Below are 110568 nucleotides of genomic sequence, written 5' to 3' on the forward strand. Positions count from 1 at the left end.
TGCGCGGGCGCCTCCATGCCGAGCACGCCGGCGCGATGGCTCATCGCGTGCATGCCGAAGTCCTCGAAGGCGATCTTCTCCATCTCGCGATAGGCGGGGTGATAGTCGATCCAGTCCTCGTCGCGGCCGAAGCGGTCGCGCGGCTGCAGCACCGGCGGATGCTTGTCCGCGACCATCGCCAGCTCGTCCAGCCGGCCGCCGGCCAGTGCGCCGAGACGCTCGAAGTGCGGCGTGATCTGCGCGCGCAAGCCGGGCTCCATGTAGAGCCGCATCAGGTCCTGGAACTGGCGGTCGATCGCATAGAAATTCTGGCCGTGCGCATCGGTGGCGATGTGGTGCGCGCCATGCGGCACATGAGTCATGTCGGGCATGTCTTCCTCCGTCTCTTCTTGTCGTTCTATCGCCAGCCCTGCTTCAGCACGCGCTCGACATAGGGCGGCACGATCTCCGTGGCAGGACCATAGATGTGTTCGTGGAACAGGCTCTTGTTGTCTGTCGGCGCGAGATTGAGTTCCACCGAAAGGGCACGCGGCACGTGGCGGCGCACATGCAGCACGAAGCCGGCGGCGGGATAGACCTCGCCCGACGTGCCGATCGCCAGGAAGAGGCCGCAGCGCTCCAGCACCTCGTAGATCTCTTCCAGATGCATCGGCATCTCGCCGAACCAGACGATGTTGGGCCGCAGCTCGCCGATGGACTTGCAGTTGGGACAGACCGAGGCCGGCGTCAGGTCCTGCTCGGACTCGAATACCGTCTTGCAGGCCATGCAGCGGATTTCGCCGTCGCGCCCATGCATGTGGATCACCCGCTTCGATCCGGCCTGCTCGTGCAGCAGGTCGATGTTCTGGGTGATGATCGTGACCTCGCCCTCATACTCGCGTTCGAGCCGGGCCAGTGCCTTGTGGGCGTCGTTGGGATGGATACCGGCGGCGCGGAACATGCCGCGCGTCTCATTGTAGAAGTCGAGCACCTTCTTCTTGTCGCGGTGCCAGGCCTCGATGGTCGCAACCTCCTCCAGGTTGACGCGCGTCCACAGCCCGTCCGCGTCGCGGAATGTGTCGATCCCGCTTTCCTTGGAGATGCCGGCGCCGGTCAGCACCGCAATGCCGGGTGGAAAGAAATCCTGGTGCATGCCGCCAATCTAGCGCCGTGCTAGGGTCCGCGACCATGACCATTGGCATCCTGTTCGTCTGCACCGCAAATCTCTGCCGTTCGCCCACGGCCGAGGGCGTGTTCCGCACCCTGGCCACCAAGGCCGGCATCGCCGACGCCTTCGAGATCGATTCCGCCGGCACCGGCGCCAGCCATGTCGGCCAGCCGCCGACCCAGCCCGCCATCGATGCGGCCGCCGCGCGCGGCTACGACATCACGGGCATTCGCGCCCGCCAGATCACGGGCGAGGACATCAAGCACTTCGACTATGTGCTGGCGATGACGCGCGGCCACCTGGTCGAGATGCGCTGGCTGGCGCCGCGCGATCTTGCCGACAAGCCGCAGCTCCTGATGAGCTACGCCCCGCCGCTCGGCATCCTCGACATCCCGGACCCGTACGGCGGCACCGCCGACGACTACGAGCGCGCCATCGGCATGATCGAGTCGGCGACGCGCGGCCTGCTGGCGCGGCTGACGCCCGAGGTCAAAAAGGCCATTTGAGGCCGAGCTCGCCGAACCGGTTCAGCACGTTGAAGGTGAGCCGCGACACGTCGTTGTCGAACTTGTTGTGGGGCAGGCTGCCGCAATAGGTGATCGAGCCCACCGAGAAGACCGCGCCGCCCTTGGGCTTCTCGATATAGGTCATGTCGGCGCGGATCAGCTGCTCCAAGGTCTGGCCGGGAATTGTGGTCGTGAAGCCCAGCCGCTCCTCGTGCACGACGACGAAGTTCTTGCGGTCGTGCCCTTCCGATGACGCCAGCACCACCGCGTTGAGCGGGCTGCCCAGCCGATGGTCGAGCCGGTCGAGTTCGAAACCCGCCGCACCGCCGCCCGAGAAGCCGTAGCCGCCGAACAGCTCGTCCTTCACGCCTTCGAACACCCAGGCATGGGTGTTGTCGCGCGCCGCCGGCGACTGCCGGTAGGAATCGCCCACGAAGGTGCCCTGGCTGGAGAAGCCGATGCCGCACAGGAGATTGGGCGGCCGATCCGAGCGGCGCCACAGGCCGCCATAGGCGCCGTCGAAGGCGTGATAATATTCGCCCGGTTCGGCGGCCCAGGTGCGGATGCCGCCCTCGGTGCGTCGCACCTCTATGGCGCCGGGCACCTTGGGCGACAGCGCCACCCGCCAGTAGAAGCCGTTGCCGCCGAGATACATCAGCCGTCCGCCGGTCTCGGTATAGGTCTGCAGCGCGTCGAGCGTGCCCTCGGTGTGATACTCGGGATGCGAGCCGGTCAGCACGACCTTGTAGGAGTTGAGGATCTCGACGCCCTTTTCGTCGAGGTCGTGGTCGGTCACCACGTCGAAGGGCACGTTCATCCGATCGAGCCAGCCGGTGAGATGCGTGTCGGCCGGCAGGTGGCGCAGGCCCGAGCCCGCCTCGTCGTTGAAGCTGAGATAGTTCGGCCGCCAGGTCAGCAATGGCCGCAGCCGCGAGGAATAGGCCACGCCCGAGCCGTCGCGATGATGGTTGTAGGTCGACAGACCGTAGTCGCGATGTTCGTCGGGATTGTGCGGATAGGCCTTCCAGTCGGCGACCTTCTTCCGGAAGGCGTCGTCGTACATGCCGCGCGAGAAGTTGGAATAGACCTGATAGGTGAAGGTCGAGGCGAGGTAGCAGACCTTGGCCTGCGGCTTGCCGACCTGTGGCCGCACGAAGAACGGGATGACGTCGCGATGCGGGCCGCAGGTGAGCTGCATGCCGTAGACGCCGCTCTTCATCTCCTTGGGGATGGTGAAGCTGAAATCGTCGAGCCAGCCGCAATCGTGCAGGTCGTCGTCGTGGAAGTGGATGGCGGCGTAGTGATGCGGCGCGCGCCGCCAGTCGCGCTCGGCGCCGGTCCAAGCCGAGCCCTTCATAGCGCGGGTCGGCAGGTTGACCAGCTTTCCGTGCAGCTTGTTGGGGCCGGTGTCCTCGATCTCCATCGAGTCCATGCGCCGCGTGAAATCCCAGGCGGCGAAGCCCTGGATTTGCGGCGCCTCGATCTTGCCGTTGAAGCAGCGTTGCGCCGGACGGTCGGCCGCCGCTTCCGCGCCGATCATCACCGGCGCCGCGGCATCGAGGGTGAGGGAAGAAGCCTTGCCGCTCGCTTCGCCCTCGTCGTCGGTGCCGAAGGCGCGCGCCAGCGGCTGCTGGCCGACGCGCAGGGTGCCGGTCTCGGGATCGACGCTGGCCCAGACGCGGTACCAGATGCGCGCCCGCAGTTTCTTGCCCACGACGACGCGATCCTTGCCGGTCTCAAGCGCCATGCCGTCGGGCGTCAGGACCAGCGCGAAGCCCGCGCCGGTCGCGGCATCGCGGCGCGAGATCACGGTCTGCGGCCCGTCCTCAGGCAGGGTCGGCCAGATCAGCGCCTCGACCTGCAGCGATGCCGGCAGCTTCGTGTCCTTTGCCGTCTCGACCAGGCCGTAGGAGCCGGGCCAGGCCTGCTGGACGCGGGACGCGAAACGCCCGTCGAACAGTTCCGACAGGTCTTCGAGCTTGGGCGGCGGTCCGTCGGGATTGGTATCGCCGCGCACGATGCGGACCAGCATGGCGTGGTACGGGTTCGGCCCTGCACTCGACACCTTGAAGGCGATCTTCTCGCCGCTGCGTACCGAGATGCGATCTGTGTAACCAATCAATCCTGCGGTCACATTTATCTCCCAATTGCCGGTCGATATAGTCGCCTGAAATCAGGGAGCATTGCTATGACCAAGACCAACAAGACAATTGGACGCCGCGGCTTGATCGCGGGCGCCGCCCTCGCGCCGCTCGCGGCCCCGATGCTGGCCCGCCACGGCTGGGCGCAGTCGACCTATCCCAACAAGCAGATCCGCATGGTCGTGCCCTTCGCGCCGGCCGGCACGACCGACCTGCTGGGCCGCATCGCCGCGGCGCATCTCCAGGAAGTCTGGGGCCAGACCGTCGTGGTCGACAACAAGAGCGGCGCCGGCGGCAACGTGGGCGCCGAGATCGTCGCCAAGTCGCCGGCTGACGGCTACACGCTGCTGCTGGGCACGGTCGGCACCGCCGTCACCAACCAGTTTCTCTACAAGAACATGCCGTACGACAGCGTGAAGAGCTTCGCGCCGGTCGCGCTGTTCGGCGAGGTCGCCAACGTGCTCGCGGTCCATCCCGACGTGCCGGTGAAGACCGCCAAGGAATATGTCGAGTATTGCAAGAAGCAGGGCGACAACAAGGTGAGCTTCGGCTCACCGGCGGTCGGCGGCACCGGCCATCTCGCGATGGAATATTTCGAATCCCTGGCCGGCTTCAAGGTCGAGCATGTCGTGTATCGCGGCAGCTCGCTGGTGCTGAAGGACCTTTTAGCCAACCACATCCCCAGCACGATGGACAACCTGCCGCCCTACCTGCCGCACATTCAGTCGGGTGCGCTGCGGGCGCTCGGTGTCAGCTCGGGCAAGCGCTGGTTCGCGCTGCCCGACGTGCCGACCATTGCCGAGCAGGGCTTCGCGGGCTTCGACGCCGCGCCCTGGTGGTACGTGTCGGCCCCGGCCGGCACGCCGCCGGAAATCGTGAAGAAGCTCTCGGACGAGCTGGTGAAGGCGTCCAAGCAGCCCGACGTCATCAAGAAGATCCGCGACGCGGGCGCGGCCGAACTCGGCGGCTCGTCGGAAGACCTCGCGAAGCAGATGCAGACCGAATACGTTAAGTGGAAGAAGGTCGTCGAGGCCGCGAAACTGGAGCCGCAATGAGCCGTCCTGAGCTGAAGGGAAAGATCCAGACCGTTCTCGGGCCGATCGAGCCCGAGAAGCTGGGGCGCACGCTGATGCACGAACACGTGCTCTGCGACATCCGGGCGCCGGCCTCGCGCTCCGACAACGATCTCGGCCCCGAGATCACCTTGGAGAACACCTGGCAGATGAACTACGGCCGCGGCATCAAGCGGGCCGGCCGCAAGTACATGCTCGACCTGGAAGACATCGCCACCCGCGAGGTGGCGATGATGAAGCACGAGGGCGGCGACGCCATCGTCGAACTGTCCTGCGGCGGCCTCTCGCCCGATCCGAACGGCCTGCGCCGCATCGCGGCCGGCACCGGCGTCCATCTCGTGATGGGCTGCGGCTACTACGTGAACGACTACCAGGACCCGAAGAACCACGATCGCACGGTCGACGACTTCGCCGCCGAGATGATCGGCCAGATCCACGACGGTGCCTGGGGCACCGACGTGTGCGCCGGCATGATCGGCGAGATTGGCTGCCAGGCGCCGTGGACCGACACCGAGAAGCGCGTGATGCAGGGCGCGTTCATCGCGGCCACCGAGACCGGCGCCGCGATCAACGTCCATCCCGGCCGCGATCCCGACCAGCCGCAGGAGATCGCCGACTACGCGAAGGCGGCGGGCTTTCCGACCGAGCGCATGGTCATCAGCCACATCGACCGCACCATCTTCGACGAGCCGCGCCTGCTGAAGCTGGCCGACTCGGGCGTGACGGTGGAGTTCGACCTGTTCGGCCAGGAGTCGAGCTATTACGGCCTCTCCGACATCGACATGCCCAACGACGCGACGCGTCTGAAGCTGATCCGCGCGCTGATTTCGGCAGGTCATCTCGAACGCGTCGTGATCAGCCACGACATCTGCTACCGCACCCGCCTCGCGAGCTTCGGCGGCCACGGCTACGGCCACATCTTCCGCAACGTCGTGCCGATGATGAAGAAGCGCGGCTACAGCGAGGCCGAGATCGATGCGATCCTCGTGGGCAATCCGCGGCGGCTGCTGACGTTCGTGTGACGGGTAGGAACAAGCCCGTCGTCTCGACCGAAGCCTCGCGAAGCGAGGCGTAGCGGAGAGACCTTCGCTCAACCCAAAGCCGGCAAATCGTGGAGAGAAGATCTCTCCACTCCGCGCTGCGCGCTCCGGTCGAGATGACGGGCGAACTCAGAACGTCAGTGGATACTCGGCTTCTTCCGTGTAGATCGGCCCGTTACCACCGCTGCGGCTCGAATAGAGCGAGAAGGACTCGGCAACCCACGGCTCCAGCCGCAACGTGCCGTTGCTCGCCATGAACTGCGCGATGTGATGGCCGGTTTCGGCGCCCACGGGGAAGCGCGCCAGCGTCACGTGCGGGCGGAACTTGCGGCGCTCGACCTCGATGCCGCAGTTGCGCGCGACCGTCGTCACCTTCTGCTGCAGCCAGTCGAGGCGCTCGCTGCGTTCCACCACCGCGACCAGCGCGCGAGGCTGCTTGCCGTTGCTGAACTGATCGACGCCGGCGATCGTCACGGCGAAAGGCGGTCCGGCGATGTCGGCCAACTCCTCCTCGAAGTCGCGCATCGGGCCGCCCTGCACCTCGCCCGCGAAGCAGAGCGTGATGTGCAGGTTCTCGGCCGGCACCCAGCGCGCGTCGGGCACGCCGGATTGAAGAGCCGACAGCGCGTCGGCGATCTCGTCAGGGACGGGCAGGGCGACGAACAGACGCGGCATCGTCGAGGTTCTTTGTCACGAAGGGGAGGATGCGTTCGACGACGATGTCGACGCCCTTGGCGTTGGGATGGATGCCGTCGGGCTGGTTGAGCGCGGGGTCTTGCGCCACGCCGTCGAGGAAGAAGGGGTAGAGCGGCACGCCGTGCTTGTCGGCGAGCTTCTTGTAGATGCCGTCGAACGCCTTCACGTATTCCGGCCCGAAGTTGCGCGGCGCCAGCATGCCGACCAGCCAGACCGTGGCGCCGGCCTGCTTCAGCTTTTCGAGGATGGCGTCGAGGTTCTTCTCGGTGGCGGCGGGATCGAGGGCGCGCAGCATGTCGTTGCCGCCCAGCTCGACCATCACGATGTCGGGCTTGTCGGCCATCATCCAGTCGATGCGTTCCAGCCCGCCGGCCGTCGTGTCGCCCGAAACGCCGTGATTGATGACAGTGACGTTGCGGCCCTTTTCCTTGAGCGCCGCCTGCAGGCGCACCGGGAAGGCCTGCGCGGGCGGCAGGCCGTAGCCGGCGGCGAGGCTGTCGCCCAGGATGGCGAGCTTCACCGGCTCGGTTTGTGCTTGGGCCGTTGTGGGCGCTGCTGCGGCCGCAAGGCACAGGATCAGCGCCAGAAACGCCGCGATCCGTGAATTGACCACCGCCGCAAAACCACCATATCGAGTTTGCAGTTTCATTCCCTCGCCTGCCCCAGGAGCCCGCTTGGCCGAGCCCAGTCCCATCGTTCGTCTACAAGACGTGCATCTCGACATGGCGAGTGACGCCGGTACGGTCAATATCCTGCGCGGTATTACTCTCGACATCGCAGCCGGCGAGATTGCGGCCGTCGTGGGGCCCTCGGGGGCCGGCAAGTCCAGTTTGATGATGGTGGCAGGCGGGCTCGAGCGCGCGACCGCGGGCAAGGTCGAGGTCGCGGGCAACGATCTCGGGCCGATGGGCGACGATGATCGGGCGCGGCTGCGGCGCGACCATATCGGCATCGTGTTCCAGGGCTTCCATCTCATTCCCACCATGACCGCGCACGAGAACGTGGCACTGCCGCTGGAATTCGCCGGCCGCTCCGACGCGTTCGAACTGGCCGAAGCCGCGTTGAAGAGGGTCGGTCTTGGCCATCGCATCGGCCACTATCCGGCGCAGCTTTCGGGCGGCGAGCAGCAGAGAGTTGCCGTGGCCCGCGCCTTCGTCGGACGCCCCCGGCTGATGCTGGCCGACGAGCCGACCGGCAATCTCGACGGCGCCACCGGCAAGCAGGTGATGGACCTGCTGTTCGAGGTCGCGCGCGCCGACAACACGACGCTCATCTTGATCACGCACGATATGGGCCTGGCCGAGCGCTGCGACCGCGTGCTGCGTATCGCCGACGGGTTGCTGGTCGCCGACGACCGCAAGTCCGCCGCGCTCGCTGCCCAATGATCGCCAGCCAGTGAACGACGCACGATGAGCCTCGCCTTCCGCCTCGCCCGCCGCGAAATGCGCAGCGGCCTCGGCGGCTTCCGGCTGTTCATCGCCTGCCTGGCGCTGGGCGTCGGCGCCATCGCGGCCATCCTGTCCTTCAGTCGTGCCGTCGAGGAAGGCCTGCGCGCCGATGCCCGCGAGATCCTGGGTGGCGACGTGGCGATCTCGCTGCTCTATCGCGAGATCACGCCGGAGCAGATGGCGTTCCTGCGCGAGCAGGGCGAGGTGGTGCGCTGGCTCGACAGCCGCGCGATGGCGCGGCCCACCAAGTCCGACGGCCGTCCCACGCTGGTCCAGCTCAAGGCCGTCGAGCCGGCCTATCCGCTCTACGGCAAGGTCGAGCTGGCCGACGGCGGCACGCTGGCCAACGCGATGGGCAAGCGCGACGGCATCTGGGGCGCCGCGGTGGAGGAATCGGCGCTGCGCCGCATGAACATGGCGCCGGGCGACATGCTGCGGGTCGGCGACGTGGCGGTCGAGGTGCGCGGCATCATCGCGCGCGAGCCCGATCGCGGCCTCAATGCCTTCGCGAGCCTGGGGCCGCGGCTGATGATCCCGTTCGACGCCGTGGTCGAATCCGGCCTGGTGCAGCCGGGCAGCCTGCTCACCTGGGAGTATCGCCTGCGCCTGTCGCCGGGCCGCTCGGACAAGGCGGTTGTCGCGGCGCTGAAGGCGCGCTTTCCCGATGCCGGCTGGCGGGTGAGGGGCCTCGACGATGCCGGCGGCGGCATCCGCTTCTGGCTCGATCGCCTGACCCAGTTCATCGGCCTGATCGGTCTCGCCTCGCTGCTGGTCGGCGGCGTCGGCGTCGGCAATGCCGTCTCGAGCTTCCTCGCCGCGCGGCTTCGCACCATCGCGACCCTTAAATGCATGGGTGCGCCGGAGCGGCTGGTCTTCGCCACTTACTTCATCCAGCTCGCAGCGCTGTCGGCGCTGGGCGTCGGCATCGGCCTGGTGATCGGCGCGGTCCTGCCGTTCCTCGCCCAGTCGATGATCGCCGACGTGCTGCCGGTGCGCGCCCGCGTGGCGCTCTATGCCGGGCCGCTCGCCACGGCCGCCGGCTTCGGCCTGCTGGTGTCGCTGCTGTTTGCGCTGGTGCCGCTGATGCGGGCGCGCAGCGTGTCGGCCGCGACCCTGATGCGCGGCGCCGTGGTCCAGCAGGGCGGGCGCCTGCCGTGGCGCGATTGGCTGGTGATCGCCGTTGCAGCACTCGCGTTGGCGGCCTTCACCGTCTTCACCGCCGACAGCCGGCGCATCGCCGCCTACTTCGTGCTGGGCTCAGTCGGCGCCTTCATCGCCTTTCCCCTCTTGGCGCGGCTTCTGATGCTGGGCGCCGAAAAGATCGGCAAGCCCAAGTTCGCGGCGTTGCGTCTGGCGCTCGCCAACCTGCACCGGCCGGGCGCGCCGACGCCGATCGTCATGCTGTCGCTGGGGCTCGGCCTCACCGTGCTGGTGGCGACGGCGCTGATCGAGGGCAATCTCCGCGAACAGCTCACGCGGCGCATCCCGGGAGACGCGCCGGCTTTCTTCTTCGTCGACATCCAGTCGAGCCAGATCGACGCCTTCGAGAAGGCCATCGCCGCCATTCCCGGCGCCGGGCACCTCGACAAGGTGCCATCGCTGCGCGGCCGCATCGTCAAGATCGGCGGCAAGCCGGTCAGCGAGATCGCCGTGCCCTCCGACGCGCGCTGGGCGGTCGAGGGCGATCGCGGCGTGACCTATTCCGCGACGCCGCCCGAGGGCTCGCGCATCGTGGCCGGCGAATGGTGGGCGCCCGACTATCGTGGGCCGCAGCTCATCTCCTTCGACGAGAACCTCGCCAACCAGTTCGGCCTGAAGCTGGGCGACAGCATCACCGTGAACATTTTAGGCCGCGACATCGAGGCCAAGATCGCCTCGCTGCGGCGCATCGAATGGACGACGCTCGCGATCAACTTCGTCTTCGTCTATTCGCCCGGCACGCTCGACAAGGCGCCGCATACCTTCCTCGCCACGGTGAAGTCGACGCCGGGGGCCGAGGACGCGATCTTCAAGACCGTCACCGACCAGTTCCCCAACGTCACGGTCGTGCGCATCCGCGACGCCATCGAGACCGCTGCCGGCGTGCTGGGCAATATCGGGCTGGCCAGCCGGGTGATCGGCTTCCTCAGCATCCTGGCCGGCGTGCTGGTGCTGGCGGGGGCGATGCTCGCCACCCAGCGGCGGCGGGTCCACGAGGCCGTCGTCATGAAGGTGCTGGGCGCGACCCGCGCCCGGATCGCCGGGACTTTCGCCTGGGAGTTCGCTTTCCTCGGCCTGGCGACCGCGGTCGCGGCCCTCGGGGTGGGGACTTTGGCGGCCTATCTGGTCGTGCGGCGCCTCATGAATCTCGAATGGACCTTCCTGCCGGCGGTGGCGGTCGCGGTTGCGCTGGGGGCCATGGCGCTCACCCTGGCCTTCGGGCTCGTGGGAACTTTGGCGGCATTGAGGCAAAGACCCCTTGCCCTGTTGCGCAACGAATGACCTAATTATTTCCAGGGGCAGGCCCAAATTGGAATCCTGCGGGGGTGACTTGGCTATTGATTCAGTCGAGCTGTAACCCCAGATTATCCGGCGAAGGGGCTCGGCAAAACGAGGCCCCCTTGGAGGCTTGAAAACCAAATGGCAAATCCGAACTTCGGCGCCTTTAATCGCGCCGGCACTGTCGCCGACCAGGCGTCGTTCGATGTCGGTCTGCGCGCTCACATGGTGCGTGTGTACAACTACATGGCTTCGGGGCTCGCACTGTCGGGCATCGTGGCTTTCGGCCTGTTCAGCTCGCCGGAACTCGCTGGCATGTTCTTCCAGCTTCAGGCGGGCCGCGTCGTTGGCCTGAACATGCTGGGCTGGATCGCGATCTTCGCGCCGCTCGGCCTGCTGCTCCTCACGTCCTTCCGCGCCGCTCAGATGAGCGTCGGTGCGGTGCAGGCGGTCTACTGGGCGGTCACGGCTCTGATGGGCGTCAGCCTGTCGCTGCTGCTGTTCCGCTACACCGGCGCCAGCGTCGCGCGCACCTTCTTCGTGACGGCCGCCGCCTTCGGCGCGCTCAGCCTCTACGGCTACACGACGAAGCGCGACCTGACGGCGATGGGCAAGTTCCTGTTCATGGGCGTGATCGGCCTCGTGCTGGCCGGCCTCGTCAACATGATCTGGCCGTCGGGCACGATGAGCTTCATCATCTCCGCCGCGGGCGTGCTGATCTTCTCGGGCCTGATCGCCTACGATACCCAGAAGATCAAGGAGCAGTATTCCGAGGCTTGGGGCACGGAAATGGTCGAGAAGGTCGCCATCTTCGGCGCGCTGAGCCTCTACCTGGACTTCGTGAACCTGTTCCAGTTCCTCATGAGCTTCCTCGGCCAGTCGCGCGATTAGCCTGACCGACCAATACCGTCTAAAGGACGCCCGGGTCGAAAGATCCGGGCGTTCTGCTTTTCAGGGGAAACCGGACGTGTCAGCCCACCGGCCAACCAACCGCTTCAAGGCCTTCATCGACAGCGAGGCCGCCTCCGCTCTGCCGCTGCTGGTCGCCGCCATCCTGGCGCTGGTCCTGGCGAACTCGCCCCTGCGCCAGGCGATCCAGGGCCTGCTGGGCACCAAATTCGGCTTCGAATACCAGGGCATCGGCGTCTACAAGCCGCTGCTGCTCTGGATCAACGACGGCCTGATGGCCGTGTTCTTTCTGCTGGTCGGTCTCGAGATCAAGCGTGAGGTCGTCGAGGGCGGCCTCTCGCAGCCGTCGCAGGTCGCCCTGCCGATCGCCGGCGCGATCGGCGGCATGGTCCTGCCGGCGTTGATCTATGCCGCGTTCAACTGGTCCGACCCGGTGGCGCGCCACGGCTGGGCCATCCCGGCCGCGACCGACATCGCCTTCTCGCTGGGCGTGCTGGCGGCGCTCGGCAGTCGCGTGCCGCTGGCGCTGAAGATCTTCCTGACGACCCTGGCGATCGTCGACGATCTCGGCGCCATCGTCGTGATCGCGCTGTTCTACACCAGCAATCTTTCGCTGCTCGCGATCGCGGTGGCCGCGGTCTGCCTCGTCGGGCTCGCCGTGCTGAACCGCGCCGGCGTGCGCCGCCTCGCGCCGTACCTGCTGGTCGGGCTGGTGCTGTGGGTCGCGGTGCTGAAGTCGGGCGTGCACGCGACCCTGGCCGGTGTCGCGCTCGCGATGTTCATTCCCCTGAAGTCGGCGGGCGAAGCCGACGAAGCGCGACCCGCGATCTGGCTCGAGCATGTGCTGAAGCCATGGTCGGCCTGGTTCATCATGCCGGTCTTCGCCTTCGCCAACGCAGGCCTGTCGTTGGCCGACCTGTCCCTGTCGGCGCTCGCCGCGCCCATTCCGCTCGGCATCATGGCCGGGCTGTTCGTCGGCAAGCAGGTCGGTATCGTGCTGGGCGCCGGCCTGCTGATCGTGCTTGGCGTCGCTTCGATGCCTGCCGGCGGTTCGTGGCGCTCGCTTTACGGTGTGTCGATCCTGGGCGGCATCGGCTTCACGATGAGCCTGTTCATCGGCACGCTCGCCTTTCCCGATCCGCAGTTCGAATCGCAGGTGCGCCTCGGTGTTCTTGCAGGATCGCTGCTGTCAGCGATCGTCGGCTATGGGGTGCTGAGGTTCTCGCCGCGCCGCTAGATCGCGGCAGTCGGCTCATGCGCCCGCGGACCCGCCAAGATTGCGCCGCGCGCCCGCCTGCTTATACTTTCGGGCATGCGGCGCACTTCCTATGAGCAGATGAATTGTTCAATCGCTTCGGCACTCGATGTCGTGGGCGAGCCGTGGACTCTGCTGATCGTGCGCGACGCGTTCTATGGCGTGCGCCGCTTCGACGACTTCCAGGAAAATCTCGGCATCGCGCGCAACGTGCTGACGGCGCGCCTCAAGAAGCTCGTCGAGGCCGGCGTCTTCCGCAAGACCGCCTATCGTCAGCGTCCCTTGCGTCACGAATATCGCCTCACCGAAAAAGGCGCGGCGCTGTTCACGGTGATCGTCGGCCTGAAGCAGTGGGGCGATCGCTTCGGCGCGGCCGCGCGCGGCGGCAAGCCGATGGACCTGGTGGACGGTTCCGACAACAGGCCGCTCGATCCCGTGCTGATCGACGCCGAAAGCGGACGGCGGCTGGAACTCACCAACGTGCGCGCGGTGGCGGGCCCCGGCGCCGACCAGAACACGCGCGCCTTCTTCGAGCGGCTCGCGATCAACAAGACTGCGCGTTAGGCCGAGCAAGGCTCGGCCCACCAAGCGGCAGGACATTGCTTGCAATGTCCGGGAGCGCCGAAGAAAGAACGATCACGACATGCCATCTCCGTCGTCCTGAGCGCAGCGAAGGACCTCACGCCAGTCACGGAGTACGTCGGTCGTTCAGCTAGGTCCTTCGCTGCGCTCAGGACGACAAGGAAGCGTCAGTCCTTCTTCTCCGGCTCAAGCCGCTTGCCGTCGAGCGAGCGCGCCGTGCGGTCGGCGGTATCCGCGTCCGCTTCCTTCTCGGCGCGCGTGCGGCCGAAGCGGCGGCGGTTGGTGTCGGCTTCCGCCTCGCGTTCGCGTTTCGCCTTGTCCTTGCGGGCGCGTCGCAGGTTGACGATCTCGGCCATGATTTTCTCTATGCCGTGGTTGCAGTCGATGCGCTAGTCTGGCGATGAGCCGGACCGGGGAGCCCGCCATGACACCAACCACCCGCAAGCGTCTCCTGATCGGCGGCGGTGGCATCATCGCCCTGCTGGTTGTCGCCCTCGTGGCGGCGCCCGCGCTGATCAACGTCAATTCCTACAAGCCGCTGATCGTCTCGCAGGTGAAGACCGCGACCGGCCGCGACCTGGTGATCGACGGTCCGATCTCACTGTCGCTCTTGCCGACGCCGACCGTCTCGGTGACCGGCGTGAAGTTCTTCAATGCCGCGGGCTCGAAGAACGCCAACATGGTCGAGGTGAAGTCGGTCACCGTGAAGCCCTCGCTGCTTGCCCTGCTGGGCGGCAACATCGAGATCGGCGAGGTGACGCTGGTCGAGCCCAAGATCGTGCTGGAGATCAACGCCGAAGGTAAGCCGAACTGGGAGTTCGCACCGTCGGTCGCCGAGGCCAAGCCCGCCGCACCCAAGCCCAGCTCGCCGCGGCCGCTGTCGCTGGGCCGGCTCACCATCGACAACGGCACGCTGATCTTCAGCGATTCCAAGGCGGGCCTTTCGGTGGTCGCGGAGAAGGCGAACTTCTCGGCGTCGGTCGGCTCGATCGACGGCCCTTATTCTCTCGCGGGCGACGCCAACATCAACGGCTCGCCGCTCAAGCTCGACCTCGCGGTCGGCGCGAAGGGCAGCAACGGCCACACCGCCGACATCACGCTGCAGGCGGGCGGCGGCAAGCTCGGCTTCAAGGGCACGCTCAGCGAACTGGGGGCCGCGGCGCGGGTCTCGGGTATCGCTTCGGTTTCCGCCGACTCGCTCACCACCTTCGTGGGCACGCTGGTCAAGCTGGCCGGCCAGCCCGAGCCGGCCCTGCCGCCCTTGCTGGCCGGCAAGTTCACGTTCGACGGCGCGGTCGATCTCTCGCAGACCGCCGTCGCCGCGCGCGATTTCAAGATCGCGCTGGGCCAGGACAATGGCTCGGGCTCGATCTCCGTCGGGCTGAAGCCCAAGCCTGCCGTCGACGGCAAGCTGGTCGTGCCGAAGCTCGATCTCGACCGCTGGCTGGCGGCCCTTCAGCAATCCGCCCCGGCTTCCGCGACGCCTGCCGCTTCCACGCCGGCAGCACCTGCAGGCACGGCCACCTCGAGCGAGAGCTTCTTCGGCGATCTCAACGCCCGGCTCTCCTTCGAGATCGGCGAGGTGATCTACAACAAGCAGGCGGTGCGCAACGTCGCGGTCGAGTTCGATGCGAAGAACGGTGCGGTGGCCGTTCCGAAGCTTTCGGCGACCTTGCCGGGCGACATGGTCCTGCAGGCGCAGTCGTCCCTGACGGGCGACGCGGCGCGGCCGGGTGTCACCGGCCAGTTCAGCCTGGTCGGGCCGAAGCTGCGCGAGACCTTGGCGTGGCTCGCGGTCGACCTGTCGTCGGTCCCGCCGTCGAAGCTGCAGAAGCTCAGCCTCAAGGGCCGCATGTCCTCGACCGGCGGCAACGTGCAGGTGAGCGACGCCGTCTTCGAACTCGACGACCTGAAGGGCAGCGGCGGCGTGACGGTGACCTTCTCGGTGCCGCTGTCGATCGTGACCAGCATCAACCTCGACACGCTCGACCTCGATTCCTTCCTGGCGCCGACGAACCAGGCCGCGCAAAAGCCGGCCGCCGCTTCGTCCAGCGCGGCGGCTGCCTCGGGGCCTGCCGCGGTGGGACCGTCGATCGGCCTCAAGGCCAAGGTGGCCAAGGTCATCTACAACAAGGAGACCATCCAGGGCGTCGACGTCGACGTGGCGCTGCAGGGCAGCACCTTGCGGCTGAACGACATCAAGGTCTCGAACCTGGGCGGCGGACGCCTCGCGGTGCGGGGCTCGGTCGCCAACTATGCGGCGGCCCAGCCGCGGCCCGACATCGCCTTCAATTTCGAGGCGCCCGACATGAGCCGCGTGCTGAAGGTCGCGGGCACCACGGGGCCGGCCGATCTCGGCGCGGTGAGCGCCAGCGGCGGCGTCGCCGGCACGATCGAACAGCTCAGCCTGCGCGACCTCACGGTGAACGCCATGGGCCAAAGCGTGAAGGCGACTGGCACGCTCTCGTTGCCCGGCGCCTCCAAGGGCGCGCCCCAGTCGGCGGCCTACAAGGGCAATCTGGTGCTGAACGGCCAGGCGGTCGACGGTTCGATTGATGCCCGCCTGACCGGTCGCACGACGGTCAACGCCGACCTGCGCGCCAGCGTGCTCGACCTCGACCGGATCGGGGGCAGTGCGGCACCCGCGCGGCCGGCGGGCCGTGGCCAGGCAACGGCGGCCAAGCCGATCGACACGGCGCCGCTGCGCAGCCTTGACGGATCGTTGAAGCTGGTTGCCGGCACGCTGGTCAGCTCGCCGCTGCGCATCGGCAACGCCGACCTTTCCGTTACGCTGAAGGACGGCGTGCTCACGGTGCAGCACTTCAAGGGCTCGCTCTATGGCGGCGCGCTGGCGCTGTCAGGAACCGTCAACGCGACGCAGCCGGCGCTCGCCTTCGACTTCAAGGGCGACGCCAACAACATCTTCCTGGGCGAGATGCTGCGCAGCACCTCGGGCACCAACCAGTTCGGCAGCGCCGTGAAGGTGACGGTCGACGGCAAGCTGAACGCCAACGGCATCACCCTGCGTGGCGGCGGTTCGACCTCCGACCAGATCAGGGCCTCGATGGCGGGCGGCGCCCAGCTCGGCGGCCACATCTTCATCGGCGCCGACAAGGCACTTCAGATGCTGGGGTCGCTCGCGGCGGGCGCTGCCAGCACGGTGATCGACCAGACGCTGGGCAACGTGCTGGGTGCGGTCGGCCAGCGCGGGATGGCCCCGACCAATATGTTGAACGCGATCTCCCTGGTGCTGAACCGCTTCGTGAACAACGACAATCCGATCTCGGGACACATCGACATCGCGGGCGGCGTGCTCAGCGACAAGGGGCTCGCCGTCCAGGGCAACCGGGCGACGGCGCGGATCTCCACCCGCACCAACCTCGCCGCCTCGACCACCGACACGACGGTCAATTTCTACATCTCCGAGGACGGCTCGGCGCCGTACCTGACGACGACCGCGCGCGGCTCGATGTCCTCGCCGTCGCTCAACGTCACGCGCGGCACCGCCAAGGACCCGCCGGGCATGGCCAGCACGCTGCCGGGCGCGCAGCAGCTCCAGCAGATCCTGCCGGGGCAGCAGGGCGGTGGTCAGCAGCAGCGCTCGCTGATCCCCAACATCCCGATTCCCAATATTTTTGGCCGTTAGGAGTTCCCGTTGCTTGATCGTCTGAAGTCCGTGCTGAAGGCGCGGTTCGGTTCCGCGCCCGCTTTGTCCGAAGCCCCCAAGGGGGTCGAGGTCCTGGCCGAGATGGCCAACCGCCGCGTCGTGCGGCGTTACGCCGACAAGCCGCTCGACCCGGCGCTGCTCGACACGCTGTGCGCCGTGGCGCTGTCGGCGCCGTCCAAGAGCGATCTCCAACAGGCCGACATCGTGATCGTGACCGATAAGGCGCAGCGCGCGAAGCTGCAGGCCCTGATCCCGGAGAACCCCTGGGCGGCGGCCGGACCGGCGCTGCTGGTGTTCTGCGGCAACAACCGCCGCCACCGGCTGCTGTTCGAATGGCGCGGCCGGCCCTTCGTGAACGACTATCTCGACCCGTTCTTCAACGCCGCGGTGGACGCGGGCATCGCGCTCGCCACCTTCATCGCCGCCGCCGACCGCGTGGGGCTGGGGACCTGCCCGATCAGCCAGATCCGCAATCATGCCGCCGAGGTCGCCGAGGTGCTGGGCCTGCCGCAGCATGTCTTCCCGGTGGCCGGGCTCGGGGTCGGCTGGCCGTCCTTCGAAGGCGTCCTGACGCCGCGGCTGGGCCTCGACGTGTCGATTCATCGCGACCGGTACGACGAGACCGGCCTCAGGGAGAAGGTCGAGGCCTACGACAAGCGGCGCAACGAGACCCAGCCCTATAAATCCCAGCGGTTCGTGGACAAATTCGGCGAGGATCCCGCCTATGGCTGGTCGGAAGACAAGGCCCGGCAATATTCGGTGCCGGAACGGGCCGATTTCGGCGCATTCGTGCGCGCCAAGGGCTTCAATCTCGACTGATCGTGCTTCGCTTCAGCTCGCCCAGTACATAGAGCCGCAGCGCGCTCGACAGGTTGTTGCCGTCCTGCGCCCGGCTGTGGTCGACCTCGGCCACGAGGGCGTTGAGTGACAGGCCACGTGCCTGCGAAAGCGCTGAAAGCTCGGTCCAGAAGGCATCTTCCAGCGAGATGCTGGTGCGGTGGCCGTCGATTGTGACCGAGCGTTTACGCATGCCGGGACTGTGACAGCGGCCTCGGGTAGCGGCAAGACGCCCCTCAAGTCGCCTTGCCGCCGTCACAGAGCGTGCGTATAAGCGCGCCCAATCAACCCCGGACACATCACTATGGATATCCGTAACGTCGCGATCATCGCGCACGTCGACCATGGCAAGACCACTCTGGTCGATTGCCTGCTGAAGCAGAGCGGTACCTTCCGCGAGAACCAGCAGGTCGCCGAGCGCGCCATGGACTCGAACGACCTCGAACGCGAGCGCGGGATCACCATCCTCGCCAAGGCGACCTCGGTCGAATGGCACGGCACGCGTATCAACATCGTCGACACGCCCGGCCACGCCGACTTCGGCGGTGAGGTCGAGCGCATCCTGTCGATGGTCGACGGCGTGGTCCTGCTGGTCGACGCGGCCGAAGGCCCGCTGCCGCAGACCAAGTTCGTGCTCGGCAAGGCGCTGCGCCTCGGCCTGAAGCCGATCGTGCTGATCAACAAGGTCGACCGTTCCGACGCCCGCGCGCACGAAGTGCACGACGAGGTGTTCGATCTCTTCTCGGCGCTCGAAGCGTCGGACGAGCAGCTCGACTTCCCGACGCTTTTCGCCTCGGCTCGCCAGGGCTGGGCGGCGACCTCACTCGAAGCCGAGCACACGGACATGACGCCGCTGTTCGAGCTGCTGGTGAAGCATGTGCCGGCGCCGAAGATCGATCCGGATCCCGCGTTCCGCATGCTGGTGACCACGCTCGAGGCCGACAACTTCCTCGGCCGCATCCTCACCGGCCGCATCCTGTCGGGCTCGATCAAGCCCAACACGATGGTCAAGGCACTGGCTCGTGACGGCAAGGAACTCGAGCAGACCCGCATCACGCGCATCCTGGCGTTCCGCGGCCTCGAGCGCGTGGCTCTGGAGTCGGCCGAGGCCGGCGACATCGTCGCGATCGCCGGCATGAAGGCCGCCACCGTGGCCGACACGATCGGCGACCTGACGATCTCCGAGCCGATCGCCTCGCAGCCGATCGATCCGCCGACGCTCGCCATGACCTTCATGGTCAACGACTCGCCGCTCGCCGGCCGCGAAGGCGACAAGGTCACGACCCGCATGATCCGCGCGCGCCTGATGCGCGAGGCCGAGGGCAACGTGGCGATCCGCGTCACCGACACCGAGAACGCCGATTCCTACGAGGTCGCCGGTCGCGGCGAACTGCAGCTCGGCGTGCTGATCGAGACGATGCGCCGCGAGGGCTTCGAGCTCGCCGTCGGCCGTCCGAAGGTGCTGTTCAAGACCGATCCGGCCACCGGCCAGCGCCAGGAGCCGATCGAGGAAGTCGTGATCGACGTCGACGACGCCTATACCGGCGCCGTCGTCGAGCAGATCTCGCTGCGCAAGGGCGAGTTGCAGGACATGCGTCCGTCGGGCGCCGGCAAGACCCGCCTGGTGTTCTACGCCCCGTCGCGCGGCTTGATCGGCTATCACGGCGAGTTCCTGACCGACACGCGCGGCACCGGCGTGATGAACCGCCTGTTCCATGAATACGGCGCCTATCGCGGCCCGATCTCCGGCCGCCGCAATGGCGCGCTGATCGCCAACGAAGAGGGCACCTCGGTCGCCTACGCGATGTGGAAGCTCGAGGAGCGCGGCCCGATGTTCATCGAGCCCGGCGTCTCGGTCTACATGGGCATGATCATCGGCGAGCACAGCCGCGGTACCGATCTCGAGATCAACGTGCTGAAGGGCAAGCAGCTCACCAACATCCGCGCTGCGGGCAAGGATGAGGCGGTTCGCCTCACGCCGCCGCGCAAGATGTCGCTCGAGCAGGCGATCGCCTATATCGAGGAAGACGAACTCGTCGAGATCACCCCGAAGTCAATCCGGCTGCGCAAGCGGTTCCTCAATCTCGAGGATCGCAAGCGGGCCAAGAAGCAGGCCGCTGCGGCGGCGGAGTAAAGACTAAGACATGAGCGGCAGGAACGTGGATTTCGGCGATCGCCTGGCGACCGCCGCGGCGGCCAAGCAGGCCTTGCTCGAAAAGGCCAAGGCCAAGGCCAACGATCCGGAACTCCTCAAGAAGCAGGCCGAACGGGCCGCCATCGCGGCCGCCCGTGAGGCCCGCGAGAACGAGCGCCGGGAGGCCAAGAGGGCCGAGGAGGCTCGTATCGAAGCCGAACTCGCCGCCGCGAAGGCAGCGGCCGAGGCTGAAGCCGCTGCTGCAGCGGCCGCTGCCGCGGAAGCGGCCGCCGCCGCCGAGGCCGAGCGCGCTGCCCGCCGGGCCGCCAAGCCGGTCCTGACCGAGGCCGAACAGAAGGCCGCCCGCGACGCCCGCTACGCCGCCCGCAAGGCGCGCAAGGGTAAGCGCTAAAACTTCCGAAGACCGGTTGCTTCCCCATTCAGATGGGGAAGTGCCCCGTCATACGGGGCGATGGGGTCATGGGCCGAGCCAAGCGATGACCCCTCCGTCGGCGTAAGACGCCGCCACCTCCCCATTTGAATGGGGGAGGCGATGCTTCCTCGTCAGAGCGCTCCGCCGGTCAGCGACGCACGTTGGCTGATCTCGATGTGATTGCCGTCGGGATCGCACACGAACGCATAGCGCACCGTGTCGCCCAGGACGCGCGGATCGCCGCCCGAGGCGCCGCCGCGTTCCAGGATGCCGGCATATTCGGCCAGGCAATCCCAGACCTGCACCGTCATGTAGCGATAGCCCGGGCCGCGCCACTGGCCGACTGCGCTCTCGACCTTGCCTTGTCCCGCCACCACGACCAGTGAATCGCCGCAGCGGTAGCGACCTTCGCCCGCGCGCTCGAACTGCATGGCGTGCGTCCAGAACCGGTCGTGCGCGGCGGGATCGTTCACCTTGAGCAGGATCGCGATGCCCTCGACGCCATTCTGCCCCTTCGGCACCAGGGTGACCTTGTTGCCGTCCGGATCGGCCAATGGCTGCGGCGCGGCCAGCCCGTCGCGGGCGATCTCGAGGCCGACGATGCCCGAGGGCGGCACGTCGGGCAGGGGCCCGCGCGCATGGTTCATCTTCAGGATCGAGCCGTTCATGTGATGGCGGTGCTGCTGCATGCCGCCGCCCAGCTTGCCCATGTGGTCGTAGGGCAGGCCGACCGTCTGCTGCCAGAAGGTGAGTTGTTCGTCGCGCGTGTTGGAGAACAGGCCGACGTCGAGATGCTGCTTGGCGAGGTTCATGGCTCCAGTGTAGCGCCAGAAGAGAAACAATTCTTACAAACCCCGCCACGACGACGCTGCAGAGCGGTCCTACAACGGGAGCGGGTGAAGGGGCCGGCCGCTGGGGAGCGTCGGCCACAAAGTGGGAAGGGCTACGATGATTCGCGCCATGATCGGCACGGTCGCCGTGCTTGCGGGTTTTGCCGTCGTCGAGCGTTCAGTCGACGCCAGCACCGGCCAGGGCGGATCGTGCATGCCAGTCGAGACCTACGCGCTGCTCCAGCCGGGCGCGGGCATCGCCGTGCGCGCCGAGCCGACGCCGGAAGGCGCGGTGATCGGGAGCCTGCGCGGGCAGCAGCAGGTCGTCGTTCCGATGTCCGGCAGCCAGAACGGCTGGGCGCGCATCGCGATGGCGGAGGGCGCCGAACCGTTCGGCTGGGTGCCGGCCGATCAACTGAGGGTTGATGCGCGGGCGGGCGGCGGGCTCTACAGTCGGCCGGGGCCGATGGGCCAGAAGCTCGCGACCCTCGACGCCACCGCAGGCAGCTTCCGCGTGCTTGGCTGCCGCGGAAGCTGGGTCCAGGTCATCAACGCGCGCGAGGGCGCGGGATGGATCAACAAAAACTCGTCGTCCTGAGCGAAGCGCCCCCTCGAATGCCTCGGGGCAGGCTCCGGCGCGCAGTCGAAGGACCTCTTTTCGCCTCGACACACCGTGCGCCGGAAAAGAGGTCCTTCGACTACGCCGCCCTGCGGGCGGCTCCGCTCAGGACGACGGTTAGCAGCGCGACGGTCAGATCTTCAGGTCGCTGAAGAAGTCGTTGCCCTTGTCGTCAGTGATGATGAAGGCCGGGAAGTTCTCGACCTGGATGCGCCAGATCGCTTCCATGCCGAGTTCCGGATACTCCAGCACCTCGACCTTCTTGATGACGTTCTGCGCCAGGATGGCGGCCGGGCCGCCGATCGAGCCGAGGTAGAAGCCCTTGTGCTTCTTGCAGGCATCGACGACTTGGCGTGAGCGGTTGCCCTTGGCCAGCATCACCATCGAGCCGCCATTGGCCTGGAAGAGGTCGACGTAGGAGTCCATGCGGCCGGCCGTGGTCGGGCCGAACGAACCGGACGCCATGCCGGTCGGCGTCTTGGCCGGGCCGGCGTAGTAGACCGGGAACTGCTTGAAGTATTCCGGCAGGCCCTCGCCGCGGTCGAGCCGCTCCTTGAGCTTGGCGTGCGCCGAATCACGCGCCACGATCAAGGTGCCCGTGAGGTTCACGCGCGTCTTCACCGGATGCTGCGTCAGCACCGACAGTGTGTGCGCCATGCCCTTGTCGAGGTTGACCGACACGACGCTGCCGGAGAGCTGCTGGGGCTCGATCTCGGGCATGAAGTGCGCCGGGTTGGTCTCGAGCTGTTCGAGGAAGACGCCGTCCTTGGTGATCTTGCCCACGGCCTGGCGGTCGGCCGAGCAGGAGACGCCGATGCCGATGGGCACCGAGGCGCCGTGGCGGGCGATGCGGATCACGCGCACGTCGTGGCAGAAATACTTGCCGCCGAACTGCGCGCCGATGCCCATCTGGCGCGTGAGTTCGAGCACCTTCTGCTCCATCTCGCGATCGCGGATGGCGACGCCCTTGTTGTTGCCTTCGCTCGGCAGGTCGTCGAGGTAGCGTGTCGAGGCGAGCTTCACCGTCTTGAGGTTCAGTTCGGCCGAGGTGCCGCCGACCACGATGGCCAGGTGATAGGGCGGGCAGGCCGCGGTGCCGAGCGTGCGGATCTGCGTGTCGAGGAACTTGAGCAGCGAGGCCTCGTTCAGCACGGCCGGCGTCTGCTGGTGCAGGTAGGTCTTGTTGGCCGAGCCGCCGCCCTTGGCGACGAACAGGAATTTGTAGGCATCGCCGTCGGTCGCGTAGATGTCGATCTGCGCCGGCAGGTTGGTGCCGGTCTGCACTTCCTTGAACATCGACAGCGGCGAGACCTGCGAGTAGCGCAGGTTGGTCTCGGTGTAGGTCTTGTAGACGCCCCGGGCGATTGCGGCCTCGTCGCCGCCGCCGGTCCACACCGACTGGCCCTTCTTGCCCATGATGATGGCGGTGCCGGTATCCTGGCACATCGGCAGCACGCCGCCGGCCGAGATGTTGGCGTTCTTCAGGAGTTCGAGCGCCACGTAGCGGTCGTTGTCCGAGGCTTCGCTGTCGTCGAGGATGTTGCGCAGCTGCTGGAGATGGCCCGGGCGCAGCAGGTGCGAAATGTCGTGGAAGGCGGCCGCCGTCAGGGTGGTCAGCGCCTCGGGGTCGACGGTGAGCACGTCGCGGCCGTTGAATTTGGTGGTGCCGACGAAGTCCGAGGTGAGCTTGCGGTAGGACGTCGTGTCCTCGTGGCTCGGGAACATTTCCTGGAACTGGAATTCGGGCATGCGTGTTCTCCTGGCGACCCTGTCGGGGCGCCGGTTTCCTGCCGCAGCCGGGGCGCGGCGTCTAGCTACTTCTTTCGGAAGCTGTCGAGCTTGACGACCTTGGAGGCGGCGTCCTCGGGCTTGGCGGCCTCATCGGTCGTCGCCGCCTCGGCCTCAACCGCTGTGTCCTGGCCCTCGGGCGCGGGCGCCGGCGGCCGCTTCTCCGGCACCGGCAGCTGTGTCGGTTCCGAAGACCCTTCCGGTCGGTCGCTGGAAATCTTGTCTCCCGCCTTGTCGCGGCGGTCGAACTGCAGGCCGAAGCGCACCGACGGATCGACGAAGGCCGAGAGCGCGGCGAACGGAACCTTTATGCGTTCCTGCTGCTTGTTGAAGCTCACCGTCACTTCGAACGCATCGTCGTACAGGATGAGATCCCAGTACTGGTGCTGCAGGACGATCGTCATCTCTTCCGGATACTTGGCGCGCAGATACTCGGGCAATTCGACGCCCGGATCGGTGCTGCGGAACGAGATGTAGAAATGGTGCGAGCCCGGGAGGCCTGATTCCGCGACCTGAGTCAGCACGCGTCGCACGACGCTGCGCAGCGCATCGTCGACGAGAGCATCGTAGTGAAAGCGATCGTTCATGGCCTGTCGGAAATTTCGTGAAAGCATCGGCCCGCGATGCCGGGGAGTCAACGATGGCAATAGCGGTCAATCGCCGGGAAAGAAAGTGGGAGATGGCGGGAGGATGAGTGGGGGGCTTCTGTTGCCCGGTGCCCCCCGGACCGCGCTTACGTCCGCTGTTTAGGCGGCAGCAGCGAGTGTAACGGTGTTATCGTTAGCACTTGTGAATGGCCCGTCACGGCGGAACCATACCGGGCAAAAACCGCGCCTTTACCACGCTCGTCGATCCTGGTTCGCCCCCATCGGTTCCACCCGAGGGTGGAGAGAAATGGTGGAGGCGCCGGGTACTGCCCCCGGGTCCGAAACGCTTATTCCACGCGGCGTTTATCGCCATAGTCGGTTTCCCGACACCCTCCATATAGGCGCTTCCATCGGCTTTTTGAAGGCGTTGTGAGGTTCGGATATTTCCCCATGGCCGTGGGTGCGCTGCGCCCATAAAGTCCGGCGCAAACAAGGATCAACGAACCGATGCCCCTCTCGAGCGACCAGCAGGCTGAAATCGACCAGGCCCGGGCCGGCGCCCAGCCGACCCTGCGCCCCGTGGCTCCGGCGCTGGAGGAGATCCTCTACCAGGCGCTGCCCGTGCTCGATCACGGCTTTGTCCGCGTCGTCGACTACATGGGCGACGATGCCGCCGTGGTGCAGGCCGCGCGCGTGAGCTACGGCCGCGGCACCAAGAAGGTTAGCGAGGATCGCGGCCTCATCAACTATCTCATGCGGCACCGGCACACGACGCCGTTCGAGATGTGCGAGATCAAGTACCACGTGAAGTTGCCGATCTTCGTGGCGCGCCAGTGGATCCGCCATCGCACCGCCAACGTGAACGAATACTCCGCGCGCTACTCGATCCTGGACAACGAGTTCTATGTGCCGAAGCCCGAGCATCTCGCGGCGCAAAGCGCGATGAACCGGCAGGGCCGCGACGCCGTGCTCGCGGGCAAGGAAGCCGAGCGCGTCTTCAGCCTGCTGAAGAAGGACGCCGAGCTGGTCTACGAGCACTATCTCGAGATGCTGAATGAGGGCGAAGCCGGTGCGCCGCTCGATCCCGAGCGGTCGGGCCTCGCGCGCGAGCTCGCCCGCATGAACCTGTCGCTCGGCTTCTATACCCAGTGGTACTGGAAGACGAACCTGCACAACCTGATGCACTTCCTGTCGCTGCGCGCCGACGCCCATGCGCAGTACGAGATCCGCGTCTATGCCGAGACGATGCTCGACACGCTGAAGCGCTGGTGCCCGATCAGCCACGACGCCTTCGTCGAATACCGCATGGGCGGCACGCATCTCTCCAAGACCGGCCTCGCCATCGTGAAGCGCCTGCTGGCCGGCGAGAAGGTCGACCAGAAGTCGAGCGGGCTCAGCGCCCGCGAATGGCGCGAGCTGATGGCCGCGCTCGGTCAGGAAACGTGATCCGCGATCCGGGCCGGCTGCGCCTTCTGCGCGAGCGGCCGCGCGACGGCGCGGCCGTCGAAGCGATGAACGAAGCGGCGTTCGGTCCTGAGCGTCAGCAGAAGACGGTCTATCGCCTGCGCGAGGGCGTGAAGCCGATCCGCGAACTGTGCTTCGTGGCGATCGACCAGAAGGACCGGATGGTCGCGTCGATTCGCAACTGGCCGATCCTGATCAACGAGAAGTGGCCCGCCGTCATGCTGGGCCCGCTCGCGATCTCGCCGGAGCTGCGCGGTCTGGGCTACGGCAAGGCGCTGATGTGGCACTCGATGGCGCAGTCGCGGATGCTCGGCCACAGCCGCATCATCCTGGTCGGCGATCCCGAGTACTACAACCAGTTCGGCTTCCGCCGCGACCTCGCCCTCAACATCCAGCTCCCCGGCTGGGTCGAGGACCGCCGCTTCCTCGCCCTCGAACTGGTCGCCGGCTCGATGATCGGCGTCCACGGCATGATCGGCAAATGGCGCGTCGGCTGGCGGCCAAGCAAGCGCAAGACGAAGAAGTAGCTCAAGCGGACCGCGGGCCTCCGGCCCGCTCATGATCTTGATGCGGGCCGGAGGCCCGCGGTCCGCTCAACTCATCACGATGTTCGGGGCCTTGCGGGCGCCGCGCTGGTTGGCGGTGAGCTGCTTCCACATGCGGCCGGCGATGTTCTTGTAGGCCTGGGCGTGGGGGCTGTCGGGTTTGGACACGACGATGGGATTGCCGCTGTCGGACGTCGTGCGGATATCGAGATGCAGCGGGACTTCGCCCAGGAACGGGACGCCCAGCTTGTCGGCTTCCTCACGGGCACCGCCATGACCGAAGATCTCGGAGCGCTCGCCGCACTTGGGGCAGAGGAAGTAGCTCATGTTCTCGACGATGCCGAGCACCGGCACCGCGACCTTGCGGAACATGTTGAGACCCTTGCGGGCATCGACCAGCGCGATGTCCTGCGGCGTCGAGACGATGACGGCGCCGGCCAGCGCCACGCGCTGGGCCAGCGTGAGCTGGGCATCGCCGGTGCCCGGCGGCATGTCGACCACCAGCACGTCGAGCTCGCCCCAGGTCACGTCGCGCAGCATCTGCTCCAGCGCGCTCGACACCATGGGGCCGCGCCAGATCATCGGCGTGTCCTCGTTCACGATGTAGCCGATCGACATGGTCTTGAGGCCGAAGCGCTCGATCGGCTTCAGCATCTTGCCGTCGGCCGATTCCGGCTTCTCGGTCACGCCCAGCATGCGCGGCATCGAGGGGCCGTAGATGTCGGCGTCGAGCAGGCCGGTCGAGATCCCGTTGGCGGCGAGGCCCAGCGCCAGGTTGACGGCGGTGGTCGACTTGCCGACGCCGCCTTTTCCTGAGGCCACGGCGATGATGTGCTTCACGCCCGGCACGTCGATGCGGCCGCCGCCGCCCGTCGTCTTGGCGGCGGGGGCGCCATGGCTGTGGCCGTGATGGCCGCCCGGTGCGGGAGGCGGAGGGGGCGCCGCACGTTCCGACGTCATGACCGCGGTGGCGGAGAGCACGCCCGGGATCGCGCGCAGCGCCTGTTCGCAGGCCTGGCGCAGGGGCTCCAGCGCGGTGCCGCGGGCCGGATCGACGTCGAGGGTGATCGCGACATGGCCGGCGCGGGTGGCGATACCGCTCACCATGCCCAGCGCAGTGACGCTACGTCCGGTCGACGGATCGATGACGGTATCGAGAACCTTCCGGATGGCCGATTCGCTTATTTCCGCCATGTTCTACTGCTTCCGCTGCGGCGCAATTTCGCGTCCGCCGCTTGATTGAATGGGTGCCTGCCGTCACATATATGCAGCGCGGCAGGAAATCAAAAGCGACAACGCGCCGACGCGCGGCAGACAGGGGCCCTGAGGTGAACGATGGCGTGGAATAACAACGGCGGCGGCGGCCCTTGGGGCGGCGGCGGCAGTGGTGGCGGTGGCGGCGGCGGTCCCTGGGGCGGCGGCGGTGGTGGCGGCAATCGCCCGGGCGGCGGTGGCGGTGGCCCGTTCGGGTCGCGGCGCCCGCCCGACATGGAAGACGTCATTCGCAAGGGCCAGGAGCGGCTCAAGAACCTCATTCCCGGTGGCTTCGGCACCTACAAGGGCATCGCCCTCATCGTCCTGGTCGCCGTCCTGATCTGGCTGGGCACCGGCCTGTTCCGCGTGCAGCCCAACCAGGAAGCCATCCAGCTCGTGTTCGGCAAGCCCTACGGCAAGCCCGTCGAGCCCGGTCTCCACTACAATCTGCCGGCTCCGATCGGCAACGTCGTGGTCGTGAACGTGCAGGACCAGCGCCGCACCGTCATCGGCTCGCGCGGCAACCAGGTCTCCACGCCCTACAGCCGTGGCCCCCGTCCGACCTCGACCGAGAACCTGATGCTGACCGGCGACGAGAACATCGTCGACATCGAGTTCGCGGTGCTCTGGCAGATCAAGGACGTCTTCAAGTACGCATTCGACGTGCGCAATCCCGAGGAGAACGTGCGGGCCGGCGCCGAAGCCGCGATGCGCGAGATCATCGGCAAGTCGAACCTCCAATATGCCCAGACCGAGGGCCGCAGCCGCATCGAGCAGGACACCAAGGACCTGCTGCAGCGCATCCTCGACGAATACGGGCTGGGCGTCCGCATCTCGCAGATCCAGCTTCTGCGCGTGGACCCGCCGCAGGAAGTCATCGCGGCCTTCCGCGACGTCCAGGCGGCGCGTGCCGACAAGGAAAAGCTGATCAACGAAGGCAACACCTACCGCAACCAGCAGCTCCCGCGGGCCAAGGGTGAAGCCGAATCGATCGTGCAGCGCTCCGAGGCCTACAAGGCCGAGATCATCGCTCGCGCGAGCGGCGATGCGCAGCGCTTCGACCAGGTCTACGAACAGTGGGCCAAGGCCAAGGACATCACCACCGAGCGTCTCTATCTCGACACGATGGAAGAGGTCCTGCGCAACGTGAACAAGGTGCTGGTCGACAAGGGCACCACCAACAACGGCGGCGTCCTGCCTTATCTGCCGCTGCCTGAGCTGCGCTCGGGCCAGACGCCGGGGGCGGGGCCGCAGCCTCCGCGTGCCCCCCAGCCGCTGCCGGGAGCCACGCGATGAGCAACCGTTCCATCATCGCGCTGGTCCTGCTCGCGATCGTCGGCTTCCTGCTGACGCAGACCTTCTACACCGTCGACCCGACCAAGCAGGTCCTGGTCCGCCAGTTCGGCGCCATCGTCGGCGAGCCCAAGACCCAGCCGGGTCTCTACGCCAAGGTCCCGGTGTTCCAGGACATCCAGCGGATCGACCGCCGGCTGCTCGACTACGAAGCCGAGGAGTTCGAGATCATCGCGGGCGACCAGAAGCGCCTCGTGGTCGATGCCTATGCCCGCTACAAGATCGTCGCGGCCAAGCGCTATGCCCAGACCGTGCCGGGCGGCGAGACCACCCTGCGCGGCCTCCTCGACTCGCTGATCAACTCGGAAATCCGCGGCGTCCTGTCGTCGGTACCGCTGCATGCGGTGCTGACCGACCAGCGCGCCAACCTGATGGACGAGATCACCAAGCGGGTGAACGTCAAGACGATGGAGCTGGGCGTCGAGACGGTGGATGTCCGCATCAAGCGTGCAGACCTGCCGCAAGCCAACTCCCAGTCGGTCTACAACCGCATGAAGACCGACCGCGAGCGCGAGGCCGGCCAGCTTCGCGCCGAGGGCGACGAGGAGAATGCCCGCATCAAGGCGACGGCCGACCGTGAAGTCGCGGTCATCAAGGCCGATGCCGGCCTGAAGGGCCAGATCCTGCGAGGCGAGGCGGATGCCGCGGCGACCGAGATCTACGCCAAGGCGTTCAGCAAGGATAAGGACTTCTACGCCTTCTACCGGCGCATGGAGGCCTACAAGCAGGCGTTCGGCTCGGGCGGCTCGACCATGCTGCTCAGCCCCGACAACGACTTCTTCCGCTTCTTCAACGACCCGTCGGGCATGGCCGCACCGAAGAAGTAGCACCGGCAAGAACCGTACCGGACCGGCGGCTGTGGCACTCCTGCCACGCCGCCGGTTTCTTTTTGGGGATACCCGGAAAACCCAGCAAAACCGGGCGTGATAACGACCTCTTTATTTGCGCCACAATCGGCCCTCACGTAGAGAGTAACTCTAACGCGCGGCGCCGGCCGTACCGACCGTTTGGCCTTGAGCGCCGTTGGAGGTCGGTCGTGATTCTAGCTGATTTTCAGGGCTATTTCAGAGGTGCCGCTCTCGCGGCCATCGCGTCTATCGGTCTCGTGGCGACCGAGCCCGCCTGGGCCCGACAGCCGACCGAGAGCTTCGCCGAGCTGGTCGACAAGCTGATGCCGACCGTCGTCAACATCACGACCACGCAGAACGTGCCCCAGCAGGGCCCGCGCATGCGCGACATGCCCCAGCTTCCGCCGGGTTCGCCCTTCGAGGAACTCTTCAAGGACTTCTTCGACAAGAAGGGCGGCGAGGAGCAGCAGAAGCGTCGCGGCACCTCGCTGGGCTCCGGGTTCGTGATCGATGGCGAAGGCTACATCGTCACCAACAACCATGTGATCCAGGGCGCCGAGGACATCACGGTCATCTTCCGTGACGACACCCAGCTCAAGGCCAAGCTGGTCGGCTCCGACAGCCGCATCGACCTGGCCGTGCTCAAGGTCGAGCCGCCGAACAAGAAGCCGCTGCCGGCGGTGAAGTGGGGCGACTCCGACAAGTCGCGCGTCGGCGACTGGGTGATCGCGATCGGCAATCCGTTCGGCATGGGCCATTCGGTGACCGCCGGCATCATCTCGGCGCGCGGCCGTTCGCTGAACGACTCGCTCGACGACTACCTGCAGACCGACGCGGCCATCAACAAGGGCAACTCGGGCGGTCCGCTGTTCAATACCGACGGCGAGGTGATCGGCGTCAACACCGCGATCTACTCGCCCTCCGGCACCAATGCGGGTCTCGCTTTCTCGATCCCGTCGAACCTCGTGAAGCAGGTCGCCGACCAGCTGCGCGAGTTCGGCAAGGTCAAGCGCGGCTGGATCGGCGTCAGCTACCAGAGCGTCACCGACGACATCGCCGACTCGTTCGGCCTCGATCGTGCGCGCGGCGTGCTGGTGGCCAACGTCACGGCCGATGGCCCGGCCGCCAAGGCGGGCCTGAAGCGCAACGACATCATCATCTCGTTCGGCGGACAGGACGTTCTCGACCTGCGCCGCTTCCCGAGGGTGGTGGCCAACGCCCGCGTCGGCAGCACCGTCGACGTCATCGTCTGGCGCGGCGGCAAGGAAGTGCCCTTGAAGCTGCGGGTCGGCGAGCAGGAAGAGGCCGAGAAGCAGAACACCTCGGCGGCCGGCCCGAAGAAGCCGGCCGAACCCGACCAGCCGGTGACCTCGACCATCGAGGGCCTCGGCCTGACCCTGCAGAAGGTCACCGACCAGCTGCGCGAGCGCTATGGCCTCTCGGACCAGGTGAAGGGCGTGATCGTCACCAAGGTGGCGCCCAACAGCCCGGCTGCCGAGAAGCAGCTCCAGGCCGGCGACGTCATCCTCGAGGTCGACCAGAAGCCGGTGACGACGCCGCAGGAGGTCACCGATCTCGTGACCAAGTTGCAGCAGCAGAAGAAGCGCTCGGTGCTGCTGTTCGTGGAACGCCAGGGCGATCCCCGCTTCGCCGCGCTCAGGCTGCAGAAGTAGGCTTCGAACTCATCAAATGGAAAAGGCCGCGCACCGCGCGGCCTTTTTGCTTTCCTGCTTTTCTCCTCCCCCGTCATACGGGGGAGGCCGGGTGGGGGGAGAGCAACGCCATGATGTTGTTTCTAAAGAGGGTTATTCGCCGCTGCGAACAACATATACCCCCGTGGAGATGGATCGGTCGGCGGGTCCCCGGGGAATGCTGTGCCTTCGATAAAATGAGTGTTTGGCCGGAAAAGAGTTCGCCATGAGCTCCCGGAGAGTATGCGTTTTGAGAGCCCCCTCCCGTTCAAGACGGAGACAAAGGATTCCCTATAGAGTTGGTCACTATTGGGGAGACTGGTCGTCTGGCTACCCGGGCCATAAAATGATGGCGGCTATGCATGCACCGATGTGGACCTTATCGATCTACTCACGTGGTTGGATGGCTTGGCCTCGAGTGCAGCTGATAGTGCCGCGATCCATGACGCCTTTAGAGAAAATCATCCAAGACATCTGGAGAGCGCTTGATGTGCAGCTCTATTATCCCGCCCTCTCTGTTGCTCTGAGCCTCCCTGAGATTTGCTGTGGCTTGGCACTCACAGACCAAGAAACGATCGGTGAAGGCCGATACGTAAGATTCATAGAGGAATATGCAAACCTTGAGGATTTAGGCGTTACTCCTTTGGAGTGCTATCGCCTGCGTTGCGGAATGCTTCATCGAGGCAATGCCGCGGGGCATAGGTCGATAACTATCGACTATGTTCTATTTTATCCACGAGAAGCCGGCGCCTCGGTTCATGGTGGCGCCATCAGGCTCGGCGATACAGAAATTAAGAACATCGACTTGGACAGATTCTGTCGGGGCATAGAGGCTGCTGCTATGCGCTGGCTTGCCAAAAATGCAAATGATCCCGTCGTCGCCGGTAACATGCTGAGATTATTTCAAATGCATGTCGGCGGCTGGACGGCGCCTGGGGGCGGTTTAGTGATGATGTCTGGCGGGCTCGTCTTGGCGAGCGGTTGAATCTAGGACGCCGAAAGCGGCGCGATTGGACGTTTAAAGCCGATTTCTGGCCCTCTCGAGCCACCTCCCCCGTATGACGGGGGAGGGCCGATGACAGTCAGACCTTCACCACCAGCTTGCCGAAGTTCTCGCCCTTGAGCAGGCCCATGAAGGCCTCGGGCGCCTTGGCCAGCCCATCGATCACGGTCTCGCGGCTCTTGAGCTTGCCTGACGCGACCAGCGCGCCGACCTCGTTCACGAAGTCGCCCATCAGGGCCGCGTGATCGGAGACGATGAAGCCCTGCAGGGTGAGGCGGCGCTGGACGATGGTGAACATCTTCTCGGGGCCCGCGATCGGCGTCGCGTCCTGGTACTCCGAGATGGCGCCGCAGAAGGCGACCCGGCCGAAATTGTTCAGGCGCGCGAAGACGGCGTGGAAGATCTTGCCGCCGACATTCTCGAAATCGGCGTCGATGCCCTTGGGGCAGAGCTTGTCGAGCACCGCGCCGACATCGCGCTCGGTCTTGTGGTTGAAGCAGGCGTCGTAGCCCGCCTCGCGGACCGCCCACTGGCACTTCTGCTCGTCGCCGGCGCAGCCCACGACATGCGCGCCCGCGAGCTTGGCGAGCTGGCCCGCCACCTGGCCGACCGCGCCGGTCGCGGCCGAGACGAACACGGTCTCGCCTGCCTTGGGCTTGCAGATGTGCTTGATGCCGTACCAGGCGGTGAAGCTCGGCATGCCCAGCACGCCAAGGTAGGCCGACAGGGGAATGCCGGCCGGGTCGATCTTGCGCAGGCCCTTGCCGTCATGGACCGTGTGGGTGGCCCAGTTCAGCATGCCCATCACGATGTCGCCCTTGGCGTAGCGCGGGTTCTTCGACTCGACGACCTCGCCGATCGAGCCACCGGTCAGCGGCTTGTCGAGCTCGAAGGGCGGCGTGTAGGAGCGCAGCTCGGTCATGCGCGGCCGCATGTAGGGATCGAGCGACAGGAAACGCTGCGCCACCAGGATCTGGCCGTCGGCGAGCGCGGGCAGGGCCACCGTCTCGGCGCGGAAGCAATCGGCGGTGACGTCGCCCTCGGGGCGCTTCGCAAGGACGATCTGCTGGGTGTCGGTCATGGGTCTTTCCTTTGTTCGAAGTCGGTGCGGCGATAGCCCTGCAGGTAGAGCAGGGCCGTGAGATCGCCATGGTCGATGCGCGCGGGCACCTGAGCGGCCACCGCGGGCTTGGCATGGAAGGCGACGCCGAGGCCGGCGGCCTGCAGCATCGGCAAATCGTTGGCGCCGTCGCCCACGCTCACCGCGTCGCTTTCGGTGAGGCCGCGTTCACCCGCCAGGCGCCGCAAGGTCGTGAGCTTGGCTTCCTTGCCCAGGATCGGATGGGCAACCGTGCCGGCCAGCGAGGCGCCGTCATGCTCCAGCACGTTGGCGGCAGCGAGATCGAAGCCCAGCGCCTTGCGCACCATCGCGGTGAAGTAGGTGAAGCCGCCGGAGACCAGCGCGCAGTACGCGCCGTGCTTCTTCATCGTGGCGATCAGGGTGGCGCCGCCCGGCATGTAGCGGATGCGCGTCGCGGCTTCGTCGAGCCGGCCGACCGGCAGGCCCTTCAGCAGGCCGACCCGCTCCTCGAGCGCACCGGCGAAATCGATCTCGCCGTTCATGGCGCGCGCCGTGATGCCGGCGATCTTTTCGCGCAGACCCAGAAAGTCGGCCAGCTCGTCCAGCATCTCGTTGTGGATCATGGTCGACTCCATGTCCGCGACGAGCAGCCGCTTGCGCCGGCCTTCGGCGGACAGCGCGACGGCGTCGATGCCGGGCAGGGTCACGGCAGTCGCCGGACCCTCGAACGGCAGGTCGCAGGCGATGCCCTTGTCGAGCCAGTCGGGCGTGCCGACAGTGGCGCCGGCGCTCTTCAGGGTTTCGGCGGCGGCGGCCACGGCCGCATCGGTCACGGCGGGGCGGGCGGGATCGGAGATCAGGACGAGGACGTTTTTCACGCCCCGGCTCTAGCGGCGGGGTCGCGGATTTGCAAACAGTGCGCCGGCTCATGGTTTCGCAGGCACAGCACCCCGTCATCGTCGTCACCGGACCGACCGCCAGCGGCAAGTCGGCGCTGGCGCTCGCGCTCGCCGAACGTCGCGGCGGCACGGTGATCAACGCCGACGCGATGCAGACCTACGACGCCTTCCCGATCCTGACGGCGCAGCCGACCGCGGAGGAGCAGGCGCGGGCGCCTCACGCGCTCTACGGTGTGCTGCCGCTCAGCGAGACCGTGTCGGCGGCGCGCTGGCGCACACTCGCCACCGCAGAGATCGAGCGGGCGCTCGGCGGGGGCCGGGTGCCCATCCTGTGCGGCGGCTCGGGCCTCTACATCCGGACCCTGATGCAGGGGATCGCGACCATCCCCGATGCGCCGGCCGGCCTGCGCGAGCAAACGAACGCCGATTGGGCCGCCCTGGGGCCCGAGGCGTTCAGGGCGCGGCTGGCGGTCCACGATCCCGCGATCGTCCTCAGGTTGAAGCCCGGCGACCGCCAGCGCCATGTCAGGGCCTGGGAGGTCTGGCAGGCCACGGGCCGGCCGCTCAGCGACTGGCAGCAGGGCGAGGCCTCGGCGGCGCCCTGGCGATTCGCAACGGTGCTGCTGGCGCCCGACCGGGCCTGGCTGCGCGAGCGGATCGAGCGACGGTTCGACGTCATGCTGGGGCAGGGCGTCGTGGCGGAGGCCCGTGCGGTCTTCGACCGGCAGCCCGACGCGGCCTGGCCGGGCCTGAAAGCCCATGGGGCGCCCGAGCTGTTCCGGCATTTCCGCAACGAAATGTCCCTCGCGGAGGTCCGGCGGGTCGCCATCGACCATACCCGCCAATATGCCAAGCGCCAGATGACGTGGTTTCGGCACCAGATGACACCAGATCTGGTGGTGGAGGGGAGCCCTGATCAAGCTTTAGGCGCTGCTGAGAAATATTTGGACAATCTGGAGGTCTGAAACTTTGCGTTTCGATCTTTTTCGGTTGACCGCCCAAGACCCCGCCACTATGTTCCGCCGCGCCGCAAAACCCCCGTTTTGCGGCACATTTGTCATGAAGGAGATCGCTGTGTTGAAGCCCGAGGAGTCCGCCACGACTGGCGCCGATCTGTTGGTGAAAGCCCTGATCGACGAGGAAGTCGAGGTCGTCTTCGGCTATCCCGGCGGCGCTGTCCTTCCGATCTACGATTCGCTCTTCAAGCAGAACCGGCTGCGCCACATCCTGGTGCGCCACGAGCAGGCGGCCGTGCATGCGGCCGAAGGCTACGCCCGCTCGACCGGCAAGGTCGGCGTGGTGCTGGTGACCTCCGGCCCCGGCGCGACCAATGCCGTGACCGGCCTCACCGACGCGCTGATGGATTCGATTCCGATCGTCTGCCTGACCGGCCAGGTGCCGACCCACCTGATCGGCAACGACGCCTTCCAGGAAGCCGACACGACCGGCATCACGCGCCCCTGCACGAAGCATAACTACCTGGTGAAGTCGGTGGGCGATCTCGCCCGCTCGGTCCACGAGGCCTTCTACGTGGCGCGCTCCGGCCGTCCGGGCCCGGTCGTCATCGACCTGCCCAAGGACGTGCTGATGAACAAGCACGAGTACGCGCCGCCGCCGAAGGTCGCGGTGACGCACAAGAGCTACCGGCCGCAGACCCAGCCCGATCCGAAGAAGATCGAGCAGGCGATCGAGATGATCGCCAATGCCAAGCGCCCGGTGTTCTACGCCGGCGGCGGCATCATCAATGCCGGCCCCAAGGCCTCGAAGCTGCTGACGCAGTTCGTGCATCTCACGGGCTATCCGGTCACCAACACGCTGATGGGCCTCGGCGCCTTCCCGGCGTCGGACAAGCAGTTCCTCGGCATGCTGGGCATGCACGGCACCTACGAAGCCAACCTGGCGATGCACGGCTGCGACGTGATGATCAACATCGGCGCGCGCTTCGACGATCGCATCACCGGCAACCTGTCGAAGTTCTCGCCGGGCTCGAAGAAGATCCACGTCGACATCGATCCGTCGTCGATCAACAAGAACGTCCGCGTCGACCTGCCGATCGTGGGCGACGCCGGCATCGTGCTGGAAGAGCTGATCAAGGTCTGGAAGGCCAAGCAGCCGAAGGTCGACCAGAAGGCGCTGAAGGCGTGGTGGGCCGAGATCGATACCTGGCGCGCGCGCAACTGCCTCGCCTACAAGCCGAACAAGCAGGTGATCAAGCCGCAATACGCGCTCGAGCGGCTCTATCACCACATCAAGGACAAGGACCACTACATCACCACCGAAGTGGGCCAGCACCAGATGTGGGCGGCGCAGTTCCTGAAGTTCGAGCAGCCCAACCGCTGGATGACCTCGGGTGGCCTCGGCACGATGGGCTACGGCTTCCCGGCGGCGCTGGGCGTGCAGATCGCCCATCCCGAGGCGCTGGTCATCGACGTGGCCGGCGAAGCCTCGATCCTGATGAACATCCAGGAGCTCTCGACGGCGGCGCAGTATCGCCTGCCGGTGAAGATCTTCGTGTTGAACAACCACTACATGGGCATGGTCCGTCAGTGGCAGGAACTGCTGCACGGCGGCCGTTACTCGGAGAGCTATTCGGAATCGCTGCCCGATTTCGTGAAGGTCGCCGAGGCGTTCGGCGCCAAGGGCCTGCGCTGCGACGATCCGGCCAAGCTCGACGATACGATCAAGGAGATGATCGACCTCAAGCATCCGGTCATCGTCGACGTCATCGTCGACGAGAAGGAGAACTGCTTCCCGATGATCCCGTCGGGGGCGGCGCATAACGAGATGCTGCTGGGTCCGGACGACAAGCAGTCGGCGAAGGTGTCGGAAGAAGGCATGGTGCTGGTGTGAGCAAGGATACGATCGTCGCCCATACCATCTCCGTGCTGGTGGCCAACGAGCCGGGCATTCTCGCGCGCGTGGTCGGCCTCTTCTCGGGCCGCGGCTACAACATCGAGAGCCTGACCGTCGCGGAGACCAACGCGAAGGAAAGCCAGTCGCGCATCACCATCGTGACCAAGGGCACGCCGATGATCATCGAGCAGATCAAGGCGCAGCTCGACCGTCTCGTGCCGGTCTATCGCGTGCGCGACCTCACGGTCGAAGGCCCGCACATCGAGCGCGAGCTGGCGCTGGTGAAGGTGAAGGGCGTCGGCGAGAAGCGCGTCGAGGCGCTGCGCCTGGCCGACGTGTTCCGCGCCAAGGTGATCGACGCCAAGTCCGATTCCTTCGTCTTCGAAGTCACCGGCAACAGCGACAAGGTCCAGACCTTCATCGGCCTGATGGAGACGCTGGGCCTGGTCGATGTCGGCCGCACCGGCATCGTCGCCATGTCGCGCGGCGGCGAGGCTCTTTAAGCGCCTCGTTCGCCTTCTCCCGGACCGCGGGCCTCCAGGCCCGCTCATGAGGCGGGCCTGGAGGCCCGCGGTCCGGAGCATGAAGTATCAGTAGTTCGACAGGCCCTTGATTGAGGCAACGCGGCCCTCGATCTCGGCGAGGTTGGCCGGCGTCTTGTCGATCACGAACAGCGCCTGGCTGCGGCCGTTCATTTGAAGCGGGTCGCCGCCCTCGCGCTGCTGCATCTCGAGGAAGAACGTGCCGGCCGGGCGGCAGGTCGGGGTGGCGCTCAGGCCGCCGAAATTGATGCCGAGATAGCGCAGGCAGACCTGGGTGATCTGCTGGCCGCTCGAATCGCTGGTGTTCTGGACCATCCACTGGCCCTGGAAGATGCGGCGCTGGCCGACCAGCCAGACGAAGTCCCGTCCGTCCGCCGTCGAATAGTGGATCTGGGCCGGGCCATTGGTGCGGGTCCACAGCCAGGTGTGGTTGCCCATCGCGCGCGCGGCGCCGTGCAGGGTCGAATTCTCTTCGGCGTAGTTGATCCCCGGCATGGCGACCGCCGGCCCGGTCGGCGCGTCGGACGGCTGGGAGCAGGCGGCCAGCGCGAGTGCTGCGAAGGAGGCGGCAATGACGGAGCGAAGGGACATCAGGAAGCTTTCCTCTGGGAGCCTTGGGCGGGAGCGACTACCCCATACCATATGTAGAATCGGGGTCCGCTGGCGAGGGGTGTGTACGGGCGCCACGCAGGGCGACCATGCATTGAAGCAGCAATCGAGGCTGGTTTTTGCGAGCCGGTTTGTCTACTAACCCCCGTTGTTTGCAAGAAGTGCAGCTGCCAGGAGGAATGGCCCCAATGCGTGTCTACTACGATCGTGATGCCGATGTGAACCTGATCAAGGGCAAGAAGGTCCTTGTCGTCGGTTACGGCAGCCAGGGCCATGCCCACGCCATGAACCTCCGCGATTCCGGCGTGAAGGACGTTCGTATTGCGCTGAAGCCCGGCTCGGCCACGATCAAGAAGGCCGAGGGCGCCGGCTTCACCGTGATGAGCCCGGCCGATGGCGCCAAGTGGGCCGACATCGTGATGATGCTGACCCCGGACGAGCTGCAGTCGGACATCTACAACGCCGACCTCGCGCCGAACATGAAGCAGGGCGCGGCCCTCGCCTTCGCGCACGGCCTCAACGTCCACTTCAACCTGCTGACGCCGCGTTCGGACCTCGACGTGTTCATGATCGCGCCGAAGGGCCCGGGCCACACCGTGCGCTCCGAGTACCAGCGTGGCGGCGGCGTGCCCTGCCTCGTGGCGGTGGCGCAGAACCCCTCGGGCAACGCGCTCGAGATCGCGCTCAGCTACTCGTCGGCGGTGGGCGGCGGTCGCGCCGGCACCATCGAGACCTCGTTCAAGGAAGAGTGCGAGACCGACCTGTTCGGCGAGCAGGTCGTCCTGTGCGGCGGCCTCGTCGAGCTGATCAAGGCCGGCTACGAGACGCTGGTCGAGGCGGGCTACGCGCCGGAGATGGCGTACTTCGAGTGCCTGCACGAAGTGAAGCTGATCGTCGACCTCATCTTCGAGGGCGGCATCGCCAACATGAACTACTCGATCTCCAACACCGCCGAGTACGGCGAGTACAAGACCGGCCCGCGCATCGTGACCGCCGAGACCAAGGCCGAGATGAAGCGCGTTCTCGACGACATCCAGTCGGGCCGCTTCGCCCGCGACTGGATGCTGGAGAACAAGGTCAACCAGGCGTCCTTCAAGGCCACTCGCAAGCGCATGGCGGAGCACCCGATCGAAGAGATCGGCGAGAAGCTCCGCGCGATGATGCCGTGGATCAAGGAGAAGGCTTTGGTGGACAAGGCCAAGAACTAAAGCGCTTGTCGCTAAATGGAAACGGGCCCCACTGGGGCCCGTTTTTGTTTGTGTCGACGTTCAACCACCAACCTCATCCTGAGGAGCGCTCCGCAGGAGCGCGTCTCGATGCTCCTCAGGATGAGGTGGTGCCTTAAATTATATACCCACCACCCGACGCATCGAGCATCGCGCCGGTGATGAACGACGACTCGTCCGACAAGAGCCACAGCACCGCCTCGGCGATCTCGGCCGACTTGCCGACCCGGCCCATCGGGATCGACGCCTCGATGCCGGCGCGGAACGCGGGTTCCTTCAATCGGCCCTCGGTCATCTCCGTCAGCACCATGCCGGGGCGCAGGGAGTTCACGCGGATGCCCTCGGCCGCGACCTCGCGGGCGAAGCCCTTGGTGAAGGCGTCGACCGCGCCCTTGCTGGCGGCATAGGCCGAGGAGCCCAGCCGTCCACCAAGCGTCGCCGCCATCGACGAGACGTTGACGATCGCACCGCCCTTGCCGCCGCGCCGCGTCGACATGCGCTTGGCCGCCTCGCGGCAGCACAGCATCAGCCCGGTGACGTTGGTGGCGAAGAGGTTGGCCAACACCGCCGCGTCGTATTCGTCGACCCGGCCGCGACGGCCGTTGGTGCCGGCGCTGTTCACCAGATGGGTGATCGGCCCCAGCGTCTTCTCGGTTTCCGCGAACAGCCGCACGATGTCGGCTTCGCTCGCCATGTCGCCTTGCAGGGCGATCGCCTTGCCGCCCTTGGCCTCGATGTCGGCGACCACGGCCTTGGCCTGCGTGTCGCGCGTCCGGTAGTTGATCGCGATGTTGTAGCCGCGCGTCGCGGCCTGGCGGGCGGTCTGGGCGCCGATGCCCGAGGCGCCGCCGGTGATCAGGAGGGTCTTGCTCATGGCCCGATGATATCGCTCACGACGTCGTCCGTAAGGAAAAGATTCCGCTCACAGTGCTTTGCCGTAGGCCGCCATGCCCTGGTTCTTGACGATGGCGGTGAAGGCGCGTGCGTCGGCCTCCGGCACTTTGAAACGAGCCATCGTTCCGGTGACGCGCTCCGTCATGGCCTTCAGGACCGAATCCGACTTCTTCGCCATCGGCGGCATGCTGGAATAGAAGGAAGCGGCTGCCTGCGAGACGATGATGTCCTGCGCCATGCAGGCCTCCAGTTGAGGCGTCAGCGCGGTGGCGCGCGCGAGTTCCCGCCGGTAGCAATCGTCGATCGCCGCGAACGCACCCTCGGAGCCGCTCTTCTTCTGGATGGCCGCGATCTCCGTTGCCGCCTTTTCGACATTGCGGACGCGATCGGTCGTGCCTGTCTGCGCCGAGGCGCCTGTACCGAGAAAGACCAGGAGGAGGGATAGCGCGGCACCGGCCCGCGGCATCGCGCGGCGACTGAAAGCCATCATACCGTCTCCTCCCCAACAGCGTTTGCGCGAGTATAGTGTCGGGCAGAAACCGGAGGAAACGCCAATGAAAGCCGCCGTTCTGTTCAAGCCCAACGAGCCGCTGCAGGTCGTGGAGTGCGAGCTCGATCCGCCCAAGGCACAGGAAGTGCGCGTGAAGATGAAGGCGTCGGGCGTCTGCCAGAGCGACTGGCACATCATGAACGGCGACTGGCCTTCACCGATGCCGATCGTGCCGGGCCACGAGGCGGCGGGCGAAATCCTCGAATGCGGGCCGGGCGTCACCACGGTGAAGCCGGGCGACCATGTGATCTTCTCGTTCCGCCCGCATTGTGGCCGCTGCCGCTACTGCACGCAGGGACGCACCGTTCTCTGCATCGGTCGTGCCTCGGTGCCGCCGGGCGCACAGCACGACGGCACCCTGCGGCTGAAGCACAAGGGCCAGGGCGTCAACCAGATGGCCCGCATCGGCACCTTCGCGGAAGAAGTCGTGGTGCCGGAAGAGATGGTGGTGCCGATCCGCAAGGACATGCCGTGGGCGCAGGCAGCGCTCGTCGGCTGCTGTGTGGCGACAGGCGTGGGGGCGGTGACGCGCCATGCCAAGATCGAGGCGGGCTCGACCGTGCTGGTGATCGGCTGCGGCGGCGTCGGCCTCAACGCCGTGCAGGGCGCCATGCTCTCGGGCGCCAGCAAGATCATCGCGGCCGACATCCTCGACAACAAGCTCGAGATGGCCAAGACCTTCGGCGCCACGCACACGATCAACACCGCGACCGACAACGATCCGGCCAAGAAGGTGAAGGAGATCACCGGCGGGTTGGGCGTCGACTATTCCTTCGACGCGGTCTCGATCGGCCCGACGCAGGCGCTGGCCTTCGATGCCCTGGCGCCGGGCGGCCACGGCGTCGCCGTCGGCATCGCTGCCGCGACGGCGCGCGCGCAGTATTCGCCGATGATGATGGTGTTCGGTGAGAAGACGATGAGCGGCACCTTCTACGGCTCGGTGCGGCCCGATCTCGATTTCCCGGTGCTGGTCGACCACTACATGAACAAGCGGCTGAACATCGACGGCCTGATCAGCCGCACCTACAGGCTCGACGAGATCAACGAAGGTTTTAAGCGCATGATGGCGGGCGAAGTCGCGCGCGGCGTCGTGGTGTTCGACTGATGTCGCCCTTCGAGATCCTGGGCCTCGTGGCCCTCGCTGCCGCCGGCGGTTACGCCTACTACCTGTACCGCCAGGACACGAAGCCGAAGTAGATGAGCAATCTCGACGAATTCGGCCTGACCGAAGAGCAGGTCCTGATCCGGCGCAATGTCGCGGAGCTTTTAGCCCGCGTGCTGCCGCCGGAAGACATCCGCAAGCTCGACGAGGAGTCGGCGTTTCCGCACGCGGCGTTCGATGCGCTGGCGCAGGCGGGCTACATGGCGCTGCCTTATGATCCGGCCTATGGCGGCATGGGCGGCAGCCGCAAGGATCTCGTCGTGCTGGTCGAGGCGCTGGCGCGTCACTACAGCGGCGCGTCTTCGCTCTATCTGCCGACCGTTGTCTATGGCGGCATGCATCTGCAGCTCACGGCGGGCGAGCATCTCAGGCGGCGTTATCTGCCGGAGATCTGCGCCGGCAAGCTGAAGTCGGCGTTCGCGCTGTCGGAACCCGACACCGGATCGGACGCGTCAGGCATCAAGACGCGCGCGGTGCGCGACGGCAACGGCTACCGGATCACGGGACAGAAGCTCTACATCAGCGCCGCTCACGTCGCCGATTATCTGATGGTGGTCGCCAAGACCGACAGCGAGGCGCGGCACAAGGGCGTGACGCTGTTCTGGGTCGATGCGCGCGCCGCCGGCCTTACGATGCAGCCGCTGCCGACGCTCGGCCGTCGCACCACGCACGCCAACGAGATCTTCTTCGACGGCGTGTTCGTGCCGGCCGATCATGTGATCGGCGAGGAGAATCGCGGCTGGTCCGGTTTGATGAAGGGGCTGAACCTCGAGCGGCTGTGTCTCACGGCGCAAGCCTGCGGCAACATGCATTTCGCCATCGAGTACGCCAAGCGCTTCGCGCAGGAGCGCATCCAGTTCGGCCAGCCGATCTCGAAGTTCCAGGCGATCCAGCACAAGTTCGCCGACATGCGCATCCTGCTGCGCACGACGCAGGCGCTGACCTATCGCCTGGCCGACATGCTCGATGCCGGCCTCGATCCCGTCGAGGAGACGGCGATCGCCAAGATCCAGGGCACCGATGGCGAATTCAAATGCGCCCATCTCGCCATGGAGATCATGGGTGGCGCCGGCTACACGATGGCGCACGACATCCAGCGCCTGTTCCGCGACGTGCGCGTGGGCTCGATCGGCGGCGGCACCAACGACATCCAGCGCAACACCATCGCCAAGATGATGGGCCTCTAGTGCGCAAGATCGGCGACGCGTCGTTCTTCCGCATCGTCGATCGCCTGCTCGATCCCGGCACCACGCGCGCGCTGAAGACCTCGTGGAGCATCGACGGCGTCGACTGGCAGCGCGAGCGCCACTTCTACGCCGGCGCGAGTCACGGCTTCACGGTCGAGGTGACAACGGGCCGCAAGAGCGGCGCGGCGCCCTGGGTGCTGATCGTCGTGAAGGAATACTGGCGGTCGGGGCGGGGCGAGGAGCTGAAGTCGCATCAATGGGCGCATATCGAGGTCGGCCGTCGCGCCGATGTCGTCGACTGGCTGGAGCGCCAGGAGCGCCGTCTGGCGAGCGCTTGAGGCGCTCCGCAGCGCGATGATTCACTCCTCGCGAATCGCCAAGGGGCACAAACAGTGACCATCGTTGGCGCCGTTTGAATCGCCTTGCGAGCATTGCCCTGCCGGTCTAAACCCGGTCGCACCCCGGCGCTGGACCTCGGAATAGCGCCAAATATTCAAGATTTCGCCGTAATTACAGAGACTTAACTCAATGCTGTCGCGCGTCATCGGGCTATTTTCGGCGGACATGGGCATCGACCTCGGCACAGCGAATACGCTGGTCTACGTGAAGGGTCGGGGCATCGTTCTCAACGAACCGTCCGTCGTGGCCCTCACCACGCAGAGCGGCAAGCGTCAGGTCCTCGCGGTCGGCGAAGAAGCCAAGATGATGCTGGGTCGTACCCCGGGCAACATCCAGGCGATCCGCCCGCTGCGCGACGGCGTCATCGCCGACTTCGAAGTCGCCGAGGCGATGATCAAGCACTTCATCTCGAAGGTGCACAATCGTCGCAGCTTCGCCCATCCGCAGATCGTGGTCTGCGTGCCCTCCGGCTCCACCGCCGTCGAGCGCCGCGCCATTCAGGAATCGGCCGAGAGCGCCGGCGCCCGCAAGGTCTGGCTGATCGAGGAGCCGATGGCGGCGGCGATCGGCGCCGGCCTGCCGGTGACCGAGCCGACCGGATCGATGGTCGTCGACATCGGCGGCGGCACCACCGAGGTGGCCGTGCTGTCGCTGGGCGGCATCGTCTATCCGCGCTCCGTGCGCGTCGGCGGCGACAAGATGGACGAGGCGATCATCGCCTACATCCGCCGCAACCATAACCTGCTGGTCGGCGAAAGCTCGGCCGAGCGCATCAAGAAGACCATTGCCTCCGCTTGCCCGCCGGACGACGGCGAGGGCCGCACGATGGAGATCAAGGGCCGCGACCTGATGAACGGCGTGCCGAAGGAACTGGTGATCACCGAGCGGCAGATCGCCGAGAGCCTTCAGGAGCCGGTCAGCGCCATCGTCGAGGCGGTGAAGGTTGCGCTGGAGAACACCGCGCCGGAACTGGCGGCGGATATCGTCGACAAGGGCATCGTGCTGACGGGCGGCGGCGCGTTGCTGGCCAACATGGACACCGTGCTGCGCCAGGCCACCGGCCTGCCGGTCTCGGTGGCCGAGGATCCGCTGCTCTGCGTGGCGCTTGGCACGGGCCATGCTGTCGAGAACATCGTGCGACTGCGCGGCGTCCTTTCTTCGATGTACTAACAGGCCGCGCCGCCGCCCTCTTGGGTTAGAATGGGCAGGAAATGGCGATTCGGGACGACTTCGAGGTAGTCGCGGGCCAGGTGCGCACGGTCGTGCAGCGCTTTGCCCTCGGCCTGCTCGTGATCGTCGCCTTCGGTGTCATGCTGGTCGGCAAGGCCGACACCGTGCTGGTCGAGCATGCCCGCGTGCTGGCGCTCGACGTGGTCAGCCCCGTCCTGGAGGCCATCGCCCGGCCCGTCGCCTACGCCAACCGCGCCATCGCCGATCTTCGTGAATTCGCCTCGCTGCGCGACGAGAACGCCCGCCTGCGCGAGGAGAATGCCCGGCTGCTCGCCTGGCAGACCGCCGCCCGCCGCCTCGAGAACGAGAACGAGGGCCTGCGCGGCCTCGCCAAGTTCCGCGAGGGGCCAGAAGCCTCCTTCATCACCGCCCGCCTCGTGGGCGACAGCGTCAGCGCCTACATGCGCGGCGCGCTGCTCAATGTCGGCCGCAAGGTCGGCGTCGCGCCGGGCCAGGCCGTGGTCACCGGCGAGGGCCTGGCGGGCCGCATCGCCGAAGTCGGCGACAACAGCTCGCGTGTCCTCTTCGTGACCGACGTCAATTCGCGCCTGCCGGTGCTGATCGAGCGCACGCGCGAGCGCGCCATCCTGGCGGGCGACAATTCGCCCCGGCTGCGTCTTGCCCTGCTGCAGGGCGTCGCGGGCGTGCAGGTCGGCGATCGCATCGTGACCTCGGGCCATGGCGGCAGTTTCCCGGTCGGCATCCCGGTCGGCGAGGTGGTCGAGGCCGGCGAGGGCAGCGTGCGTGTGCGGCCCTTCACCGATTTTTCGCGGCTCGAGTTCGTGAGGGTCGTCGACTACGGCGTCACCGGCCTGGTCGGAACCGGCGCTCCGACGGCGCCGCCCGCGCCTCCGGGCGGCACCGCCGTGCGGTCCCGCTGACATGGGCCCGCTGACATGAGGGTCGACGGCACCCTGGCACTTCTCGATCGCATCGGCAGGGCAGCCTTGCCCGGCACGGTGCTGCTGTTCTTCGTGCTGCTGACGCTCGCGCCGCTGCGCGCGCCTTATCTCTCGGACACGCTGCCGCTCCTGCCGGTGCTGGTGGTCTTCCAGTTCAGCCTGGCGACGCCCGAGCGGCTGCCGGGCTGGCTGCTGCTGGCCATGGGCATCCTGCTCGACCTGCTGCTGGGCGGGCCGGGGGCGCCGGTCGGGGTGAGTGCGCTTGGCTTCGTGCTGGTCCGCGCCGCCGTCATGGCCAACCGCCGCTATCTCGTGGGCGTACCCTTCCTGTTCCAGTGGATCGGCTTCTGCATCCTGTGCTGGGGCTTCGTGGCACTGGTCTGGGCCTTCACGACCCTGTGGACCTGGGCGCCCATCGATCCGGTGCCCGCGATGTTGCAGTATATCGTGGTGATCGTGATCTACCCGCTGCTCGGACCGCTGCTCGCGCGCGTGCGCGCCCGCGATCCGCTGAACATCCCCGAGCTGGGACGTGGCGGCGTGCGTCCGAGCGAGACCACGCCATGAAGCATTTCCGCAAAGGCGACGGCGAGCGCAGCGGGCTTTTCACACGCCGCGCCCTGGTGCTGGGTGGCGCGCAGGCGGTGCTGATGACGGCGCTGGCCGGCCGCCTCTACCAGCTCCAGGTCGTCGAGACTGACCGCTTCGCCACGATGGCGGAAGAGAACCGCATCAACATGCGGCTGCTGGCCCCGTCGCGCGGCCAGATCTTCGATCGCGGCGGCGTGCCGCTGGCGGTCAACCGCAACAACTTCCGCGCCATGGCGACCTCGGATCGCGGCCGCGGCGCCGACATACTGGTCGAGCGGCTCGACCAGATCTTCAGCCTCGGCGAGGCCGAGAAGACCCGCCTTTTGCGCGAGCTGCGCCGCAGCCGCAACGCGCAGCCCATCGTGGTGCGCGAGAATCTCGGCTGGGAAGAGGTGGCGCGGCTGGAGTTCAACGCGCCCGACCTGCCGGGCGTCTTCATCGATCTCGGCCAGTCGCGCGACTATCCCGAAGGCGAGCTGATGAGCCACCTCGTGGGCTACACCGGCCGCGTCGCCGACGAGGATCTCGCCGGCCGCGACGATCCGGTGCTGCAGCTCGCGACCATGCGGTTCGGCAAGAAGGGCGTCGAGCGCTCGCTGGAAGACGATCTGCGCGGTCGCGCCGGCGCCGTCCAGGTCGAGGTCAATGCCGTGGGTCGTGTCGTGCGCGAGCTCGACCGCACCGAAGGCCAGCCTGGCGCCAATGCGCTGCTGACCATCGACCTCGACATCCAGCGCTTCGCCGCGGAGAAGATGAAGGAGCACCAGAGCGGCTCCGTCGTCGTGCTCGACGTCGTCACCGGCGACGTGATCGCCATGGTCTCGACGCCAGGCTTCGATCCCTCGACCTTCGCACGCGGCATCACCCAGACCGAATGGCGCGACCTGCTCGACAATCCCGAGCGGCCCTTGCACAACAAGGCGATCGCCGGCGTCTATCCGCCGGGCTCGACCTACAAGATGGTGACGGCGCTGGCCGCGCTCGAGTCCAAGGCGATCGATCCGTGGACCCGCCTGCCGTGCCCCGGTTTCCTCGAGCTCGGCAGCATCAAGTTCCATTGCTGGCTGAAGGGTGGCCACGGCTCGGCCAATGTCAGCGAAGCCATCGCCATGTCGTGCGACTGCTTCTTCTACGAAGCCGCGCGCCGCGCCGGCATCGATCGCATGAGCGACATGGCGCAGCGGCTGGGCTTCGGCAAGGTGAGCGACCTCGGCCTGCCGGGCGAATCCGCCGCCAACCAGCCGAGCCGCGCCTGGAAACAGGAGAAGATCGGCAAGGCCTGGCAGCACGGCGACACGTTCAACCTCGGCATCGGCCAGGGCTACATGACCGCGACGCCGCTGCAGCTCGCCATCATGACGGCGCGCATCGCCAACGGCGGCTACGAGGTCCAGCCCAACCTGCTGCTGGCCAAGGCGACGCCGCGCGAGGAGCTGGTGCCGCCGCCGCCGCGCAACAAGCCGACCGTGCCGTCGCTGCGGCTCAACCCGCAGCATCTCGCGATCGTGCGCCAGGGCATGTCGGACGTGGTCAACAGCGCCCAGGGCACCGCCAATTCGCTGCGCGTGAAGCAGCCCGAGTTCACCTATGCCGGCAAGACCGGCACCGCGCAGGTCAAGCGCATCACCGAGCGCGAGCGCGACATGGGTATCACCCAGGCCTCGCTGCCGTGGCACCTGCGCCATCACGCGCTGTTCGTCTGCTACGGCCCGGTCGACAATCCGCGCTATGCCTGCGCGGTCATCGTCGAGCACGGCCAGGCCGGCGGCGCCACCGCGGGCCCGATCGGACGCGACGTGCTGGTCGAGACCATGAAGCGCGATCCGTCGCGCCGCACCGACCGCTTCAAGAAGATGGCGTCGCGATGAGCCTCGCCCCCATGAGCCTGGCGCCGGCGGGTGGCAGCATGGCACTCGATGCACCGGCGCCGGTCGGCTTTGCCGAGCGGATCTGGCGCATCAACTGGGGCCTCGTGCTGGTGCTGACGGCGATCGCCGGCGTGGGCGTCCTGGCGCTCTATTCGGCGGCCGGCGGCCGCTTCGAGCCCTGGGCCGCGCGCCATGCAGTGCGCTACGGCTCGGCGCTCATCCTCATGCTGGTGGTGGCGCTGGTCCATCCCAAGGTCTGGCTGGCGCTCGCCTGGCCGATCTACATCGTGTCGCTGCTGCTGCTGGTGGCGGTCGACGTCATCGGCAAGATCGGCATGGGCGCCCAGCGCTGGCTGGTGATCGGCCCGATGCAGATCCAGCCCTCGGAGATCGCCAAAGTCGCGGTGATCCTGGTGCTCGCGCGCTATTATCACGGCCTGCGCCGCGAGCAGGCCTCGCAGTTCCTCTACACGCTGCCGCCGCTGATCATGATCCTGGCGGTGGTCGGCCTCGTCATGGTCCAGCCCGACCTCGGCACCGCGATGATGGTGCTGATGGGCGGCGGGGCGCTGCTGTTCGTGGCCGGCGTGCGGATCTGGATGTTCCTGGCGGCCGGCGTCAGTGCCGTGGCCTGCCTGCCGATCGCCTGGTCGCTGATGCACGACTACCAGAAGAAGCGGGTGCTCACCTTCCTCGACCCAGATCGCGACCCGCTGGGCGCCGGTTACCACATCACCCAGTCGAAGATCGCCATCGGCTCGGGTGGCATGTTCGGCAAGGGCTTCCTGAAGGGCACGCAGTCGTCGCTGAACTTCCTGCCCGAGAAGCAGACCGACTTCATCTTCACGACCTTCGTCGAGGAATGGGGCATGGCCGGCGCCTTCGTGCTGCTGGCCCTGTTCTCGCTGGTCGTGATGTGGGGCTTCTCCATCGCCTTCCGCAGCCAGCACCATTTCGGCCGCCTGCTGGCGCTCGGCGTCACGGCGATGCTGTTCCTCTACGTGTTCATCAACACCGCAATGGTGATGGGCATGCTGCCCGTGGTGGGCGTTCCGCTGCCGCTGGTCAGCAACGGCGGCACCGCGCTGCTGTCGGTCATGTTCGCCTGCGGCCTGCTGATCGGGGTCAACGTCTACCGCGATGCGCAACTGCCCCGGACCCGGTAAGCGGGCCTGCAAAATTTCCTTCAAAAGGGACTATCGACAAGCCGGAACAGCCTTGGTATAGCCGCCGCCTTCCGGGCAATGACCCCTGATCGGGGGGCGCATAGCTCAGTTGGTAGAGCAGCTGACTCTTAATCAGCTTGTCCCAGGTTCGAGCCCTGGTGCGCCCACCATTCCCGGAACATAAGGCCCCGCTTGCGCGGGGCTTTTTGTTGTCCGGGCCCCGAGGCAAAGTTCCATCGGAAAAGATACTCGGGGCATGCGATGCGAGATTTCCTCTTCAGGCCCGCCCACGAAACAGCGGACGCCGTCCGCCGGCGCGCCGTCTCGCCGGTCGAGACGGTCGATGCCGCGCTGGCGGCCCTGGAAGCGACCGAGTCGCGGCTTCACGCCTTCTCGACCGCCGCACAGGAGCAGGCGCGGGCCGACGCACGGGCGCTCGGACGGGCCCTGGCACGCGGAGAGACCGCAGGGCCGCTCGCGGGCGTTCCCGTCGCGGTCAAGGACCTCGTCCTGACCAAGGGGCTGCGCACGACCTTCGGGTCGCGCCTCTACGCCGACTTCGTTCCCGAACAGGACGATGTCTGCGTCGAACGGCTGAAGGCCGCCGGCGCCATCGTCATCGGCAAGACCAATGCGGCTGAGTTCGGCTACAGCGCCACCGGTCACAATCCGCTGTTTCCCACGACGCGCAATCCCTGGAACCTCGACCTGACGCCGGGCGGATCGAGCGCCGGTTCGGCTGCCGCCGTCGCCGCCGGTGTCTGTCCACTGGCGGTCGGCAGCGATGGCGGCGGCTCTGTGCGCCTGCCGGCGGCTTTCACCGGCCTGTTCGGCATGAAGGCCTCGATGGGCCGGGTGCCGGTCTGGCCGGGCTGCCGCGATCCCGACCTGCCGGGCGTCTCGGGTTGGGAATCGATCGAGCATATCGGCCCGCTGGCGCGTTCCGTCGCCGATGCTGCCCTGATGCTGAAGGTCATGGTCGGGCCCGACGTACGCGACCGCTGGTCGTTACCCGACGACGGCCTCGACTGGTGCGAGGCGGCGCGGCCTGTCGATCGGCTCGCTCTCAGGGTCGCCTATTGCCCGCACTGGGAAGACGTCCCGGTCGATCCGGTGGTGCGCTCCCTGGCCGATGCTGCCGCCGCTGTGTTCGAGCGCCTCGGTTGCTCGGTCGAAACGGTGGATGCGCCCGTCAAAGGCCTCGTGGCGGCGCGGCGTGCGCTCATCACCCTGGAGACCGACGTCACGGGATTGCGCCGGCTGGCGGCCGGTCGCGAGGCCGAGCTTTCGACGCCGGTGCGCGGTCTCATCTCCAGCGAGTGGCGATGGGAGCAGTTCACCGACGCGCTGACCGAGCGCAAGCGCGTCGTCGAGGCGATGCGGCGCTTCATGGAACGCTACGACCTGCTGCTGACGCCGACAGCGCCTCTCTTGCCCTTCGCGATCGATCAGCACGGACCGGGCACGATCGACGGCCGGTCGGTCGAGGACGATTGCTGGATGCCGGCCATGTTCCCTTTCAACATGACGGGCCAGCCCGCCGCCAGCGTGCCGGCGGGCTGGTCGGCCAGCGGCTTGCCGGTCGGGCTGCAGATCGTCGGGCGGCATCTTGCCGACGCGATGGTCTTGCGGGCGGCTGCCGCCTACGAGCAGGCCCGTCCGTGGGCCGATCGTCGTCCGCCCGGCTTCGGCTGAGGCGACCCGACCGCAGCTTCGTCAGAACAGCGGCAGCGGCTGCGAAGCAGCCTGCCGCGCTTGCGCCGGCGCAACGCCAAGGCTGCGCAGGATCGCCGCCGTCACCTGCGTTGCGTGCCCCTTGCGGGCGGTGCCGAGCGCGATGTTGCGCATGCCTTCCATGGTGGCGCCGATCACCAGGTCGAGTGCCGCCGCCTCGCTGTCGACGGTGAACTCGCCCGACTTCACGCCCTTGCGCAGCTCCGTTGCCACGAACCCTGTGATGGTCTTGCGAAAGGGCGGATCGATCGACGCGACATCGAGGATCAGCAGCGCCCAGCTCGGGCTGCTTTCGGCGAGACCGAGGTAGCGCCGGCAGCCGGCGGCCATCTGCTCGGTGGCCGACTTCAACTGCGCGCGGCCCGGCGCGCTGCGGGCGCGGATCGTCTCGGCGATCTCGACGGCGACGGCGCTCACGATCTCGGCCTTGCTGCGGAAGTGATTGTAGACCGTGCCGACGGTGACGTCGGCGGCGGCGGCGATCTCGGGCAGGGCAGTGGCCGCGACGCCGCGCGCCGAGAACACCTTGATCGCCGCCGCGATCAACTGCCGCCGCGTGCGCTCGCGTTTGGGAACCCGCGTTCCGGTCGGAGCGGGCCGCAAAATGTCAGGAAGACGCTCCATTTTCTTCATAATTATTGCACTTGTTGTTCAATTTTGAATGGTACATACAATTTTGGGGAGAGGCTTCAGTACCAGGTAATTGTTATGACACAGCGTAAGCAACAGATGCCGGATCCCGCGCGGCGTGCCTTTCTCGTCGGGGCCTCGGGTGCGGCAGCCGCCTCGCTTCTCGGACCGGCCTTTGCGGGAACCGCACGCGCCCAGACGCCGCCCGCTGGTCCCGCCGCGCCCACTGCCCCTGCCGTCGTTCGTGCCGCGGGCAGCCGGAAGGGTCCTCTCAACATCCTGTTTGTCTTCACCGACCAGGAGCGCTTTCATGCGCAGTGGCCCCGGGGCCTGTCCTTGCCCGGCCATGAGCACCTGCAGAAGCGGGGCGTGACGTTCACCAATCACCAGTGTCCGGCGACGATGTGTACCTCGTCGCGCTCGGTGATGCTGACAGGGCTGCAGACTCCCGACAACGGCATGTTCGAGAATCTCGACGTGCCGTGGATGCAGGACCTGCCGCTCGAGCATCCGACCTTCGGCCACATGCTGCGCAAGGCCGGCTACCACACCGCCTACAAGGGCAAGTGGCATCTCAGCAAGGCGACCAACACGCGCGAGATCGGCACGTTCATGACGGCCGAGATGGAGCGCTACGGCTTTGCCGATAATTTCTCCCCGGGCGACCTGATCGGCCACACCTTGGGCGGCTACAGCTTCGACCACATCACCGCCGGCAGCGCCATCAACTGGCTGCGCACGTCGGGACGGCCTCTGTCGGATGAGGGTAAGCCGTGGTGCATGACGGTGAGCTTCGTCAATCCGCACGACGTCATGTACTTCAACACCGACGCGCCGGGCGAGAGCGTGCAGGATAGCGGAAAGCTGCGCATGCATGCCGCCCGCGCGCCCGAGCATGCGCTCTATCGGAAGGAATGGGACGTCCCGGTGCCGGCGACCTTGCGCCAGCCGTTCGACGCGCCCGGCCGGCCGCAGGCGCATCGCGAGTTCGACCGTGTCTGGGATTACATCCTGGGCGACGTGCCGCTCGAGGACGTGCGCTGGAAGCGCTTCAACGACTACTACATCAACTGCATCCGCAACGTTGACCACTCGATGGAGGCGCTGTTCGCCGAGCTCGAGGCGCTGGGCCTGGCCGACAACACGATCATCGTGTTCACCGCCGATCACGGCGAGATGGCCGGCGCCCACGGCCTTCGCGGCAAGGGACCCTTCGCCTACCGCGAGACCAATCACCTGCCGCTGCACATCGTCCATCCCGACGTGAAGGGCGGGCAGGAGTGCCAGGCCCTGTCGAGCCATATCGATCTCGTGCCGACCTTCCTGTCGATGGCCGGCGTGAAGCCCGACCAGGCGGCCGAATTTGCCGGGCGTGAGCTTCCGGGCCGCGACCTGTCGGCGGCGCTGGCGAATCCGGGCCGCCAGCCGCTCGACGCGGTGCGGCCGGCGACGCTGTTCACCTATAGCGGCCTGGCCAGCAACGACGCCGCCGTCTTCGACTTCGCGGCCAGGGCGGTGATGGCGGGCAAGGATCCGAAGGAGGAGGCCAAGCGCCAGGGGTTCAAGCCCAACCTCCAGAAGCGCGGTCACGTCCGGTCCGCCTTCGACGGTCGCTACCGCTTCACGCGCTATTTCTCGCCGCTCGACCACCACAGCCCGAAGACGCTCGACGAGCTGTTCAAGTGGAACGACGTGGAGCTGTTCGACCTGTCGAAAGATCCGACGGAGATGAACAACCTGGCGCTCGACCGCACAGCCAATGCAGCCGCGCTGACCGCCATGAACGGCAAGCTCGAAGCGATCATCAAGGTCGAGATCGGCAAGGATGACGGCCGAGAGCTGCCGAACATCGCGGGCATCGATTGGGGTGTCGACAAGATCGATCTCTAGAGATCGACGGTCGGCACAAGGAAAGCCCCGTCCGGGAAGGCGGGGCTTTTTCTTTGCGGCGATGATTTTCCACCGGGCGGGCTTGCTACAACGGAGAGGCTTCCGGAGTTCGCCCCATGCGTGTCGTCTGCCTTCTCCTCGCTCTCGTGCTTACAAGCCTCGGCGCGCGCGCCCAGACGGCGGAGCCCGCCTTCTTCGCCTTCGTGCTGCTGGGCGAGGGCAGCGACGGCCTGCCCGTGCCGATGGTGCGCAGCGTCGCCGAACGCACGATGGCTTGTCCGGTGCTGCGCTCCTCGGCGGGCGGCGCCTCCACGACGATGACGCCGCGCCGCCGGCCGGCGGGCGGACAGTTCGATGCCGTGACGGTGTGCGAGGCGCGCTACCCGGTGGGTGTGGCGGCCAGCGTCTTTTTGGGTGACCGGCGGATCGATCTGCCGAACGTGTCGCTGGGCACGCCGCGCCGCGTCGTGCTGATCGGCGACAGCGGTTGCCGCGGCGAGGCGCTGGACAAGCCGCAATATTGCGGCGGCGACGGCTTCGCCAAGGTCTGGCCGTTCGGCGTGCTGTCGGATGAAGAAGCCGAGAAGCGGCCCGACCTTATCGTGCATGTCGGCGACTACAATTATCGTGGCACCGAACGCGGCCTGACCTTGCCGACGCGCCTCACCGGCTATGCCGCGCCGCTCAAGGTCAATGTCTACGACACCGGCGATCTCGACGACGAGGACGAGCCCAGCATGCCGATCGGCGCGGCCTACTGGAGCCAGAACATCCCGGGCAGCCCGAACCCGGACAAATGGACCAATTGGCGCGACGATTTCTTCGCGCCCGCCGCCAAGTTGCTGGTCGCCGCACCCTGGCTGATGAGCCGCGGCAATCACGAGCTTTGCAGCCGCGGCGGCCCCGGCTGGTTCTACCTGCTCGATGCCGGCTCGACCCTGCTGGGACCTGGCCACAAGCAGGCCGAGTGCCCGCCGCAGCTTCCCGCGGACTGGCGGCCCGGCGCCTGGCCCAAGCCGCCGGCGATGCCCTTCGCGGGCCTGCCGTTTCCGATCCACACCAACCCGCCGTTTCGCCTGAAGCTCGGGAAGCTGAACATCATCGCCGTCGATTCCGCGAACGCGGCCGACGCCGTGCTGTTCAATCTCGACACCTACCTCACGCAGTATCGCGACGTGGCGCGGATGCTGGCCGACGATTCGACGCCGACCTGGATCGTGACCCACCGGCCGGTCTGGGCGGTGGTCCGGCGCGACAAGGGCGGGCCGATCGGCCTCACGTCTTATGGCTTCATCAACGAGACCCAGCGCGAGGCCATCAACCGCGTGTTCCGCGACGGGTTTCCGCGGCACGTCACGGCCGTCATCGCGGGCCACATGCACCGCTTCCAGGCGATCGGCTTCGACGGGCCGCATCCGCCGCATCTGGCGATCGGCACCGGCGGCATGGAGCTGTCGCACGTGCAGCCGCCGCCCTCGCCGGAAAACCCGAAGGCGCCGGTGCGCGTCGACGGGCTCGACAGGAGCGCGGCCTACATCGTGGGCTTGCGCGACTTCGCAGCGATGATCGTGCGCCCCGTGGAGGATGGGACCTGGACCAGCCTGCTCTATGGCACCGAGGGCGAGACCCTGGCGATCTGCGATTCGCGCTGGCCGGGCCGCGGCAACCGGCGATCGGTCTGCGAACTCAGGTGAACGTCAGGGGCAGTCGAAGCCGACCCAGGTGTAACCGGTCGCGACGCCATTCCTGACCGTCCATTCGGCGATGCAGCCTTCGACGATGCCGAACGGCGTGTTCGCGAGCGGCCGCGTGGTGCCGCCGGAATATTGATAGCCCAGGAGGGCGTTCGGCACGGCGTAGTTCTTGTCGCGGCGCCATTGCATCAGGCGGACGCCCTCGGCCTGCTCGACGGTGGCGTCCGGTGCGCGGCCCATGCCGGCGACCAGGGCCGCTTCGCTGCTGCCGACCAGGGGCTTCAGCCTGTCGTTGGCGGCCTGCTGCGGGCTCGAACAGGCCCCGAGCGCCATGGGGAGCATCAGAGCGAGGGAGAAGGCTGCAATCCTGGGATTCATGATGGGAGTCCTCATGCGCGGCCGGCGGCGACCTCTCGCTGATAGAAGAGCAGGTCGAGTTCGGGCGCAACCTTGCCCAGACTGGTCAGGATCATATGTGCGTGACCGCGATGATGGGTCTGGTGGTTGAACCAGTGGTCCAGCGCCGGCATCAGCTCCTGCACGAATTCGTCGGGCGTCGAGACGCGGCGATAGCGTATGACGCCGGCGAGGCGCGCCTCGTCGAGACCGTCGATCCAGCCGACGATGCGGCGGTCTTCCGCTTCGCGGGCGGCGCGCAGATTGGCGAAATCCTCGTGCAGGATCGCGTCGAGCCGTTCCGGTGCGTCGCCTTCGCCGGTGAAGCGTTTCATCCAGATGCGATCCGTCGCCAGCAGATGATTGAGCGTGCCGTGCATCGATTTGAAGAAAGCGCCGCGATCGGCGCGATACTCCGCATCGCTAAGTGTCGCGGCCGCGTCGTAGAGCCGGCGATTGGCCCAGGCATTGTAGCCCGCGAAGGTGACATAATGCTTCTTCATGCCTCCATCCTGCACCGCGCCCTTGCGGTTTCAAGATTGATTGGCTCTTTCAACCTGTCGTGCCCACGCGAGCCGGGAGTATCCAGATGACGAGACGAATCGGCATCCTCACCAGCGGCGGCGATTGCGCCGGCCTCAACGCCACGATCCGCGCCGTCGCGTTGCGCGCGCATCACGGCCATGGCTGGACGACCGTCGGCCTGCGCTACGGCACGCTCGGCCTGCTCGAACGCCCCGTAGAGGCCGTGCAACTCGATCCCGATCGCCTCAGTGCGGCACTGGCGCGCCAGGGCGGCACGTTCCTCGGCAGCACCAATCGCGGCGATCCCTTCGCCTTCCCGATGCCCGACGGCAGCCGCAAGGATCGCTCCGGCGAGATGGTCGAGGGGCTGCAACAGCTCGGCCTCGACGGGCTGATCGGCGTCGGCGGCGACGGCAGCCTTGCCATCCTGCGCAAGCTGCTTGCGCCCTCGAACATTCCCTTCATCGGCATTCCCAAGACCATCGACAACGATGTCGGCCACACCGAGCGCGCCGTCGGCTATTCGACCGCCGTCGCCATCGCGACGGAGGCGCTCGACCGGCTGCAGCCGACCGGCACCAGTCACGAGCGCACGATGGTGCTCGAGGTGATGGGCCGCGACGCCGGCCACATCGCCATTGCGGCAGCGATCGCCGGCGGCGCCGATGTCGTGCTGATCCCCGAGGTGCGCTGGAAGCTGGAGCATGTCGTCGAGCACATCGCGGGCCTGCGCGCCGTGGGACGGACCTCGGCGCTGGTCGTGGTAGCCGAAGCCGCCGGCCAGTCGGACGAGGCCGCGGATCCTTCGGCCGACGCGCCTGATCACGGCGTCGGCGAGTGGCTGGCCAAACGGCTCGCGAAGGCCACCGGCGCGGAGGCGCGCGCCACGGTGCTGGGTCATGTCCAGCGCGGCGCCATGCCGACGGCGGAGGACCGGCTGCTTGCCTCGGCGCTGGGCGTGCGTGCCGTCGACCTGCTGGCCGAGGGTAAGGGTGACCGCATGGTGGCGTGGTGGAACCGGCAGGTGATCGACGTCGAGCTTTCGCGGGTCGTCGGCAAGTCCCGCACGGTCGATCCCGACGGCACGCTGATCCGCACGGCGCGGGCGCTGGGCATCTGTCTGGGGGATGCGGCTTAACCGGACCGCGGGCCTCCAGGCCCGCATTCATGAGCGGGCTCGAGCGGGGTAACCCCCGCGCTGTGGAGGCCCGCGGTCCTAGAGAAGATCGCTGCGCGACAGCCAGAACACCTCGCCTTCGCTCAGCTCGGTGTCGAGCCAGAGGAAGGGTAGCTTCGGGTACGCCGCTTCGAGCGGTTCGCGGCCGCGGCCGATCTCGCAGACGAGGCCGCCGCTCTTGGTGAGATGTTTTGGCGCCTCGGCCAAGATGCGGTGGACCAGGTCGAGCCCGTCGTCGCCCGCCGCCAGCGCCATCCGCGGCTCGTGCCGGAACTCGGGTGGCAGCTTGGCCATGCCGCCGGCATCGACGTAAGGCGGATTGCTGATGATCAGGTCGTAGCGCTGGCCCTGCAGCGGCTTGAAGAGGTCGCCGCGATGCACCGCGATGCGGTCGCCCAGCCGATGCGTCGCCACGTTGCGCCGCGCCAGCGCCAACGCACCGGCCGACAAGTCGATGGCATCGACCTTGGCGCGCGGGAAGGCGAGCGCCGCCAGGATCGCGAGGCAGCCCGAGCCGCAGCACAGGTCGAGGATTCGGCGCGGTTTGGCGGTGGGCAGCGCGCCGCCCACCAAAAGATCGCCGATGAAGGAGCGCGGGATCAGCGCCCGCCGGTCGATGTGGAAGCGCACGCCCTGCATGTAGGCCGCTTCCAGCAGGTACGGCGCCGGCATGCGCAGGGCCACGCGAGCCTCGATCAGGGTGATCAGGCGGGCCTTCTCAGCCGGCGTCGGTACAAGGTCGAGCCACGGGTCGATCCGGTTGATCGGCAGCCGCAGCGCCTCGAGGACCATGAAGGCCGCCTCGTCGACGGCATTGGTCGTGCCGTGGCCGTAGGCCAGCCTCGCGGCGCGAAAGCGCGCGACGGCGAAGTGGAAGAAATCACCCAGGGTGACGAGAGAGGGTTTGGTCGGTCGCGCCATGCGGGCCTACATTACCGGATATGAATCGCCGCGCGCTTCTTTTCGCGGGTCTTGCCGTCGCAGTGGCCGCTGCCGCGCCGGCACGGGCCATTCCGGCCGAGATCAAGGTGATCCTGATCGGCGGTCCCGACTGTCCGCCCTGCGTGCGCTGGAAGCGCGAATATCTCAATGCCTGGATCGCCTCGCCCGAGTTTCGGCAGGTCATCTGGGAAGAGGTCGAGGCTGCGCGCTTCCGCGAGGTCTATCAGGAGCAATACTGGCCGGGTGACCTGGCGCCCATCCTGCGGCAGATCCCGCGCAAAAGTGGCGCGCCGCGCTTCCTGATCGTGCAGGCCGGCCGCATCGTCTCGAACAATCTCGGCGTCAGCCGGTGGGCCGACACGCTCGAAGACCTTCGCAAACTTCTGGGATAGCAAACATGGCAGGCGCTCTCGACGGTCTGGTCGTCCTCGACCTGACGACGCATCTCTCCGGTCCCTTCTGCGGCATGCAGCTCGCCGACATGGGCGCCGACGTCATCAAGATCGAAAGCCCGCAGGGAGATTCCATGCGCGGCGCGCCGCCGTTCCTCGAAGGCGAGTCGGCGCCCTTCATGCTGTGGAACCGCAACAAGCGCGGCCTGAAGCTCGACCTCAAGAACGAGGACGACCTGAAGGTCTTCTGGGAGCTGGTCGACGGCGCCGACGTGGTGCTGGAGAACTTCCGGCCCGGCGTGATGAAGCGGCTGGGGCTGGGTTGGGAGGCGCTGCACGCGCGCAACAAGCGGCTGGTGCTGGGTTCGGTTTCGGGCTTCGGCCAGACCGGCCCCTATGCCAAGCGCGGCGGATTCGACCTGGTGATCCAGGCGATGTCGGGCCTGATGTCGGTGACGGGGCCGAAGGACGGCCCGCCGTACCGCATCCCGCTTGCGATCTCCGATGTCGGCGCCGGCCTCTACCTCACCATCGGCGTGCTGAGCGCGCTGCAGGCACGGCACAAGACGGGCGAGGGCCAGTGGGTCGAGACCTCGCTGCTCGAGGCCACCGTGTCGCTCGGCGTCTACGAGGCAGCCAACTATTTCGCAACCGGCGTGCGGCCGGAGAAGCTGGGGCAGGGCCATCGCGGTTCCTCGCCCTACCAGGTCTTCCAGACCGCCGACGGCTGGATCACCATCGGCGCGGCCCAGCAGAATTTCTTCAAGAAGACCTGCGAGCTGATCGGCAAGCCGGAGCTGGTCGACGATCCGCGCTTCAAGGCCAACGCGCTGCGGGTGAAGAACAATGCCGCGATCGTCGAGATCCTGCAGGCGGAGCTGATCAAGAAGAGCAACGAGGAGTGGCTGACGGAATTCGAGGCTGCGGGCATCCCGGCCGGGCCGGTGCTGCACCATGACGAGGTCTTCGCCGACCCGCAGATCCTGGCGCGCGGCATGGTGGCCGAGGTCGAGCACGCCAAGGCCGGCAAGCAGAAGACGCTGGGCGTGCCGCTCAAGCTCTCCGCGACCCCCGGCGGCGTCCGCCGGCCGGCGCCGACGCTCGGCCAGCACGATGCCGAGATCCGCGGCAGGAAGCGCCGCTAGGAGCCCGGCGTCAGCTCGCCGGCGCCTTGCTCATGTCCATCCACACGAACTCGAGAACGTGGCCGTCGGGATCTTCCACGCAGCGATTGTAGAGGAAGCCCATGTCGATCGGTTCGCGCATGTCGGCCCTTCCGCCGGCTTCTGTGCCGGCGTTCACGATCGCATCCACCTCTTCGCGGCTATCGCGCGTAAGAGCGACCAGGACCTCCGTGACCGCCTTTGCATCGGCGACGTCCTTCGGCGTGAAGGTCTTGAAGTAGTCCTGCGGCAGAAGCTGGAACGTGATCGCCTCGGACCAGGCCATCATGGCGGCCTCGTCGCTGCTGAACGCCTCGTTCTTCTCGCAACCCAGCGCGCGGTAGAATTGCTCGGCAGCGGCCAGGTCGCGCACCGGCAGGTTCACAAAGATCATCTTCGCCATCTTGAAATTCCTTCTGTACCGACGAGGGCCTGCAGGCGCTTGCCTCGACGCCACGGCCGCTCCCTTTGCTGGGACGAAACATACGGCTAGAATGAAATGTGAGTAGTAACAGGGATGAAATGCCGGATTTCGCGCCACAGCGGCTCGATTGGAACGACCTTCGCCTCGTCCTCGCGGTAGCGCGATCGGGTTCGTTCGCGGGCGCGGCCGTGCATCTCAAGGTGAGCACGCCGACGGTCTTCCGGCATGCCAAGGCCATGGAAAGGCGCTTGGGCACACTGGTCTTCCGGCGCGACAACACCGGCGTGTCGCTCACCCCGGCCGGACGGGAGGTCACGGCGCTCGCTGCGAGGATCGAGGAAGAGATCGGCGCGCTCGAAGCCAGGGTGGGCAACGAGGATTCCGAAGCCGCCGGGTCGATCCGCCTTGCCACCGTCGACACGCTCGTCGCCGGGCCGCTGATGCCGATCATTGCCCGGTTCCGGCAAGCCCACCCCGAGATCCGGCTCGATCTGCGTACGGGCATCGGCATGGCGGATCTGCGTCAGCGCGAGGTCGATGCGGCGCTTCGCGCCGGCGGCGAGCCACCGGAGGCCCTGGTCGGACGGAAACTGTGCAGGATCGCCGTGGCCGTCTATGGCGCGCCGGCAATTGCCGCTGCCGGTACGAAGGCGTTCGGGCGTCACCCCTGGGTGGCTCCGGACGAGGAACTCGGTCACCTGGCGTCCGTGCAGTGGCTCAAGAGTCGCGGGTACTGGCCGCGTGCGGCTCTCTACGCAAGCAGCTTGCACACCTTGACCTTGGCCGTCGCGAGCGGAATGGGCTTCGGCGTCCTGCCTTGCTACCTCGCCGACGGCGATCCTCGCCTCGTGCGCATGGGAGCACCGATCGACGAACTGTCGAGCACCTTGTGGTTCCTCACGCACAGCGAGTTGCGCCACACGGCCCGAATGCGGGCACTCTCGATGTTCCTGGCGCGGGAGTTCAAGCTCCTGCGGCCGTTGTTCCAGGGCGAAGGCTAGATGGTCCAGTTGCCGAGACGGCGCGACCCCCACATCAACTCTGAGGATCGCGCCGTGGATCAGGCCGGGCTTACCAGCGCGAGCGGCGCTGGTACTTGTCGGGGACGCCGTCGCCGTTCTTGTCGCGGTCGTAGCGGTCGGGGATGCCGTCCCGGTCGCTGTCCTTCATCGGCCGGTAGTGCGTCCGCTGCGGCGGCGGGGGCGCCTGCACCGGGACGTAGCGCGTCTGGGTCACCACCTGGGGCGGCGGCGCGTAGTAGGTCGGCGCCGGCCGGTAATAGGCCGGCTGGCTGACATAGTTGTTCGAGTAGCCGCTGGAATAACCGTAGTTCGAAGACCCGTAGCCGGGGTTGTAGCCGTAGGTCGTCGGATAGCCTGACTGTTCCACACACCCCGCCGTCACCATCACCAAGCTCGCGGCGGCGAGCCAACTGACGCAGCGCATCTGTTCCCTCCACGAGGAAGCCCGCTATCGAGCGGGACGTTCCCATGAGAAGACATTCGCGAGCGACGGTGGCGTGGTGTTGTCGCAATCTGGATTTGTTGAGGGCGTCTGTGATCGACTGGTGACCGGAGGTTGAGAGCGGCGTCCGCGTTCGCCCGCCTCTCCGAAGAGAACCCGGAAACGAAACCGGCTCCCGAACGAATTCGGGAGCCGGTCGATCACGCTTCGAGGTCGGGATGGCTAGCGCTGGAAGGCGTCGGGAACACCGTCGCCGTTGGCGTCGCGGTCGCGCCGGTTGGGAATGCCGTCGCGGTCGTAATCGCCATTCGGGCCGCGCCGGCCCTGATTGTTGTTGTAGTAGTAGCCGCTATTGTAGGCCGGACGGCTGTTGTAATAGCCGTTGTTGTAGTTGTTGTTCTGGGCGTAGTAGCCGGTGCTGTAGACTGGCCGGGTGTTGTAGCCGTTGTTGTAGGCATACGAGTTGTCGTAGCCGGTCTGGGTGCAGGCTGCGGTCGCGGCCAGAAGGCCCGCCGCCATCACGAACTTCAGCTTGTTCATCGCTACCTCCGTTTGGGGTCGAACCTTGTCTCGCGACAGGAACATCCCTCTAGAACGAGGTACGTCGCCCCTGGTGGCATTGCCCGGGCGAAAAGATGAAGTTGTGTAAAGCCCGTCCGCCCGGCAACCGCGAAGGGATGCCGGGCGTTGGGTGCCGTTTTGCCTAGAGCGCGCCGGGCGCCGGGCCGCGCGCCACCTTGGCGTTGAGCTTCGGCGGATGGGTGACGATCGACTTCAGCGCCGGCACCGGCTTGCGCAGCTTGGCGATGTTGGGCAGCGGGCGGGCCAAAACAGGATTGGTCTTGAACGCTTGCTCCATCGCATGGGCGGCGCCCAGCACCTCGCCGTCGCCGCGGAAGCGGCCGATGACCTGCAGGCCGAACGGCATCTTCTTGTCGTCGAGGCCACAGGGCAGCGACACGGCGGGGTTGGAGGTCAGGGTGACGAAGTACTTCGTCGCCATCCAGTGGTAGTAGGTGCCGAGCTTCTTGCCGTCCATCTCCTCGATGTAGAGCTGCTTCCAGGGGAAGGGCGAGAAGCCCACCGTGGGTCCGATCACCAGGTCGTAGTCCTTGTAGATCTCCTGGAAGGCCCGGAAGATCCGGGTCTGCTCGCCATGCGCCCAGGCGAAGTCGGCCAGCGACAGCTTCGCGCCGAGTTCATAGTTGGCGATGATGTTCGGGCCCAGCATATCGCGCTTGGTGTTGTAGGCGTCGTGGTAGCGCGACAGGAAGCTGACCGCGCGGATCACGTCGAAGCAGCGGTCGGCGCCGCCGTAATCCACGTCCACCTTGTCGAGGCTGCGGAACATCGGCTTCATCGCCTTGATCTTCTCGCGGAAGGTCTGGCGGATCGACTTCTCGACCGGCGCGCCGCCGAAATCCTCGGTGTAGGCAACGCGCAGACTGCCGAGATCGACCGGCCACGGGTCGGCATAGGCTTCCGGCTCGACCGGGAAGGACAGCGGATCGCTGTCGTGCTGGCCGATCTGGCTGGCGAACAGCAGGCAGACGTCGGCGACGTTGCGGCCCATCGGGCCCAGCACCGAGATCGGCGTCCAGCCCATGGCGCGGCGCTCGACCGCGACCATGCCGGGCGAGGGGCGGAAGCCCACGACGCCGCAGAAGGCCGCCGGGTTGCGCAGGCTGCCGCCGGTGTCCGAACCGGTGCAGACCGGCAGCATGTCGGTGGCGAGCGCTGCCGCCGAACCGCCCGACGAACCGCCGGCGTTCAGCATCGGGTTGAACGGATTGCCCGTCGCGCCCCAGACCGGGTTGCGGCTGTTCGAGCCCGCGCCAAACTCCGGCACGTTGGTCTTGCCGACCACGACGGCGCCGGCGGCGCGCACGCGGCCCACCATGACGTTGTCGTAACCCGGCACGTAGTCGCGGTAGAGCGGCGAGCCGTAGGTGGTGAGCAGGTCCTTGGTCTCTTCCAGGTCCTTGATGCCGGCCGGCAGGCCGTGCAGCAGCGGCAGGTCGTCACCGCGGCGCACCGCGGCCTCGGCGGCCTTGGCTTCCTTGCGCGCGCGGTCGACGCACATCGCGGTCACGGCGTTGACGGCGGGGTTCACCTCCTCGATGCGCTCGAGGCAGGCGTCGAGCAGCTCGACCGGCGAGATTTCCTTGGTGCCGATGCGGCGGCGCAGCTCGACCGACGACAGGGTGACGAGTTCTTCTTTGGACATTTCTTCCTCTTGTTGAGTCTTGATTACGGCCGGTGCAGTTCGACGGGCGTGCGGGTGACGGTGCGGCGGCCCCGCTTGTAGGCGGCCAGCACGGGCGCAATGGTGCGCAGCGCCATGACGGCATCGGGCGCATCCAGCACGACCAGGTCGGCCGGACCGCCGACGGCGATGCCGTAATCGTCCTTGCGCATCAGCTTGGCGGCCGAGGACGTCGTCATGTCCCACAGCGCCTTCACCTCGTCGTCGTTGGCGCGCTGGGTGACGATGGCGTGCATGTTGACCTGGCGCAGGAGCTGGCCGTCGCCGAACGGCGTGAATGGATTGAGGATGTTGTTGGAGGCGACCGAGCAGGTGACGCCGCGCTCGGTGAGGAAGTTCAGGTCGAGGACGTTGCGCGGCACGTTGTGGTCGGTGTGGCGGCCGCCGAGATAGAGGTCGGTCGCGGTCAGCACGGTCGCGGCGACGCCGGCATCGGCCATGCGCCGTGCGACCTTGTCGAGGTCCTTGAACGGCATGGTCGCGAGCTTGCCGACATGGCCGACGGCGACCCTGCCGCCCCATTTGTATTTCTCGGCGAGGTCGCAGACCAGCAGGGTGTCGAGATGCTCGGCGGTCGGGCCGCTGTCGACATGCATGTCGATGTCGGCATCGAACTCGCGCGCCAGTTCGAAGACGCGATGGATCTGGGCGGAACTGTCGCTGTCGTAGCTCGGCGCCGCGCCGACGACCCGCGCGCCGTTCCTGAGCGCCTCGACCATCAGCTCGTCGGTGCCGGGATTATTGGTCAGGCCTTCCTGCGGCATGACGCAGAGCTCGATGTCGATCGCCCACTTGTACTTGTCGACCAGCGCCTTCACGCCCTCGAAGCCGCGCATGCCGATCTTGGGATCGACTTCGCAATGGGGGCGCATGCGGGTGGCGCCATGGCTGATGCACTTCTCGATGGTGGCCGAGGCGCGCTCGAACACGTCCTCGACCGTCATCGTGTGCTTGACCGCCGACACGCGCTCCATCGCGAGGTGCGGCATGCGCTTGGTGTTGTGCTCGCAGCGGCCGAGGATGCAGGCCTTGTCGAGATGGATGTGGGTTTCGACGAAGCCCGAGCAGACCAGGCGTCCGCCGCCCTTGAACTCTTCCTTCGCGCTGCCGCCCAGCTTGGGGGCGATGGCTGCGATGCGGCCCTGCGTTACGCCGATATCGGTGGTCGGTTGATCGGGCGTGCTGTCGGCGAGCCGCACATCGCGCAGGACAAGGTCGAAATCCATCATCACTCCAGTCGCCGGCGGCGGCCGGCACGCATGTTGCACCATGCCGCCGGTCAATAACAGCCCGACGGCCCCGGAGGCTCAGCAAGAACCATGCTCTCTCGACGTCATCTTCTGCTTGCCGGCACTGCCGCCGCCGTTTCTCCGAGCATGGCCGCGGGCCAGACCGCAACCGGGTCCGCCGCCTGGCCGACCAAGCCCATCCGCTGGATCGTCAACTTCCCGCCCGCGGGCGCGGCCGACATCATGTCGCGTGCCCTCGCCGAATATTTCGGCACCAAGCTCGGCCAGCCGATCGTCGTCGAGAACAAGCCCGGCGCCGGCGGCATGCTGGGCGCCGACATCGTCGCCAAGGCGCGGGGCGATGCACACATCGTGATGATATCGAGCGCGGCCTCGCACGGAATCGGACCCGTCCTCTACAAGGACGTGCCCTACGATCCGCTGGCCGACTTCACCCATATCCATCTGGTCGGCACCTTTCCGACCGTGCTGGCGGTCAACGGCACCTCGCCGATCGGCTCGACGAAGGAGCTGATCGAGATGGCCCGCGCCAAGCCGGGCGAGGTCACCTACGGCTCGGGCGGCAACGGCACGATGAACCATCTGGTCGGTCAGCTTCTGGCGCTCTCGACCAAGACCCAGCTCACGCACATTCCCTATCGCGGCTCGGCGCCGGCGATGAACGACCTGATGGGCGGCCAGATCACCGCGCTGATGGAAAGCCTGCCGACGGCGACCGGCTACTTCACCTCCAAGCGCATGAAGCCGCTGGCGGTCAGCGAGGACGAGCGCGCGCCGACCCTGCCGGACGTGCCGACCTTCCGCGAGGCGGGATTCCCCGAAGTCGTGGCGACCAACTGGTTCGGCTTCTCCACGCCGGCCGGAATCCCTCCCGAGATCGCCAAGCGATGGGAGGTGGAAATCGCCGCGGCGTTGCAAAGCGCCGAAATCAAGGAACGCTTCGACAAGCTCGGCATCCGGCCCGGCACCGTGGGATCGGCCGGATATACCGCGCTGATCGCCAAGGAACTGCCGCGCTGGCGCGAGGTGATCGTCGCGGGAAATATCCGCGCAGACTGATTGCCTGAGGCACCGCTTCCGGCACAATGCGCGCCGGAGGAAATCAAGATGGTGCATCCGCTTCGCGACAAGGCGGCAGTGAGTGGCATTGGCGAGACCGCGTATACGCGCGGCACGTCCAAGAGCGGCCTCGCGCTGCAACTCGAGGCCAGCCTCAAGGCGCTCGACGACGCCGGCATAGATCCGCGCGACGTCGACGGCGTCATTCCGTACTTTCCGGGTGGCGCCATCGCCGAGGACTTCATCGCCAATCTCGGCCTGAAGGATCTCACGCTTTCGGCCTTCATCCCGATGGGCGGCGCCACCTGCGTGGCCGCCATCCAGATGGCGGCGATGGCGGTGACGACCGGCGTCTGCAAGCACGTGCTGATTTCGGTCGGCCGCACGGGTTACTCCGGCCAACGCGTCTCGACGCGCCTGCAGCAGTTTCCGGTGTTTGCGCAGGCGGCCGAGTTCGAGGCGCCGATCGGCATGTTTGCGCCGGCCCAGCTCTACGCCCAGGGCGCGCGCCGCCACATGGAACTCTATGGCACGACCTCGCGGCAACTCGCCGAGGTCGCCGTCGTCACGCGCCAGCACGCGATCCTCAACGGCAATGTCGTGATGAACAAGCCGCTGACCGTCGAGGACCATCACGCGTCGCGCATGATCTCCGATCCGTTCCGGCTGTTCGACTGCAGCCTGGAGAGCGACGGCGGGGCGGCGGTGGTCATCAGCGCCACCGATCGCGCGAAGGATCTCAAGAAGCCGCTGGTCACCATCGCCGGCACCGCCGAGGGCCATCCCGACTCGCCGGCCTCGATCGCGCAGCGACCCGACCTGCTGGAGTTCGGCCTGGTGAAATCCGCGCCGCGCGCCTTCGCGATGGCGGGCGTGGGACCGAAGGACATGGACCTCGCGCAGATCTACGACTGCTTCACCTTCACGGTGATCCGTCAGCTCGAGATCCTGGGCTTCTGCAAGACCGGCGAAGGTGGCCCGTTCGTGATGGACGGCCGCATCGCGTTGGGCGGCGAACTGCCGATCAATACGCACGGTGGCCTGTTGAGCCAGGGCCATGTGGTCGGCCTCAACCATGTGATCGAACTGACGCGCCAGCTTCGCCGCGAGGCAGGCAAGGCGCAGGTGAAGGATGCCGAGCTTGGCCTCGTCACCGGCTACGGCGACATGGGCGATGGGTCCATCGCAATCCTGAGGAGGGCGGCATGAGCCAGGCTCCGATACCGGCCGCTCCGCCGGCCCCTGAACGTCCGCTGCCGACGCCGACGCGCGAGAGTCAGCCCTTCTGGGACGGCATGCGCGAGGGCCGCTTCCTGCTCCAGCATTGCTCGTCCTGCGGCAAGGTCCGGCACTATCCGCGGCCGGTCTGTTCGCATTGCTTCTCGATGGAAAGCGAGTTCAAGGAGGCGCCGCTGGGCGGCAGCCTTCATGCCTGGACGGTGTGCCACCATCCGTTCAACTTCTTCTTCAAGGCCTCGACGCCCTACATCGTGGCGCTGGTCGACATGGATGCCGGCGTGAGGGTGAACGCGCAGTTGCACGGCGTTTCCGAAGCCGATCTCAAGATCGGCAAGCGCGTGAAGCTGGGTTTCGAGCCGGTCAACAAAGAGGTGACGCTGCCTGTGTTCGTCGCCGAATAGAGAAAACAAAGTCAGTCCTGGGAGGAAGAAAATGAAGCGTTCCGTGTTTGTGGTGTCGGCCCTGGCCGCGCTGCTGTTGCCGTTGGCCGTCTCGGCGCAAACCGACTGGCCGACCAAGCCGATCTCGATGGTCGTGCCCTATCCGCCGGGCGGCGTGAACGACGCGGTCGCCCGCGTCTATGCCGAGAAGCTCTCGACCGAGCTCGGCAAGCCGGTGATCGTCGACAACCGCGCCGGTGCGGCCACCACCGTGGCGTCCAACTTCGTCGCCAAGGCCGCGCCCGACGGCTACACGATCTATGCCGCCGGCACGTCGCTGATCATCAATCCGACACTGACCGGGCAGGTGCAGTACGACCCGAACAAGAGCTTCGAGCTCGTGTCGCTGATGTCGTTCACGCCCTTCATCTTGCACGTGAACTCGGAGTTCCCGGCCAAGAACATGGCCGAGCTGATCGCCTACGTGAAAGCCAACCCTGGCAAGTTCAACATCGCGAGCTCGGGCATCGGTGCCACCAACCATCTCGCCGCCGAACTGCTGAAGGCGCAGGCCGGTCTCAACATCACGCACGTTCCCTACAAGGGCGGCGCGCAGGCCGGCCAGGACGTGGCGTCGGGCCAGGCGCAGATGATGTTCTCGGCGGCACTCGAGGCCAAGCCGGTGTTGGCGACGGGCCGCACCAAGGCGATCGCGATTTCGAGCCTGAAGCGCTCGCCCGCGTTCCCCGACATCCCGACCGTCGTCGAATCGGCGGGGCTCCCTGATTTCGAGGCGGTGTTCTGGCAGGGCATGGTGGTCCCCGCCGGCACGCCCAAGCCGATCGTCGACAAGCTGCAGAAGGCGATCGCCAAGATCGCCGCCGACCCCGAGGTCATCGAACGCTTCAAGGTCCAGGGCGTCGAGATCCGTTCCTCGACGGAGGCCGAGTTCAAGACCTTCCTCGCCAAGGAAGAGAAGCGCTGGACGACGCTGATCAAGGAACAGAACATCAAGCCGGAGTGAAATAATAGCCCGTCGTCCCGAGCGGAGCGCAGCGTAGTCGAGGGACCTCTTTTCGCTTCAACGGACCGTGTGCCGGAAAAAAGGTCCCTCGACTGCGCCGCCCTTCGGGCGCCTTCGCTCGGGACGACGAGTTTTAGCTACAACGCTCTCCGGAGCGTAAGATTGAAGCGGCGGCGTCCGGTCATCTGGTGCTCGCCGCTTTTCAATGTGAGGATACCGTGATGGGCGAGGCGGGACGGACCGCCCCACACCACGACGTCGCCATGATCCAGCGCGACGCGACGCACCGGATCGGTGCGCTTGGTGCCGCCGAACTGGAAGGTGGCGGGCAGGCCGAGCGACACCGAGACGATGGGATGGCCGTGAAAGGCCTCGTCCTTGTCCTGGTGCAGCGACAGCTTGGTGCCGGGCTCGTAGCGGTTGATCAGGCAGGCATCGGGCACGAAGCCCGTGTAGCCCGCTTCCGTCGCGGCCTCGTCGGCGAGCGTCAGGAACGGCGCCGGCAACGCCGGCCAGGGCTCGCCGCTCGCCGGATCGGTCGACTGGTAGCGGTAGCCCTTGCGGTCGGTGACCCAGCCGGCGGCGCCGCAATTGGTCATCGCCACCGACATCTCGAAGCCGCCCGGCGTAACCATGTTCCGGAAGGGCGCCTGAGCCGAAACCTCTTCGATCGCCGCCAGCAGCGCGACATCACGCAATCGTGCGAATCCGCGAAGCACCGTGGCGCCGGGCGCCAGCGCCTCCTTTCCGCCATCTGCGTCGAACAGGCTCAGTCTCATCGGACAGATATAGGGCATCATCGGCCCGAACATCAGGAGTAGCGTGATGAAGAATTGGATCACTGCCGCCGCTGTGATCGTCGCCGGCATGGCGACCGCGGCCGGTCCCGCCGCCGCGCAATCCGGAGACGCCGCGAAGGGCGCGCGCGTCTTCAACACCCAGTGCAAGTCCTGCCATACGCTGGAGAAGGACGGCACCAGCCACACCGGCCCCAACCTGCACGGCCTGTTCGGCCGCAAGGCCGGCACCGGCGGCGGCTACGAGTCTTCCGACGCCATGAAGAATTCCGGCATCGTGTGGGACGACGCCACGCTCACCGAATACAGCCGCGATCCCAAGGGCAAGGTGCCGGGCACCAAGATGCTCTACAACGGCGTGAAGAACGCCGGCCAGCTCGCCGACCTCGTGGCCTATCTCAAGGAAGCGACGAAGTAGTCAGCGCGCGATCGCGCCGACCAGCGTCTGCGTGAACTGGTCGACCATCGACTGGCTGGTGGCCGAGCCTTCCAGCCAGTCGAGGCGCAGCTTCAGGAAGTTGTTGCGGTAGCCGGTCAGCATCAGCGCCGAATAGATCGGCTTCTTGTCGACGCTGCGGACCGCCGACAGGGTGATGCAGCGGAAGACGAGGCTGCCGACCGCGCAGTCGGTCGGCCCTCTCACCGTCTTGATGTCCTCGTAGCGATTGTATTTTGCGAGCTGGTAGATTTCCTGCAGCGACGTCTGGAACTGCTGCTGCACGACGGGGCTCGACGGGCCGTCGGGGATCGACCGGATGGAGAGGTCGTAGACGTAGACGGTCGCGAGGAGCTGGTCGCCGATGCGGTAGTTCCAGCCATACCCCAGTTCCGGCTTTCCCACCGTCTTGCCGTAGTCCGTCGAAGCGTACTTGGCGGCGCCCGCGATCTGCGGCGGAAAGGTCAGCCCTGTCGCGGGATGGCGATCGGGCGCGGGCACGCGCTGTGGTGGGGAAGGTTGGGCCTGCGGTTGGCCTTGGGCAACGGCTGCGCCGACGACCGTGCCCAGCAAGGCCAGAACGAGAGCCGTGACGCGCAGCAAGGATGCAACCATGAGGACCTCCGGGGGAGGCCACTCTACCCGCGCGCTGTAAAACTGTCGCGTGCGCGGACGTAAGCGATGGATCCCAGGACGATGCCGGCGGCGAGCATGCCGAACACCCAGCGATAGGCGATGTCGCCGGCGCCGAAGGCTTCGACGATGTAACCCGCGATCGCCGGCAGCACCGTGAGGCCCAGGCACTGCGCCATGTTCACCGTGGTGACGCCGCGTCCGGCGAGGCGATCGGGAAACAGCGCGCGGCCCTGGGCCACGATCACCGTGCCGTAGGCGCAGAAGAAGCAGAAGGCGATCAGCAGCGACACCGCGAGCCAGAGCGGCGGATTGGGCAGAGCCGCCATGATCGCCAGCAGCACGGTCGAGATCGCAGCGCCGCCGAACACCACCCGCTTGCGCGAGCGCAGCACGCGGTCCATCGGCCCGTAGGCCAGGATGCCAAGGATCTGCGCCACGCCCATGACGAGCAGCACGTTGCCGCGCGCCACGCCGTCGAGCTTGTGCACGTCGTAGAGATAGGGGCCGCCCCACACGCCCAGCACCGTCAGCATGGTGGCGTAGGCGAAGAAGTGCATGGAAAGCACCGGGCCGAGGCCGGGCGTGCGCCAGACTTCCCAGAGCCCGCGCAGGATCTGGCCGGGTGTTTCCTTGGCCGCTTCGGTGCCCCGATATTCCGGCGGCCGGTCGCGCACGAACATCAGGAAGCCCGCGGCGACCAGCAAGGTGACGGCGCCCAGGCCCAGGAAACCCGCGCGCCAGCCGATCGTGGCCGCGATCCAGGCGAGCGGCGTCGCCGCCGCCAAGGTGCCGATGTTGGAGGCGGCGAACACCCAGGAAAGACGAGTGGCGAGCCGCGCCTGGTCGAACCAGCGCGAGCACAGGAACACCACCGACATGAACGAGGCGGCGCAGCCCACGCCCACGATGGTGCGGCCGACGATGAGATCGGTGGCGTCGCTTGAGCGGGCGATCCAGACCGAGCCCAGCATCGCCAGCAGCGACAGCGCTGCCACGGTGCGGCGTGCGCCGAATCGGTCGAACCACATGCCCACCGGCACCTGCACCGCGAACAGCGCGAAGAAGAAGGCGCTGCCGGCCCAGCCGAGCTGGCGCGGCGTGAGGTCGAGATCGCGCACGAGTTCAGGCGCGATCACGCTGTTCGACACGCGATAGAACTGGCTGAGGCAGGTGACGGCGATCAGCAGGACGAGGAGGAGCGGTCTCGACGACATGACCCTGCTTGCTACCACGAACGCGCCCGACGTTCCTTCGGCGTGGACCGAAGGATGGGCCAATCACCCGTCATCTCGACCGGAGCCTCGCGCAGCGAGGCGAAGTGGAGAGATCTCTTTTCCACGATCCGACGACTTGAAGTGGAAAAAAGGTCTCTCCACTCCGCGCCTGCGGCGCTCCGGTCGAGGCGACGGGTGTTGGTTTATCGCTGCGCTGCGACCAGCAGGAACGACGGCCGCTCTTCCGTGCCCGCCCAGTCGGGATGCGCAGCGACCTGTGCTGCGGTCGAGCACCATTCCTCGAGGCGGGTCAGGGTGAAGCCCATCTCGATCAGCAGGTTGATGTAGCTCGCCAGCGTGCGGTGCTGCTTGATCACGCCCTTGGCGAGCCAGTCGGTCGAGCGTGCGCCTTCGTCGTCGTAGCGGTTGACCGGCCACGACAGGCGGCCGTCGGCGTCGCGCGCCCAGCCGGGCTTGGCCGGCGCGGTGTACATCGGATGCTCGACCGAGAAGACGAAGCGGCCGCCGGGCACCAGGCCGCGGCGCACCTGCTCGAACAGGCCGCGCAGGTTCTCGATGTAGTGCAGCGCGAGCGAACTGTAGACGAGATCGAACCCGCCCTCGGCGAGTGACAGGTTTTCCAGATCGGCACGCTCATACGAGATGGCCGGATCGGCGGTCGTCTCTCTCGCGCGCGCGAGCATGTTCTCCGAGACGTCGAGGCCCTGCACCGAAGTCGCGCCGACCTCGGCCGCCCAGCGGCAGAACCAGCCGAAGCCGCAGCCCAGATCCACGACCCGCAGGCCCTGCATGTCGGGAAGCATCGACTGCAGGGTCGGCCATTCCGGCGCGCCGGCCAGACCTTCCACGGAGCGTGGAAGGCGGCTGTAGCCCGCGAAGAACTCGGCGGTGTCGTAGATGTTCTGGGTCATGGTCCTATTTGACGGCAGCCGCCGCCTTGGCCTGTCGGCAGGCGAGCGCCAGCCCAGCACCAAGATCGGCCAAAAGCTTACCGGTCGCTTCGTCGTTGAGCTTGCCGTCGGCGAACTTGTTCTGCGCCTGGGCGATCATGACCTCGGGCTTGTTGACCGGCCGGCCGTCGAGGAACACCAGCGTCTGGCGAAGCTGGTACTGCGCGCGCGCCGTGCCGAGCACGCCCATCGAGGCGCCGAACAGCGCGACCGGCTTGGTGGCGAAGGGCTGCGGGGTCATGCGCGACAGCCAGTCGATGGCGTTCTTCAGCACGCCCGAGATGCCGTAATTGTATTCCGGGCTCACCAGCACCACGCCGTCGGCTTCGAGCATGGCCTTCTGCGCGGCCTGCACCTTGTCGGGGAAGCCCTTGGCCTGGACGTCGGCGTCGTAGAGCGGCCAGTCGCCGATCTCGATCACCTGGCACGAGGCGCCGGCCGGCAGCCGCTCGATGAAGGCCTGCAGCGACAGGCGGTTGAAGGACGCCTTGCGCAGGCTGCCGCAGAACGCGACGAGTTTGAGGTTCTCGGACATGCGTAGGGTTCCTTTGTCAGCGTGGTCGTAGGCGGCTACATAGGTGGCCTCTGGAATGTTGGCAAACGCGGGAGCAAGGCGAAAGATGATGCGATCCGTACTCGTGGCCGCCGGTGTTGCGGCCGCCGCATTGACCCTTTCGCAAGCTGCCGTCGCGCAGGACCAGCCGCCCGACAAGTGGGTGACGTCCTGCACCATGGAGGGTGGCAAGGATTGCGGCGTGCAGGCGACGATCGACGGCAACAGCCTGCTCGGCCAGTTCCTCGTGATGCGCTACTCGGCGGCCTACAACAAGATCTCGGTGGTCGGCGACGGGCAGGGCGTGCGGGCCAGCGTCCAGGTCGATTCCAACCCGTTCATCTCGACCAGCACCTGCGGCCAGGGCATCTGCCAGTTCGACGACTACAAGTCGGGCCAGCTCCTGCAGCAGTTGCGCACCGGCCAGCAGATCACCGTGCAGCTTCAGCTCCAGGGCACCGAGGCCGGGCCCTTCACCCAGACGCTGAAGGGTTTCGACGCCCAATTGCAGCGGGCGATTGCAGCCCAGCGCGGGCCCTGACGTTAACGATATCGTGTCATGGCCGCTGCACACTCGGCGGCGATGATGCGTAGCCCGCGCCAGCCGGCCGTGCGGTTGCAGATCATCCTGCCGGCAATATCGGAGGAACGCTCATGACCACGATTTTCCGCAGGGGCCTCTTCGGGCTCGCAGCCCTCGCCGCGCTGTCCGCCGTGCCGGCCTTCGCCGAGATGCAGACCTACAAGGCGACCCTGAACGGCGCGAGCCAGGTGCCGCCGGTGACGACCAAGGGCACGGGCGCGCTCACCGCGACCTACGACACCGCCACCAAGAAGCTCACCTGGAACGTGACCTATGCCGACCTGAGCGGCCCGCCGACGGCGGCGCACTTCCACGGTCCGGCCGCGGCCGGCGCCAATGCCGGCGTCGTCATCCCGCAGAAGGACGGCCTCGCCAGCCCGATGAAGGGCGAGGCGACCCTGACCGACGCCCAGGCCGCCGATCTCACGGCCGGCCGCTGGTACTTCAACATCCACACCGACGCCAACAAGGGCGGCGAGATCCGTGGCCAGGTAACGAAGTAGGGACCGACAGCCGTTCTTACTGCTGCCGGCGGTACAGGAAGCAGTTGTCGGCCTTGGGCATCTTGATGCCCTCGTAGTAGGTCATCGCCGTCGGGGCCGAGAGGAGCAGGGTGGTCGTGTTGGCGCCACCTGCTTCGGTACGGGTCATCTCGATCAGGCGGCGGCCGATGCCCTGGCCCTGGCAGGCCTTGTCGACCGCGAGGTCCGACAGATAGCAGCAGAAGCAGAAATCGGTCAGCGAGCGGGCGAAGCCCACCAGCTTGCCGTTCTGGCGCGCGGTCAGGATCAGGTTGGCCTGCTTCAGCATCTGCTCGATGCGCGGACGATCGGTGATCGGGCGGTTCAGGCCCGACTTGGCGACCACGTCGATATATTCGTCGGCGCCGAGATCGTCCTCGCGGGCGTAGATCGTGTTCATTGCGTCAACCATCTCCTCAGTGCGGCCGAGACTTCGGCCGGTTTCTCCAAAGGCGTCATGTGCCCGCTCTCCTCGATCACCACGAGGCGGGCGTTGGCGATGTCGGTCGCCATCTCCTGGGCGCGTGCCGGCGGCGTGACCAGGTCCTGCCGGCCGACGATCACGACGGCGGGCACCTCGATCTCGACCAGGAGCGGGCGGCTGTCGGCGCGCCCCAGGATCGCCTGCTGCTCGCGCACGAACCCGTCGCCGCCGATCTCGCCCGCCATGTCGAGGATCGTCTGGGTGATCGCCTTGTCGGCGATGCGCGAGGGATGGAGGAGCTGCGGCAGCAGGGTCGGGTGCACGCCGTGGAAGCGTCCGATGCGCGTCTGCTCGATGAAGCCGCGCCGCTTGGCCGCCGTCTCGGGCGAATCGGGGCCGGCCTGGGTATCCATCAGGGCGATGCGCTCGACTCGCTGCGGCGCGCGGCGGAAGATTTCCAGCGCGACGTAGCCGCCCATCGAGAAGCCGCACAGCGCGAAGGTCGGCGGCGCGATGGCCAGCGTCGCCTCGGCCATCGCCGCCATCGTGTCGTGGTGCCAGAGCTCGGGGACGGTGAAATCGGCGATATCGGCCAGCGCTTCGATCTGATGGTCGAAGACCTGGCGCGTATTGAGCAGGCCCGGCAGCAGGACGAGCGGAGAACGCGGCATGGGCGGCAGGCCTCAGATCTGGATCTGGTTGCCGAGTTCGATAGCGCGGTTGGGCGGGATGCGGAAGAAGGTCTTGGAGGCCGAGGCCGAGTGGGAGAGCGAGATGAACCAGTCGCGGCGCCAGCGGCCGAGCTTGGAATGCTGCGACGGCACTAGGGTCTCGCGGCCGAGGAAGAACGAGGTCTCCATCTCGTCGTAGGCAATGCCGTGCGGGCGGCAGGCGCGCAGCGCCTCGGGAATGTCGGGCTGTTCGGTGAAGCCGTAATGGGCGACGACGGTGTGGAAGCCCTTGCCCAGCCGCTCGACCTCGACCCGGTTGGCGTCGGACACGACCGGCACGTCCATCGTGTCGACCTGCAGCATGATGATGCGCTCGTGCAGGACCTTGTTGTGCTTCAGGTTGTGCAGGAACGCGGCCGGCGTGTGGGTGGCGTCGGCGGTGAGGAAGACGGCGGTGCCGGCGACGCGGTCGGGCGCGCGCTCCATGCGCTCGAGGAACTGTTTCAGCGGCAGCGATCCTTCGCTCAGCTCCGTGGCGACCAGCTTGCGGCCGCGACGCCAGGTCATGATGGTGAAGTAGATCAGCGAGGCCACGATCAGCGGCAGCCAGCCGCCGTCGGGGATCTTCAATGCGTTGGCAATGAAGAAGGCGAGGTCGGGGATGGCGAGCAGGCCGAACACGGTCGCGGCGAGCGGCCACGACCAGCGCCACACCAGGATCGCGACCGCCATGGCGAGTGCCGCATCGACCAGCATCGCGCCGGTGACCGCCAAGCCATAGGCGCCGGCCAGCGCGCCCGACGAGCCGAAGCCCACGACCAGCGCCACGACGCCCGACATCAGCAGCCAGTTCACCCGCGGGATGTAGATCTGGCCGATCGCCGTCTCGGAGGTGTGATGGATTTCCATGCGCGGCAGGTAGCCGAGCTGGATGGCCTGCCGGGTCAGCGAGAACACACCGGTGATGACCGCCTGCGAGGCGATGACCGCCGCCAGGGTCGAGAGCACGACCAGCACGATGATGTAGTCCTGCGGCACCAGCTCGAAGAAGACCTGGTGCACGACGTGGGGATTCTCGATGATCAGCGCGCCCTGGCCGAAATAGTTCAGCAGCAGGCCCGGCATGACGAGGCTCAGCCAGCCGATGCGGATGGGCTTGCGGCCGAAATGGCCCATGTCGGCGTAGAGCGCCTCGGCGCCGGTGACGGCCAGCACGATCGAGCCGAACGCCCAGAAGATGCCGAAGCCCTGGTCGGAGACGAGGTAATAGGCGTGGATCGGATTGATGGCCGCCAGCACCGACGGGTTCTTGGCCACCTGCCAGGCGCCGAGTACGCCCAGCACCACGAACCACACGAACATCACCGGCCCGAACAGCCGGCCGACATCGGCGGTTCCGCGCGACTGCAGCATGAACAGCGCGACGAGGATGACCAGCGACAGCGGCAGGACGAACGGCGTGAAGGCGGGCGCAGCCGCCGACAGACCCTCGACGGCGGACATCACCGAGACGGCGGGGGTGATGATGGCGTCGCCGTAGAACAGCGCCAGTCCGACCACCGCCAGGACCACGATGGCCCTTCGGGTCCGGCGCGCCTTGCCGTTCAGGCCGCGCGTGGCCAGCGTCGCCAGGGCGAGCACGCCGCCTTCGCCCTTGTTGTCGGCGCGCATGATCAGGGCGACGTACTTGATGGTGACGGTGAGGGTCACCGCCCAGAACAGCATCGAGAGCACGCCCAGCACGTGCTCGCGGGTCGGCGCCATGCCGGAGCCGTGGACGAAGGTCTCACGCAGCGCATAGAGCGGGCTGGTGCCGATGTCTCCGAAGACGACACCGAGCGCACCGACGACCAGGGCGGCACCCACGGGATGGGGCGCGTGCTGGCTGCTGGTGGCGGGTTCGGTGGACGAGGATTGGCTGGTTTCGGCTGGTGCCATGATTACAAACGCCGCCTCGGACGGCGGCGCGGCGAGGGTTTGCGCTTAGCCTCCCGCGCTGTCAACGAGCCAAATAAGGCACCGTTGCGACGAAAGCGCTTGACTTGGAAGCACCCCGCGGGCGGCCTTGGGGATAGGGAGGCTCCCCATGCAAATACAGGCGCAAAAACAGGCCGAAGAACACGCCCAGGCGTACACGGACGTCAGCCAGCCAAGGCTTTACCGGGAGGATAGCTGGGGGCCGCATTTTGCCCGGCTGAGGCGGGAGGACCCGGTCCACTGGCACCCGGACAGCCCGTTCGGGCCATACTGGTCGGTCACCCGCTATGCCGACATCACCAAGGTCGAACTCGACCCGGCGACCTTCTCCTCGGCCTCGGAGCTGGGCGGCATCCAGATCACCGACCAGCCCCAGGGCGAGGAACTGCCCAATTTCATCCGCATGGACCCGCCGCGCCACACCGCCCAGCGCAAGACCGTGGCGCCGATCGTGGCCCCCTCGAACCTCGCCAACATGGAGGGACTGATCCGCCAGCGCACCGCCCAGGTGCTGGACGGCCTGCCGCGCGGAGAAACCTTCGACTGGGCCGATCGGGTCTCGACCGAGCTCACCGCCATGATGCTGGCGACCCTGTTCGATTTCCCGCAGGAGGACCGGCGCAAGCTCACGCACTGGTCCGACGTCGCGATCTGCAACATCGAGGCCGAGGACGCGGTCGTGAAGACCAACGAGGCGCGGATGGCCGAGCTGCGCCATATGGCCGAGACCATGGCGGCGCTCTGGCAGGAGCGCGCCGCACGGCCGCCGACCTTCGACCTGATCTCGATGATGGCGCACAGCGAGGCCACGAAGAACATGCCGACGCGCGAGTTCATCGGGAACTTCGCGCTGCTGATCGTCGGCGGCAACGACACGACGCGCAACTCGATGAGTTCGGGTCTGATGGCGATGCTCGAAAACCCCGCCGAGGTCGAGAAGGTGAAGGCCGATGCCAACCAGATGTCGAGCCTCGTCTCCGAGACGATCCGCTGGGCGACGCCCGTGATCCACATGCGCCGCACCGCGCGCAAGGACTGCGAGCTGGGCGGAAAGCAGATCCGCGCCGGCGACAAGGTGGTGATGTGGTACGTCTCGGGCAATCGCGACGAGACCGCGATCGACGAGCCCGAGCGCTTCGTCGTCGGTCGCCCGAAGGCGCGGCATCACCTGTCCTTCGGCGCCGGCATCCATCGCTGCGTCGGCGACCGCCTCGCCGAGATGCAGATCCGCATCCTGTGGGAGGAGCTTTTAAAGCGCGACCTCGAGATCGAGGTCATGGGCCCGCCCGTGCGCCTCTACTCCAACTTCATCCGCGGCATCCGCTCGCTGCCGGTGCGGATCAGGAATTGACACGAGTAACTCCGTAGTCCTGAGCGAAGCGCCGAAGGCGCGTAGTCGAAGGACCTCTTTTCGTTTCGACACATCGTGCGTCAGAAAAGAGGTCCTTCGACTGCGCCGCCCTTCGGGCGGCTCCGCTCAGGACGACGGATATTTTTAGTTGATGGTGTTCATAGGTCGTGATGTGGGGTCAGGACGACGATCCTCGAATCGTCTCCACGCCCGCGGCAAACGCCTGCTGCAGCAACCACACATCGCCCGCGATCGAGACGAAGTCGTAGCCGAGCTTCACGAACTGCGCGGCCTGCTTCGCATCGACGGCGAGGCGGCCGGCGGATTTAGCGTGCTTCTTCGCCGCTGCGATCGTCGCCTGTTCGGCGGTGAGGAAGTCGGGATGGTCGAAGGCGCCGGGTTCGCCCATGGCGACGGTGAGATCGTTGTGGCCGAGCCACAGCATGTCGACGCCGGGCATCGAGGCGATCTCGTCGGCCGCAGCGGCGCCGCGCGGATCCTCGACCTGAAGGATGATGGCGGTACGCGCATTCTGTTCGGCGAAGCGCGGCAGCAGCGGTTCGGAGCGCATGGCGAACCGTTCGTGCGCGAGGCCCAGCGCCACACCGCGGGTGCCATCGGGCCAGTACTTGGCGGCGTCGAGCACCGCCTTGGCCTGCTCGACCGACGAGACGATCGGCACCATCACGCCGTCGGCGCCGGTGTCGAGCGCGCGCGAGATGTGATGACGCGATTGTGAGGGCACGCGCACGACCAGCGGCAGGTTTGCAGCCTGCATGTAACGCACGACCTGGCGGACGGTATCGAATCCGAAACCGGTGTGTTCCATGTCGAGAACGGCGAATTCCGCGCCGGCTGCCTTCAGGATCTGGCCGATTCCCGGCGTGGCGAACTCGAACAGGAAGGTGCCGATCTTCGTGGGCTTGGTGCCGACGAGTGCGCGCAGTCCGTTACTTGTCATTGTCATTTCCCCCCATAAGGTCCCGATGCTAGCGTGGGACGTCCCCACCAGACATCTACTTTAGGGAGAGACTCATGAAGCTCTATTACATGCCCGGCGCCTGCTCGCTCGGTATCCACGTGCTGCTCGAAGAAATCGGCAAGCCCTACGACCTGCACAAGGTCGACGGCGCCAAGCAGGAACAGTACGGGCCGGAATTCGTGGCGCTCAACCCGAAGTCGAAGGTGCCGACCCTGGTGCGCGACGGCGGTTCGGTGCTGACCGAGTTCCCCGCGATCGCCGTGTGGCTGGCGCGCAAGAACCCCGAGGCCGGCCTGCTGCCGTCCGATGCCGACGGTGAAGCCGCCGCGCTCGAGGCGATGGACTATGCCGTGTCGACCATGCACATGCAGGGCTTCAGCCGCATGTTCCGCCCGGGCAACTTCTCCTACACCGAAGCCGACCACGACAAGGTCAAGGCGCGCGGCAAGGAGATCATGGAGAAGGGCCTCGCCGTCATGGACAAGGCGCTCGAAGGCAAGGAATACCTCGCCGGCAAGTTCTCGGTGGCCGACTCCGCGCTGTTCTATGTTTCGTTCTGGGCGGCCGGCCGCATGAAGATGCCGCTGCCCAAGAACGTCGCCGCCCACTACGAGCGCATGAAGGCCCGTCCGGCCGTGAAGCGCGTGCTGGAGCAGGAAGGCCTCTCGGCCGCGGCCTGATTTCTCTTCGCGATAACCGGACCGCCGCGCGTTTGCGTGGCGGTCCGACCGCGGTCTTCTAAGCGTGGGGCGATCCGCCCGCCGTTGACCGCCTGCAGACGATGTCCGCCAATCGGGTGGCATGTCCGCGACCTTCCTCTACGCACTCGTCATCTTCTCCGCGGTCGCGCATTCGATCTGGAATGCGCTGATGAAGTCGGCCGGCGATCGCACCCTCACCATGGTGACGATCCGCGTGGCCGGTCTGCTGTTCGGGCTCGCCGTTCTGCCGTTCGTCGAATGGCCTGCGCCCGAGAGCTGGAAGTGGCTCGGTCTCACGGCGGCCGTGCAGTTCGCCTATTACGCGCTGCTGATCCGCTCCTACGGCGTGGGCGACATGAGCGTCGTCTATCCGCTGGCGCGCGGCCTGGCGCCGGTGCTGACGACGGTCGCGGCCTTCTTCGCCATCGGCGAGACGCTGAGCATGCTCCAGTTCGTCGCCGTGGGCCTGGTGTCGCTCGGCATCATGGCGCTCTCGTTCGGCAGCGGCGCCAGCCGCGAGGCGGTGGGCTTCGCGCTGGCCACCGGCGTCTCCGTGGCAGCCTACAGTTTCTTCGCGGGCCTCGGCGTGCGTGCTGCCGGCACGGTGCTGGGCTTCCAGGCCTGCCTGGAGATCGTCACCAGCCTCGGGATGGTGGGCTACGCGGTGACGTGCCGGCGCCGCGATCTTTTGGGCCACGCGCGGCGCTTCGGGGCGATCGGCCTGCTGGCCGGGCTTCTGTCGGTGCTGGGCTTCCTCGCCTATCTCGTCGCGGCGCGCAGCCTGCCGCTCGGTCCGGTGACGGCGTTGCGCGAAACCAGCGTCATCTTCGGCGCCATCCTGGGAACCATCGTACTCAAGGAAGGCTTCGGCCTGCGCCGCATCAGCGCGTCGATCCTCGTGACGATCGGGATCGCGCTTCTCGCCGTCGTGCGTTGAGTTAAGCTGCTTCCATGTCCTTGCCTGCCTCCCTTCGCAATCGCCTGCGCCTGCCCCTGATCGCGGCGCCGATGTTCCTCGTATCGGGCCCCGCGCTCGTGACGGCGGCCTGCCGTTCGGGCGTCATCGGTTCGTTCCCGACCGCCAACTGTCGCACCGTCGAGGAACTCGACGTCTGGCTCGCCGGCATGACCGACGATGCGAAGCGCGCCGCCGATACAGATGGTCGTGCGCCCGCGCCCTGGTGTCCCAACCTGATCGTGCATCGTTCCAACCCGCGCGTGCCCGACGATCTCGCGGCCGTGCTGCGGCACAAGGCCGAGATCGTCATCACCTCGGTCGGTTCGCCCGAACCGGTGATGAAGCCGCTCAAGGATGCGGGCTGCCTCGTGCTGGCCGACGTCGCCTCGGTGCGTCATGCCGAGAAGGCGGTGGCGGCGGGCGTCGACGGGCTCGTGCTGCTCACGGCCGGTGCGGGCGGACAGACCGGATGGGTCAATCCCTTCGCCTTCGTGCGCGCGGTTCGGAAGTTCTGGGACGGCATCGTCGTGATGGCGGGCGGCATGGCCGACGGTCACGCCGTCGCGGCGGCGGAGGTGTTAGGCTGCGACCTCGCCTACATGGGCACCAAGTTCATCGCCACGCGCGAGAGCCTGGCCAAGGACGCTTATAAGCAGATGCTGGTGTCGAGCCGCCTCGACGACGTGCTGCTGACGCGCGCCTTCACCGGGCTGGAGACCAACATGCTGCGTCCGTCGATCGCCGCCGCCGGCCTCGATCCCGACAACCTGCCGGTGCGCGGCAGCATCGACATCTCCAAGGATATCAACGCCGCCGAGCGCGATCGGCCCGACGCCAAGCGCTGGAGGGACATCTGGAGCGCCGGCCATTCGGTCTCGGGCGTCGCCGACGTGCCCTCGGTCGCCGAGCTGATCGAGCGGACGGCGGCTGAGTATTTGGCAGCAAAGAAGCCGTCATCCTGAGCGCAGCGAAGGATCTGGCGTCCGCCAGGGAGTACTCCTGAACCAGCGCAAGGTCCTTCGCTGCGCTCAGGACGACAACGTCATTGCGGCTCGATCTTTGCGAGCTTGATGTACTTCGTCCAAAGCTCGCGCTCGCGTTTCACGAAGGCGTCGGCCTTGGCGATGTCCCAGTCGGGCGGCGGCGGTGTGATGCCGATTTCGAGCAGGCGCTTGTGCACTTCGGGCTTGTGCAGCGCCGCCATCACCCAGCCGGCGAGCTTGCGCTGGATCTCGACCGGCACTTCCTTGCGCACCGTGAACGACAGGAACGCGATCGCCTCGAAACCGGGATAGGTCTCGGCGACCGCTTCGAGGTCGGGATATTGCGGCGCGCGTGCCGCGGACGTTACGGCCAGCGCGCGCACCTGGCCCGAGCGCACGTAGCTCTCGCCGATCACGATGTCGGGGAAGGTGACGTGGATGCGCCCGCCGATCAGGTCCTGGATCGCAGGGACCGCGTCCTTGTAGGCGACCTCCTCGAACGCGACGCCGCTCTGTTCGGCGAACAGCGCCGACGGCACGCGCGAGGAGGTGTTGCCGTAGCCCGAGAAGATCGGCTCTCGCCGCGCCTTCGCCCAGGCGACGAACTCCTTCACCGTCCTGTAGGGGGCGTCCTTCGCCACCAGCATGAAGCCCGGGATCGTGCCGTCGACCGCGACCGTGGTGAAGTCGTCGGGATCGTAGGTCATCTGCTTGTAGAGGCTGGGATTGGCCGCAAGGCTCGAGGTCGAGCCGTGCAGCAGGGTGTAGCCGTCGGCCGGCGCGTTCTTCACGATCGCCGTGCCGATCATCGCCGTCGCGCCCGGCTTGTTGTCGATGACGAAGGTCTGCCCCGCCATCTTCTCGACCTCGTGGGCGACGATGCGCGAGACGATGTCGCCCGAGCCGCCGGGCCCGAAGGGGACGACGAGGCGTACAGGCTTCGACGGCCAGTTGGCCTCCTGTGCGCGCACGAGGGACGGGACCGCCGACGCAAGCGGCAGGGAGCCCAGCAGGGCGAGAGCGTTTCTCCGGTTCATGCCGCCAGCGGAGACCGCCGGCGGCTGCCCGTCAATGAAGCTGATAGAGGCCTGATGCGAACGTGAATTCGGCAGGCTTGATCAGCCGCGTGTTGGCGACGGTCACCTTGTGGACCTTGCCGTCGAGATTGCGGTCCCAGAAATCGAGGAATTTGGTGAGGGCGGGGAAACGAGGGGCCAGATCGAGGTTCTGCCAGAGGAAGCTCTGCAGGACGTGCTTGTGATCGGGCATCCAGTAGAGGATTTCGGCGGTTGTGATGCGGTAGTCATTGAGCTGCGCAACAAAACTGCGGTCCATATAGGCCCTCCTTGACACGGTGCGCCTGGGGGAATAGTCACGCACCCTTGCTGGGAAATCAGCAAAAATCGTTCCACTTCAAGGAGTTAGCAGCCGTCTCTCACGATTGCTGCTAGTGCGAACCTACTTCAGGAACCTTTTGTGGGCTGCCTTGACTCATGGAGCCTACAACCCTAAATCCCGTGCGCCATTGGCACTCCTTCTCTGCGAGTGCTGACAGCAATCCATTCGCCGCGGCCGACCGGTCGTGCAGGTCAATCGATCACTGGAGGAAGAAACATGAAGTTCCGTCCGCTTCACGACCGAGTCGTGGTCAAGCGCGTCGAGGAAGAAGGCAAGACCAAGGGCGGGATCATCATTCCCGACACCGCCAAGGAAAAGCCGATGGAAGGCGAGATCGTCGCCGTTGGCCCGGGCGCCCGCGACGAGAAGGGCAACCTGGTTGCTCTGGACGTCAAGAAGGGTGACCGCATCCTGTTCGGCAAGTGGTCGGGCACCGAGATCAAGATCGACGGCCAGGATCTCCTGATCATGAAGGAATCCGACATCATGGGCATCATCGAAGGCTCCGCCTCGATGAAGAAGGCCGCCTAAGCCTCCCCCCATCGACCGAAACAATCACAACATTCGAGAGGAACTAGAAAATGGCAGCCAAGGAAGTCCGTTTTAGCGCCGACGCCCGCCAGCGCATGCTGCGCGGCGTCGACATTCTCGCCGACGCGGTGAAGGTCACGCTCGGCCCGAAGGGCCGTAACGTCGTCATCGACAAGTCGTTCGGCGCGCCGCGCATCACCAAGGACGGCGTCACCGTCGCCAAGGAGATCGAGCTCTCCGACAAGTTCGAGAACATGGGCGCCCAGATGGTGCGCGAAGTGGCCTCGAAGACCAACGACATCGCCGGCGACGGCACGACGACGGCGACCGTTCTCGCCCAGGCGATCGTGCGCGAAGGCGTGAAGTCGGTCGCGGCCGGCATGAACCCGATGGACCTCAAGCGCGGCATCGACCTCGCTGTCGAGGCGGCCGTCGAGGACATCAAGGCGCGCGCCAAGAAGATCACGGGCACGGACGAAGTCGCCCAGGTCGGCACCATCTCGGCCAACGGCGACAAGTCGATCGGCAAGATGATCGCCGAAGCCATGAAGAAGGTCGGCAACGAGGGCGTCATCACGGTTGAAGAGGCCAAGAGCCTGGACACCGAGCTGGACGTCGTCGAGGGCATGCAGTTCGACCGCGGCTATCTCTCGCCGTACTTCATCACGAACGCCGACAAGATGATCGCCGAGCTCGACTCGCCGTACATCCTGCTGTTCGAAAAGAAGCTGTCGGGCCTGCAGGCGATGCTGCCGGTGCTCGAGGCCGTCGTGCAGTCGGGCAAGCCGCTGCTGATCATCGCCGAGGACGTCGAGGGCGAAGCCCTGGCGACCCTGGTCGTGAACAAGCTGCGTGGTGGCCTGAAGATCGCCGCCGTCAAGGCGCCGGGCTTCGGTGACCGTCGCAAGGCGATGCTCGAGGACATGGCGATCCTGACCGGCGGTCAGCTGATCTCCGAGGACCTCGGCATCAAGCTCGAGAACGTCACGCTCGACATGCTCGGCAAGGCCAAGAAGGTCCTCGTCGAGAAGGAAAACACCACGATCGTCGACGGCTCGGGCAAGAAGGCGGACCTCCAGGCCCGCATCAGCCAGATCCGCGCTCAGATCGAGGAGACCACCTCGGACTACGACCGCGAGAAGCTCCAGGAGCGCCTGGCCAAGCTCGCCGGCGGTGTTGCGATCATCAAGGTCGGCGGCGCCACCGAGGTCGAGGTCAAGGAGAAGAAGGACCGCGTTGATGACGCCATGCACGCCACCAAGGCTGCGGTGGAAGAGGGTGTCGTCGCCGGCGGTGGTTCGGCTCTGCTCTACGCGATCCGCGCGCTCGACAAGATCCGTACCGCCAACGACGACCAGAAGGTCGGCATCGAGATCGTGCGTCGTGCGCTGCAGGCGCCCGTCCGCCAGATCGCCGAGAACGCCGGCTACGACGGCGCCGTCGTTGCGGGCAAGATGCTCGAGCAGAAGGACACTTCGTTCGGCTTCGACGCCCAGAAGGGTGACTACGGCGATATGGTCAAGGCCGGCATCATCGATCCGGTGAAGGTCGTTCGTACGGCCCTGCAGGACGCCGCTTCGGTGGCCGGTCTGCTGGTCACGACCGAGGCGATGATCGCCGAGAAGCCGGAGAAGAAGGCCCCGATGATGCCGCCGGGTGGCGACGGCGGCATGGGCGGCATGGACTTCTAAGTCCATTCTTCTCGAAGAAATGCGGAAAGGCCGGGGAGCGATCCCCGGCCTTTTCTTTTGCTTGTATGCTCTCGGCCACTGGGAGGGGCTGAAGCGATGCGATGGCTCTGGGTGATTGCCGGGATGCTGCTTGCGACGTCTGCCAACGCTCGCGAGGCTCGTGACTACGAGGCCGACGAGACGTCGATGGTGAGCTGCATCGAGGAGGCCGAAAAGGCGCTGCTGCAGACAGGCACGGACATCAGGCGCCAGTGCATCGGCTTGGAGACGCGAAGCTGCATGAGCGGTACCGAAGACACCTATCAGCCGCATAAGCGGATGTTCTGCGCCTCCGCCGAAGCCGAGGTCTGGTCCAAGCTCATGCAGGACGCATTTGCGGCTCTGATTGCCCGTTACACGAAGCAGGACGCGGAGCAGGGCAAGGAACGGACGGGCGTCGAGTACGAGCCCGTCGTTCCTGCCTTGAAGCAAGCGCACGAGGCCTGGGAGCAAAGCAAGGACTGCGAGTTCGCCCGAATCCAGCCCGGAATCGGAACCGACAGAATCGATGCACCTGCGCGATGTGGACGGGATCAGGCGGCGGAGCGCGCTCTGCTGTATCGCCGCTGGCTAAAGGGGCAGCCCTATTGAAGCCTTCCTATCCTCTGTCCATCAAAGGCGTGCTGATCCATCAGGACCGAGTCCTGCTGTTGCTGAACGAGCGCGGCGAATGGGATCTGCCCGGTGGCAGGCCAGATGCCGGCGAGGATCATCGCGCGGCGCTGGTGCGAGAGGTACGGGAAGAGACCGGGCTGGCCGTCGAAGTCGGCGCGCTGGTCGACGAGCATCTGTTCGAGGTGTTGCCGCAGCGCTTCGTGCGCATCGTCGCTTATGTCTGCACGCTGCAGACCGAGGGCGAGATTGCCCTCAGTCATGAACATCGCGGTGCGCGCTGGATCGGGCTCGACGATCTCGGCGAACGGATCGCCGGCCATCCTCTCCCGGCGGGCTATCTCGGCGCGATCCGCCAGGCTGCCTGCCAGCCCTTGTCGCCGTAGCTGCGGCTGGTCTCGATCTTCAGGAAGCGGTCGTGCGCGCCGGCGGCGCCGAGCCACAGCTCGTTCCAGCCGTCGAAGCCCGCCAGCGGATCGGCAAGCTGAAGCTCGCGGGCGAGCTTCCAGCCGTCCATGCGCACGGTGACCGCGCCGTCCTTCTCGTCGGTCGCGACCTCTTCGCCTTCGGCGGCAAGCACTGCCGCCAGCCAGCGCGCGAACAGGCGGGCGCTGTCGAGATCGCCGGTCTCGACGTCGGTCGGCAGGTCGAGCTCGCGCGCCGTCTCCTCGTGGAACTGCAGCCCGACCAGGCGCGCGACGCGGCCCATCTCGGTCTGCGCGTCCTTCGGGCCCAAAAGGTCCTGCAGCACCGGCAGCATGGTCTGCACATAGCCCATCGCATAGGAGCGGAAGGTGCGCAGGCGGCGCTCTTCCGGCCAGTTGGCCGTCTCGAGCTTGGGCTGCGTCTTCCAGTCGATGCGCGGCATCTCCTCGTCGTAGGCGAAGCGCACGCGCTCCTCCTCCTTCAGGGGGCGGCCGTAGTCGTAATAGTAGCCTTCGAGGCCGGGCTTGCCGTCGACCGTCATGCCGGTGCAGACGAAACCGAGGCCCGGATTGTTCAACGACGTGCCGTTGTGGCCGTGCCAGCCGTGCAGGAAGGCCGCCGACACTTCGTGCGGCACGGCCGCGATCGCGGTGCCCTTCCACATCCAGCGCGGCGGCGGATAGCGCACCCAGGCCTTGGTGTCGCTTTCGCGCAAGTACCCGGTCTTAACGCCGCCCAGCGCGTTGGAGTGATAGTGGTAGAGCGCGCAGGCCGGCGCGTCCTTCTCGCCCGCGAGGCCGAGCTTCTGCAGGCCCGGCTTGAACTTCTCGAGGTGCTGCTTGCGGAAGTGGCGGAAGATGTACTCGCGCGCCGTGTCGCTGCCGCGCCGCGAGACGAGGCCGAGGACCAGCGCCGTCATCAGCGCATTGTAGAGCGTGCCGACCGCCCTGTAGGCGGCCGCTTCAGCCATGATGGCCGTCGATCAGGATGGCCTTGGAGTGACCCGCCTTCAGGCGCATCGCGAGGACCGGCTTGTACTCTTCCGAGTGATAGAAGCGCTCGGCCTTGGCGCGGTCGGGGAATTCCAGCACCACGACGCGGGCCGGCGTCCAGCCGCCTTCGAGGCTCGTGCAGTTGCCGCCGCGCACGATGAACTTGCCGCCGAACTTCGACACGAGGCCGGGCGTGTGCTTGCGGTACTCCGCCATCAGCTCTTCGTCCTTGGTGTCGATCTCGACGATGATATAGGCCGTCATCTCTTCCTCCCTCGTCAGCCGGTTTCCATGGGCAGGGCCGGATCGTTGGCCCATTCCTGCATGGAATTGTCGTACACCGAGACGTTCCTATGACCCAAGAGCGCCGTGAGCACGAAAGCGTCGAGCGTGGCCGCTATGCCGCCGCCGCAATAGACCAGCACGCGCTTGTCGGGCGCGGCGCCCACGCCCTCGAAGGCCGCGCGCAGGTCGGCGATCGGCTTCAGCGCCTTGTCGGGCCCGAAGAGACTGGCGGCCGGCACGCAGGACGAGCCGGCGATGCGGCCCGGGCGGCCATAGACCACGCCGCCACCGTTGTGCTGGTCGTGGCTCAGCGCGTTGAGGGTCAAGGTCGAGGCGTCGCCGATCGCGCCCTTGATCGCATTCTTGTCGACGAAGATCTCCGGGCGGCCGCGCAGCGAGAGCGTGGCCGGCGGATGCGTCGCCGCTTCGGTCGAGAGCGGGCGGCCTTCGGCCTTCCACTTGTCGAGGCCGCCATCGAGAATCGCCACCTCGTCGAAGCCGACGGCCCGCAGCATCCACCAGATGCGGCTCGCCCACACCGGCGAGGCATGGCTGTAGAGGACCACGAAGGTGCCGTGACCGACGCCCTTGGCCGCGAAGGCCTTGGTGAGATCCTCGAGCGACGGCAGGGTGAAGCGCAGCTTCGAGCCCTTGTCGGAAAGATCAGCCTGGAGGTCGAGATAGGCCGCGCCGGGGATGTGGCCGGCGTCGTAGTTGGCGCGGCCACTCTCGGCGACCAGGCGGCCGTCGGGTCCGGGCTTGAGATAGGTGGTGCAGTCGAAGACGCGAAGCGCGGGGGCGCCGAGCTGGCGCGCGAGGTCTTCCGTCGTGATCAGGTTGGCCGAATGGGCCATGTCGCTCTCCCGAGGTTGGGGAGAGCGGAGACTAGCGCGGTTCCTGTGACCGGTGCGCTAACTCTGTCGAGGCGAGGTGTTAAATCGTCTTCGACGGCAGCGGCGGAACGCTGACCGGGCCGGACGACGGCGCGGCAGTCGTCGGCGCCGGCGTGGCGGCCGGCGGATTGAGCTGGCCGAGCTCGGGCGACTTCGGAGCGGCCGGCGTGGCGCCGGTCTTCTTGGTCTTCTTGGCGGGCTGCGCCTTGGCGACCTGGACCTTCTTCAGGCACGAGGTGCGCTGCGAGCTGCTCTTGATCTTGTTGCAGGACGCGGCGGAGACGCCAGCCTTGGGCTTGGCGGTCGGGGTCGGCGTGGCGGCAGGCAGGGTCTCGTCCTGCGCGAAGGACGGGGCGGCAAAAGCGACCGCAGCCAGGGCGGCCATGCTGGCGATCAAAAGACGCATGAGATTCTCCCGGGCCGCTTGCGATTGGGGGACATTTGCGGCCTCGCTATATCCTTAAAATGCTATGTGATTTGTACTGTTTATGTCAAATTCTTAATGCTTTAGACCAACTGCAATCGGACTGTCCGTGCAGGCCATCCTCAACGTCGCCTTCCCGATCTTCGGCGTCATCCTGGCGGGCTTCCTGGCCGGCCGCTGGCGCATCCTGGGGCCCGAGGCGACGACGGCGCTCAACGCCTTCGTGAGCTACTTTGCCCTGCCGGTGCTGTTCTTCGGCACCTTGGCGCGCACCCCGGTGGCCGCGGTGCTCGACCCCGCCCTGATGACGGGCTTCACCATCGCCGTGGTCGCGACCTTCGTCGTCGGCATGATCACGACGCGCCTGGTTTCGCGAGGCGGTCTCGCCGCCATGAGCCTGCAGGGCATCGCGGCCTCCTGGGGCAATGTCGGCTACATGGGCGTGCCGCTCTGCCTGGCGGCCTTCGGCGAGGCGGGGCTGCCGCCCGCGATGCTCACGGTGATCGTGACGGCCGTCGTGTCGATGGTGTTCGGCGTCATGCTGATCGAACTCGAGGTCGCGGCGGGCCATGGCCCGGTCCGGACCTTCCTGCGCGCCGCCTTCAACGTGGCGCGCAACCCGCTGCCGCTGTCGATCGCGCTCGGCATCGTGGCGTCGTGGATCGGCGTGCCGATCCCGGTGCCGGTCGAGAAGTGGCTCGACCTGATGGGGGCCGCCGCCGCGCCCTGCGCCCTGTTCGCCATCGGGCTCTTCCTCTCGGACAAGTCGATCAAGAGCGGCCTGGCTGAAGCCGGCCTCGCCACCCTGATCAAGCTGCTGCTGCAGCCGCTGGCGGCGTTGCTGATCCTGCCGTTCTTCGTGCCGATCGATTCGGTCGCGGCCAAGGTGGCGCTGCTGATGGCGTCGCTGCCGACAGCGGCCAACGCGTTCGTGCTGGCCAAGCAGTTCAACGTGTCGGTCGAGCAGAACACTGCAGCGGTTCTGCTGTCGACGGGCTTCTCGGTGGTCACGGTTTCTGCTTTGCTGGTCTGGCTGCGCGTCACCTGACGACGAAAAGGGGAGAAGACCCATGCTTCAGGAATTCAAGAAGTTCGCCATGCGGGGCAACGTCGTGGATCTCGCCATCGGCGTGATCATCGGCGCGGCCTTCAGCAAGATCATCGATTCGCTGGTCGGCGACGTCATCATGCCGATCATCGGCAGGGTCGCGGGCGGGCTCGACTTCACCAACTACTTCATCGGCCTCACCCCGGCCGCCAGCGCAGCCCCGACCTACGAGGCCGCCAAGAAGGCCGGCGCGACCCTGGGCTACGGCACGTTCCTGACGGTGACGGTGAACTTCCTGATCATCGCCTGGGTCCTGTTCCTGGTGATCAAGGGCATGAACCGCGTGATCAAGCAGGAAGAGGCCGCCCCCGCGCCGCCGGCCCCGCCGACCAAGGAGCAGGAACTGCTGACGGAGATCCGCGACCTCCTGAAGGCGCGCGGCTAAGCCGCCGCCTTCTTCTCGGCGAACACAGCATCGAGACGGCGGGCGAGGCCGTCGGAAATCTTCGTGAGCGGCAGGCGGCATTCCGGCGAGGCGATCAGGCCCTGACGCCACAGGAGATGCTTGATCGGCATCGGATTGGCTTCGGCAAACAGCATCGGCACGAAATGGCTGAGCGGTGCCCAGGCCTTGCGCGCGCCGACGAGATCGTTGGCGCTGAAGCAACGTTCGACCTCGACGAAGCCCTCCGTCATGAGATGGCTCGCGGCGAGAATGCCGCCCTCGGCGCCGTTGGCGCGCATGGTGAAGAACAGCGCATCCTCGCCGGTCAGCACGGCGAAGTCCGCGGGCTTGCGGCGTAAGAGCTCGAGCGACTGCTCGACGCTGCCGGAACTGTCCTTCACGCCGACGATGTTCGGCACCTCGGCCAATTCGAGCAGCGAGTCGTTGGAGAGGTTCACAGCCGTGCGATAGGGGATGTTGTAGATCACCACGTCGCGGTCGGTCGCCGCGGCGATGCGCCGGAAGTGCGCGATCAGCCCGTCCTGGCTCGGGCGATTGTAGTAGGGGCACACCGACAGGATGCCGGCGATCGGCAGGTGGCGGAGCCGCTTCAGCTCCTTCTCGACCTTGGCCGTGGCATTGCCGCCGACACCCGCGAACACCGGCACGCGGCCGTTGGCGACGGCGAGCGTGCGTTCGATCACGGCGGCGATCTCGTCTTCGTCGAGGGCGGGTGATTCACCGGTCGTGCCAAGCGGCAGCAGCCCGTCGACGCCCTTGGCGATGTAGTGGTTCACCAGCCGGTCGAAGCTCGTGAAGTCGATGGCGCCGTCCTTGAACGGCGTGATGAGCGGCAGCCAGAGGCCGGAGATCTTCGTGGTCATGGCGCCACGCTAGGGCGATCCAATGAATAACAAAAACGAATGTTTTTGATGGGATCGTTCGGAAATGATTATATGTGGGAATGCGCAAGGACCTCGACATGGCGCTGGTGCGCGCCTTCCTCACTGTCGTCGAAGCGGGCGGCGTCACCCGCGCCGCCACGGCGCTCGGCATGAGCCAGGCCGCCGCCAGCCAGCAGATCAAGCGGCTGGAGGAGGCGCTCGATTGCCGCCTGTTTGCGCGCCAGGGGCGTGGGCTGGTGCTGGCGCCGGCGGGCGAGCGGCTGCTCGAACAGGCGCGCCGCCTGGTGGCGATGAACGACGAGGTCTGGTCGTCGATGCGCGCGCCGCAGTTCGAAGGCGAGGTTCGCTTCGGCGTTCCCTACGACATCATCGGCAGCTTCGTGCCGGCGATCCTGCGGGGCTTCGCCAAGGCGCAGCCCAAGGTGAGGGTCAGCCTCGTCTGCGAGGATTCGCGCGTCATCCGCGAGGAGCTGAAGTCGGGCGGCGTCGATCTCGCAATGACGACGGAAACCGAATGCGGCCGTCACGGCGAGACGTTGCGCACCGATCGCTTGGTGTGGGTCGGCGCGGCCGACGGTGATGCGCATCTGAAGGATCCGTTGCCGGTGTCGCTCGGCGCGCCGACCTGCGTGTTCCGTCCCGTCGCCGTCGAGGCATTGGGCAAGGCGCGGCGCGACTGGCGCGCGGTCTGCGAGGTGAGCCGGCTCGAACCGGTCTATGCCGTGCTCGAGGCGGGGCTCGCGGTGGCGCCGCTGCTGCGCTCCTCGGTGCCCGAGCGTTTCGTGATCCTGGGCCGCGAGGCGCGGCTGCCGGCGCTGCCGGAGTTTCGGATCAATCTTTACGCGCCGCCGAACCTCGGGCCCGCCGCGCGCGATCTTGCCGATCATGTGCGAGCCAGCTTTTCCGGCCGGTCACGAAACCACAACAATTGATACCAAGCGCCCCCTGTGCCGGGACCGCGCCGCCCCGTATCTTCGCGCGCATGGACAGACGCGGTTGAGACATCGCCGCTCCGGCCAGCGAGTTTAGAGGGGGCGTCTGGGGGCCTGGAGAGTGCAAACTCTCCGGGCCCTCTTTTTATGTCGACATCAAACCGTCATGAACGCGTGTTTGATCCGGACTCCACTGAGGGAGGATGGGGTGGAACCAGCGACGAGCGAGTCCGTGCTCGAAAAGCCGCGGGGCGCGATCATCGTGCGACCGTCGACCGAGAACGACGTGGCTGCCATGATTGCGATCTACACGCACCACATCACGCGCGGCGTGGGCGACGTCGACATCGAGCCGACCCAGGCCGACGACATCAAGCGGCGGCGCAAGAACATGCTGCGGCGGAAGCTGCCGCATCTCGCGGCCGAGCGTGACGGCGTGATCGTGGGCTATGCCTACGCGGTGCCGTTCCGCAAGCGCCCCGCCTATCGCTATGCGGTGAAGCATTCGATCTACGTCCATCCCGACCATGTCTCGACCGGGATCGGCCGCCTGCTGCTGCCGGCGCTGATCGAGGCCTGCGCCGGCGCGGGCTACCGCCAGATGTTCGCCTATATCGACGCCGACAATGTCGCGTCGCTCAGCCTGCACGAGGCGCATGGCTTCCGCCGCGCCGGCCTGCTGCAGGGCGTCGGCTTCAAGTACGGCAAGTGGGCCGACAGCGTCCTGATGCAGCGCCCGATCGGCGCGGGCACCACGACGCCGCCGGTCGAGATCGTCTACTCGCGCACCACGTAGGTGTAGAAGCGCACGACGCCGTCCTTGCTGATCTCGCGATAGATGCCCTGGATCTCGACGTCGAAGCCGGGGAACAGGTTGGCGCTCTTCTCGAACATCAGCAGATAGTCGAGCATCGGCTTGGCCCGTTCGCCCAGCCGCTCGCCCGGCACGATGCTGGCGATGCCCGGCGGATAGACCACGAACATCGTCGTGGCGATACGGCCGAACGCCTGTTCGATCGGCACATAGTCGACGTTGTTGCGCACGAGCTGGCGCACGGCCTCGTGCGGCGCCATCGCCGACTCGGGCAGGTGCTCGGGCATGAACTGCGCGCGCTGCAGGAAGCTCACATTGGCTTCGCGGAAGAAGGCATGCATCTCCGCGCAGAGATCGCGCAGCCGCATGCCGGCGTAGCGGCCGGGCCGGCGTCGCACGAACTCGCTGATCACATCCTCCAGGCGGGCATTGTCGTCGTGCAGCCGCTTGAAGATCACGAGCGCGCTCAGCAGCGTGCCGGCCTTGCTCGATTCGACGCCCGGCGTCATCAGGAACAGCAGCGAGTTGAGATCGTTCTTTTCCGGCACGATCTGGTTCTCGCGCAGGTACTGCGCCACGACGGGGGCGGGGATGCCGTGGCCGGCATAGCGTCCCGTCTCGCGATCGAAGCCCGGCGTCAGCACGATCAGCTTGTTGGGATCGGTGATCGCGTAGCCCGGCGCGACATGCTTGAAGCCGTGCCAGCGCGCGTCGGGCGCCAGCTCCCAGTAGCGCGCGTCGACCGCGAGATCGTCGGTCGGCACTTCTTCCCAGGCCTGGTCGCGGCCGCCCACATTCACGCGGTTGGGCACGAACGGCTCGAAGAACCAGCGGCGCGCGAAGTCGCGTTCCTTGTCCTCGAACTCGCGGCGGATGGCGCGCATCTTCTTGCGGATCTCGATGCCGAGACGGATCGTGTCGTCCCACAGCACTTCGCCCGAACGCCCCTTCATCATCTGCGCGCCGACGTCGAGCGAAGCGAAGATCGGATAGAAGGGCGAGGTCGAGGCGTGCAGCATGAAGAACTCGTTGAAGCGGCGATGTTCGATGCGCCGCTGCTGGCCCTTGATGTGGCGATCGCGCACGTGGATCTGCGAGGCCTGGCTGAAGCTCGCGAGCTGCTTGTGCGCCGACTGCGTGGCGATGATGCCGGGGCTGTCGGGGCCGAGATTGGTGAGGCCCATGGCGAAGCGGCCGGCATAGAGCGGGTGGAACTTCATGAAGCCCGCCCAGGCCTCGTCGAACAGGATGTAGTCGCAGAGATGGCCGATCTTCTCGACGATCAGTCGGGCGTCGTTGATCGTGCCGTCGTAGGTGCACTGCTCGATGACGGCGACGCGGAACGGCCGCTCGCGCTTCCACGCGTCCTTGTCCTTGACCAGCGGGTTGGTGCGGATCTTCTCGCGGATGGCGGTCTCGTCGAGCGCCTCGTGGAAGATCGGCCCGATCAGCCCGTGCGCGTTGCGGTCGGTCTCGAGATAGATCGGGATGCCGTTGCCGAGGAACAGCGCGCCGTGATGGGCGGCCTTGTGGTTGTTGCGGTCGAACAGGACGAGGTCGCCTTCCGCGATCAGCGCCTGCAGCACGATCTTGTTGGAGGACGAGGTGCCGTTCAGCACGAAGTAGGTCTTCTCGGCGCCGAAGATGGCGGCCGCTTCCTTCTGCGCCTTCAGCGCCGGGCCCTCGTGGACCAGCAGATCACCGAGATCGAGCACGGAGTTGTCGAGGTCGTCGCGGAACACCGCCTCGCCCAGATGCTCGACGAAGATCCGGCCGATCGGGCTCCTGTTGTAGAAGATGCCGCCGTTATGGCCGGGGCAGGTCCAGAGCTGGTTGCCTTCCTCGGCATAGTCGACCAGTTCGCCGAAGAACGGCGTCTTCAAGGTCTCGGCATATTGCTTGAGGCGGCTCACCAGGTTCTTGGCGATGAACTCCGGCGTCTCCTCGGAGAGGAAGATGTAGCCGTCGATGTAGTCCATCACCTCGACGGGGATGTCCTCCAGGCGCTTGCGGCGCACCAGGATCACGATCGGCATTTCGAGGCCGCGTCGCCGCATCATGTTGATCATCGCGGCAGCCTTGCCGTCGAGGCCCTTCTTGCCCCAGTCCACGACCATGCAGCCGACCGCGGCATCGGTCTGCACCACCATCTCGGCATCCTCGATGCGGCGGGCCCGCACCACCTGGAAGCCCATCTTCTCGATCGAGACCGTGATCTCGCCGAGCCGGTGGCCTTCGAGATCGTCGGCGTCGAAGGCCGGAGCGCAGACGAGGAACGTGAAACGCCTGAAGAAATCCATCAGTAGACCGCCGGGACATAGAGTTCGGGAGCGACCGGCGTCCGTGCGTAGTCGGGCTTGTGCTCGCGCTTGGGCAGGACGATCGGCTGGTGTTCAACGTCCTTATAAGGCACTTGCTGCAGAAGGTGGTGAATACAGTTGAGGCGGGCGCGGCGCTTGTTGTTGCCCTCGACCACCCACCACGGCGCCTCCGGGATATGCGTCCGGGCCAGCATCTCTTCCTTTGCTTTGGTGTATTCCTCCCAGCGCCGCCGGGATTCGAGGTCCATGGGCGAGAGCTTCCACTGTTTCATCGGATCGTGGATGCGCATCAGGAAGCGCATGTTCTGCTCCTCGTCGGTGATCGAGAACCAGTATTTCAGCAGGATGATGCCGGAGCGCACCAGCATGCGCTCGAACTCAGGCACGGTCTCGAAGAAGTCCTGGACGTCGGTTTCCTTGCAGAAGCCCATGACCCGCTCGACGCCGGCGCGATTGTACCAGCTGCGGTCGAACAGCACGATTTCGCCGGCCGCGGGCAGGTGGCTGACATAGCGCTGGAAATACCACTGGGTGCGCTCGCGCTCCGACGGCGCCGACAGGGCGACGGTGCGGCAGACGCGCGGGTTCAGCCGCTGTGTCACGCGCTTGATCACGCCGCCCTTGCCCGCGGCGTCGCGGCCCTCGAACAGGACGACGACCTTGAGCTTCTGGGTGATCACCCAGTCCTGCAGCTTGATCAGCTCGCGCTGAAGCCGCAGCAGCTCGGTGAAGTAGAACTTGCGGTCGATGCCTTCCTGCTGCGGCAGGTCGCCATCGCCATGCTCGGGCAGGCGGGCCAGCATCTCGTCGCCCAGTTCGAGCTCGAGATCCTCGTCGATGCTGTCGGCCAGCTCGCGGCGGACGCGGTCCTCCAGCGCCTTGCGGTCCCGTTCGCTTTGCATGCCAAGCCCTCCATCGCGCTTCAAAGTGGCCGGGGAAGGTGAGGGGCGCATATGACAATTTCACGACAGTTGCGTGTATCCCCTCGGAACGCGTCTCAGGGCCGCGGCAGAAGCCCTTTTGCCTGCATCGCGGCGAAGCATTTGGCGAACATCGCCTCGGTATCCATCACCTCGGTGAAGCCCGCCTGCATCAGCTTGATGGTGGACACCAGCGCCGCCGGCCCGGGCTCGGTGCGGCGGAAGCCCATCGTATAGTCGGCATATTCGAACGACAGGCCGACGAAGTCCTTCAGCGTGCCGGATTTGAGCCCCTGGGCGGCGCGGATCGCGGCCCACTCGGCCTCGCGTGGCCGGATCTCGCGATCGAGTGCCAGCGGGACGTGATCGCCGGCCGCGAAGCCCAGCGCGTCGGCGATGGCGGGCCAGACGTTGGGCCAGACGAAGACGTCGCCGTTGGTTACGTTGAAGATCTCGTTGCGCGCCGTCGAAGCCTCGCCCGACCAGGCGATGGCGCGCGCCAGGAGATCGGCGTCGACCGCCTGTGCCACGCGGCCGACACCGCCCGGATAGTCGAGCTTCGTCTTGCCGGCCTGGCGCATGAAGGCCGCGTAGACGCCCAGTGCCGGGATCACGTTCATGGCGCTGCCGACCGAATCGCCCACGATCAGCACAGGGCGCAGGATCGACCAGCTCCAGTCCTTACCTTTCTGGCCTTCGCGCAAAAAGCGCTCCTGGTTCCAGTAGAAATTCGGCTGCTCGTGCATCTCCGAGCGGTTCTCGCGTGCCGGGACGGTGAGCGGACGGACATGCACGCCGTACGCCTTGGTGCCCTGCAGCAGCGCGACATGCCGCAATCCCGGCGACGCCTTTTCGAGCGGCGCCATCAGGTTGCGCAGCATCAGGTCGTTGGTGCGGATCTGCTCGTCTTCCCGCCAGCCCGCGACCAGCCCGGGCCTCTCATAAAGCGCGGCGTAGGCGAGGTGCGTGATGCCCGCGAGGTCCGGCGCCAATGCAGCGCAGGCGGCGGTGTCGGTGAGATCGAGCGGCAGCCAGCGCGCACCGTAGGTCTCGTCCGGCCGGCGGCGCGATACGGCGATCACCTCGCAGCCCTCGGTGGCAGCGAAGTGCTTCATGGCAGCATAGCCGACGAGGCCAGTGGCCCCGGCGACCAGGACTTTCTTCGACGGCATCGTCACCCCGACCGGTTGCTCAGGGTGACGAAGCTACTCCACCTTGGCGCCCGACGCCTTGATCACCGGCGCGAGTTTCTTTTCCTCTGACGCGCGGAAGGCGGCGGTGTCGGTGGGCGACATCCAGATCTGGGTGGCGCCCTGCTGGTCGAAGGCGGCCTTCACGCTGGCCTTCTGCAGCGCCTGCTTCGACAGGGCCGAGAGCTTCTCGACCATGGCCGGCGGCACGCCGGCCGGCGAGCAGATGCCGCCCCACGAGGTGATCTCGAAGCCCGGCAGGAACTCCGCGAAGGTCGGCTTGTCCGGCACCGCGGGATGACGCTCCTTCGAGGTGACGGCGAAGCCCTTCACCTTGCCGCCCTTCATCAGGCCGAGCGGGCCGGGGATGTTGTCGAACATCATGTCGACCTGGCCCGCCAGGATGTCCTGGTGCGCCGGCGCGCTGCCCTTGTAGGGGACGTGCAGCAGGTTCACCCCGGCCATCTGCTTGAACATCTCGCCGGTGAGATGCGGGCTGGTGCCGGCGCCCGACGAGGCGAAGGAGTATTTGCCGGGATTGGCCTTCGCCAGCGCGATCAGCTCGGGGATCGTGTTCGCGGGGAAATCAAGCCGCGTCATCAGCATGTTCGGCACCGCCCACAGCATCGCGATGCCGTTGAAGTCCTTGCCCGCGTCGAACGGCAGCTTGGTGTAGAGCGTCGGCGCGATCGCGTGCGCGGCGATCGTGTAGAGGCCGATCGTGTAGCCATCCGGCGGTGACTTCGCGATGGCGTCGGCGCCGATGTTGCCGCCCGAGCCCGCGCGGTTCTCGATCAGGAATTGCTGCCCGGTGAGTTCGGAGAGTTCCTGGCAGACGATGCGGGACAGCGTGTCGGTCGGGCCGCCCGCCGGGAACACGCAGATGTATTTCACCGGCCGGTTCGGCCAGTCGCTTTGCGCGCGGGCGATGCCCGACGCGATCATCGGTGCAGCGAGTGCGCCGCCGGAAAGCAGGAGCGCCCTTCGGCGCGGAATCGCAACTTTGGTCATCTTGAACGTAGCCTCCAATGTTTTCTTTATTGGAGCGCAGTCTAACTGAGTCGTTCCGCTGTTCAATATGGCGCTAGTCGGTGACGATTACCGTGTAGGAAATCGCCGTTCCCGCGGGCACGACGATATCGACCTGCATGCCCTTGCCCGACATCGGCTTGGCACGATGGTTCAATGGCTTGGCGGTCTTGGCGGCGGGGATCAGCGCGATGCCCCAGCCGCCGCTGCGCTTCAGCAAGGCCAGGGGGAGCTTGCCGCCGGCCTCGAGGCTGTAGAGGCCGGGCTGCATCTCCTTCACCAGGAAGGTGCCGCGCCCGTCTGTAACGGTCTCGATGATGACGCGACCGTCAGCCTTGCTGCGGATGATGACGTCGACGCCGGTGACCGGCTCGTTGGCCGCCATCGCGCTGCTGGCGAACCACATGTGCAGCATTACCGACGCCAGAAGCGCCCCGACCGTCTGCACCCTGCCCGCTCTCCCTGTCCGTCGTCCTGCTGGCGACTGGCCGACATGATGCCGATGAATGCGCGCACGCTCCATGACAATGTCGTTACCGGCCGATGGGTACTATACCGAACGGCGGTTCCGGCCCTCGGGACGCCTCGCTTGATTAGGCGGACGGCGGTCGCCACGGTGGCGGCCGTTCGAGATCCCGGTCGGCCGGCTGGCGCGGGCAACAGGAGATGATGCGATGAAGTTGGATTTCACGGGCAAGAAGGCGATCATCTGCGGCGGCAGCCGCGGCATCGGCAAGGCGATCGCCATGGGCTTTGCGGCGTGCGGCGGCGACGTGTCGATCTGTGCGCGCGATGCCAAGACTCTTGAAGAGACCCGCGCCGAACTCGCCAAGCATGGTCACAAGACCCACGCCGCCAGCGCCGATCTCGCCAAGGGCGACGCCGTGCGCGGCTATGTGCGCGATGCCATCGGCGCGCTGGGCGGCGTCGACTTCCTGGTGAACAACGCCTCGGCCTTCGGCTCGTCCGACGACGACAAGGGTTGGACCGCCAACCTCGCGGTCGACATGCTTTCGATCGTGCACGCCACGCAGGAGGCGCTGCCCGAACTGAAGAAGTCGCAGGGCAACGTGGTCAACATCTCCTCGATCTCGGCGCACCATCCGGCGGCGCGGCAGCCGCCCTACGGCGCGATCAAGGCGGCGGTGATCCATTACACGGTCACGCAGGCCGCGATGTACGCCAAGGACCGCATCCGCGTGAACTGCATCGCGCCAGGCTCGATCGAGTTTCCCGGCGGCGTTTGGGACAAGCGCAAGACCGACAATCCCGCGCTCTACAACGGCACGCTGAACTCGATCCCGTTCGGCCGCATGGGCCATGCCGAGGAAGTCGCCAACGTGGCGCTGTTCCTCGCCTCGCCATTCGCGTCGTGGGTGACGGGACAGACCATCGCGGTCGCGGGCGGGCAGGGGCTGTAGCCAACCGTCCCGTCAGCAGGCCTTATCGCACTTCACCAAGGAGAATCCGTCCATGAACACGAACCGCGCCCACGTCCTGCTCTGGACGGATTCTTCGGCGGCCTATCTCGATGCGATCCAGGCGGCGGGCCTCGCCGACCGCGTTTCGGTCGACACGCTGCCGCGCAAGGAGAAGCCGTCGGCCGAACAGCTCGCGCGCACCGAAGCGCTGATGGCGGGCGCCGTGCCGGCGGGCCTGCTGCCCACCATGCCGAAGCTGCGCTGGGCGCAGGCGATGAGCGCTGGCGTCGACAACTGGCTGGCGCTGCCCGATCTTCCGTCGGACCTCACGCTCACCTGCGCGCGCGGCACGCACACCGAATCGATGCCGGAGAACATCATCGGCGCGCTGTTCCATGTCGCGAAGCCCTACGCGGCGGTCGGAGAGCACCAGAAGCAGAGCAAGTGGGTCCACACGGTGGCGCAGCCGCTGACCGGCAAGACACTGGGCATCCTAGGCCTGGGCGTCATCGGCCAGGAAGTGGCGCGCATCGCCGTCGCGCTCGGCATGCACGTGATCGGCACCAAGCGGCGGCCGACGCGCATTCCCAACGTGGCCGAAGTGCTGGCGCCCGAGCAGACCGACGAGGTGCTGGCGCAATCGGACTTCGTGCTGCTGCTGCTGCCGGCGACGCCGGAGACCGAGAACTTCATCGATGCCAAGCGGCTGGCCAAGATGAAGCCGTCGGCCTGGCTGCTGAACTTCGGCCGCGGCCAGATCGTCAACGACGCCGACCTGATGGCCGCCACCAAGGACAAGACGATCGCGGGCGCGCTGCTCGACGTCTTCCGGCAGGAGCCGCTGCCGTCGGACAATCCGTTCTGGACGGCGCCGGGCATCGTCGTGCTGCCGCATATCGGCGGCCCTCATCCGCAGCGCGACCGCTTCGTGTCGCGCCTGTTCGTCGAGAACCTGAAGCGCTTCCTCGACGGCGAGCCCCTCAAGGAAGTGGTCGACCGGAAGGCCGGCTACTAGGGGTTTCGCGAATCATCTACCTCCCCATTCAAATGGGGAGGTGCCGGCGTCTTGCGCCGGCGGAGGGGTCATGAGCGGCCGTTCTTTCTTCGGCGCTCCCGGACATCGTTTCACGATGTCCTGACGCTATCGGGCCGAGCTTCGCTCGGCCCATGACCCCATCGCCCCGTATGACGGGGCACTTCCCCATTTGAATGGGGAAGAAGAGGAGCGTTACTTCACGCCGTAGATCGAGAACTGGTCGGCGACCTCGGGGTCGAGCGTCAGGGCGGCGGCCTTGTCGCCTTCGCCCTCGCGGGTTTCGCCGGTCATGATGCGCGCGATGCCGCGGCCGTAGAGCGCCAGCGGGCGGTTGGGATCGACATCGAGGGCGGCATTGTACTCGTTGATCGCCAGCTTCGGGTCGCCGAGCTTCAGGTAGATGAAGCCGCGCGTGATGCGGACGTCGATGTTGAGCGGCATCAGCTTCTGCGCCGTGTCGCAGTCCTGCATGCCGGCCACCAGGTCCTTGCCGGTGATGGCGCGGATCAGGCAACGGTTGTTGTAGGCGAGGCCCATGCCCGGCTCGAGCTTGATGGCCGCGTCGTAGTTGGCCAGCGCCTTGTCGTAGTCGTGCTTGGCGAAGTAGGCGTAGCCGCGATTGTAATAGGCGACGGGATTGTCGGGATCCGACTTGATCGACTCGTCGAGATCGCGGATCGCCTGGTCGTACTTGCCGTCTTCTGACAGAAGCGCGGCGCGGTTGGCCAACGCCTGCGGGTAGTTCGGCGCGCGCTGCAGGGCCGCCTCGTAGTCCTGCATCGCGAGCTGCTTCTGGCCGCGGCGATTGTTTGCGAGGCCGCGGATCACATAGGCCTGCGCATTGTCGGGCGCGAGCTGGATGGCGCGGTCGAGGTCGGCGAGGGCGCGTCCGTTGTCGCCGAGCAGGCTGTAGGCATTGCCGCGCGCGATCAGCGCGTCGACATTCTCCGGCTGCAGCGCCAGCACCTTGTCGAAATCCTCGATGGCGCGATCGTAGGCGCGCTTGCGCGTCGCCAGCAGCACGCCACGGCCGAGATAGGCGAGCGAATTGTTGGGATCGACGCGGATCGCGTCGTTGTAGTCGGAGAGGGCGCGATCGGTCTCGCCGACCGCGTGCAGCGACGTCGCGCGGCGGTAGAGGTTCAGCGCGTCGGGATTCCGGGGATCGATGGCGCCGTCATAGTGCTTCAGCGCCTCCGAGTAGTCCTCGGCGGCCAGCGCCTTGTCGCCCAGCATGGTGCGGGCGATGCCGCGCGTCAGGCGGGCCAGCGCAATCTCGTCGGGCTTGAGCTGGCGGGTGCCCAGGGCCTTCGAGCAGGCGGCGGCGCGCGCCTCGGCATCCTTGATCGTGGGCCAGGCACCCTTCACGCAGTCGTCGTAGAGCTGCGCGACCGAGGGGCCGGCCGGGGCTGCCGGAGCCACAGGCGCCGCCGGAGTCGCGGGAGCGGCGGCCTGCCGGGCGGTGGGTGGCGGATAGAGATGGTAGGCGTAGGCGTAGAGGCCGGCGGCGCCGGCCAGGAAGGCCGCGGCGGTGATCAGGAGTTTGGTCGAGAGGCGCATGTCTTGAGAGCCTGAGCAGGAATGTCGTGTGGCGTCAGGCGTTTGTACCAGAAGGCGTCCCCGGCGCACCATTTCTGCAGCGGCGCCGAAAACTGATGATCGACGAGACGAGCTGACCATCGAGGTTGTCGTTCGCAATCGAAGCGACCGCGGCGACGATCAGGGTCGTGACGTTGCACTACAACCATGAGTCGATGCCTGAAATCGGTACTGCGATACCGGACACACTCTCGCTTTCGGCCGTTTCCTTTCGTCGTCGATGCTCTTTGATGAGAATGACGGCTTCTGGCCCTCCCTGATTTCGCGCACCCGCTCCTTTTTCAGCGCTTGAAACAGCGTTCAGTCATGCGCTCGCGAAGAGAGCTTTGCATTAACTCCTTCATTCGGGGTTGCCCGCTACCGTGTCTGTCCGGTTGCAGTCAAAGAGGGTGAACTAGATATGCAATATGCAACTTCCGCGGATTTCCAATCATTGATGGTTTCAGAACGACACTCGTTCTGACGATCGCAACGCTGCTCACTTCCGAACTGTCAATTGCCGAGGAGGTTTCAATGCAAGCGCGCTCTCCCATCAACATCTCACTGGTTTGTCTCGCCGCTGCCCTGGCGGCTGGCTGCGCCGATGGAGGCGGACCGGGAACGCCGTACAGTTCCGGCTCGAGCACCAGCTCGAGTTCGCCGGGCGCGACAGGCGCCACCGGAGCAACCGGCGCGGCGGGAGCCACGGGTGCCACGGGCGCGGCCGGAACCTCGGTCGCGGGCCTCAGCATCCTGCCCGCGAGCAACACCACCAGCCTGAGCGTGCCGTCTCTCCTCGGCGGTCCCGTCGTCACCACCGACGGCGTCGCGGCGGGCGTGACGGGTCTTCTGTCGCCGGTGACGAACACGACCAACTCGGTCGGCCTCACGACCAAGGGCGATGCCGTGACGACTCTCGTCAACGGCACCGGCACGACCGTGGGCGCGACGGTCGGCAGCACGCAGGTTCTCACGCAGGGCCTGACCGGCGGCACGACCCTCCTCTCCACGACCACCAAGGTGGACGGCAGCGGCGGTGCGACCGGCGGACTGCTGAAGAACGTCACCGGCACCGTGAACAACACCACGGGTGGCCTTCTCGGAGGTGTGGTCGGCAACACGGGCGGCATCCTGCGCTGATCGCAGCTAGAACGTGACCGACGGCCTTCCCTGGCGGGTGGCCGTCAGCGTCCTGGGGATGTTGCTGCTCAGCACAGCAACTCTCCAGGCGCAGACGGCTTCAGCCCCTCCGCCATCGTTGCCTCCGGCCCCCTCCGTCATCGGACGCGAGGTGCTGGAGTCCGATCCGGCGGCCCCACGACGTCCCAAACCCGACATCGCCGTACCCGGCGGCGCCGGTCTCGCGGTTCCTCCGGAACTGGCGAACAAGGAAGTCCTCTTCAGCGACGTGCAGGTCGAGGGCGTGACGGCTTTCAACGCCGGCACCCTGCAGCCGCTGTTCGCGCCTGTACTGAACCGGCGCGTGCCGTTCTCGGAAGTGGTCGCAGCGGTCAACCGCGTCACGGCGCTTTACGAACAGGGTGGCTACGTCTTCTACAGCGTCGTGCTGCCCCAGCAGGATCTTGACAGCGGCAAGCTCAGGATCATCGTCGTCGAAGGCTCGATCTCCGCCATCGATTTCGGCGACGGCATCAAGTCGGAGAAACTTCGCGCCCATATCCGCGAGCTGATGGCGCCCCTGGTCGGCCGCAAGCCGCTCCGCCGCGCCGACCTGGAGAGACGGCTGCTCCTTGCCGCCGACCTTCCGGGTGTCGCGATCCAGGCCGCTGCCAAGCCGGACGCGGGCGGCGGCGACAAGGTCGTGCTGATCGTCAACGGCACCTTCGAACGCTTCTCGCCGATCGCGCAGATCGACAGCTTCCAGACGATCCCCGATGTCTCCGTCAATTTCCGCCTCGGCGGCATCGGCCGGTCGCTGGCGTTCGGCGGCGACGCGCTCGAACTGCGCTACCTCTCGGCGCTGCCGTGGAATCGCCTGCAGATGTTCGACGCACGCTACGGCGTGCCGATCGGCGACAATGGCGGGCGCCTGAGCTTGCTGGGGCAGGCCGTATGGCAACGGCCCCTGACCTTGATCAATGGGCAGGCCGTCGACTTCCTCGGACGTTCGTTTCTGGGGCGCGCCCAGTATTCGCAGCCCTTCGTCCGCAGCCTGAAGTGGACGTTGATGGGCACGGCAATGATCGACGTGATCGACGTCGACTATACGTTTCTGGGAATCGGCATTCCGGGCGATTCGCTGCGGGTCGCGCGCGGCGGCCTCTTCGGCGCGTACACCGACGAACTCGGCGGCTTCTGGACGGGCACCGTGTTGGGCAGTGTCGGCCTCCCGGTTGCGGGGGCCGAGGCCAACGGCCGGTTCGGCGCCTCGCCATCCTTCGGCAAGATCAATCTCTCGATCGAGCGGGTGCAGCCCTTCTGGACGAGTTTCTCCGGCCTGATCCGCGCCAGCGGACAAATGACAACGGGCACCGTGCCGGCGTCGGAAGTCTTCGCTTATGGCGGACGCGACTACGGCCGGGCCTTCACCGTCGCTGAGTCAGTGGGAGATCGCGGCATCTCCGTGCTGGCGGAGCTGCGATACAATCCGGACTGGATTCCCGTGCCGAAGAAATATGTCGATCCCCAGCTCTACGCCTTCGCAGATCACGGCTGGATCTCGTCGGTGAGCCCCCTCAATCCGCCTCTCTTTCCGGAAGGCACGTCGGTCGGCGCGGGCATCCGGGCACGGATTTGGGAAAAGTGGAGCGGCGAAGTGGAGCTGGCGAAGGTCGTGTCGACGCCGAATGTCGGCGACCGCCCGATGCGCGCATCGGTACGCTTCGGCTCGCGCTTCTGAAGCCTCGAACGACGAACGGCCCGCTCCGGATTGGAGCGGGCCGCGTCTTTATCGAAAGATAGTCGTGTTAGCGAGTCGTGCCCGAGGCACCACCCGACACGCCGCCGGAACCCGACGGCGAGGGCGCCATGCCCTGGTTGACCGAGCCACCGCCGGTCGTGCCCGCGCCGACGCCCATGGAACTGGTGCTGCCGCCGGGAGCCGGCGCCGTGCCGCTACCCGTAGCGCCGACGCCCGCGCCCACAGACGCGCCGCCGGGGTTGGTCGTCACGGTGCCTGTCGCGCCCGTACCGATACCGGTCGTGCCGCTCGGAGCCGTCGTGGTTGCGCCACCGCCGACCGAGGCGCCGCCGCTCGTTCCGGCGCTCTGCGCCATGGCGGTGCCGCCGATGAGAAGGGTCGCGGCAGTAATCGCAATGAGCTTCTTCATGAGTTCCTCCTTTGTTGGTTCGTGGAGGATCAACAGCCCGCTGGATCGATCGTTGCGCCGATCTCAATTATCCAGAAACCGCCTCGTTTCGGCCACCGCATCGGCAAGCCCGGTGCGTTCGACGATCACGCCCGCCGGAAAAGCGCTGAGGAGACGGCTGGGCAGTCGCGAATCGAGCATCACGAAGACGCCGCGATCGTCGCCGCGACGAATCAATCGTCCATAGGCTTGCTTGAGGCGAAGGCGCGCCAGCATGTCGTCATATCCGTTCGCTCCCGCACCCGCGGCCTTCCAGTGCGCCTTGCGCGCGCGGTGCAGGATGTCGGGACGCGGCCATGGTACGCGATCGAACACGATGAGACGCAGCGATCGTCCCGGCACATCGACGCCGTCGCGCACCGCGTCGGTACCCAGCAGGCATGAATGCTCCTCGGCACGGAAGATATCGACGAGCGTCGCGGCATCCATGCCGCCGACATGCTGCGCGTAGAGCGGCAGGCCGGCCTCTTCCAGCACCGGCGCGATGCGCTGATGCACCGAGCGCAGGCGGCCGATCGCGGTGAAGAGGCCCAGCGCGCCGCCGCCCGCCGCCAGGAACAGCTCGCGATAGGCGGCCGCCACCTGGTCGGGATCGTCGCGCTTCACGTCCTTCACGATCAGGACCTTGGTCGCGTTGGCGTAGTCGAACGGCGAGGCCATCGCCGCGCGCATCGCCGGGGCCGCCAGATGCTTGGTGCCGGTGCGCGCCTCCGCGACCGTCCAGTCGGCCTGTGTCGTGGTGTCCTCGTCGTTGGCGGCAGCCGGCACACCCAGCGAATCGCGCAAGGTCGCCGAGGTGATCACTGCGCCGTGCGCCGGGCGGATCACCGAATTCACGAACGGCTCGGTCGGATCGAGATAGTGGCGATACATGCCGACGTCGTACTCGCGGCTCTGCACGCGCTCGACACCGAACCAGTCGACGAAGGCGGGATCGGAATCGCTGTGCAGCCCGCGCAGCATGGCGCGCCAGGATTCGAGCGTCAGTTCGCAGCGATTGGTGAGCGACCGTGCGACGCCTTCGATGCGAGAGCGCTGGCCGGAGTCGAGCTTGTCGGCTTCGCCTTCGAGTTTGGCGCGCAACGCCTGGCGCAGGCGGCGCACCGGCTGCAGCATCTTCTCCAGCGCCTCGGCCAACTGATCGGCCGCTTCGATCAAGCCGGGGTTGAGCGGGCGCACGTCGCATTCCTGGCCGAAGCCCTGATCGTCACCGGCCGAGCGTGCGCGCACCTGCTGGCGCACCAGCGCGAGGAACTCTTCCGCCGGCCCGAGCACGGTGCCGTCGGCCAGCCGCGTCTGCCAGTTGGGGGAGGGGAGCTGTTGCGCGAGATCGAGCAGCCGGCGCAGCGCGTTCTGCGCCTCGACGTCCTCGCCCAAAAGGTCGCTGACGCGGCGCTCCAGTCCACGCGCGCGGCTGCCGCGACGGCCTTCGGCGCCGAGCAGCCAGCGACGCAGGTCGGAGGCCTCGACGCCGCTGAGATGCGCGCCGAACGCGCCGTCGGCGGCATCGAACAGGTGATGGCCTTCGTCGAACACGTAGCGCAGCGGCCGCGTGCCGTCGTCGAGCCCGCCCATCGCCGCCTGGATCATCACCAGCGCATGGTTGGCGATCACGATGTCGGCCTGGCGCGCGCGGCGGATCGTGCGTTCGACGAAGCACTTCCGGTAATGCTCGCAGGCCGAATAGATGCATTCGCCGCGGCGGTCGGCGAGGCGCTGGATGCGGCTGCGTCCCACCAGGTCGAGCAGCCACGCCGGCAAATCGCCGCCGATCATGTCGCCGTCGCGGCTGGCCAGCGCCCAGCGCGCCATCAGGCCGAGCCCGACCGCGTTCTCCGGCACCAGGCCGGTGCGCATCACCGCCTCCTGGAAATTCAGCAGGCAGAGATAGTTCTCGCGGCCCTTGCGGATGACGACGCGCCGACGCTTCTCCGCCGAGTCGCGATGCAGCCGGTCGAGCTCGTTGTCGATCTGGCGCTGCAGGTTGCGCGTGTAGGTCGAGATCCAGACCGGCGCGCCGTTCTTCTCGGCCCACAGGCTGGCCGGCGCGACATAGCCCAGGGTCTTGCCGACGCCCGTGCCGGCCTCGACCAGCACGACATGCGGCTTGTCCTCTTCCTCGCGCGGCGCGAAGGCCTCGCTGGCGGCCGAGGCATAGTCGCTCTGGGTCGGTCGCGCCTCGGCCATGTTGCTGCCGGCCGAGATCATCTGCGCCAGTCGCAAGCGCGCCTCGCGCGGCTCGACCGGCTGGCTGCCCGGCGGCGGCGCGGGCGGTGGCTCCTCCCAGACGGGCAGGCTCTTCCAGATGTCGAGGCCGGCGCCCGGCCGCGCCTTCTTCGCCCCCTGGTCGATGCCGAGGGCCGCCAGCACGGCGTCGCCCCAGGTCCACTGGCCGCGCGCCATGGCGAGCGCGGTGTCCTTCATCTCGGGCGAGGCGAGGGCCGCCATGTCGTCGAGTTCGTCGATCAGCGCGCGGGCGATGCCGGGCAGGGCGGCCACTTCTTCTTCGGGCGTCGCGGGCGTCGCAAGGTCGAGCGCCTCGCAGAGGCCGCGGATCGTCGGCAGGCAGAAGCGCGCCGGCCGCACGAAGGCGAAAAGTTCAAGCAGGTCGTGTGCCTGAATATCCTCGAGGCCGAGCCGAGCCGCGACAGCGGGCGCATGACAGACCAGCGGCAGATGGCCGGCGGCGCGCAGGCTCGCGTTGGCGCCCGTCAGTCGCTCCAGCGTTCCGTCAGGCGCACGCCACAGCGCGCCCCGCGAAGTCGCGACCAGGGCCGGCCAGGAGGAGGTCGCGGGAATCGTCACCGGGCCGTGAATAGCACAGGCCAATTGCCCGGTGCAGCGACCGTCGGTTGCCCTTAAAATCAGCCGCCATGAAACCACCGCCTGTCGTCAAGAAGACCACCGCCGTGTTTCACCAGTCCGGCGCCCTGCAAGTGGGCAAGGGCAAGATCACCGGCATCATCGCTCTCACCCTCGGCGGCCTCGCCGTGCTGGCGGTGCTGGCATTTCATTTCCCCGAATATTTGACCACGCCGGACCTGCGCAAGAAGTACGACGTGGGCCTGCTGCGGCAGGTACTGCTGGTCGGCATGGTGATCGCGGGCGGTATGGCGATCGCCAACCTGGTCCAGCGTCGCAATCGCTGGCTGAATGCCACGGCGTTGGCCCTGATCGCGCTCGCGGCGGCGATGGGCGGCCATCGCGTGCCGGTCGACGACTTCCCCGACAACACGCCCTATATCGGTCTCGACTGGTTCATCCTCGACCTGCTCGGTTCGAGCATGATCTTCATCCTGATCGAGAAGCTGGTGCCATTGCATCGCGACCAGCCGGTGTTCCGGCCGGGCTGGCAGACAGATTTCACGCATTTCATCGTGAACCACCTTTTGGTCGGTCTCGCCTTGCTGATCGT

The 110568-nt window shown here is 66.8% G+C and carries 111 protein-coding genes, 1 tRNA gene and 1 other RNA gene (2 of these 113 running past the window's edge); 63 read left to right on the plus strand and 50 right to left on the minus strand.

The window, feature by feature from the left end:
• Both AC1RP5_RS06580 and AC1RP5_RS06585 read right to left on the minus strand, forming a co-directional pair.
• Positions 1-371, minus strand: partial view of an acyl-CoA dehydrogenase family protein gene (locus AC1RP5_RS06580; RefSeq protein WP_493109816.1) — the start only. The gene continues 1408 nt to the left of window position 1, outside the view; only the first 371 of its 1779 coding nucleotides appear in the window; its start codon is at positions 369-371; its stop codon lies off the left edge, out of view.
• A 26-nt stretch (positions 372-397) separates the two neighbouring features.
• Positions 398-1132 (minus strand): NAD-dependent deacylase, encoded by a 735-nt coding sequence (locus tag AC1RP5_RS06585; RefSeq protein ID WP_493109817.1) that lies wholly within the window; start codon positions 1130-1132, stop codon positions 398-400.
• 35 nt (positions 1133-1167) lie between these two features.
• On the opposite strand from AC1RP5_RS06585, the gene AC1RP5_RS06590 reads away from it, so the two are divergent.
• On the plus strand, positions 1168-1653 hold the full coding sequence (locus AC1RP5_RS06590) for a low molecular weight protein-tyrosine-phosphatase (protein ID WP_493109818.1): 486 nt from the start codon (positions 1168-1170) through the stop codon (positions 1651-1653).
• Here AC1RP5_RS06590 and AC1RP5_RS06595 read toward each other — a convergent pair.
• Positions 1637-3787: a N,N-dimethylformamidase beta subunit family domain-containing protein gene (locus AC1RP5_RS06595; protein ID WP_493109819.1), complete on the minus strand. Its 2151-nt coding sequence runs from the start codon at positions 3785-3787 to the stop codon at positions 1637-1639. The two genes, AC1RP5_RS06590 and AC1RP5_RS06595, sit on opposite strands and share 17 nt — an antisense overlap.
• Positions 3788-3841: 54 nt before the next feature.
• Here AC1RP5_RS06595 and AC1RP5_RS06600 point away from each other — a divergent pair, with 54 nt between their 5' ends.
• Positions 3842-4849, plus strand: a complete 1008-nt coding sequence (locus AC1RP5_RS06600) for a Bug family tripartite tricarboxylate transporter substrate binding protein (RefSeq protein ID WP_493109820.1) — start codon at positions 3842-3844, stop codon at positions 4847-4849.
• Positions 4846-5889: a phosphotriesterase family protein gene (locus AC1RP5_RS06605; protein ID WP_493109821.1), complete on the plus strand. Its 1044-nt coding sequence runs from the start codon at positions 4846-4848 to the stop codon at positions 5887-5889. The genes AC1RP5_RS06600 and AC1RP5_RS06605 overlap by 4 nt, the downstream gene beginning before the upstream one ends.
• 147 nt (positions 5890-6036) lie before the next feature.
• On the opposite strand, the gene thpR is transcribed toward AC1RP5_RS06605, so the two are convergent.
• A complete protein-coding gene (thpR, locus tag AC1RP5_RS06610) occupies positions 6037-6582 on the minus strand; it encodes an RNA 2',3'-cyclic phosphodiesterase (protein ID WP_493109822.1) in 546 nt (181 codons plus the stop codon).
• Positions 6548-7252 carry an arylesterase gene (locus tag AC1RP5_RS06615; RefSeq protein WP_493109823.1) on the minus strand — a complete coding sequence of 235 codons (705 nt, stop codon included), beginning with the start codon at positions 7250-7252 and terminating at the stop codon, positions 6548-6550. Before AC1RP5_RS06615 ends, thpR begins: the two co-directional genes overlap by 35 nt.
• A 73-nt stretch (positions 7253-7325) precedes the next feature.
• Here AC1RP5_RS06615 and AC1RP5_RS06620 point away from each other — a divergent pair, with 73 nt between their 5' ends.
• The 5 genes from AC1RP5_RS06620 to AC1RP5_RS06640 all read left to right on the plus strand — a co-directional run bounded on the left by AC1RP5_RS06620 (position 7326) and on the right by AC1RP5_RS06640 (position 13257).
• Positions 7326-7988 (plus strand): ABC transporter ATP-binding protein, encoded by a 663-nt coding sequence (locus tag AC1RP5_RS06620; protein WP_493109824.1) that lies wholly within the window; start codon positions 7326-7328, stop codon positions 7986-7988.
• A 24-nt stretch (positions 7989-8012) separates the two neighbouring features.
• The gene (locus tag AC1RP5_RS06625) at positions 8013-10532 is read left to right on the plus strand and encodes an ABC transporter permease (RefSeq protein ID WP_493109825.1); all 2520 of its coding nucleotides are present in this window, start codon (positions 8013-8015) and stop codon (positions 10530-10532) included.
• 138 nt (positions 10533-10670) lie between these two features.
• The gene (locus AC1RP5_RS06630) at positions 10671-11420 is read left to right on the plus strand and encodes a Bax inhibitor-1/YccA family protein (RefSeq protein WP_493109826.1); all 750 of its coding nucleotides are present in this window, start codon (positions 10671-10673) and stop codon (positions 11418-11420) included.
• 76 nt (positions 11421-11496) lie between these two features.
• Positions 11497-12675: a Na+/H+ antiporter NhaA gene (gene nhaA / locus AC1RP5_RS06635; protein WP_493109827.1), complete on the plus strand. Its 1179-nt coding sequence runs from the start codon at positions 11497-11499 to the stop codon at positions 12673-12675.
• 99 nt (positions 12676-12774) lie between these two features.
• Positions 12775-13257 carry a winged helix-turn-helix transcriptional regulator gene (locus tag AC1RP5_RS06640; RefSeq protein WP_493109828.1) on the plus strand — a complete coding sequence of 161 codons (483 nt, stop codon included), beginning with the start codon at positions 12775-12777 and terminating at the stop codon, positions 13255-13257.
• 185 nt (positions 13258-13442) lie between these two features.
• Here AC1RP5_RS06640 and AC1RP5_RS06645 read toward each other — a convergent pair whose 3' ends face one another.
• Complete coding sequence (locus tag AC1RP5_RS06645; protein WP_493109829.1) at positions 13443-13631, minus strand: DUF4169 family protein; 189 nt, start codon at positions 13629-13631, stop codon at positions 13443-13445.
• A 68-nt stretch (positions 13632-13699) separates the two neighbouring features.
• Here AC1RP5_RS06645 and AC1RP5_RS06650 point away from each other — a divergent pair, with 68 nt between their 5' ends.
• Both AC1RP5_RS06650 and AC1RP5_RS06655 read left to right on the plus strand, forming a co-directional pair.
• Positions 13700-16921: an AsmA family protein gene (locus AC1RP5_RS06650; protein ID WP_493109830.1), complete on the plus strand. Its 3222-nt coding sequence runs from the start codon at positions 13700-13702 to the stop codon at positions 16919-16921.
• Between the two features lie 9 nt (positions 16922-16930).
• Entirely contained in the window at positions 16931-17761 is an 831-nt protein-coding gene (locus AC1RP5_RS06655) for a nitroreductase family protein (RefSeq protein WP_493109831.1), read from the plus strand.
• Here AC1RP5_RS06655 and AC1RP5_RS06660 read toward each other — a convergent pair.
• On the minus strand, positions 17748-17972 hold the full coding sequence (locus AC1RP5_RS06660) for a ribbon-helix-helix domain-containing protein (RefSeq protein WP_493109832.1): 225 nt from the start codon (positions 17970-17972) through the stop codon (positions 17748-17750). The genes AC1RP5_RS06655 and AC1RP5_RS06660 overlap by 14 nt on opposite strands.
• 111 nt (positions 17973-18083) lie before the next feature.
• On the opposite strand from AC1RP5_RS06660, the gene typA reads away from it, so the two are divergent.
• A complete protein-coding gene (typA, locus tag AC1RP5_RS06665; protein ID WP_493109833.1) occupies positions 18084-19913 on the plus strand; it encodes a translational GTPase TypA in 1830 nt (609 codons plus the stop codon).
• Between the two features lie 10 nt (positions 19914-19923).
• Entirely contained in the window at positions 19924-20325 is a 402-nt protein-coding gene (locus AC1RP5_RS06670; RefSeq protein ID WP_493109834.1) for a DUF6481 family protein, read from the plus strand.
• Positions 20326-20477: 152 nt separating this feature from the next.
• Here the strand turns inward: AC1RP5_RS06670 and AC1RP5_RS06675 are convergent, their stop codons facing one another.
• Entirely contained in the window at positions 20478-21158 is a 681-nt protein-coding gene (locus tag AC1RP5_RS06675) for a VOC family protein (RefSeq protein ID WP_493109835.1), read from the minus strand.
• Between the two features lie 136 nt (positions 21159-21294).
• Between AC1RP5_RS06675 and AC1RP5_RS06680 the strand changes: the two genes are divergently transcribed.
• Entirely contained in the window at positions 21295-21774 is a 480-nt protein-coding gene (locus AC1RP5_RS06680) for an SH3 domain-containing protein (protein WP_493109836.1), read from the plus strand.
• Between the two features lie 153 nt (positions 21775-21927).
• Here AC1RP5_RS06680 and AC1RP5_RS06685 read toward each other — a convergent pair whose 3' ends face one another.
• The 3 genes from AC1RP5_RS06685 to ssrA all read right to left on the minus strand — a co-directional run bounded on the left by AC1RP5_RS06685 (position 21928) and on the right by ssrA (position 24597).
• Positions 21928-23544 carry a fumarate hydratase gene (locus AC1RP5_RS06685; RefSeq protein ID WP_493109837.1) on the minus strand — a complete coding sequence of 539 codons (1617 nt, stop codon included), beginning with the start codon at positions 23542-23544 and terminating at the stop codon, positions 21928-21930.
• Positions 23545-23609: 65 nt separating this feature from the next.
• Positions 23610-24170, minus strand: a complete 561-nt coding sequence (locus tag AC1RP5_RS06690) for an SspB family protein (RefSeq protein ID WP_493109838.1) — start codon at positions 24168-24170, stop codon at positions 23610-23612.
• A 106-nt stretch (positions 24171-24276) separates the two neighbouring features.
• Positions 24277-24597, minus strand: a transfer-messenger RNA (tmRNA) gene (ssrA, locus tag AC1RP5_RS06695).
• 80 nt (positions 24598-24677) lie between these two features.
• Here ssrA and thyX point away from each other — a divergent pair.
• Together thyX and AC1RP5_RS06705 are read left to right on the plus strand one after the other, a co-directional pair.
• On the plus strand, positions 24678-25616 hold the full coding sequence (thyX, locus tag AC1RP5_RS06700) for an FAD-dependent thymidylate synthase (RefSeq protein WP_493109839.1): 939 nt from the start codon (positions 24678-24680) through the stop codon (positions 25614-25616).
• Positions 25613-26161, plus strand: coding sequence for a GNAT family N-acetyltransferase (locus AC1RP5_RS06705; RefSeq protein WP_493109840.1), 549 nt, complete (start codon positions 25613-25615; stop codon positions 26159-26161). The genes thyX and AC1RP5_RS06705 overlap by 4 nt, the downstream gene beginning before the upstream one ends.
• A gap of 66 nt (positions 26162-26227) precedes the next feature.
• On the opposite strand, the gene apbC is transcribed toward AC1RP5_RS06705, so the two are convergent.
• Positions 26228-27373 carry an iron-sulfur cluster carrier protein ApbC gene (gene apbC, locus AC1RP5_RS06710; RefSeq protein WP_493109841.1) on the minus strand — a complete coding sequence of 382 codons (1146 nt, stop codon included), beginning with the start codon at positions 27371-27373 and terminating at the stop codon, positions 26228-26230.
• Positions 27374-27514: 141 nt separating this feature from the next.
• On the opposite strand from apbC, the gene hflK reads away from it, so the two are divergent.
• The 4 genes from hflK (at position 27515) to AC1RP5_RS06730 (ending at position 32310) form a co-directional block, all read left to right on the plus strand.
• Positions 27515-28729: an FtsH protease activity modulator HflK gene (hflK, locus tag AC1RP5_RS06715; RefSeq protein WP_493109842.1), complete on the plus strand. Its 1215-nt coding sequence runs from the start codon at positions 27515-27517 to the stop codon at positions 28727-28729.
• Positions 28726-29613, plus strand: coding sequence for a protease modulator HflC (gene hflC, locus AC1RP5_RS06720; protein WP_493109843.1), 888 nt, complete (start codon positions 28726-28728; stop codon positions 29611-29613). Before hflK ends, hflC begins: the two co-directional genes overlap by 4 nt.
• 209 nt (positions 29614-29822) lie before the next feature.
• Entirely contained in the window at positions 29823-31307 is a 1485-nt protein-coding gene (locus AC1RP5_RS06725) for a DegQ family serine endoprotease (protein WP_493109844.1), read from the plus strand.
• 436 nt (positions 31308-31743) lie between these two features.
• Positions 31744-32310, plus strand: coding sequence for a hypothetical protein (locus AC1RP5_RS06730; RefSeq protein WP_493109845.1), 567 nt, complete (start codon positions 31744-31746; stop codon positions 32308-32310).
• 97 nt (positions 32311-32407) lie between these two features.
• Here AC1RP5_RS06730 and AC1RP5_RS06735 read toward each other — a convergent pair whose 3' ends face one another.
• Both AC1RP5_RS06735 and serB read right to left on the minus strand, forming a co-directional pair.
• Entirely contained in the window at positions 32408-33409 is a 1002-nt protein-coding gene (locus AC1RP5_RS06735; protein WP_493109846.1) for an NADP-dependent oxidoreductase, read from the minus strand.
• Positions 33406-34287, minus strand: a complete 882-nt coding sequence (serB, locus tag AC1RP5_RS06740; RefSeq protein WP_493109847.1) for a phosphoserine phosphatase SerB — start codon at positions 34285-34287, stop codon at positions 33406-33408. Before serB ends, AC1RP5_RS06735 begins: the two co-directional genes overlap by 4 nt.
• A gap of 50 nt (positions 34288-34337) precedes the next feature.
• Between serB and miaA the strand changes: the two genes are divergently transcribed.
• The 3 genes from miaA to ilvN all read left to right on the plus strand — a co-directional run bounded on the left by miaA (position 34338) and on the right by ilvN (position 37664).
• A complete protein-coding gene (gene miaA / locus AC1RP5_RS06745; RefSeq protein WP_493109848.1) occupies positions 34338-35273 on the plus strand; it encodes a tRNA (adenosine(37)-N6)-dimethylallyltransferase MiaA in 936 nt (311 codons plus the stop codon).
• A gap of 94 nt (positions 35274-35367) precedes the next feature.
• Positions 35368-37158 carry an acetolactate synthase 3 large subunit gene (locus AC1RP5_RS06750; RefSeq protein WP_493109849.1) on the plus strand — a complete coding sequence of 597 codons (1791 nt, stop codon included), beginning with the start codon at positions 35368-35370 and terminating at the stop codon, positions 37156-37158.
• Positions 37155-37664, plus strand: a complete 510-nt coding sequence (gene ilvN / locus AC1RP5_RS06755) for an acetolactate synthase small subunit (RefSeq protein WP_493109850.1) — start codon at positions 37155-37157, stop codon at positions 37662-37664. Before AC1RP5_RS06750 ends, ilvN begins: the two co-directional genes overlap by 4 nt.
• Positions 37665-37751: 87 nt before the next feature.
• Here the strand turns inward: ilvN and AC1RP5_RS06760 are convergent, their stop codons facing one another.
• Entirely contained in the window at positions 37752-38294 is a 543-nt protein-coding gene (locus AC1RP5_RS06760) for a hypothetical protein (RefSeq protein ID WP_493109851.1), read from the minus strand.
• Between the two features lie 206 nt (positions 38295-38500).
• Here AC1RP5_RS06760 and ilvC point away from each other — a divergent pair, with 206 nt between their 5' ends.
• A complete protein-coding gene (gene ilvC / locus AC1RP5_RS06765) occupies positions 38501-39520 on the plus strand; it encodes a ketol-acid reductoisomerase (protein WP_493109852.1) in 1020 nt (339 codons plus the stop codon).
• Positions 39521-39653: 133 nt separating this feature from the next.
• Here ilvC and AC1RP5_RS06770 read toward each other — a convergent pair whose 3' ends face one another.
• Complete coding sequence (locus AC1RP5_RS06770; RefSeq protein WP_493109853.1) at positions 39654-40412, minus strand: SDR family oxidoreductase; 759 nt, start codon at positions 40410-40412, stop codon at positions 39654-39656.
• 48 nt (positions 40413-40460) lie between these two features.
• Complete coding sequence (locus AC1RP5_RS06775) at positions 40461-40922, minus strand: hypothetical protein (protein ID WP_493109854.1); 462 nt, start codon at positions 40920-40922, stop codon at positions 40461-40463.
• A 64-nt stretch (positions 40923-40986) separates the two neighbouring features.
• Here AC1RP5_RS06775 and AC1RP5_RS06780 point away from each other — a divergent pair, with 64 nt between their 5' ends.
• The 10 genes from AC1RP5_RS06780 to AC1RP5_RS06825 all read left to right on the plus strand — a co-directional run bounded on the left by AC1RP5_RS06780 (position 40987) and on the right by AC1RP5_RS06825 (position 51182).
• Entirely contained in the window at positions 40987-42087 is a 1101-nt protein-coding gene (locus tag AC1RP5_RS06780) for a Zn-dependent alcohol dehydrogenase (RefSeq protein ID WP_493109855.1), read from the plus strand.
• A 92-nt stretch (positions 42088-42179) separates the two neighbouring features.
• Positions 42180-43331 (plus strand): acyl-CoA dehydrogenase family protein, encoded by a 1152-nt coding sequence (locus AC1RP5_RS06785; RefSeq protein ID WP_493109856.1) that lies wholly within the window; start codon positions 42180-42182, stop codon positions 43329-43331.
• Positions 43331-43669 (plus strand): hypothetical protein, encoded by a 339-nt coding sequence (locus tag AC1RP5_RS06790; RefSeq protein ID WP_493109857.1) that lies wholly within the window; start codon positions 43331-43333, stop codon positions 43667-43669. Before AC1RP5_RS06785 ends, AC1RP5_RS06790 begins: the two co-directional genes overlap by 1 nt.
• Before the next feature lie 190 nt (positions 43670-43859).
• Positions 43860-44900, plus strand: a complete 1041-nt coding sequence (locus AC1RP5_RS06795) for a rod shape-determining protein (RefSeq protein ID WP_068189726.1) — start codon at positions 43860-43862, stop codon at positions 44898-44900.
• A 41-nt stretch (positions 44901-44941) separates the two neighbouring features.
• On the plus strand, positions 44942-45841 hold the full coding sequence (gene mreC / locus AC1RP5_RS06800) for a rod shape-determining protein MreC (RefSeq protein WP_493109858.1): 900 nt from the start codon (positions 44942-44944) through the stop codon (positions 45839-45841).
• A gap of 15 nt (positions 45842-45856) precedes the next feature.
• Positions 45857-46429, plus strand: coding sequence for a hypothetical protein (locus AC1RP5_RS06805; RefSeq protein WP_493109859.1), 573 nt, complete (start codon positions 45857-45859; stop codon positions 46427-46429).
• Positions 46426-48321: a penicillin-binding protein 2 gene (gene mrdA / locus AC1RP5_RS06810; RefSeq protein WP_493109860.1), complete on the plus strand. Its 1896-nt coding sequence runs from the start codon at positions 46426-46428 to the stop codon at positions 48319-48321. The genes AC1RP5_RS06805 and mrdA overlap by 4 nt, the downstream gene beginning before the upstream one ends.
• Positions 48318-49487: a rod shape-determining protein RodA gene (gene rodA / locus AC1RP5_RS06815; protein WP_493109861.1), complete on the plus strand. Its 1170-nt coding sequence runs from the start codon at positions 48318-48320 to the stop codon at positions 49485-49487. Before mrdA ends, rodA begins: the two co-directional genes overlap by 4 nt.
• A gap of 94 nt (positions 49488-49581) precedes the next feature.
• Positions 49582-49657: transfer RNA gene (locus AC1RP5_RS06820), tRNA-Lys, on the plus strand.
• Between the two features lie 91 nt (positions 49658-49748).
• Complete coding sequence (locus AC1RP5_RS06825) at positions 49749-51182, plus strand: amidase (RefSeq protein ID WP_493109862.1); 1434 nt, start codon at positions 49749-49751, stop codon at positions 51180-51182.
• 21 nt (positions 51183-51203) lie between these two features.
• Here AC1RP5_RS06825 and AC1RP5_RS06830 read toward each other — a convergent pair whose 3' ends face one another.
• The gene (locus AC1RP5_RS06830) at positions 51204-51845 is read right to left on the minus strand and encodes a TetR/AcrR family transcriptional regulator (protein ID WP_493109863.1); all 642 of its coding nucleotides are present in this window, start codon (positions 51843-51845) and stop codon (positions 51204-51206) included.
• Positions 51846-51929: 84 nt separating this feature from the next.
• Here AC1RP5_RS06830 and AC1RP5_RS06835 point away from each other — a divergent pair, with 84 nt between their 5' ends.
• Together AC1RP5_RS06835 and AC1RP5_RS06840 are read left to right on the plus strand one after the other, a co-directional pair.
• Entirely contained in the window at positions 51930-53741 is a 1812-nt protein-coding gene (locus tag AC1RP5_RS06835; RefSeq protein ID WP_493109864.1) for a sulfatase family protein, read from the plus strand.
• A gap of 116 nt (positions 53742-53857) precedes the next feature.
• Positions 53858-55435, plus strand: coding sequence for a metallophosphoesterase (locus AC1RP5_RS06840; RefSeq protein WP_493109865.1), 1578 nt, complete (start codon positions 53858-53860; stop codon positions 55433-55435).
• Between the two features lie 3 nt (positions 55436-55438).
• On the opposite strand, the gene AC1RP5_RS06845 is transcribed toward AC1RP5_RS06840, so the two are convergent.
• Positions 55439-55813, minus strand: a complete 375-nt coding sequence (locus AC1RP5_RS06845; RefSeq protein ID WP_493109866.1) for a hypothetical protein — start codon at positions 55811-55813, stop codon at positions 55439-55441.
• Positions 55814-55824: 11 nt separating this feature from the next.
• Positions 55825-56334 carry a DinB family protein gene (locus tag AC1RP5_RS06850; protein ID WP_493109867.1) on the minus strand — a complete coding sequence of 170 codons (510 nt, stop codon included), beginning with the start codon at positions 56332-56334 and terminating at the stop codon, positions 55825-55827.
• Positions 56335-56420: 86 nt separating this feature from the next.
• On the opposite strand from AC1RP5_RS06850, the gene AC1RP5_RS06855 reads away from it, so the two are divergent.
• Positions 56421-57494 carry an ATP-dependent 6-phosphofructokinase gene (locus tag AC1RP5_RS06855; RefSeq protein WP_493109868.1) on the plus strand — a complete coding sequence of 358 codons (1074 nt, stop codon included), beginning with the start codon at positions 56421-56423 and terminating at the stop codon, positions 57492-57494.
• Between the two features lie 78 nt (positions 57495-57572).
• Here AC1RP5_RS06855 and prmB read toward each other — a convergent pair whose 3' ends face one another.
• Entirely contained in the window at positions 57573-58454 is an 882-nt protein-coding gene (gene prmB, locus AC1RP5_RS06860; RefSeq protein ID WP_493109869.1) for a 50S ribosomal protein L3 N(5)-glutamine methyltransferase, read from the minus strand.
• A 20-nt stretch (positions 58455-58474) separates the two neighbouring features.
• Between prmB and AC1RP5_RS06865 the strand changes: the two genes are divergently transcribed.
• Together AC1RP5_RS06865 and AC1RP5_RS06870 are read left to right on the plus strand one after the other, a co-directional pair.
• A complete protein-coding gene (locus AC1RP5_RS06865) occupies positions 58475-58867 on the plus strand; it encodes a hypothetical protein (protein WP_493109870.1) in 393 nt (130 codons plus the stop codon).
• A 5-nt stretch (positions 58868-58872) separates the two neighbouring features.
• A complete protein-coding gene (locus AC1RP5_RS06870; RefSeq protein ID WP_493109871.1) occupies positions 58873-60012 on the plus strand; it encodes a CaiB/BaiF CoA transferase family protein in 1140 nt (379 codons plus the stop codon).
• A 10-nt stretch (positions 60013-60022) separates the two neighbouring features.
• Here AC1RP5_RS06870 and AC1RP5_RS06875 read toward each other — a convergent pair whose 3' ends face one another.
• Positions 60023-60433: a VOC family protein gene (locus tag AC1RP5_RS06875; RefSeq protein ID WP_493109872.1), complete on the minus strand. Its 411-nt coding sequence runs from the start codon at positions 60431-60433 to the stop codon at positions 60023-60025.
• A 119-nt stretch (positions 60434-60552) separates the two neighbouring features.
• Between AC1RP5_RS06875 and AC1RP5_RS06880 the strand changes: the two genes are divergently transcribed.
• On the plus strand, positions 60553-61455 hold the full coding sequence (locus AC1RP5_RS06880; RefSeq protein ID WP_493109873.1) for a LysR family transcriptional regulator: 903 nt from the start codon (positions 60553-60555) through the stop codon (positions 61453-61455).
• A 70-nt stretch (positions 61456-61525) separates the two neighbouring features.
• Here AC1RP5_RS06880 and AC1RP5_RS06885 read toward each other — a convergent pair whose 3' ends face one another.
• The 4 genes from AC1RP5_RS06885 to AC1RP5_RS06900 form a co-directional block, all read right to left on the minus strand.
• Entirely contained in the window at positions 61526-61900 is a 375-nt protein-coding gene (locus AC1RP5_RS06885; protein WP_493109874.1) for a thrombospondin type 3 repeat-containing protein, read from the minus strand.
• Between the two features lie 240 nt (positions 61901-62140).
• Complete coding sequence (locus AC1RP5_RS06890) at positions 62141-62458, minus strand: hypothetical protein (RefSeq protein ID WP_493109875.1); 318 nt, start codon at positions 62456-62458, stop codon at positions 62141-62143.
• Positions 62459-62621: 163 nt separating this feature from the next.
• Positions 62622-64145, minus strand: a complete 1524-nt coding sequence (locus AC1RP5_RS06895; protein WP_493109876.1) for an amidase — start codon at positions 64143-64145, stop codon at positions 62622-62624.
• Positions 64146-64168: 23 nt separating this feature from the next.
• Positions 64169-65410: an amidohydrolase family protein gene (locus AC1RP5_RS06900; RefSeq protein WP_493109877.1), complete on the minus strand. Its 1242-nt coding sequence runs from the start codon at positions 65408-65410 to the stop codon at positions 64169-64171.
• A 93-nt stretch (positions 65411-65503) separates the two neighbouring features.
• Here AC1RP5_RS06900 and AC1RP5_RS06905 point away from each other — a divergent pair, with 93 nt between their 5' ends.
• Genes AC1RP5_RS06905 through AC1RP5_RS06920 form a run of 4 tightly spaced genes read left to right on the plus strand, consistent with a single transcriptional unit; the run spans position 65504 to position 69136 of the window.
• Positions 65504-66493 (plus strand): Bug family tripartite tricarboxylate transporter substrate binding protein, encoded by a 990-nt coding sequence (locus tag AC1RP5_RS06905; RefSeq protein WP_493109878.1) that lies wholly within the window; start codon positions 65504-65506, stop codon positions 66491-66493.
• A gap of 48 nt (positions 66494-66541) precedes the next feature.
• Positions 66542-67702, plus strand: coding sequence for a thiolase family protein (locus tag AC1RP5_RS06910; RefSeq protein WP_493109879.1), 1161 nt, complete (start codon positions 66542-66544; stop codon positions 67700-67702).
• The gene (locus AC1RP5_RS06915; protein WP_493109880.1) at positions 67699-68133 is read left to right on the plus strand and encodes a Zn-ribbon domain-containing OB-fold protein; all 435 of its coding nucleotides are present in this window, start codon (positions 67699-67701) and stop codon (positions 68131-68133) included. The genes AC1RP5_RS06910 and AC1RP5_RS06915 overlap by 4 nt, the downstream gene beginning before the upstream one ends.
• 31 nt (positions 68134-68164) lie before the next feature.
• The gene (locus AC1RP5_RS06920) at positions 68165-69136 is read left to right on the plus strand and encodes a Bug family tripartite tricarboxylate transporter substrate binding protein (RefSeq protein ID WP_493109881.1); all 972 of its coding nucleotides are present in this window, start codon (positions 68165-68167) and stop codon (positions 69134-69136) included.
• A gap of 137 nt (positions 69137-69273) precedes the next feature.
• Here AC1RP5_RS06920 and alkB read toward each other — a convergent pair whose 3' ends face one another.
• Positions 69274-69915 carry a DNA oxidative demethylase AlkB gene (gene alkB / locus AC1RP5_RS06925; protein WP_493113304.1) on the minus strand — a complete coding sequence of 214 codons (642 nt, stop codon included), beginning with the start codon at positions 69913-69915 and terminating at the stop codon, positions 69274-69276.
• A 46-nt stretch (positions 69916-69961) separates the two neighbouring features.
• Between alkB and AC1RP5_RS06930 the strand changes: the two genes are divergently transcribed.
• Positions 69962-70351, plus strand: a complete 390-nt coding sequence (locus AC1RP5_RS06930) for a c-type cytochrome (protein WP_493109882.1) — start codon at positions 69962-69964, stop codon at positions 70349-70351.
• Here AC1RP5_RS06930 and AC1RP5_RS06935 read toward each other — a convergent pair whose 3' ends face one another.
• The 4 genes from AC1RP5_RS06935 to AC1RP5_RS06950 form a co-directional block, all read right to left on the minus strand.
• A complete protein-coding gene (locus AC1RP5_RS06935; protein WP_493109883.1) occupies positions 70352-70984 on the minus strand; it encodes a hypothetical protein in 633 nt (210 codons plus the stop codon). It abuts the gene before it with no gap.
• Between the two features lie 23 nt (positions 70985-71007).
• Positions 71008-72219 carry an MFS transporter gene (locus AC1RP5_RS06940; RefSeq protein ID WP_493109884.1) on the minus strand — a complete coding sequence of 404 codons (1212 nt, stop codon included), beginning with the start codon at positions 72217-72219 and terminating at the stop codon, positions 71008-71010.
• Positions 72220-72422: 203 nt separating this feature from the next.
• Complete coding sequence (locus AC1RP5_RS06945; RefSeq protein ID WP_493109885.1) at positions 72423-73151, minus strand: class I SAM-dependent methyltransferase; 729 nt, start codon at positions 73149-73151, stop codon at positions 72423-72425.
• Positions 73152-73155: 4 nt separating this feature from the next.
• Positions 73156-73725 carry an NADPH-dependent FMN reductase gene (locus tag AC1RP5_RS06950; RefSeq protein WP_493109886.1) on the minus strand — a complete coding sequence of 190 codons (570 nt, stop codon included), beginning with the start codon at positions 73723-73725 and terminating at the stop codon, positions 73156-73158.
• An 85-nt stretch (positions 73726-73810) separates the two neighbouring features.
• Between AC1RP5_RS06950 and AC1RP5_RS06955 the strand changes: the two genes are divergently transcribed.
• Both AC1RP5_RS06955 and AC1RP5_RS06960 read left to right on the plus strand, forming a co-directional pair.
• Positions 73811-74284 (plus strand): hypothetical protein, encoded by a 474-nt coding sequence (locus AC1RP5_RS06955; RefSeq protein ID WP_493109887.1) that lies wholly within the window; start codon positions 73811-73813, stop codon positions 74282-74284.
• 113 nt (positions 74285-74397) lie between these two features.
• Entirely contained in the window at positions 74398-74829 is a 432-nt protein-coding gene (locus AC1RP5_RS06960; RefSeq protein ID WP_493109888.1) for a CHRD domain-containing protein, read from the plus strand.
• Positions 74830-74845: 16 nt separating this feature from the next.
• Here the strand turns inward: AC1RP5_RS06960 and AC1RP5_RS06965 are convergent, their stop codons facing one another.
• From AC1RP5_RS06965 to AC1RP5_RS06975, 3 genes are read right to left on the minus strand one after another with little or no spacing between them, the layout of a single operon-like run.
• Positions 74846-75247: a GNAT family N-acetyltransferase gene (locus AC1RP5_RS06965; RefSeq protein WP_493109889.1), complete on the minus strand. Its 402-nt coding sequence runs from the start codon at positions 75245-75247 to the stop codon at positions 74846-74848.
• The gene (locus tag AC1RP5_RS06970) at positions 75244-75942 is read right to left on the minus strand and encodes an alpha/beta fold hydrolase (RefSeq protein WP_493109890.1); all 699 of its coding nucleotides are present in this window, start codon (positions 75940-75942) and stop codon (positions 75244-75246) included. Before AC1RP5_RS06970 ends, AC1RP5_RS06965 begins: the two co-directional genes overlap by 4 nt.
• Before the next feature lie 12 nt (positions 75943-75954).
• On the minus strand, positions 75955-77880 hold the full coding sequence (locus AC1RP5_RS06975; protein ID WP_493109891.1) for a potassium transporter Kup: 1926 nt from the start codon (positions 77878-77880) through the stop codon (positions 75955-75957).
• A 148-nt stretch (positions 77881-78028) separates the two neighbouring features.
• Here AC1RP5_RS06975 and AC1RP5_RS06980 point away from each other — a divergent pair, with 148 nt between their 5' ends.
• Positions 78029-79270 (plus strand): cytochrome P450, encoded by a 1242-nt coding sequence (locus tag AC1RP5_RS06980; RefSeq protein ID WP_493109892.1) that lies wholly within the window; start codon positions 78029-78031, stop codon positions 79268-79270.
• A gap of 178 nt (positions 79271-79448) precedes the next feature.
• Here AC1RP5_RS06980 and AC1RP5_RS06985 read toward each other — a convergent pair whose 3' ends face one another.
• Positions 79449-80231 (minus strand): HpcH/HpaI aldolase family protein, encoded by a 783-nt coding sequence (locus tag AC1RP5_RS06985; RefSeq protein WP_493109893.1) that lies wholly within the window; start codon positions 80229-80231, stop codon positions 79449-79451.
• A gap of 74 nt (positions 80232-80305) precedes the next feature.
• Here AC1RP5_RS06985 and AC1RP5_RS06990 point away from each other — a divergent pair, with 74 nt between their 5' ends.
• From AC1RP5_RS06990 to AC1RP5_RS07000, 3 genes are all read left to right on the plus strand, one after another.
• Positions 80306-80932: a glutathione S-transferase family protein gene (locus AC1RP5_RS06990; RefSeq protein WP_493109895.1), complete on the plus strand. Its 627-nt coding sequence runs from the start codon at positions 80306-80308 to the stop codon at positions 80930-80932.
• Positions 80933-81053: 121 nt separating this feature from the next.
• Positions 81054-81890 (plus strand): EamA family transporter, encoded by an 837-nt coding sequence (locus AC1RP5_RS06995; RefSeq protein ID WP_493109896.1) that lies wholly within the window; start codon positions 81054-81056, stop codon positions 81888-81890.
• Between the two features lie 14 nt (positions 81891-81904).
• Positions 81905-82873, plus strand: coding sequence for an NAD(P)H-dependent flavin oxidoreductase (locus tag AC1RP5_RS07000; protein ID WP_493109897.1), 969 nt, complete (start codon positions 81905-81907; stop codon positions 82871-82873).
• 80 nt (positions 82874-82953) lie between these two features.
• Here AC1RP5_RS07000 and AC1RP5_RS07005 read toward each other — a convergent pair whose 3' ends face one another.
• Both AC1RP5_RS07005 and AC1RP5_RS07010 read right to left on the minus strand, forming a co-directional pair.
• The gene (locus tag AC1RP5_RS07005; RefSeq protein WP_493109898.1) at positions 82954-83931 is read right to left on the minus strand and encodes a Bug family tripartite tricarboxylate transporter substrate binding protein; all 978 of its coding nucleotides are present in this window, start codon (positions 83929-83931) and stop codon (positions 82954-82956) included.
• Positions 83932-83962: 31 nt separating this feature from the next.
• Positions 83963-84229, minus strand: coding sequence for an usg protein (locus AC1RP5_RS07010; protein WP_493109899.1), 267 nt, complete (start codon positions 84227-84229; stop codon positions 83963-83965).
• A 279-nt stretch (positions 84230-84508) separates the two neighbouring features.
• Here AC1RP5_RS07010 and groES point away from each other — a divergent pair, with 279 nt between their 5' ends.
• The 4 genes from groES (at position 84509) to AC1RP5_RS07030 (ending at position 87551) form a co-directional block, all read left to right on the plus strand.
• Complete coding sequence (gene groES / locus AC1RP5_RS07015; RefSeq protein WP_493109900.1) at positions 84509-84823, plus strand: co-chaperone GroES; 315 nt, start codon at positions 84509-84511, stop codon at positions 84821-84823.
• Between the two features lie 50 nt (positions 84824-84873).
• On the plus strand, positions 84874-86514 hold the full coding sequence (groL, locus tag AC1RP5_RS07020; RefSeq protein WP_493109901.1) for a chaperonin GroEL: 1641 nt from the start codon (positions 84874-84876) through the stop codon (positions 86512-86514).
• A 96-nt stretch (positions 86515-86610) separates the two neighbouring features.
• Positions 86611-87144, plus strand: coding sequence for a lysozyme inhibitor LprI family protein (locus AC1RP5_RS07025; RefSeq protein WP_493109902.1), 534 nt, complete (start codon positions 86611-86613; stop codon positions 87142-87144).
• Positions 87141-87551, plus strand: coding sequence for an NUDIX hydrolase (locus AC1RP5_RS07030; protein WP_493109903.1), 411 nt, complete (start codon positions 87141-87143; stop codon positions 87549-87551). Before AC1RP5_RS07025 ends, AC1RP5_RS07030 begins: the two co-directional genes overlap by 4 nt.
• Here AC1RP5_RS07030 and AC1RP5_RS07035 read toward each other — a convergent pair.
• From AC1RP5_RS07035 to AC1RP5_RS07050, 4 genes are all read right to left on the minus strand, one after another.
• A complete protein-coding gene (locus tag AC1RP5_RS07035; protein ID WP_493109904.1) occupies positions 87503-88561 on the minus strand; it encodes a hypothetical protein in 1059 nt (352 codons plus the stop codon). The genes AC1RP5_RS07030 and AC1RP5_RS07035 overlap by 49 nt on opposite strands.
• Positions 88554-88847, minus strand: a complete 294-nt coding sequence (locus tag AC1RP5_RS07040) for a DUF1330 domain-containing protein (protein WP_493109905.1) — start codon at positions 88845-88847, stop codon at positions 88554-88556. Before AC1RP5_RS07040 ends, AC1RP5_RS07035 begins: the two co-directional genes overlap by 8 nt.
• Before the next feature lie 14 nt (positions 88848-88861).
• Complete coding sequence (locus AC1RP5_RS07045) at positions 88862-89722, minus strand: sulfurtransferase (RefSeq protein WP_493109906.1); 861 nt, start codon at positions 89720-89722, stop codon at positions 88862-88864.
• Between the two features lie 79 nt (positions 89723-89801).
• A complete protein-coding gene (locus AC1RP5_RS07050; RefSeq protein ID WP_493109907.1) occupies positions 89802-90167 on the minus strand; it encodes a hypothetical protein in 366 nt (121 codons plus the stop codon).
• Between the two features lie 127 nt (positions 90168-90294).
• On the opposite strand from AC1RP5_RS07050, the gene AC1RP5_RS07055 reads away from it, so the two are divergent.
• On the plus strand, positions 90295-91233 hold the full coding sequence (locus tag AC1RP5_RS07055; protein ID WP_493109908.1) for an AEC family transporter: 939 nt from the start codon (positions 90295-90297) through the stop codon (positions 91231-91233).
• Between the two features lie 22 nt (positions 91234-91255).
• The gene (mscL, locus tag AC1RP5_RS07060; protein WP_493109909.1) at positions 91256-91678 is read left to right on the plus strand and encodes a large conductance mechanosensitive channel protein MscL; all 423 of its coding nucleotides are present in this window, start codon (positions 91256-91258) and stop codon (positions 91676-91678) included.
• On the opposite strand, the gene dapA is transcribed toward mscL, so the two are convergent.
• A complete protein-coding gene (gene dapA, locus AC1RP5_RS07065; protein ID WP_493109910.1) occupies positions 91675-92562 on the minus strand; it encodes a 4-hydroxy-tetrahydrodipicolinate synthase in 888 nt (295 codons plus the stop codon). The genes mscL and dapA overlap by 4 nt on opposite strands.
• An 80-nt stretch (positions 92563-92642) precedes the next feature.
• Here dapA and AC1RP5_RS07070 point away from each other — a divergent pair, with 80 nt between their 5' ends.
• Both AC1RP5_RS07070 and AC1RP5_RS07075 read left to right on the plus strand, forming a co-directional pair.
• On the plus strand, positions 92643-93515 hold the full coding sequence (locus tag AC1RP5_RS07070) for a LysR family transcriptional regulator (RefSeq protein WP_493109911.1): 873 nt from the start codon (positions 92643-92645) through the stop codon (positions 93513-93515).
• A gap of 208 nt (positions 93516-93723) precedes the next feature.
• Entirely contained in the window at positions 93724-94311 is a 588-nt protein-coding gene (locus tag AC1RP5_RS07075) for a GNAT family N-acetyltransferase (RefSeq protein ID WP_493109912.1), read from the plus strand.
• Here AC1RP5_RS07075 and AC1RP5_RS07080 read toward each other — a convergent pair.
• The 5 genes from AC1RP5_RS07080 to AC1RP5_RS07100 form a co-directional block, all read right to left on the minus strand.
• On the minus strand, positions 94293-96629 hold the full coding sequence (locus AC1RP5_RS07080) for an Orn/Lys/Arg family decarboxylase (RefSeq protein WP_493109913.1): 2337 nt from the start codon (positions 96627-96629) through the stop codon (positions 94293-94295). The two genes, AC1RP5_RS07075 and AC1RP5_RS07080, sit on opposite strands and share 19 nt — an antisense overlap.
• Positions 96629-97552: a polyphosphate kinase 2 gene (gene ppk2 / locus AC1RP5_RS07085; RefSeq protein ID WP_493109915.1), complete on the minus strand. Its 924-nt coding sequence runs from the start codon at positions 97550-97552 to the stop codon at positions 96629-96631. The genes AC1RP5_RS07080 and ppk2 overlap by 1 nt, the downstream gene beginning before the upstream one ends.
• A 95-nt stretch (positions 97553-97647) precedes the next feature.
• Complete coding sequence (locus tag AC1RP5_RS07090; RefSeq protein ID WP_493109916.1) at positions 97648-98742, minus strand: NAD-dependent epimerase/dehydratase family protein; 1095 nt, start codon at positions 98740-98742, stop codon at positions 97648-97650.
• Positions 98743-98775: 33 nt separating this feature from the next.
• The gene (locus AC1RP5_RS07095; protein WP_493109917.1) at positions 98776-99771 is read right to left on the minus strand and encodes a Bug family tripartite tricarboxylate transporter substrate binding protein; all 996 of its coding nucleotides are present in this window, start codon (positions 99769-99771) and stop codon (positions 98776-98778) included.
• Positions 99772-99844: 73 nt separating this feature from the next.
• Positions 99845-100237 (minus strand): carboxypeptidase-like regulatory domain-containing protein, encoded by a 393-nt coding sequence (locus AC1RP5_RS07100; protein ID WP_493109918.1) that lies wholly within the window; start codon positions 100235-100237, stop codon positions 99845-99847.
• A 226-nt stretch (positions 100238-100463) separates the two neighbouring features.
• Between AC1RP5_RS07100 and AC1RP5_RS07105 the strand changes: the two genes are divergently transcribed.
• Both AC1RP5_RS07105 and AC1RP5_RS07110 read left to right on the plus strand, forming a co-directional pair.
• Positions 100464-101210: an SDR family NAD(P)-dependent oxidoreductase gene (locus tag AC1RP5_RS07105; RefSeq protein WP_493109919.1), complete on the plus strand. Its 747-nt coding sequence runs from the start codon at positions 100464-100466 to the stop codon at positions 101208-101210.
• Positions 101211-101262: 52 nt separating this feature from the next.
• On the plus strand, positions 101263-102225 hold the full coding sequence (locus AC1RP5_RS07110) for a D-2-hydroxyacid dehydrogenase (RefSeq protein WP_493109920.1): 963 nt from the start codon (positions 101263-101265) through the stop codon (positions 102223-102225).
• 213 nt (positions 102226-102438) lie between these two features.
• Here the strand turns inward: AC1RP5_RS07110 and AC1RP5_RS07115 are convergent, their stop codons facing one another.
• Complete coding sequence (locus AC1RP5_RS07115; RefSeq protein ID WP_493109922.1) at positions 102439-103806, minus strand: tetratricopeptide repeat protein; 1368 nt, start codon at positions 103804-103806, stop codon at positions 102439-102441.
• A 552-nt stretch (positions 103807-104358) separates the two neighbouring features.
• On the opposite strand from AC1RP5_RS07115, the gene AC1RP5_RS07120 reads away from it, so the two are divergent.
• Together AC1RP5_RS07120 and AC1RP5_RS07125 are read left to right on the plus strand one after the other, a co-directional pair.
• On the plus strand, positions 104359-104964 hold the full coding sequence (locus AC1RP5_RS07120) for a hypothetical protein (protein ID WP_493109923.1): 606 nt from the start codon (positions 104359-104361) through the stop codon (positions 104962-104964).
• Positions 104965-105115: 151 nt separating this feature from the next.
• On the plus strand, positions 105116-106684 hold the full coding sequence (locus tag AC1RP5_RS07125) for a ShlB/FhaC/HecB family hemolysin secretion/activation protein (RefSeq protein WP_493109924.1): 1569 nt from the start codon (positions 105116-105118) through the stop codon (positions 106682-106684).
• Between the two features lie 67 nt (positions 106685-106751).
• Here AC1RP5_RS07125 and AC1RP5_RS07130 read toward each other — a convergent pair whose 3' ends face one another.
• Entirely contained in the window at positions 106752-107114 is a 363-nt protein-coding gene (locus tag AC1RP5_RS07130) for a hypothetical protein (RefSeq protein WP_493109925.1), read from the minus strand.
• A 63-nt stretch (positions 107115-107177) separates the two neighbouring features.
• The gene (locus AC1RP5_RS07135; protein ID WP_493109926.1) at positions 107178-109958 is read right to left on the minus strand and encodes an ATP-dependent DNA helicase; all 2781 of its coding nucleotides are present in this window, start codon (positions 109956-109958) and stop codon (positions 107178-107180) included.
• Positions 109959-110026: 68 nt separating this feature from the next.
• Between AC1RP5_RS07135 and AC1RP5_RS07140 the strand changes: the two genes are divergently transcribed.
• A protein-coding gene (locus tag AC1RP5_RS07140) for a sterol desaturase family protein (RefSeq protein WP_493109927.1) crosses the window boundary here: on the plus strand, positions 110027-110568 show its start. 610 nt of this gene lie beyond the right edge of the window; 542 of the gene's 1152 nt are visible here — the first part of the coding sequence; it begins with the start codon at positions 110027-110029; its stop codon lies off the right edge, out of view.

The organism is Reyranella sp. GW821-FHT12G01 (assembly GCF_058806575.1).

Bases quoted from the DNA above. Each gene is read 5' to 3' on its own strand.
- AC1RP5_RS06585 (WP_493109817.1), bottom strand. From the start codon at position 1,132: ATGCACCAGGATTTCTTTCCACCCGGCATTGCGGTGCTGACCGGCGCC.
- AC1RP5_RS06590 (WP_493109818.1), top strand. From the start codon at position 1,168: ATGACCATTGGCATCCTGTTCGTCTGCACCGCAAATCTCTGCCGTTCG.
- AC1RP5_RS06600 (WP_493109820.1), top strand. From the start codon at position 3,842: ATGACCAAGACCAACAAGACAATTGGACGCCGCGGCTTGATCGCGGGC.
- AC1RP5_RS06605 (WP_493109821.1), top strand. From the start codon at position 4,846: ATGAGCCGTCCTGAGCTGAAGGGAAAGATCCAGACCGTTCTCGGGCCG.
- thpR (WP_493109822.1), bottom strand. From the start codon at position 6,582: ATGCCGCGTCTGTTCGTCGCCCTGCCCGTCCCTGACGAGATCGCCGAC.
- AC1RP5_RS06615 (WP_493109823.1), bottom strand. From the start codon at position 7,252: ATGAAACTGCAAACTCGATATGGTGGTTTTGCGGCGGTGGTCAATTCA.
- AC1RP5_RS06620 (WP_493109824.1), top strand. From the start codon at position 7,326: ATGGCGAGTGACGCCGGTACGGTCAATATCCTGCGCGGTATTACTCTC.
- AC1RP5_RS06625 (WP_493109825.1), top strand. From the start codon at position 8,013: ATGAGCCTCGCCTTCCGCCTCGCCCGCCGCGAAATGCGCAGCGGCCTC.
- AC1RP5_RS06630 (WP_493109826.1), top strand. From the start codon at position 10,671: ATGGCAAATCCGAACTTCGGCGCCTTTAATCGCGCCGGCACTGTCGCC.
- AC1RP5_RS06640 (WP_493109828.1), top strand. From the start codon at position 12,775: ATGAATTGTTCAATCGCTTCGGCACTCGATGTCGTGGGCGAGCCGTGG.
- AC1RP5_RS06645 (WP_493109829.1), bottom strand. From the start codon at position 13,631: ATGGCCGAGATCGTCAACCTGCGACGCGCCCGCAAGGACAAGGCGAAA.
- AC1RP5_RS06650 (WP_493109830.1), top strand. From the start codon at position 13,700: ATGACACCAACCACCCGCAAGCGTCTCCTGATCGGCGGCGGTGGCATC.
- AC1RP5_RS06660 (WP_493109832.1), bottom strand. From the start codon at position 17,972: ATGCGTAAACGCTCGGTCACAATCGACGGCCACCGCACCAGCATCTCG.
- typA (WP_493109833.1), top strand. From the start codon at position 18,084: ATGGATATCCGTAACGTCGCGATCATCGCGCACGTCGACCATGGCAAG.
- AC1RP5_RS06670 (WP_493109834.1), top strand. From the start codon at position 19,924: ATGAGCGGCAGGAACGTGGATTTCGGCGATCGCCTGGCGACCGCCGCG.
- AC1RP5_RS06675 (WP_493109835.1), bottom strand. From the start codon at position 21,158: ATGAACCTCGCCAAGCAGCATCTCGACGTCGGCCTGTTCTCCAACACG.
- AC1RP5_RS06680 (WP_493109836.1), top strand. From the start codon at position 21,295: ATGATTCGCGCCATGATCGGCACGGTCGCCGTGCTTGCGGGTTTTGCC.
- AC1RP5_RS06685 (WP_493109837.1), bottom strand. From the start codon at position 23,544: ATGCCCGAATTCCAGTTCCAGGAAATGTTCCCGAGCCACGAGGACACG.
- AC1RP5_RS06690 (WP_493109838.1), bottom strand. From the start codon at position 24,170: ATGAACGATCGCTTTCACTACGATGCTCTCGTCGACGATGCGCTGCGC.
- thyX (WP_493109839.1), top strand. From the start codon at position 24,678: ATGCCCCTCTCGAGCGACCAGCAGGCTGAAATCGACCAGGCCCGGGCC.
- apbC (WP_493109841.1), bottom strand. From the start codon at position 27,373: ATGGCGGAAATAAGCGAATCGGCCATCCGGAAGGTTCTCGATACCGTC.
- hflK (WP_493109842.1), top strand. From the start codon at position 27,515: ATGGCGTGGAATAACAACGGCGGCGGCGGCCCTTGGGGCGGCGGCGGC.
- hflC (WP_493109843.1), top strand. From the start codon at position 28,726: ATGAGCAACCGTTCCATCATCGCGCTGGTCCTGCTCGCGATCGTCGGC.
- AC1RP5_RS06735 (WP_493109846.1), bottom strand. From the start codon at position 33,409: ATGACCGACACCCAGCAGATCGTCCTTGCGAAGCGCCCCGAGGGCGAC.
- miaA (WP_493109848.1), top strand. From the start codon at position 34,338: ATGGTTTCGCAGGCACAGCACCCCGTCATCGTCGTCACCGGACCGACC.
- AC1RP5_RS06750 (WP_493109849.1), top strand. From the start codon at position 35,368: ATGAAGGAGATCGCTGTGTTGAAGCCCGAGGAGTCCGCCACGACTGGC.
- AC1RP5_RS06760 (WP_493109851.1), bottom strand. From the start codon at position 38,294: ATGTCCCTTCGCTCCGTCATTGCCGCCTCCTTCGCAGCACTCGCGCTG.
- ilvC (WP_493109852.1), top strand. From the start codon at position 38,501: ATGCGTGTCTACTACGATCGTGATGCCGATGTGAACCTGATCAAGGGC.
- AC1RP5_RS06770 (WP_493109853.1), bottom strand. From the start codon at position 40,412: ATGAGCAAGACCCTCCTGATCACCGGCGGCGCCTCGGGCATCGGCGCC.
- AC1RP5_RS06775 (WP_493109854.1), bottom strand. From the start codon at position 40,922: ATGATGGCTTTCAGTCGCCGCGCGATGCCGCGGGCCGGTGCCGCGCTA.
- AC1RP5_RS06780 (WP_493109855.1), top strand. From the start codon at position 40,987: ATGAAAGCCGCCGTTCTGTTCAAGCCCAACGAGCCGCTGCAGGTCGTG.
- AC1RP5_RS06785 (WP_493109856.1), top strand. From the start codon at position 42,180: ATGAGCAATCTCGACGAATTCGGCCTGACCGAAGAGCAGGTCCTGATC.
- AC1RP5_RS06795 (WP_068189726.1), top strand. From the start codon at position 43,860: ATGCTGTCGCGCGTCATCGGGCTATTTTCGGCGGACATGGGCATCGAC.
- mreC (WP_493109858.1), top strand. From the start codon at position 44,942: ATGGCGATTCGGGACGACTTCGAGGTAGTCGCGGGCCAGGTGCGCACG.
- AC1RP5_RS06805 (WP_493109859.1), top strand. From the start codon at position 45,857: ATGAGGGTCGACGGCACCCTGGCACTTCTCGATCGCATCGGCAGGGCA.
- mrdA (WP_493109860.1), top strand. From the start codon at position 46,426: ATGAAGCATTTCCGCAAAGGCGACGGCGAGCGCAGCGGGCTTTTCACA.
- rodA (WP_493109861.1), top strand. From the start codon at position 48,318: ATGAGCCTCGCCCCCATGAGCCTGGCGCCGGCGGGTGGCAGCATGGCA.
- AC1RP5_RS06825 (WP_493109862.1), top strand. From the start codon at position 49,749: ATGCGAGATTTCCTCTTCAGGCCCGCCCACGAAACAGCGGACGCCGTC.
- AC1RP5_RS06830 (WP_493109863.1), bottom strand. From the start codon at position 51,845: ATGGAGCGTCTTCCTGACATTTTGCGGCCCGCTCCGACCGGAACGCGG.
- AC1RP5_RS06835 (WP_493109864.1), top strand. From the start codon at position 51,930: ATGACACAGCGTAAGCAACAGATGCCGGATCCCGCGCGGCGTGCCTTT.
- AC1RP5_RS06840 (WP_493109865.1), top strand. From the start codon at position 53,858: ATGCGTGTCGTCTGCCTTCTCCTCGCTCTCGTGCTTACAAGCCTCGGC.
- AC1RP5_RS06845 (WP_493109866.1), bottom strand. From the start codon at position 55,813: ATGAATCCCAGGATTGCAGCCTTCTCCCTCGCTCTGATGCTCCCCATG.
- AC1RP5_RS06850 (WP_493109867.1), bottom strand. From the start codon at position 56,334: ATGAAGAAGCATTATGTCACCTTCGCGGGCTACAATGCCTGGGCCAAT.
- AC1RP5_RS06855 (WP_493109868.1), top strand. From the start codon at position 56,421: ATGACGAGACGAATCGGCATCCTCACCAGCGGCGGCGATTGCGCCGGC.
- prmB (WP_493109869.1), bottom strand. From the start codon at position 58,454: ATGGCGCGACCGACCAAACCCTCTCTCGTCACCCTGGGTGATTTCTTC.
- AC1RP5_RS06865 (WP_493109870.1), top strand. From the start codon at position 58,475: ATGAATCGCCGCGCGCTTCTTTTCGCGGGTCTTGCCGTCGCAGTGGCC.
- AC1RP5_RS06870 (WP_493109871.1), top strand. From the start codon at position 58,873: ATGGCAGGCGCTCTCGACGGTCTGGTCGTCCTCGACCTGACGACGCAT.
- AC1RP5_RS06875 (WP_493109872.1), bottom strand. From the start codon at position 60,433: ATGGCGAAGATGATCTTTGTGAACCTGCCGGTGCGCGACCTGGCCGCT.
- AC1RP5_RS06880 (WP_493109873.1), top strand. From the start codon at position 60,553: ATGCCGGATTTCGCGCCACAGCGGCTCGATTGGAACGACCTTCGCCTC.
- AC1RP5_RS06885 (WP_493109874.1), bottom strand. From the start codon at position 61,900: ATGCGCTGCGTCAGTTGGCTCGCCGCCGCGAGCTTGGTGATGGTGACG.
- AC1RP5_RS06890 (WP_493109875.1), bottom strand. From the start codon at position 62,458: ATGAACAAGCTGAAGTTCGTGATGGCGGCGGGCCTTCTGGCCGCGACC.
- AC1RP5_RS06895 (WP_493109876.1), bottom strand. From the start codon at position 64,145: ATGTCCAAAGAAGAACTCGTCACCCTGTCGTCGGTCGAGCTGCGCCGC.
- AC1RP5_RS06900 (WP_493109877.1), bottom strand. From the start codon at position 65,410: ATGGATTTCGACCTTGTCCTGCGCGATGTGCGGCTCGCCGACAGCACG.
- AC1RP5_RS06905 (WP_493109878.1), top strand. From the start codon at position 65,504: ATGCTCTCTCGACGTCATCTTCTGCTTGCCGGCACTGCCGCCGCCGTT.
- AC1RP5_RS06910 (WP_493109879.1), top strand. From the start codon at position 66,542: ATGGTGCATCCGCTTCGCGACAAGGCGGCAGTGAGTGGCATTGGCGAG.
- AC1RP5_RS06915 (WP_493109880.1), top strand. From the start codon at position 67,699: ATGAGCCAGGCTCCGATACCGGCCGCTCCGCCGGCCCCTGAACGTCCG.
- AC1RP5_RS06920 (WP_493109881.1), top strand. From the start codon at position 68,165: ATGAAGCGTTCCGTGTTTGTGGTGTCGGCCCTGGCCGCGCTGCTGTTG.
- alkB (WP_493113304.1), bottom strand. From the start codon at position 69,915: ATGAGACTGAGCCTGTTCGACGCAGATGGCGGAAAGGAGGCGCTGGCG.
- AC1RP5_RS06930 (WP_493109882.1), top strand. From the start codon at position 69,962: ATGAAGAATTGGATCACTGCCGCCGCTGTGATCGTCGCCGGCATGGCG.
- AC1RP5_RS06935 (WP_493109883.1), bottom strand. From the start codon at position 70,984: ATGGTTGCATCCTTGCTGCGCGTCACGGCTCTCGTTCTGGCCTTGCTG.
- AC1RP5_RS06940 (WP_493109884.1), bottom strand. From the start codon at position 72,219: ATGTCGTCGAGACCGCTCCTCCTCGTCCTGCTGATCGCCGTCACCTGC.
- AC1RP5_RS06945 (WP_493109885.1), bottom strand. From the start codon at position 73,151: ATGACCCAGAACATCTACGACACCGCCGAGTTCTTCGCGGGCTACAGC.
- AC1RP5_RS06950 (WP_493109886.1), bottom strand. From the start codon at position 73,725: ATGTCCGAGAACCTCAAACTCGTCGCGTTCTGCGGCAGCCTGCGCAAG.
- AC1RP5_RS06955 (WP_493109887.1), top strand. From the start codon at position 73,811: ATGATGCGATCCGTACTCGTGGCCGCCGGTGTTGCGGCCGCCGCATTG.
- AC1RP5_RS06960 (WP_493109888.1), top strand. From the start codon at position 74,398: ATGACCACGATTTTCCGCAGGGGCCTCTTCGGGCTCGCAGCCCTCGCC.
- AC1RP5_RS06965 (WP_493109889.1), bottom strand. From the start codon at position 75,247: ATGAACACGATCTACGCCCGCGAGGACGATCTCGGCGCCGACGAATAT.
- AC1RP5_RS06970 (WP_493109890.1), bottom strand. From the start codon at position 75,942: ATGCCGCGTTCTCCGCTCGTCCTGCTGCCGGGCCTGCTCAATACGCGC.
- AC1RP5_RS06975 (WP_493109891.1), bottom strand. From the start codon at position 77,880: ATGGCACCAGCCGAAACCAGCCAATCCTCGTCCACCGAACCCGCCACC.
- AC1RP5_RS06980 (WP_493109892.1), top strand. From the start codon at position 78,029: ATGCAAATACAGGCGCAAAAACAGGCCGAAGAACACGCCCAGGCGTAC.
- AC1RP5_RS06985 (WP_493109893.1), bottom strand. From the start codon at position 80,231: ATGACAAGTAACGGACTGCGCGCACTCGTCGGCACCAAGCCCACGAAG.
- AC1RP5_RS06990 (WP_493109895.1), top strand. From the start codon at position 80,306: ATGAAGCTCTATTACATGCCCGGCGCCTGCTCGCTCGGTATCCACGTG.
- AC1RP5_RS06995 (WP_493109896.1), top strand. From the start codon at position 81,054: ATGTCCGCGACCTTCCTCTACGCACTCGTCATCTTCTCCGCGGTCGCG.
- AC1RP5_RS07000 (WP_493109897.1), top strand. From the start codon at position 81,905: ATGTCCTTGCCTGCCTCCCTTCGCAATCGCCTGCGCCTGCCCCTGATC.
- AC1RP5_RS07005 (WP_493109898.1), bottom strand. From the start codon at position 83,931: ATGAACCGGAGAAACGCTCTCGCCCTGCTGGGCTCCCTGCCGCTTGCG.
- AC1RP5_RS07010 (WP_493109899.1), bottom strand. From the start codon at position 84,229: ATGGACCGCAGTTTTGTTGCGCAGCTCAATGACTACCGCATCACAACC.
- groES (WP_493109900.1), top strand. From the start codon at position 84,509: ATGAAGTTCCGTCCGCTTCACGACCGAGTCGTGGTCAAGCGCGTCGAG.
- groL (WP_493109901.1), top strand. From the start codon at position 84,874: ATGGCAGCCAAGGAAGTCCGTTTTAGCGCCGACGCCCGCCAGCGCATG.
- AC1RP5_RS07025 (WP_493109902.1), top strand. From the start codon at position 86,611: ATGCGATGGCTCTGGGTGATTGCCGGGATGCTGCTTGCGACGTCTGCC.
- AC1RP5_RS07035 (WP_493109904.1), bottom strand. From the start codon at position 88,561: ATGGCTGAAGCGGCCGCCTACAGGGCGGTCGGCACGCTCTACAATGCG.
- AC1RP5_RS07040 (WP_493109905.1), bottom strand. From the start codon at position 88,847: ATGACGGCCTATATCATCGTCGAGATCGACACCAAGGACGAAGAGCTG.
- AC1RP5_RS07045 (WP_493109906.1), bottom strand. From the start codon at position 89,722: ATGGCCCATTCGGCCAACCTGATCACGACGGAAGACCTCGCGCGCCAG.
- AC1RP5_RS07050 (WP_493109907.1), bottom strand. From the start codon at position 90,167: ATGCGTCTTTTGATCGCCAGCATGGCCGCCCTGGCTGCGGTCGCTTTT.
- mscL (WP_493109909.1), top strand. From the start codon at position 91,256: ATGCTTCAGGAATTCAAGAAGTTCGCCATGCGGGGCAACGTCGTGGAT.
- dapA (WP_493109910.1), bottom strand. From the start codon at position 92,562: ATGACCACGAAGATCTCCGGCCTCTGGCTGCCGCTCATCACGCCGTTC.
- AC1RP5_RS07070 (WP_493109911.1), top strand. From the start codon at position 92,643: ATGCGCAAGGACCTCGACATGGCGCTGGTGCGCGCCTTCCTCACTGTC.
- AC1RP5_RS07080 (WP_493109913.1), bottom strand. From the start codon at position 96,629: ATGGATTTCTTCAGGCGTTTCACGTTCCTCGTCTGCGCTCCGGCCTTC.
- ppk2 (WP_493109915.1), bottom strand. From the start codon at position 97,552: ATGCAAAGCGAACGGGACCGCAAGGCGCTGGAGGACCGCGTCCGCCGC.
- AC1RP5_RS07090 (WP_493109916.1), bottom strand. From the start codon at position 98,742: ATGCCGTCGAAGAAAGTCCTGGTCGCCGGGGCCACTGGCCTCGTCGGC.
- AC1RP5_RS07095 (WP_493109917.1), bottom strand. From the start codon at position 99,771: ATGACCAAAGTTGCGATTCCGCGCCGAAGGGCGCTCCTGCTTTCCGGC.
- AC1RP5_RS07105 (WP_493109919.1), top strand. From the start codon at position 100,464: ATGAAGTTGGATTTCACGGGCAAGAAGGCGATCATCTGCGGCGGCAGC.
- AC1RP5_RS07110 (WP_493109920.1), top strand. From the start codon at position 101,263: ATGAACACGAACCGCGCCCACGTCCTGCTCTGGACGGATTCTTCGGCG.
- AC1RP5_RS07115 (WP_493109922.1), bottom strand. From the start codon at position 103,806: ATGCGCCTCTCGACCAAACTCCTGATCACCGCCGCGGCCTTCCTGGCC.
- AC1RP5_RS07120 (WP_493109923.1), top strand. From the start codon at position 104,359: ATGCAAGCGCGCTCTCCCATCAACATCTCACTGGTTTGTCTCGCCGCT.
- AC1RP5_RS07130 (WP_493109925.1), bottom strand. From the start codon at position 107,114: ATGAAGAAGCTCATTGCGATTACTGCCGCGACCCTTCTCATCGGCGGC.